Raw genomic sequence first — 115,343 nt, forward strand, 5'->3', positions numbered from 1 at the left:
GCGCAGAAAAATGTGCAACAGATTATAGCATTTCAAGAGAAGATCAGGATAAATTTGCCATTGAATCTTATACGAGAGCTGCAAAAGCATGGTCCGAAGGAAAATTCGCTGAAGAAGTAGTTCCCGTATCCATTCCTCAGAGAAAAGGAGACCCGGTCATTTTCGCTGAAGATGAAGAATATAAAGCCGTAAACTTCGACAGAATCCCGACGCTTCCTACTGTTTTCAAAAAAGAGGAAGGAACGGTAACTGCTGCAAACGCTTCTACTTTAAATGACGGAGCTTCTGCATTAATCCTTGTTTCTAAAGAAAAAATGGAAGAATTGGGACTGAAGCCGTTAGCAAGAATTATTTCTTACGCTGATGCTGCTCAGGCGCCTGAAGATTTCACGACTGTCCCTTCAAAAGCATTGCCGATCGCGCTTAAAAAAGCTGGTTTAGAGCTTACAGATATTGATTTCTTTGAATTTAATGAAGCATTTTCTGTGGTAGGTTTAGCCAACAACAAGATCTTGGGATTAGACGCTTCAAAAGTTAATGTGAATGGTGGAGCAGTTGCTCTTGGCCATCCGCTTGGAAGCTCAGGTTCAAGAATCATTGTTACGCTGATCAATGTTTTAAAGCAAAACAACGGAAAATATGGTGCTGCAGCGATCTGTAATGGTGGCGGTGGCGCATCTGCGATTGTTATTGAAAATATGTGATATCCTGAATTTCAGGGATTTTATAAATAAAAACAGATTCACGATAAAGAATTTGTTAACTAAAACGGGGTTTATTAGCCCCGTTTTTTATATATTAAGAAGCAGCTGTCCCACAATATAAGTTTGCAGTGCCGGAGATTCCGATGGCGCAAATCAAAACCGCTTAAGACCGTCGGGATTTCCGACAAAGAAAATCAGAATAAAATTAGTCCGTCGGAAGTTCCGCCGATGGAAAATGAAAAAAAGTTGTTTTTTCGGAAATTCCGAGAGGGCAAACCTGTTTTTAGGAGCTTTTTTTCCTCATTGAATTGCAATGTCTTTTTTTATAAGGAGCTTTTTGACTTTGCCGAATTGTAATTCTTTATTTTTTTAAGAAGCAATTTCCCGCTTTCCACTTTATCTTTTTGGTTGCGGGCTCCTGAACCATGTTCGTAAACTTTCAGTTTATGCCCCGCCCGCAACCAAAAAGGATGCCGTTGCAATCGGGGCTAGGTATTCGTCCTTGCGAAGAATGGAGTGACGAAGCAATCCCTTGTAACTTTCCAATTCTCAGTTACCACCCGGTTTCTAAACTTCGCTGAGTATAAACTGAGGGTCTACGAATGCAGCTCACGCTTTGCGAACGAAAAATATTCTCAGCCTTAGCGTTAAAATTAATTGCTTCTTACGCTAGCTAAACCGATTAATTAACATGTATTCATCCAAAACAAAAGAATTAACCTTCCCGAAACAATAAAAGAAAATAAAAAACTCCGAATATTCAATGGTTTTTATATTTTTGTGCTACAAATAATATTCAAATGGCTGAAATTGAGAATCAACCTCAAATAATAAAAAATAATCCGAAGATTATGAGAGCCTGGGCGGTGTATGACTGGGCAAATTCTGTATACTCTTTGGTAATTACTTCTGCAATATTTCCAATTTATTATACTATTCTTACCACTGCGTACAACAAGAAAGAATATGTTCCGGCAGCAGGTGAGTTTCAGGAGATCCCTGTAAGGAATATGATAAAAATATTCGGTGAAACCTATGAGCCGGATGCTGTTCTCAGCTTTTCTTATGCGCTGTCGTTTTTCCTGGTAGTGCTGTTATCTCCGTTTTTATCGTCTTTAGCCGATACCATTGGTAATAAAAAATCTTTTTTACAGTTTTTCTGTTACCTGGGAGCAACATCATGTATGGGATTGGCGATGTTTACGGGAATGCATAATTTCTTTCTGGGCGTGCTTTTCAGCATACTGGCGAGTGTCGGATTTTGGGGAAGCCTTGTATTTTACAACTCGTTTTTACCCGATATTGCAACCCCGGAAAAGCAGGACGGATTGTCGGCAAAGGGCTATATTTACGGTTATGTAGGATCTGTGGTTTTACTTATTATCTGTCTGGTTCTAATTCAGGTTGTAGCAAAAGGGCCTCACCAGCAGAATATATTTATAAGAATCAGTTTCCTCTTAACGGGAGCCTGGTGGTTTGGTTTTTCTCAATATACATTCAAGCATTTACCTCAGTTTGGGGATGTTAAAGAAAAGCTTCCTAAAGATCTGGTACTGTTGAATTATAAAAATATATTCAAAGCACACGCTGAGCAGGGCGGTTTTTTTGAGGTTTTAAAAGATAATATCAGCTTTTATAAAGATATTGCGAAAGAAAGCTTCAGAGAACTGTTCAGAGTAGGAAATAAGCTGTTTAAGGATAAAAGCTTAAAATTTTTCCTATCCAGCTTCTTCTTTTACAGCGTCGGAATGCAGACCATATTCCTCATGGCAACACCATTCGGCAGTAATGTGATCTTCCCGAAGCAGGATGAAAAATATAAGCTGATCATTACTATTTTGGTGATACAGATTATTGCGATTTTAGGAGCATTTTTATTCTCAAAAATTTCAAAAAAGATCGGAAACAAAAACGTAATTACCATTGCTGTTATTATCTGGATCATTTGCTGTCTTTCTGCATTCTCATTAAATAAGGAAAATCCTAATCTTCAATACCAGTTTTATGCATTAGCAGGGCTTATAGGCTTGGTAATGGGTGGTTTACAGGCTATGTCAAGATCTACCTATTCCAAATTATTACCAGAAAATTCAATGGAAAATACTACGTTTTTCAGTTTCTATGATGTTCTTGAAAAACTGGCTATCATCTGCGGAATGTTAATTTTCAGTGTGCTAATCCAGAAATTCGGAAATATGCAGTATGCTTTTATTGCGATGTCTGCATTTTTTGCTGTAGGAGCTATTCTTATTCGTTTCCTTAAAGTTCCGATTAAAAAAGATTAGAAAAAAAGAAATATATAAACTTAAGACGCTTATTTGGCGTCTTTTTTTTGTCTTTACATATAAATATTAACTAAATATTTTTAAATTATAGATAAAATTTTCATCATTTTATATCAATATGTTAATTTTTAGCTCTTTCTATTAATACAAAACAGCTTTTTTGATTAAATATCTGTGTGTTTTTTATTGAAGATTGATTTTTTTTGTTTATTTGCAAAAATAATAAAAGAATGATTAAAAAAATTTTACTCCTTGGTATTTTACAGTGCTTTATTTTTGGTTTTTCGCAAACCTTGAGGCCAGTTGCACAAAAAATATCCGAGTATCACGCGAAAAATGAAAGTTTTAAAAAATATGATTTGTTCGCTGTAAACAAGAATTCAAGCAAATTCCCTGAATATAAAAGAGCGGCAACAGATATTTCTGTACTTTCTGTGAATTCAGCTGAGCTGAAGAAACTGGTTAACGACAAACCCGAATATGTTGAAGTATCTTTTCCATATAACGATAAGCAGATCACTGTTGAATTATATAAAAATCAAATATTTACCAGTAGCTTTAGGGTAACTACAAATACAGGCGAGATCGTTCCTTACACGCCTGGAGTTTATTATCAGGGAATTGTGAAAGGAGATAATACCTCTGTAGTGGCATTCAGCTTCTTTGATAATGATATTATAGGAGTCGCTTCCACAACGGAATTAGGGAATGTGATCGTAGGAAAAGTAAAAAACTCTGAAGATTTTGTTAGCTATTCAGAATCTAAATTAACGGGAGCCAATCCTTTTGTTTGCGGAATTGATGAGCTGAAAGAAAATCAGGCTCAAAAAATAGCTTTTGATCCCAGCACCGTAAACAAAAAGACTCTTACAGAAAACTGCGTAAGAATCTATTATGAAGTATGTTATACACCTTATGTAAATAACGGTTCGAATACAACAACGGTTACCAATTGGCTGACGGCAATTCATAATAATATTGCAACACTTTATAACAATGATGATATAAAAGTTGCTTTAAACGAAATTAATATCTGGACTACCCAAGACCCTTATTCGGGAACACCGAATGCAAATTTGGGAAGCTTCAGAGCAAATAGACCTACATTTAACGGTGATTTGGCCCACCTTATTAATGCACCGGCAACAACGAGTGTCGCTTACCTTAATTCGCTTTGTACAAGTCTAAGGTATGCCTATTCAGGTATTTCCCAAACTTATAGTAACGTTCCTGTGTATTCATGGACGATTCAGGCAATGACCCATGAAATGGGGCACAGTTTAGGCTCTCCCCACACGCACGCCTGCGCATGGAACGGAAATGGCACTCCTATCGACGGATGCGGAGCTCAGGCTGGCTACAGCGAAGGCTGTACAGGCCCTATTCCTACATCAGCACAAAAAGGAACGATCATGAGCTATTGTCATTTGATCGGCGGTGTTGGAATTGGTTTTAATAATGGTTTTGGCCCTCAACCTTCTGCTTTAATTAGAAATACAGTAGATTCTAAGGCTTGTCTTGGAACTAATTGTACAACTGCCTGTTCCGCGACCATCACAGGAATGAGCGTCTCGAATGTTACTCAAAACTCAGCGAATGCCGTTATTACTGATGTCATTTCGACATCCTGGAAATATAAATTGGCCAGATTAAATGGTACAATTATTACAACAGGAAATACTTCGGTACAAAATTTAAGCTTTACGAATCTTTTACCGGCAACTTATTATAAACTTTTTGTTGGCTCGAGCTGCTCAGGATCAAACGCTTATCAAAGATCTCAAATATTTCTTACAGATACAGACTGGTGCAGCGATGCGCAATTTGCAGATACAGGTGGAGATGCTGCTAACTATGGTGATAATGAGATGATTGTAAAAACGTTCTATCCTTCATCGGGTTCAGCATTAACGATGACTTTTACTCAGTTTGCTTTAGAACAGGATTACGATTTTATGAACGTTTATAACGGTCCTTCTACCACTTCGCCTTTGTTTGCAAATGGGAATAACTTAACGGGAAATACTCTTCCAGGTTCTTTTACTTCTACAGATCCTTCGGGTGCAATTACAGTAAGATTTTTATCTGATGAAGGGGTAAACGAAAGCGGTTGGAAAGCCAATTTTTCATGTGCAGTTTTAGCTGTTGATGCTGTTAATGTTAAAAATAGTTCAATTAATATTTATCCGAATCCGGCTAGAAATATGATCGTAATTTCATCGAAAGAGAACTTAAAATCATACAAAATTTATGATGAAACGGGAAGATTAGTTTCCGGATCTTCATTAAAAGGAAATAAGCAAGAAGTCAATATTTCATCAATGCAGACAGGAAATTATGTCGTTTCTATTGAAACAGATAAACAAACTGTTAGTAAAAAACTGATAAAACAATAATATTTTAAATGATAATTACTCAAAAGCCTGATAATTTCAGGCTTTTTTGCTATCTTTAGTAAATGTTAAAATAAGTTATAATTCGGCTCAGATTTTGCTTATAATGAGTAGAATAATTTTTAACTTTGCAAAAAGATTTATTGTCTAAAATGACGAACCCTCTATTTTACGCAAAAATAATTTTGTTTGGAGAATACGGAATGATTGAAGATTCCCAAGGTCTTGTGGTTCCTTACAGTTTCTACAAGGGGACTTTGAAGTTTTCGGATTCAGGCTCAGACTCAGAATTTGAGAAGAAATCAAACAAACATTTGCAAAAATATTCTGATTATCTGGCAGAATTAGATCTTTCCGATGATTTTAAATTAGACGTAGAAAGATTCAAAAACGATATTTCACACGGGCTTTTCTTTGATTCAAATATTCCACAGGGATATGGAGTGGGAAGTTCGGGTGCTTTGGTGGCTGCTATTTTCGAAAAGTATTCAATCAAAAAGCACGATCCGGAGAATATTTCAAAAGATATTTTAAAATCCCTTAAAGCTGTTTTTGGTGAGATGGAAAGCTATTTCCACGGTAAAAGTTCAGGAATGGATCCCTTGATCTGTTACATGAATCTGCCGATTCTTATCGAAAATAAAGAGAATTTAGATAAAGTTTCAATTCCCAAAGAAGAACAAGGAAAAGGGGCTATTTTCCTGATTGATTCAGGAATAACGGGCGAAACAGGCCCAATGATACAGATTTTCTTTGAAAAAATGAAGACCGAAGGTTTCCGTAAAACATTAAAAGAAGAATTTATCCGTTACAACAATGCCTGTATTGATTCTTTTCTTAAAAAAGACATGAATCCATTCTTCAGAAACCTCAAAAAACTTTCACACTGGGCTTACGAACATTTTCGCCCGATGATCCCTGAAAGCATTTTTAATATCTGGAAAAAAGGTTTAGACACAAATGCCTATTATCTTAAACTTTGCGGAAGCGGTGGCGGAGGCTATATCCTTGGATTTACCAAAGATTACGAGAAAGCTGAAAAAATGCTTGATGGCTTTCAAAAAGAGGTAATTTACAGATTCTAAAAGAGTTGGGGATGAATTATTCTGAAAAAGAAAATTTCCAACAGAAAAATATTAAATCAAAATCTCTATTTTATAGAGTTTCACAATTTGTGGGCTTTCTTTTGGGAGCTCGCTTTTTTGTTGCCATTTTGCTCACTTTTGCTTTGTATGTTTCTACATTTTTCCTTTTTAATCAGGATGAAACATTCAGAAAATTTGTTTTTGATTTTAAAGTTCATGGGATTATTTTCTGTACGGTTTTAACGATTTTGGCTGGCGGTATCATCAACCAGTTTTATGATTTTGAGAAAGATCATATTGTAAAACCTTTCAGAACAAGGATTCAGAGCTTTATTAAGCAAAAATATTTCCTTTATGTTTATTTATTTTTATGCATCATTTCTTTAACTGTCGCTTGGCTGATTTCACATAATGTATTTTTATTTTTTGTTGTTTATCAGTTTTTTATGTGGTTTTACAGCCATAAATTAAGCCGGATTTTAATCGTAAATAATCTCACTTTTGTAAGCCTGACACTCTATCCTTTCTTCGGAATGATGGTATATTATGAGACTTTTTCAAGAAAAGTCCTTTTGATGGCTATTTTCTTATTTTTAATTTTATTATGTATTGATATTGTGAAAGATACGTTAACGAAAAGCGTTGACAAAGCTTTTGGTTATATCACGATTCCCAATTATTTTAAAAGTAATACAACTAAAAGCATTATCATTTCTTTATTGATTATTACAATGGCTGTTTCGATGAAACTGATTATCAGAACGGGGATTTCCGGGTTTATGGCATACTATTTTACCGGCGGATTATTTGTGATGATTTTTTGTATTTACCTTTTATTAAATTCAACCAGGAAAAGTAAGTTTTTAACTTTGAATATCTTACGGTTTTGGGTTTTCGTGGGAATTATCGCCATGCTTCTTAATGGTATCGAGAATAAATTGTAGAGAAAATCCTTTAAAAAACCTTTGGTTATTCTTACCTTTGCCAAACTCTAAATTTATATAAAAGGAATGCCCATTTTTAACGATACTAAAGTAGCATTTGCTGATAAGTCTGATGCACAGTTAAGAAAAGCGTACTGGATGTTCAAAATGATCGAACAACCCGCTCTTACAAGTCTTGGAACTTCTGTCCTTAATTTCACGATTCATAATAATTTTCCGTTTGTTACAGGAATTGTAAAAAAAACATTATTTGAGCAATTTTGCGGTGGTGAAACACGCGAAGAAAGCATGAATGTTGTAAAGCAACTCTTCAAAAGAGGTGTTGGAAGCATCTTCGATTATTCGATTGAAGGTAAGGAAGATGAGGAAACTTTTGATGCGGTTTGCAAAGAAATTAAGGATATTGTAAGATTTTCAGTGGGAAATCCTGCAATCCCTTTTATTGTTTTTAAACCAACAGCTTTCGGTAGAATTGATCTTTATGAAGCAGTTGGAAAGAATGCAGAGCTGACTTCAAGCCAAAAAGAAGAATGGGAAAGAGTTGTAAAAAGATTTGATGAAGTGTGTAAGCTTTGCCATGAAAATGATAAAAAAGTAATGGTAGATGCCGAAGAAACCTGGATGCAGGATGCTGCAGATCAGCTTTGTGAGGAAATGATGGAGAAATATAATCAGCAAAAACCAATCGTTTGGAATACCATCCAAATGTACAGAACCGGCAGATTGGAATATATGGAGGCACATCTTCAGAGAGCGAGAGGAAAAGGCTATTTCATTGGTTATAAGATCGTTCGTGGTGCTTATATGGAAAAAGAAAGAGCAAGAGCAGCAGAAAAAGGATATCCAGATCCGATCCAGCCCAATAAAGAATCTTCCGATAAAAACTACAATGCAGGAATTGATTTTGTCATGAATCATTTAGATAAAGTTTCGGCTTTCTTTGGTACTCACAATGAAATTTCTTCTGAATTGGTAATGGATAAAATGAAGGCTGAAGCTCTTGAAAATGGCAATCCGCATGTATATTTCGGACAGCTTTACGGAATGAGTGACAATATTACTTTTTATTTGTCAGATAAGGGATATAATGTAGCAAAATACCTTCCGTATGGGCCTGTAAAAGATGTCGTTCCGTATCTTACAAGAAGAGCTCAGGAAAACACTTCTGTTGCCGGACAAACAGGAAGAGAGCTTGGTCTTATTAAGAAAGAATTGGATAGAAGAAAAGGAAAATAAGAATATTTTTAACTTTAAAATATAAGTCTCACATTTTGTGGGACTTTTTTATTGTTTTTGATTAAAATTTACCTAATGCTAAACTCGTACCGTAAAGTTTTGATAAATAATAAGTTAATTCTACTATTTTACATCTATAAATGATAATTATTGATAATATTTATTAAAATTATTTAATCTATTAATTATATAATGTTAAAATAAATTTTTTATTGTGGATTTAATATTATTTTTGTAATTTAGTTGCGTACCATGAAAAAAGCTTAAAATGTGTTTATCATTTTAATTAAAATAGCTTGAAAATTATAAAGCAGTAGCTTTAGTTTTCTTCTTCAAATATTTTTTTACCTGATCATTTTCTTTGGTCAGGTTTTATTATGGCTCAAAACTTTCAAATTTTCCGTTTTCGTAGAACAAAACAATACGTTTAATCTTACTTTGTTGATTTTCAATTACTTGATTGAAAATTTTTTCATTTGATTTTTCTAATCGCTGAGAATCGATTATTTTTTCTTGTGCTGTACTTTGATTGGATGTAAATGATTCTCGGGAGGCTTGTTTTGGGGTTTCAATTTGCATTTCTTCAGCCCCGAAATCATCATCGTCATTCATCATTGTAAATAAATCGGGAAGAGAAGTTGGTTTTATTTTCTCATCGTCAATTTCTTTTTCTTCTTTAATCTTCGGATTTTCGGGGAGCTCAGACTTTAGCATTTCGCCTTCACCATTTACCAACCAGTCCCAAAGAATTTCAGGGAAGTGGGATTTTATTTTTATAATAAATTCTAAAGAAGGCTTATTTCTTCCGGAAGTAATATGCGAGATCGAAGAACGCTGTACGTCAATTTCATCTGCAAATTCTGACGGAGTAAGTTTTGAGTACTCTATAACTTTGGAAATTCTGTCGTTTAAACTCATAATGGTAAGCTTTTATCACTTTACAAATGTAAAAATAAAGTTTACAAATGCAAAATACAAAAGTAAACAATTTCAAACTTATCAATAATACATTTGTAAACAGTATTAATTGACTGATAAACAACTATTTATAATGTTGATAAAATTTAAGTGGTAAATTTATTTAACAAATTTTCCCCAATATGTGTTTTTAAGGTTTTTACTTAAAGTAATAGATTAAGTAAACGAATTATTGAACATTTTAACATTAATACATTCGTTAAATATCGTATTAGAGCCATTCTATATAATTAACAAGTTTAAATTTTAACATATAGAGTAGGAGACAAGCTAAATACTTGATTTTATATATAAATAAGGTGACATTGATAAGAGGGATAAGTAATTTTTCCAGTGTAAACATTGAATATAAGCTCATTTTAACGATTAATAACAAATAATACTATTTACTTATTTAGATAATTTCTGTCTAGTTATGGCTTTTATTTCAGCTTAATTTCGCAAACAATTTTTAATAGGAGTTTCTAAATAATTAACAATTTACATTTGTGTAATTAAGTAATTAACAGATTTTCCAGTAGTTTTCCACGTTTAAGTTAGTTACGCTCATTTGTTGATAAACAGGCTTTTTAGCACTTAAAGTAAGCTTCAAATTATAATTTATATAAATAATATAACTTATTGAATTTAAGAGAATTAAAAATAGATTAATAAATTATTCGCAATCCACAATTTTATCCACAGACAAAATGGCAATTCGTGATGTTTAATTAAGTTACAAATGTTAATTTTATTTTCTCTGAAAAAATGGTTAAATTTGACTCTTGTAAATTATTCCACAATGAATTTTGAAAAGATTTATCTACAGAATCCTGATTTCCCAAACCGCTATATTTCCCCTGAAAAATTATTTTCTTATCTACAATCGAATCACAGCGATTATATTCAGGAGATCGGAACCTCGTATTTAGAAAAACCTATTTATAAATTATCCATCGGAACAGGAACGATTAACGTTCTGGCTTGGTCACAAATGCACGGCAACGAGTCAAACGCAACCCACGCAATGCTTGATCTGTTAGTTACTTTAGATAAAGCACCGGAATTAAAGGAGGAATTGTTCAATAAGATCAAGCTTGATTTTATTTTTATGTTAAATCCAGATGGCTCCGAAAAATGGACAAGATTAAATGCCGTAGAAATCGATTTAAACAGAGATTTCCATAATGAATCGAGTAAAGAGATTAAATTTCTTAAAAAAGCCGTTGCTTCCACAAAATATGATTATGCTCTGAATCTGCACGAACAAAGAACTATTTTCACCACAGACGGTGTTCATCCCGCTACACTTTCTTTTTTGGCGCCTTCTGAAAATTATGAACGAACTCTTACAGAAAATAGAAAAAAATGCATGGCGGTCATTGCAGAAGTTTATAATCATCTAAAAGAATTGATCCCCAATCAGATCGGTAGATATTCTGATGAGTTTTACCCGACATCTACAGGGGATAATTTTATCAAAGCCGGAATGCCTACGATTCTTTTTGAAGGAGGGCATTTTATAGATGATTACACAAGAAAAGGAACGAGAAAATATTATACAATTGCGTTGTATTACGCATTAAAGGCTATAAGTGAATTAAATTCTGATACTGCAGGCTGGGAAACCTATCTTGAAATTCCCGAAAATCAGGAAACACATTATGATATTGTTTACAGAAATGTAAAATTAAATACAGATCATGAGTGTATTTTAGACGTTGCCGTGCAATACAGAGAAATAAAAGAGGAAGGAAAAGACGAAATATCATTCGTGCCATTCGTAATGGAAGTGGGAGATGTAAGGCGAAGAAAAGGCTGGCTGGAAATCGACTGTACAGGAAAAAAGTTCATTTCGGCCACTAAATATCCGAAACTGGATGCTGTAGTAGATTTTAAAATAGAAGACTAAAAAAGCGGAACAATTTGTTCCGCTTTTGTTTTTATTATTTTAACGCAAAGTTTAGTCTACAACCTTAATTCCGTTGGCTACAAATCTGATCTCTTCTTTCGGCGTTGTGATCGCATCGATTTCAGATTGAGGTTTTTTAGCATCTTCTGCGTAGTGTTTTTGTTCGTCAACAGAAGTTACTTTTCTTTCAGCACTTCCGTCCATCACTACGGTTTTGCCTTTCAAAGCGGTAGGAACGAAGAATGCATAATCTTTCATTTTCACAAAAAACTGAGAATTATCTTCAGTCTGGATTGTCAACCAACATCCTTTTTTATCACAAACATCAGTTACTTTTCCTTTGATAGCAACGTTTTCTACTTTTTTATTCTCTTTTTTAAGCTTTTTGCTTAATTTTTCAACAGAAATTGCTTTAGATTCTGTTCCTGCAGCGACAGCGCTTCCGTAGGTATCACCCACCAATGCATTTCCAGTCGGCGGACCGGATTTTTTTGTTTCCTGGGCAAAAGCAAGCGTTGAAACGCTTACAGCTACTGCAAATAGTATTGCTTTGAATTTCATTTTTAATATTTTTTTCAAAATTACTAATAAAATTTGAATCAGAAATTGTTAAAAACTTGATAAAAAAGAGATAATGATTTCTTATGTTTAAAATCATTTTAAATAAATCGGTTCAATAAATTATTTTAAACGCGATGATCGCAAAGATTTTTATATTAATCTTGAAAAAAAATCGATCGCAAGGGCACTTCGTTCAGCAAATGATAGCTATTAAATATATTATTTATTCATTTATTATTTTCTTACATAATACTCATGATTGAAAATTAAATTAAAAAAAATTAAAAAAAAAACGTTTTCCTAAGTTAGAATTTATTGCTATCATTTGCTGAACGAAGTGCCCTTGCGATCAAAAAATAAAAATCATTTATTATAACAAAACCTTGCGATCATTGCGTTTAAAAGATTCAGTAAACTTTTTCTCCTTCAATTGATCTTAATTTCAAACAAAATCAAAAAACCAGCCGCATATTTATTTATATTTGAAGCCTATACTCATTTATGCAAAAAAAACTAAAACTTTGGGACGCCATTATGCTGGTAATGGGTTCTATGATCGGAAGTGGAATCTTCATTGTAAGTGCCGACATGATGCGGAATCTCGGTTCGGGGTACTGGCTCATCGTAGTCTGGGTGATTACGGGAATCATGACGGTTGCGGCAGCGATCAGTTATGGTGAGCTTTCAGCATTGTTTCCAAAAGCGGGCGGACAATACACTTATCTTAAAGAAATTTTCGGTAAAAAGATGGGCTTTCTGTATGGATGGGGGTTGTTTACGGTAATTCAGACGGGTACGATTGCGGCTGTAGCAATGGCTTTCGGGAAATTTACGGCGTATTTGGTTCCTGCTTTGAATGATGCGGCTCCGATTTTTCAGAGTGGAGAATTTAAAATCACCTGGATCCAGATTTTAGCGATTGGTACGATAATTTTATTAACTTATTTTAATACAAGAGGCGTAGAAAGCGGAAAAATTTTACAAAACGTTTTTACGGGTTCCAAAATCATTGCAATAGTAGGCTTAATTGCTGCCGGATTTATTTTCGTTGATTTCTCTCATTTAGCGGAAAATTTTAGCTTGGGATATGATTCTTTCAGCAATCTTAAAAAAGATGCCCTCGGAAATTTCCTCAAAGAAGGCTGGGAACCCATCGGCGGAATGACCTTATTGGGCGGAATTGCTGCAGCGATGGTAGGTTCAGTATTTAGTTCTGTGGCTTGGGAAAGTGTGACTTTCGTTTCGGGTGAAATTGAAAATCCAAAGAAAAATGTCGTAAAAGCAATGATCTACGGAACTACTGCTGTGATGATTTTATATATTGCTGTTAATTATGTGTATTTAAATGCATTAGACAGAGATTCCATCGCTTTTGCAGAAAATGATCGGGTAGCGGTTGCAGCGTCTCACTTTATCTTCGGAAGCGCAGGAACGGTGATTATTGCTATTCTGGTAATGGTTTCGACCTTCGGTTGCAACAACGGATTGATCTTAGCCGGAGCAAGGGTTTTCCAAACCATGGCAAAAGACGGAATGTTCTTCAAGCAGTCCGAAAAAAACAACAAAAATGAAGTTCCTGCCAACGCCCTTTGGATGCAGGGAGTTTGGGCTTCTATCCTATGTTTGAGTGGGCAGTATGGCAATCTTTTGGATATGATTTCTTTCGTGATCGTGCTGTTTTATATGATTACCGTTTTTGGAGTTATTTACTTAAGATTCAAGCAGCCAAATCTGGAAAGACCCTATAAAACCTGGTTATATCCCATTACACCCATCATTTATTTATTAATCGGAACGGGCTTTTGCATCTTACTCTTAATCTACAAACAACAATATACATGGCCGGGATTCCTGTTGGTTTTACTCGGACTTCCGGTATATTATTTTATTAATCGAAATAAGAAAATTAAAGAATAAATTTCAAAGCTGTTTGACCAGATCGGGCAGCTTTTTTAATTATTCATTGTTAATATTTTTTGAAGCTTTTTCCCGCTTTCCGCTATATCTTTTTGCCAATGCTTTATCCCATACAAAAAAGGATGTCGCTGCAATCGGGGCTAGGGTATTCGTCGTTTTTTTCACTATTTCACACCAATTTCAACATACACTTTTTTATCCTTATTAGTGTTCACAATACCATAAAGTTTGTCATTCCGTAGGAATCTAAACAATGATTTACAATATAATCACTACACAATGAGTCTAGATTTCTACGGAATGACAAAGTGCATGACAAACTTTATGGATAAGAGATTGCTTCGTCGCTTCGCTCCTCGCAATGACAAACACACCAAACCGAATAGTTTAAACAAGTAAATTTTAAACAATATTTTTAAATTCTTATAACATTTTATATTTGAAAATGCTTAATTTGGTATTTCGTTTTATGTAAACCAGACTATGACGTAAAAAATAAAGAAGTTGATATCATGGACACACCAAATTACAGAATGCCTTTCGTTCCATCAACATTAATGACCGAGGGAGGAAGTATCGACACCTGCGACATGGGTGAAAGTATTGCCCACAACATTATGCTGCTGATAACTACCAAAAAAGGCGAAAACAGATATGATGAAAATTACGGAAACGACGTTTGGAATCTGGAATTCGATAATGGAGTTACAAGTGCCGTTTGGGAAAATATTTTTGTTAAAAGCCTCAAAAGACAAATCCAGGAGTATGAGCCCCGAATTGTACAGCCGCAGATAGATGCGCACATACAAATCGTAGAACACAGCTACGACACAAAGGAACACACGGAAATCAAAAAGAAAGTAAAAATCGCCATCAATGCAAAAATGGAAGAGTCGGGAGAACGTTTCAGCTTTTCTACAGAATTGTTTTTAAGCCCGATGTCCATTGATTAAATTACTTTAAACTGTAACCAGAACTTATGAATTTAGATCAAAATATATATTCCAAAGAATCAGTAAAAGCGAGAATGCTTCAGAATGCGACCAAAGTTTGGGGATTAAAAAGTCCGCAATCGCTTGATCCCTTTGTAAAATTGCTGATCGATGCATTCAGCACTGAAATTTTTAAAGCCAATAACGAAATACAGACGGTCAATGCCCGGATTTTAGAAAAACTGGCAAAATTATTAACACCGTCCATTTACACACATCCAATTCCGGCTCATTCGGTGGCTTTTACGCAGCCTTACGAATCTTCGGAGGTTTTATTGGAGCACACTGAGTTTTTTTTCAGGAAACAAATGACTTCCACCGTGAAATCAGAATCGGACAAGCAGGTTAATATTCCTTTTACACCCATTGGGAATGTTAGGATTAATAAAATTCAGACTTCCATTATGTTTGTAGGAAATACATGCTACGGAATTGACGACAGGCTGAATAAAATTCCTATCGCCAGATTTCAGGGAAAACCGGAAGATTACAGAAAAATCACCATTGGAATTAATGCTACAAAATATACCAACGAAAATTTTCCGAAATATATAAGCATTTTTTGTTCGAATCCTGCTTTTGAGCATTTGGATTTCACCTATAAATTATTGCCCTACATCACGGTTTCAAGCAATGGAAATCCGTTGTTTGTAAAGGAAGGTTTAACCTATCTAAAAAATAACCAGGCTGACGGCTATGAGCAGATGTTTCGTGAGCAATCCATTCAGAATAAAGTAATTGAAGATGTAAAAAGCATTTACCATCATAAATTTATTGAGGTAAAAGGCCTTTCTAACGAATTAATTTCAGAACCCGGAAAACTTCCCGAAAATCTCGGTTTTCTTTCCGAAAAAGATGAAGTTACAAAATATATAGACGGAAAAAAATATCTGTGGCTGACTTTTGAGTTCCCGCCGCAATTTTCTGCGGAAATTTTAGATAATTTTTCATTTGTATTAAATGCTTTTCCGATTTATAATCGTGGTTGGAAGAAAACAGAATACAGTTTAGATATTATGGGAAATAATATTCCCTTGGTAACAGATGATGGTGAACATTTTTTATATGTTGATGAAGTTCAGGACGGCGATGGAAGACGGTACACAGAAATCCCTTTTACGCCGAATGACGATCTGAAAAAAGGCTTATATACCGTCAGGAAAGGTGGAATGGAACGTTTTACCAACAGAAATGCAGTCGACATGATCGCCAATGTTTTGGAATTAACGAGAGACGAAATAGCCGCTTTTTCCCTTTTGAACAGGGATAATGTAAAAGGTGTTTTAAGTGAAATGTCCGACAAGATGAAATCCATGATTCAGAAAGTGAATAATGCGAAAAGAAGCATTAAACAGGAACTGAACTACGTCATTATGGAACCAGTAGACAAAACAGATCACACATACGCATCATTTTGGGTGACACACTGCACATTAGCCAATCATATGCGTCCGGGAACCGAACTTTCCAATCAATTAAAATCACAGACCCTCGTTCTTTTAACCGAAACCATCGGTGGAGCTGAAGAGCAGAAGGGTACAGACAGCATTCAGGCCTACAAATATGCTTTGACAACAAGAGACAAGATTATTTCCCTGGAAGATGTCAAAAATTATTGCCGAATGGTATTGAAAGATGAATTGAAAGACGTGCGGGTCACACGCGGAACGATGATCAGCAACAAACCAAAGGAAGGTTTTGTGCGAACGGTCGAGGTTGAAATTATTCCTCAAAATTATTCTTTCTATGGAAGAGTCTATTGGGAAAATATGGCAAATATCCTTAGAAATCAGATCATTTTAAAAGCTATTGACGGTATTGAATACGTCGTAAAAATCAGCAATGAAGACATCGATTTTTTTGAAAATTAAAATAAAAATCCTTCGACTCCGCTCAGGATGACCCCGGTAAATTATTCCGTTAAGTAAGCGGTAAGTATTAGAGATGTCGTCGTGAGCGGAGCTGAAGGATTTCAAATAATAAAAAAGCTTCGGGCAAACCTTTGGTTTGCCCGAAGCTCATTAAAACACATCTATAATAACCGATCCATTACAATCACCTCTCTATTCTCGAGCAAAGGTACAACCTGCTCCAAAACAATGCTTTTAAAATGCTCGGAATTTCGGTGCGTGTCAATTGCAGTCGCATCTTTATATCCTTCAAATAAAATTAATGTATTGCTATTTGACCGACTCTGATGGAGTTTATAAAATAAATTTCCTTCCTCCTGACTGCTTTTCTCAGCAGCTTCTTTCATTAATTGAAGAACAGCATCTAGCTTTCCCTCTTTTACCTGCCATTTGGCGTAGACGTAAACAGCTTTTTGATCCATTTTATTAATTTTACGATTAAAAACTATGCTTTTGCTTCCAGAAGAGCAACTATTTTCTCACCAACCCCTTTTGCGGAAGCCGGATTTTGGCCTGTTACAAGGTTTCCGTCTGCAATACTGTTTGCAGACCAAGGTTCAGCAGCGTGAAAAATGGCACCTTGCTCAGTTAAAGCCGCTTGTAAATCAAAAGGGACGTCAGGTCTTGCATAATTATCTTCTTCTTCAGTGGTGAAAGAGGTTATATTTTTGCCGTTAACCAAATAGCTTCCGTCACTCAATTTTACATTTAGAAGCGATACCGGGCCATGACAAACCGCTCCAACTACACGATTGCTTTCATAAAAATCGGCAATAACCTTTTTGAGTTCTGGAGCTTCAGACATATCCGCCATTGGGGCAATACCTCCCGGAACAAAAACTGCATCGTAATCATCAGTATTGATATCAGAAAGCTTTCCTGCATTGTGCATATCCTGCCAACCTTTTCCTGTTAAGAATTTTAAATTATCCGGATCATCGGCTAAGTTTAAAGCATCTAAAAACGGCGATTCACCGGTAAGGCTCGCAAAATCTATTTGATAGCCTGCTTTTTCAAACTCTGCATAAGGATGGGCCACTTCAGGTAAAAAAGTTCCTGTTCTTCTGTGGTTAGGACCGATTGAGTTTGCATTTGACACGATAATTAATACTTTTGGTTTCATGACTTAAATTTTTTTGTTAATTAAATATTTTAATTGATCTTTTGAAATTGTTTTAATTTCTATAGCAAATTTATACAGACTCCATGCCTCAAAAGAAGGAGTGAAGTCACAAAAAAAGTGTGATCGAAATCACACTTTGTTATTAAATTTTATTTAGAGCTTAATCCCGCTTTCCGTTGCAATTCCTCATTACGCGGCTCCGCTTCGCTCCGCCGTTCCATTGCGGGATTTTCTCTTCAATCGGGGCTAGGGTTGCAACAGTATCGTCATTGCGAGGAACGAAGTGACGAAGCAATCTCTTGAAATGTAACATAATGTTTGTTATGTTGGACGAATCAGAATATAGTATAAAAAACAATTTATTTAGCGTTATTCATGTAAAATTTAGTGTTAAAAAAGATTGCTTCGTCGCTTCTGAACTACGTTCGCAGACCTTCTGTCTGTTCGCAATGACAAAAAATTATTTATTGTTATTGGAATACAATCTGCTCAGCGTTTCTCTGCTGACTCCCAGATATTCTGCTACGTATTTTTTAGGAATTTGTGAGATGAGGTCAGGATATAATCGTGAGAATTCTTCGTATCGTTGCTGAGGTGTGCTTGATAATAAAAGGATGATTCTCTGTTGTAAAGCAATGTAGCCGTTGGTCAATTTAATTCTGAAAAAATGATCCATTTTATGAAATTCTGAGGCCAGCTTTTCTCTTCCCTGTAAAGTAAGGCTTACAACTTCACCGTCTTTGAGACATTCTACAAACATTTTGGAGTTCTTTTGCTTAAAAAATCCTACATAATCTGTCATCCACCAATTTTTTTTCGCAAATTGTAAAATATGCTCTTTGCCATCTTCATCGATATAAAAGACTTTAAAAATTCCGTCCAAAGCGAGGAATTCATGCTTCACTTCATCACCTTCATGAATAAGGAATTGATTTTTACGAACTTTTTTCAGGGTAAAAAATGTCTGGATATAATCAAATTCCTCGTCGGTAATTGGGGTTATTTCTTCGATATGCTCTCGCAGTCTGTTCATGGCTGTGGATAATGAAATGTAAATTTAAAAAAAATTAGCTAAGTTAAGATCCTTCGACAGCCTCAGATGACATTTCTAATACTAACCGTTTACTTTAACGGAATACTTTACCGGTGTCATCATGAGCCTGTCGTAGGATCTTATGAATAATAAACTATAAATATTTATTAAGTTTAAAAATTTAATTTAAAACAAAAACTTTTAAGCCAGTCACCGTTAATTATTCTAACACTTTTTAACATAAAAAATTCCATAAAATTCCGTAATTTTGCCCATCGTGATTTTCAGGTAGAATCACATCAAATTATGAGTAAATCAACAGAATATATAGAAGTTTACGGCGCGCGCGAGCATAATCTTAAGAACATCAATGTAAAAATTCCACGCAACGAATTGGTTGTTATTACCGGGCTTTCCGGAAGCGGAAAATCATCATTGGCTTTTGACACGATTTTTGCTGAAGGTCAGCGTCGTTATATTGAAACGTTTTCGGCCTATGCACGTCAGTTTTTGGGCGGCCTGGAACGTCCTGATGTTGACAAAATCGAAGGACTTTCACCCGTAATTGCAATCGAGCAGAAAACAACCAACAAAAACCCGCGTTCAACAGTGGGAACCGTTACGGAACTGTACGATTATCTGCGTCTTTTGTATGCAAGGGTTTCGGATGCTTATTCCCAGACGACAGGAAAAAAATTGGTAAGCTATACCGAAGATCAGATTCTGGATGCGATCAAAGAAAATTATAAAGGCGAAAAAATCATGCTGATGGCACCTGTTGTTCGTTCAAGAAAAGGGCATTATCATGAGCTTTTTGTTCAGATGGCGAAAAAAGGGTACGGACAGGCAAGAATTGATGGTAAATTACAGGATATTGAATACGATTTAAAGCTGGACCGTTACAAAACCCACGATATTGATATCGTAATAGACCGTTGGATCATCGGCGAAAGCGCATCCGAAAGCAGAATGGAAAAATCATTGCGTACAGCAATGGAAATGGGAGAAGGATTGATCGGAATTCAGAAGCTGGGAGGTACGGAAATTGAATATTTTTCTAAAAACCTGATGGATGCCGAAACAGGTCATTCATTAGCTTTACCGGAACCGAATACTTTTTCATTCAACTCTCCGAAGGGAAGCTGCCCGGATTGCAAAGGATTAGGGACAATTAAAAAAATCAACACAGATTATTTTGTAGAAAATCCTAAATTATCCATCAATCAGGGCGGTTTGCTGCCTTTGGAAGATATTAAGTCTAATAAATGGATTTTAGCACAGATTAAAAATATTCTTGAAATTTTCGGTTTGGGTTTAACGACTCCTCTCCAGGATATTCCGGAAGAAGCGTTGGATTATATGTACAACGGCTGTCATAAGGAATTCAATAAAGACCTGAAATATGCAGGAATCACCAAAAAAATAAAGATAAGCTTCGACGGTTTGATTCCTTTTATGGAAGAAATGATTGATGAAAGAGAATCTTACGAAGCAATTTTACTGGAAAGACATTTTACCACCGAAGAAACTTGTCCCGAATGTAAAGGAACGCGTCTTCAGCCTTCAAGCTTAAGCTTTAAAATTGATGGGAAAAATATTGCTGAGGTTAACGGTTTGAGCTTATCAGATTTAAAAGAATGGTTGGCTGATATTAAAGATACATTTTCTGAGAAGCATAAGATCATTGCTTATGAAATTTTAAAAGAAATCGAAACCCGGCTGCAGTTTTTACTGGATGTAGGTTTGGATTATCTGAGTTTGAGCAGAAGTTCAAAAACCCTTTCCGGAGGGGAATCACAAAGGATTCGTCTGGCAACGCAGATCGGTTCTCAATTGGTAAATGTATTATATATCCTGGATGAGCCAAGTATCGGATTGCACCAAAGAGACAACGAAAGACTGATTAAATCATTAAAAAATCTTCGCGATATCGGAAACTCTGTTTTGGTTGTTGAGCACGATAAAGATATGATTTTAGAAGCCGATGAGGTGTTGGATATTGGTCCGAGAGCCGGAAAATTCGGGGGAGAAATTCTTTGGCAGGGAAAACCGAAAGATCTCTTAAATGCAGATACGATAACGGCAGATTATATTACAGGAAAGAGAAAAATTGCTGTTCCTGATGAAAGAAGAGCTGGAAATGGCAAGAGTATAGTATTAAAAGGAGCTACAGGAAACAATCTTAAAAACGTTACCCTGGAAATTCCTCTTGGAAAATTGGTGGTGGTTTCAGGGATTTCAGGAAGCGGAAAATCTTCTCTGATTAACGGAACTTTGTATCCGATTCTTAACAAACACTTTTACAGAGCGGTTCAGGAACCTTTACCTTACAAAAAAATTGAAGGTCTTGAAAACATTGATAAAATTGTAGACGTCGATCAGACACCGATCGGGAGAACGCCTCGTTCAAATCCTGCAACATACACAGGAATGTTTACGGATATCAGAAATCTTTTTGCTGAATTACCGGAAAGTAAAATCCGTGGTTACAAGCCCGGAAGATTTTCTTTCAATGTTAAAGGTGGAAGATGCGAAACCTGCCAGGGTGGCGGTTTGAAAGTGATTGAAATGAATTTCCTGCCGGATGTTTATGTTCATTGTGAAACCTGCAACGGAAAACGTTTCAACAGAGAAACACTTGAGGTTCGTTACAAAGGAAAATCTATTTCCGATGTATTGGATATGACGATTGATGAAGCGGTAGATTTCTTCCAGCCGATCCCTAAGATTTTTGCTAAAGTGAAAACGCTACAGGATGTGGGATTGGGATATATTACGCTGGGGCAACAGTCGACAACGCTTTCTGGCGGGGAAGCTCAACGTATTAAATTAGCAACGGAACTTGCAAAAAGACAAACAGGCAATACTTTATACATTCTTGATGAGCCGACAACCGGACTTCATTTTGAAGATGTGAAAATTCTGATGGAAGCCATTAATAAATTGGTGGAATTAGGAAATTCATTTATTATTATTGAACATAATATGGATGTAATAAAGCTGGCAGATCATATTATCGACGTTGGTCCGGAAGGCGGAAAACACGGCGGACAGATCGTTGCACAAGGTACTCCCGAAGAAATTGTAAAGTCAAAGAAGAGTTTGACCGGAAAGTTTTTGAAAAGGGAACTGGAGTAATTCAATCAATTTTAAAATATAATCTTTGTTATTCCGCAAGAATTCCGATAACAAAAACAAAATATCAGGCTAAACAAGCAAAGTTTAGCCTTTTTTATGCCCAATATTAACTTCCAATGTTAAATTTTCAATTATTTTCAAAATTTATTTGTCTGATAATCAATGATTTAATTTTCAATGTTAACGCAATGTTAACTGTATGTAAAATTAATATGAATTATTTTATATATCTTTGGTAAAGAAATAGTAAATAAGTTTAATATAACATTTAAAACCAAAGAGTTATGAAAAATAAAGTTCAAATATTAGTGGCATCAATTTTCGTTTGCGGATTTATGGCTTTAGTAAATACTGTAAAAGCCCAAACTACAAATAATAACACCATTCAGGAAGTACAGCTGAATAAGAATGATGCTTTCAATGAAGTTAGGAATCTGTTAATCGCTAATTTTGATTTTACAAATTCTGACTACAAGCAGGGAATTGTAAACTCAGAAGTACAGTTTGATATTGCAGAAAACGGGAAAATCGTAAACGTACATTCCAAAGGAGACTGCAAAAATGTAAGCAAAGAAATTGAAAATGTTTTAAGCCATCTTCAATACAAAATCGACAGCAAGAAATTAAATGAAAATATGATCGCATCAACGTATGTGATGCCGGTAAGAGTAGATATCAACAACAGATAATATTCATACAATCTTTTATAATAGAGCCATGCAGATTTTTGCGTGGCTTTTTTTTTTTTAAGTGTAAATAATGAAAGTTTTAAACAAAAAATTGTAATAAAGTAAAAATAATTTCGTTTTACATTTAACCAGCAAAATTAAAACGATATGAAAAATTTAAAGAAATTAACCAAAACAGAATTAAAATCAGTGTACGGAGGGCAGCCAAAGCAATATTGTGTATACTGTGAGAGATTGAACAAAACGGTTTGCAGTACTGTTCCGATTGCTCAATGTCCTTAAAAAAATAAAGCTGCCTGAAATTAATCAGGCAGCTTTTTTATTGAATAAATTTAATTTATTTTTTAGCTTCAGAAATAAAATTCTGTAAGCTAGTTTTCACATCAGGAATTTGACTCATTTTTTTAGAAAAAACGACGTTGTCAATTTTCCAGCCGCTTTCCTGAAAGTTGATAAATCGTATAATATCTGTCCATTTTGCATTCGGATAATGGGTGTTTTTGAGCTCTACTATTACTGTTGCCGATGATTCTAAAGGTTTTGAATCATTTAAAACAACGATTGATACTATTTTATAATCAGTAAATCCTTCATACAAGCTTGTAAAGATAGATCCTTCCAATAATAGCGGTTTGTCGCCAGGATGATCGCTTTTTTTAACTTTTTTGATATCAGTTTTTGATAAATCGATCGCTTTTTGAAAGGTTTTTTCCAGATCAGACGAGAATAAATTCTTTGGAATAGGTTGATTATAGATTGCATCACTTGATTTTCCGTAAATTCTGTAAAATTCTTCTAACTTCTCGGTGATTTTTTTGTCTGCATCAAAATTTTTCGGATGGTTCTCACTTTTTTTACAGCCTGTAAAAAGCAAAAAGATGCTTAAGCAAAAGAGTAATTGCTTCATAATTGTGTTTTTAATTTATTTTTTTCAGGGACAAATCGTCAAAAGTTGTGCCAGTTAATCGGATTTCTGCTGTTTATTAAGGAATTCGTATTTCTTTTTTATATTCAGGAAAAATCTTTCATAGGTTACAAAAGACAGCCACGAAATAAAAATTGTTAATCCTAAAACAGAAGCGTATAATAAAAGGTTATAAAGATAAAAAGCATCATATTTCGGCATATATTTTACTACTAAAATAATGATGGTCCAATGATAAAGATAAATTCCGTAAGAAATTTTCCCTAAAAATCTTGTTACCGCATTATCAATATTTATTTTTGGATGCCGAACGATATTGTAGATTGAAAAAGCAAATAAAACCGCATACAATTCATCATTCAAATGTTCTGTTTTAAACTTAAAAAACCACAGCACAAACGGAAGTAAGGTGAAAATGATTGTTAAAAAATTATACGTAAGTAAAATCTTGCTGATACCATCTTTGTTTTTAAAAAAGATAAAACCCAGCAAAGCGCCGATTCCTAAGCAGTTAAATTTTGTCCCGTAAAAGAATCTGCTGATAATCGTATAAAATTCTTCACTTTTAAAGAAAACAAGATTAATAAATTTTAGTCCAAAAGGTAAAAGAGTTAAAATTATAATTAATCCTGCAATGTAAAATAATGCTTTTTTCTTTTTTGATATGAAAATAAACAACAGTGGCCAGACAATATAAAACTGTTCCTCAACACCGATTGACCATATTTGCGGGCTGACATCCCAGGTTTCTCTGATCGCAAAAGCCACATTAGGGAAAATTAAGACAGACAATAAAATCCTGCCGAAAGAATAATCAGGATTAAAGATGAAATAAGAAAGAAAAAGCACAAGATAGTACAGCGGCCAGATCCTTAAAATCCTTCTCCAATAAAAGTTTTTGAGATTAATTCTACCATTTTTTTCCTTTTCAATCAATAATAAATAAGTAATAAGAAAGCCGCTGATAACGAAGAAAAGAATCACGGAAAGATGGCCGTCAGGATAAATTAAAGAAGGATTATCAATATAATTACGAATATTATTCTCTTTTTTAATGATTTCTACATGATCTACAAGCACAATGACAGCCGCCAATGCTCTTAATGTGTCCAATCCCTTTAAATGTTTTATCATGCCTAACCTTGGAGGCAAATTTAATATTTATATTTAAAAAGTAAGGGAATTCATTTAAACTTGAATTTATTATTAAAGGAAATCATAAAAATGTATACATTTGATTTATAAATAAACTCTGTGGATTCTATTCTTAACGTGGTTGTTCGCTCACTTTGCGTATATCTTTTTATGGTGATTGCAATTCGGGTATTTGGTAAAAACCAGCTTTCTCAGCTTAATGCCGGAGATGTGGTTTTATTGCTGTTGATTTCCAATGCGGTTCAGAATGCGATGGTAGGTCCGGATACTTCTTTGCAGGGAGGTCTCATTGCGGCTTTGGTGCTTTTTGCGGCTAATTTTATTTTAAAAAGATTAATGTTTTCCAATCCGTCTTTTGAATCTTTTATGGAAGATGATCCTGTGATTCTGGTGAGAGACGGTGTAGCGATTCAGCAGGCTTTAAATAAGGTTAAAATCACGAAAGAAGAACTGGAAGAAGCCATCAGGGAACATGGGATCGACGGTATTAAAAACGTAAAACTATCCATTCTTGAAGTTGACGGTAATATCAGCGTGGTTTCGGAAGACGAAGAAAGCAAGCAAACGCATTATTCAAGAATTAAAAGAAAAAACAAAAGAAAATATCATTAATTAAATGAATTACGAATTAAGAGAAATGCTTCCCGGCGACGAAAAGCGGATACTGGAGATTTTCCAGCAGGGTATCGATAGCGGAATAGCCACATTTGAAACCCAGGTTCCCACAGCTGAAGTCTGGAATATGGAATTTTTCAACGACTGCCGATGGGTTCTTGAAAATGAAAATAATGAAGTTGTAGGCTGGTGCGGATTAAAGCTCATAAGTAAAAGAGACTGCTATAAAGGAGTTGCTGAAGTAAGCATTTATTTGGACAATAAATATCAAGGCTTAGGTTTAGGCTCGATTTTACTTAAAAAGATGGTTTTGGATAGCGAAAACCACGGATTCTGGACTTTACAGGCAAGTATTTTCTCTGAAAATGAAGCTTCAATTAAATTTCATCATAAAAATGGATTCAGAACGGTAGGTATAAGAAAAAAAATAGCCAAATTAAACGGAGTTTGGAAAGATGTTATCTTGTTAGAAAAAAGAAGCGAAATAATTTCTTAAAAATCAGAAAAAGTTATAAAGTTTCTTAAAAATATCATAGGAACTTAATAATAACAATTTATTGGCATTAGTATTGTTGATTTTCCTATTGTAATTTGAAAATATGTATTTATGAAAGTTTTAAAGAAAATAATGGGGCTTTTCTTGATTGTTTTTTCCTTTGCATTATATCAGGCTTCCCCCATGCAGAGAGGGCGCGGGCATGGTTACGGCCACGGCCCGAAACATTCGAAACATTACTATCACGGCCCGCGCAGATCATATTACAGACCTGTCGTTTATCACCGGCCACCAAGACATTATTATAAAAAGCATTATTACAGACCTGTAAGACATAGATATTATTCTCACAGACCTCACCGCGTGTATCATAGCAGACCGGTAGTTGTAGTAAGATTATAAAACAAAGCACTGAGAAATCGGTGCTTTTATTTTTTTTAATTAATTATTCAAATTAAATATTTAAAATTCAATATTTCTGGCATTCAGATTGATAAATTAAATGTAAATCTTAAAAGTTTAGAAATATGAAAACCTTAACTAAATTTCTCGGAGCACTGGCTTTAATTGTTACGCTGGCTTCATGCCTGCATCATCCGCCTGCTCCTCCAAGACCGCCACATCCTCACGGACGATAAGAAATAATTATTGATAAAAAAATCCCCGAAAAATTTCAGGGATTTTTGTTTTATTTTAAAGTTTAATTTTTAAGCATAAATAACACAAATATTTCACGAATGAATACAACATTAGTATCAATAGGAGCGGGCTTTAGCCCGTTTTAAGAAAAAATGTGGTAAAAATAGGCTTTAGTCAAAACCTAAACTCAACCTCAATCTCAGCCTTAACCTTTTAAAGCCTCGTTTTCTTTGGATTCAAAGAAGTATTAAAGATCATCACTTCCTGACCGAATTTTTTATCAATTATTTCCGCAATATTTTCCATTTCACTTTTAATAAAATCACTTCGAAGGTCATCATTATCAAAAATCAAAAGCAGGTTATAATTTTTTCCGTCTTCGATATAATCGCTGTCTACTTCAGAAAGGATATATTTGTTGACATCCATCAGGTTTTCAGTCATTAAAACCAAAGTCTCGTCCATATAATTTTCCCATTCATCAAGATTATTTTTCGTACAGTGGAAAGTTATACTTAATACGCTCATATTTTATGATTTTTTAAGATTTTGTGGATAAATTCTACCACAAAAATCGGCAAATTTTTCGTAAATTAGCACGTTAATAAAAAATCAAAATAGATAATTTTCAGACTCACAGCTAAAGGTCTGACTATCATTATAATAAAATTTGTTTATGCAAAAAGAAGGAGAAAGACTGATTCCTATCAACATTGTTGATGAAATGAAGTCGTCTTATATCGATTATTCGATGTCAGTTATCGTTTCTAGGGCGTTACCTGATGTAAGAGATGGCTTGAAACCCGTTCATAGAAGAGTGCTGTATGGTATGTATGGATTAGGGGTTTTTTCTAATAGAAAATATTTAAAATCTGCGAGAATTGTTGGAGATGTTTTGGGTAAATATCACCCTCACGGAGATTCTTCTGTATATGACGCAATGGTGAGAATGGCACAGCCGTGGAGCTTGCGTTATCCACAGGTTGACGGCCAGGGTAACTTTGGTTCTATGGACGGTGACCCGCCGGCGGCAATGCGTTACACCGAGGCAAGATTGAAAAAGATCTCGGATGATATTCTTTCAGACTTAGATAAAGAAACTGTTGATTTCCAGAATAACTTTGATGATAGTTTAACTGAGCCTACAGTAATGCCTACAAAAATCCCGAATCTTCTGGTAAACGGAACATCCGGTATTGCAGTAGGGATGGCAACGAACATGGCGCCTCACAACTTATCGGAAGCTGTAAATGCTATCAGCGCTTATATTGACAATAGAGATATTACGATTGATGAGCTGATGCAGCATATTATCGCTCCGGATTTCCCTACAGGAGGGATTATTTACGGGTATGACGGGGTAAGAGATGCTTTCCATACAGGTAGAGGTAGAATTGTCCTGAGAGCTAAGGTTAATTTTGAGGAAATTGGTAACAGAAATGCCATCATTGTAACGGAAATTCCTTTCCAGATCAATAAGGCAGAGATGATTGCCAGAACAGCCGAGCTGGTAAAAGACGAAAAAATCCCCGGAATTTACGAAATCAGAGATGAGTCGGACAGAAATGGTCTTCGTATCGTTTACGAATTGAAAAACGACGCCATTCCTAATGTTGTCTTAAACTTATTATATAAATATACGTCGCTTCAGACCTCTTTTAGTGTTAATAATATTGCTTTGGTACACGGTAGGCCGGAACAGTTAAACTTAAAAGACATTATCCATCACTTCGTTGAGCACAGACATGAGGTTATTGTAAGAAGAACTCAGTTCGAGCTTAAAAAAGCCAGAGAAAGAGCACACATCTTAGAAGGTTTCATGAAAGTGATCGGATCGCAGGATTCATTAGATAAAGCGATTTCTATTATCCGTCACAGTGCAAATCCGCAGGCTGCAAAAGAAGGCTTGATTCAGGAATTTGAGCTTTCTGAAATTCAGGCTCAGGCAATTCTAGACCTTCGTTTGGCTCGTTTGACGGGAATGGAGCTTGATAAGATCCGCGATGAGTATGAAGCAATCATGAAGGAAATCCAGAACTTGGAAGATATTTTGGCTAATGAACCAAGAAGATTCCAGATTATTAAGGATGAATTAGCTGAGGTTAAAGAAAAATACGGTGACGAAAGAAGAACTGAAATCGATTATTCAGGAGGTGAAATGTCTATTGAAGATATTATCCCGAACGAAGCGGTAGTTCTTACGATTTCTCACGCAGGTTATGTGAAGAGAACGTTGCTTTCAGAATACAAAATCCAAAGTAGAGGCGGTGTAGGAAATAAAGCGGCAACGACAAGAGATTCCGATTTCTTAGAGTATATCGTTTCTGCGACCAATCACCAATATATGTTGTTCTTTACTGAAAAAGGTAAATGTTATTGGTTGAGAGTATTCGAAATTCCTGAAGGTTCTAAAACTGCCAAAGGTAGAGCAGTTCAGAACTTAATTAATATCGAGCCGGACGATAAGATCAAAGCATATATCAGAACCAACGACCTGAAAGATGTAGACTATATCAATCAAATGAGCGTGGTAATGATCACTAAAAACGGTACGATCAAGAAAACATCTCTTGAAGCCTATTCAAGACCAAGAGTAAATGGTATCAACGCTATTGAAATCAGAGAAAATGATCAGCTGTTAAGTGCTTATTTAACGAACGGAACTTCACAGATCATGATCGCTACCAAAAATGGAAAATGTATCCGTTTCCCTGAGGAAAAAGTAAGAGAAGTGGGTAGAGGATCTATCGGAGTTCGTGGTATCACGATGGAGGATAATGATGAGGTAATTGGTATGATTGTTGTGAACGATGTAGAGAACGAAACAGTGCTTGTAGTATCTGAAAAAGGATATGGTAAGAGAACTGCAGTAGAAGATTACAGAATTACCAACAGAGGTGGAAAAGGAGTTATTACCTTAAATATTACTGAAAAAACAGGAAATCTTATTGCTATTCAGAACGTAACAGACGAAGACGGGTTAATGATTATCAACAAATCCGGCGTTGCCATCAGAATGAATATGGATGAAATGAGAGTAATGGGTAGAAATACGCAAGGGGTAAGAATGATTAACCTTAAGAAAAATGACGAAATTGCAGCCATCGCAAAAGTAGAAATGGATAAAGATGTAGAAGAAGATTCTGAAGAAATTGAAGAAGGAGCAGAAACTGTAGCTGATAACCAGGAAAACAATGCAGAACCTCAGGTTGAAAATGAAGAATCAACAGAGGAAAACGAGAATTCTGATTCGGAAGAATAAAATTGTACAATTAATATAAAATAGTGATTATGAGAAAGCTAATTTTGGGTATGGCTATCGTTGCATCCGCTTTTGTTTTCGGACAAAAAGATGACGTGAATGCCAAATTACAAACCGCTAACAAAGCAGCTACTGATGCATATAATGCTAAAAACTACGCTGTTGCGGCTCCTAAGTTTATGGAAGTTTATGACTTGCTGAAAGCAAACGGTAAAGAAGACAAAGTATATATGTATTATGCTGGTCTTAACTATGCTTTGGCAAACAACATAGATGAAGCTACAAAAATTTATACGGAATTAGTCAATTCTGGATACACAGGTATTCAGACAAACTACACTGCGAAAGATAAAAAAACAGGTCAGGTTTCGGCTTATGACAAAGCGACTTGGGATTTGTTAAAAAAATCTGGAGGAGATTATACTGATTTCAAAACAGAGCAGACTCCAAGTGTAGAGTCGGATTTATATGAAACTTTAGCGACTTTGCTTTTAAATGCTAAAAAGAATGATGAGGCATTAGCTGTTATTGAAAAAGGACTGGCTAAATTTCCTAATAATGCTAAGTTAAAAGAATATCAGGGATCAGCGCTTTACGCATCAGGAAATACTGATAAATTCATGGTAAATCTGAAAGAGCAGTTGGCAAAAAATCCTAATGACGGTACCAATTGGTACAACTTAGGCGTTTTACAGTCTAAAAATCCTGCTACAACAAACGATGCGATCGCTTCATTCCAAAAAGCAATTGAGCTTGCGGCCAATGATCAAAAGCTGTTGAATAATGCTTATCAAAATTTAGTATATGCGAATATTGGTGATGATGAAAAGGCTGTCAATGAGATCAATGCATTAAGAAAAACAAAGCCGGATGATGCTACTAAGCTTATTGATGAAAGAAAAGAAAGATTCAATAAAGCTTTACCTTACGCTGAAAAATGGTATCAGGTAAATCCTACCAATATAGATGCAGTTTCTACATTGAAAGATATTTACATGATGACTAAAAATCAGGCTAAAGCAGCTGAAATGAAAGCTAAAGAAGCAGAACTCCAGGCTAAACAACCTAAATAATTTCAAGCAATTGAATTAAATATAAACCGGAACATTTTGTTTCGGTTTTTTTATTTTTATAATAACAATTTCATTTTTAAGGAGCAATTTAATTACATCGAAAAGCTGTTTTATTTTTATTTGAAGCTTTTTCCCGCTCTCCGCACTCGCTATTTTCTAGTTTCGGCGGCGGCAAAGCCGCCGCCGAAACTAGAAAATGAGCTCAAACAAATGCTTCGATCGGGGCTAGGTATTCGTCTTTAATTCAAATTTTCACAACCAATTCAATATTCTGTTTGCAAAGCCTTATAAAGGTTCGCGATTCAACACTCTGTTTTATCATCCGATAAAATTAGAACACTTTTGTTTCGTTTTTGGTTTCAATAGGAACGGGCTTTAGCCCGTTTTAAATATGTAATATCCAATTCGGCTTTAGCCGAAACTTATTAAAAAGAATATTTTAAATTTGTAGTACTAGGACTTTATCATTCTGAATGAAACATAAGTATATTCAAGTTATATTTCTGGAGATTCTTTCTTCATCAGAATAACAAATATTGTAAAATTTCTCTCTTTGCTGAGTATAAACCGAAGGTTTACGAAAGTAGTTCAGCCTTTGCGAACAAAAACCCTCAATAATTTAAAGAAAAGCTTAGCATTATTAATATCTAAGCTATTAAATAATGAAAAACTTTGTGTTCTTTTTAAGTAGAACGCCTTTGTGTAACTTAAAATCAGTTAGTAGTCGAAAAACCTTTGCGAACTTTGCGTTTAAATTAAATTCAGCATTAAAATGGACAGCCAAAAAAATCAGCTTTCCCGGAATATTATCATTAAAAATCAATGTTAAAATTCTCTGTAATTCCGTATCTTTGAGAAAAATTTTTACAAAAATGATCGAGTGGAAAACCGCCAAAGAATACGAAGATATTACGTATAAAAAATGTAACGGTGTAGCGAGAATTGCTTTCAACAGACCGGAAGTTCGTAACGCTTTCAGACCAAAAACGACTTCAGAATTATACGACGCATTTTATGACGCTTACGAAGACTCTTCGATAGGTGTTGTGTTGCTTTCGGGAGAAGGGCCAAGCCCTAAGGATGGAGGCTGGGCTTTCTGCAGCGGAGGAGATCAAAAAGTAAGAGGACATCAGGGTTACGTGGGCGAAGATGGAAGACATCGTTTGAATATTCTGGAAGTTCAGCGTTTGATCCGTTTTATGCCAAAAGCAGTGATCGCGGTTGTTCCGGGATGGGCTGTTGGTGGAGGTCACTCGCTTCATGTGGTTTGTGATTTGACGTTGGCAAGTAAAGAACATGCGATTTTTAAGCAGACAGATGCCGATGTTACAAGCTTCGACGGTGGTTACGGTTCGGCTTATCTGGCTAAAATGGTCGGACAGAAAAAAGCTCGTGAAATTTTCTTTTTAGGTAGAAATTATTCCGCTCAGGAGGCTTTTGAAATGGGAATGGTAAATGCCGTAATTCCTCATGACGAATTAGAAGATACTGCTTACGAATGGGCTCAGGAAATTTTAGCTAAATCTCCCACTTCCATCAGAATGTTGAAATTCGCGATGAATTTAACAGACGACGGAATGGTTGGCCAGCAGATTTTCGCAGGTGAAGCCACCCGTTTAGCTTACATGACCGAAGAAGCAAAAGAGGGAAGAAATGCATTCTTAGAAAAGAGAAAACCTGACTTCGGAGAAAATCAATGGATATCTTAAAAATATAAATGATAATTGAATGAATGATCGTTGATGTATCATTTATCAATTATCGCTTATCAATTATAACTATGAAGGATTGGATAAAAGCCGCAAGGCTTAGAACACTGCCGCTTTCTTTAAGCGGAATTATAATGGGAGCTTTCATCGCAAAATGGAGACTCTACGGAGAAGGTGGATTTTGGGACTGGAAAATCTTTGCACTGGCGCTTTTGGTAACCCTTTTGTATCAGATTTTGTCAAATTATGCCAATGATTACGGCGATGGAATAAAAGGAACGGACGCAAAAAGAATCAACGAAGCAGAATCAAGAGCTGTAGCATCCGGAAGAATTACTCCAAAACAAATGAAAAATGCTGTGATCCTTTTCTCAGTTTTATCTTTTGTAGCAACGATCGCGCTTTTATATATCGCTTTCATTCCAAAATATATGAATGAATTTTACATTTTTATAGGTTTGGGAGTGGCAAGTATTTTAGCCGCAATCGGTTATACGGTTGGTAAAAAACCTTACGGATATATGGGATTGGGCGATCTTTTCGTGTTTATATTTTTTGGTCTGGTTTCAGTTTGCGGAAGCTATTTTCTGTTCACAAAATCATTCAGCTGGGATATGTTATTACCGGGAACAGCAATCGGAATGATGAGCATGGCAGTTCTTAACCTTAACAATATGAGGGATATAGAAAGTGACAGATTATCAGGAAAGAATAGTTTTGCATTGAGAATAGGTTTCAAAAATGCGATGATTTACGAAATGGTTCTGCTACAGCTTCCATTGATTTTAATTCTTATATTTTTAGGAATAAACGGCTTTATTCAAACTAAAAATTATTATGTTTTCATCGTGATGATTTTATTATTTCCATTGGCAAAACTGAGAAGAAAAATAATGTCTGTAAAAGAGCCGAAAGAGCTGGATCCATTCTTGAAACAAGTCGGGATCATGACTTTTGTAATGGCAGTACTTACCGCAATCGGACTTAATTTTTTTTAATCAAATAAATTACCACCATGAGTTCAAATATCTATGTCGAAGCTCAAATGCTTATCAGAAAACCGATTGAAGATATTTTTCAGGCATTCATCAATCCTGAAATCACGACTAATTTCTGGTTTACAAAATCCTCCGGAATATTGGAAGAAGGTAAAATCGTGACTTGGGAATGGGAAATGTATGGTGTAAAAACTAATGTTAAAGTTCTCCAAGTTATTCCGAATCAATTAATTAAAACAGAGTGGGGCGAACCTTCAACAAATGTAGACTACGAATTCAAAGAGCTGGAAAAAGGAACTTTAGTGATCATTAAAAGTTACGGATTTTCTCAAACCAGAGAAGATTTGTTAAAGATAATAAATGACAATACGGGAGGTTTCACGACAGTTTTAGACGGCTGCAAAGCATATTTAGAACACGGAATTAATTTGAGATTAATTGAGGATAAATTTCCTTCAAAGTAACACAAGATGCACAAATATTAGTGCTATTTGTATTTAAAATAAAAAATGCTTCGACCCGCTCAGTATGACACTGTTAAAGCTTCATTTTTAAAACAGTTAGTATTAGCGTTGTCATGCTGAGCGGAGTCAAAACATCTCTATTCACAGATTTTTTTGAATTTCAATTGTGTTATTAGTGAAAAATATTTGTGTCATTAGTGTTTAAAAATAATTCAAAAATAAATTAGAAATGAAAATACAATTCTTAGGACAAAACTGTTTTTTGTTCACCTACAAAGACAAAACGATCTTGAGCGATCCTTTCTACAACTACAAAAAAGCAGAATCAGGGTTTGACATTACAGCTCAGAAAATTGATTATATCTTATTGACTCACGCACATGGCGATCATATTGCGGATGTAGAAGAAGTATTGCAGTATCACCCGGAAGCTACCATTATTGCGGTTCCAGAGATTTGTGGTCACTTTAAAATGGCTAAAAATACGGATGATGTAAATCTTGGAGGATCAGCAAAAATCGATGATCTTAAGATCTCTATGGTTCCGGCTCACCACACGAGTTCATTTCCGGACGGAAGTTATGGTGGTGTGCCTGTAGGATATATTTTCAGGCTTCCCGAAGGTAAAAACCTTTATCTGGCAGGCGATACAGGCGTAATGGCCGATATGGAATTATTCCCAAGACTTTTCGGAAACATCGATTTATCAATTCTTCCGATTGGGAGTCACTACACAATGTGTCCGAGAAAAGCGGCTTTTGCAGCAGCAGAATTATTGAAAACTCCAAAAGTTATCGGATGTCATTTTGATACTTTTCCTGCGATTGAAATCAATCATGAAAGTGCATTGAAGCATTTTTCAGATAAAAATGTAGAGCTTGTTTTACCAAAACTAGGCGAGACGTTTGAATTTTAATTAAAAGATAAAAGGTAATTTGAAAATGAAATTGGAAATGTTGAAACGTTTAGAAACAAAAAAAGATAATTCTAAAATTACCTTGCTTCAGTTTAGAACAAAAAAAATGGCAAGCTACCTAAATCACACCGCTACGACCGATTACCTTTGCTGCGTTCCCACCCTGGAGGGTTCTCAGGAGCTGGTTGTTTAGGACTTGCCGGTGCAAAGATAGGAATAAATTATAAACTTAAAAATATTATTAAAGAAAATTAACTGAAAAAATGCTTTGATAGCGCTAAATTGCTGAAATGTAGCACAATAATTTTTCAAAATTTTCTAAAAACTGAGATATGACGAAAAGCCCTTCCACATTAGGAATTATACTGTTTGGTGCTACGATGATTGTTTTTTTCGTGGTCTATTACTTCTTTTCAGGAGTTAATTATTTTGATATTTCGTTGAAAGCCAATGCTTTCGTGTTGCCGCTTATGTATGCTGGTGCGGCATTTTGGTCGGTAAAATCTTACTGGAACAACAATCGGGAAGTAAGTTTTAAACAAGCCTTTAATAGAGCATTCGTACCCATGTTTGTGGGCGGAATTCTTTCTATTTTCAGCATTTTTGCTTATTTAAATTTTGTAGATACGGATGCAAAAAAGCTTTTAAACTACCAATATGTTCAGAGACAAAAATCTGAACTGGATCACGAATACACTTCTGCCAGAAAGATTTTAAAGCATCAGAAAGACATTGATGAATTAGATAAAAAATACAAAGAAAGGCTTCAAAGCTTTACACCGCAAGCCGTTAAAGGGAAAGATATGCTGACAGCAAGTCATTTTTCCGGATATTTTGCAGCAATTCTTATATTTTACGTAGTTTTGTCAGTATTTTTCGGAGCGTTTTTCAGAACAAAAACGATATATCAGGAAGAAACAAATCAAGAATAATTTTTATTAAAATTAAATGAATTTATCTATAGTTATTCCGTTGCTTAACGAGGAAGCCTCTCTGGAAGAGCTTTTTTCAAGGATTGATAACGTTTGTACGTCAAACAATTTATCCTACGAAATCTGGTTTGTAGACGACGGAAGTACAGATTTATCCTGGAGCATTATTGAGAATTTAAAGGTTCAGCATCCTCAGATTCACGGGATAAAATTTTCCAAAAATTATGGGAAATCTCAGGCGCTTCATGCTGCTTTTGAAAGAACAAACGGAGACGTAATTATCACCATGGATGCTGATTTACAGGATTTTCCGGAAGAAATTCCTGAGCTTTACAATATGGTGGTTCATGATAACTACGACATTGTTTCGGGTTGGAAAAAGAAACGTTTTGATAATGTAATGACGAAAAATGTGCCGTCAAAATTATTCAATGCAGCAGCGAGAAAAGTTTCTGGAGTCGAACTTCACGATTTTAATTGTGGATTAAAAGCATATAAAAAACAGGTCGTAAAAACAATCGATGTGTACGGAGATATGCACCGTTATATTCCGGTATTGGCTGCCAATGCGGGTTTCAGAAGAATCACCGAAAAAGAAGTTCAGCACCAAGCAAGACCGTACGGAACATCAAAATTCGGAACAGAAAGATTCATTCGTGGCTTTCTGGATTTGGTAACACTTTGGTTTGTAAGCCGTTTCGGGGGAAGACCAATGCATTTTTTTGGAGCGGTCGGAACTTTAATGTTTATCGTCGGTTTCCTTTCTGCACTTTGGCTGGGAATTTCAAAATTAATTGATGTCGCACGGGGAATTTACGGTCATTTAATTACCAATAATCCGTGGTTTTTCATTGCCTTGACAATGATGATTATGGGAACTTTGCTTTTTATAGCAGGATTTTTAGGTGAAATGATTATCAGAACGAATAGAGAACATAAAAATTACAATATTGACGAAGTAATTTAATCATGTATGCAGAAAAAGAGTTGTTTAAACTGCGGCCACCAGATCTCCGATGAGTTTTGCCCTCATTGCGGACAAAAATCTGATACTGCAAGAATAACTCCGCGTTCTTTGATTAAAAATGATATTTTGGGCTTGATTTGGCATGTTGAGGCCAGGTTTTTCCGTACATTAAAGCATATTCTATTTGAGCCCGGAAGAATGGCAATGGATTATATTTCAGGCAAAAGAATTATCTATTATAATTTATTTTCTTTACTGCTTATCTTATTCGGATTCAATGTTTTAGCGTTGCATTTTTATCTGGATTTAAATCCTTCGGAAATTCCTCAGGAAAGTTCAGGTATTATTGAATTTTTCTCTACATATTCTAAAACGATTTTATTTGCATTGATTCCTGTTCTTGCCTTAAATTCGTGGTTGCTTTTTAAACGCATGAAGCTGAATATTGCAGAGCATGTTATCATCGCATCTGTCAGTCTATCAGGGATTTTAGCGTTGTTATTAGTAGACGATGTCATCAGCATCATTGGAATTTACGATCCGTTATCGAAAATCATCAATATAATAGATAAAATCCTGGTGTATGGCTTGCTTTTATTTCCTGGTTTTACTTATTTTAATGCTTTTAAAAATTCCTATTCAAAGCTGGGTTTATTATGGAGGCTGTCAATATTTTACGTCTTATTATTCATTGAACTTTTTGCTATAATTATACTTTTATATAAAATATTTTAAACTAAATAATGAAAAATATATTCTATGCGGTTGCTGTTTTTGCTTTGGTTTCTTGCGGAAAAATTTCTCCAAAAGGAAATATCGAAACGAAGGAAGTTCCGGTTGAAACCTTTAAAAGTATCTTTTTAAAAGGTAAATTTAGAGTTTTTTATGCGAGAGGAACTAAAAACTTTGTCGATATAGAAACGTATCCGAACATTTATGATAATCTTCACATTGAGGTAAAAGATGACGGATTATTCATCACAGAAAACAGGGAAACAAAAGGAGTTGACTTTTACAATATCACCATTTATTCAAAATATAATCCTGAAAAAATTTCACTTTCGGATTCTGTGGAAATGAATATTTCGAGTGAAATAAAGACCGATAATTTTAAGCTTAATTTAAAAAATAACGCTACTTTTATGGGTTCGATCAATACAAGAAGAGCAGAAGTTGAGATGTTGAACAGAAGCAGAGCTAATTTTTTAGGTCAGACTAAAGATGCTGTCATAAAAATCTCTGATACAGCAAGTTTGATTGCTCCCTACTGGAAAATCACAAATCTGAATATTGATTCTAAAAATGGAAATTATGCGGAAGTAAACGTAAAAGATTCATTGAAAGGGCACGTTCAGAATACTGCTAAATTTTTGTATTATAATGATCCGATCCGTGCTTTTAAAATTGATAAAACAACAAGAGTAGAAAATAAAAAGCTGGATTAAACGCTTGAAACAGGAATTTTGAGGAAGAATATTTTTACTATAATTAAGATTTTGTTCGTCTAAATAACAAACGGATTAAATAAATTAAAACTGAAAACATTACAATTATAAAAATTACCAAATACAAATATGACAACATTAGAAAAAGCAAAACTTTGGTTAAGTGACACATTCGATAAAGAAACGAAAGAAGCTGTTCAACTTTTGATTGACAGCAATTCTCCTGATTTGGAAGACTCTTTTTACAGAGAATTGGAGTTCGGGACAGGAGGGATGCGTGGCATTATGGGTGTTGGAACCAATCGTTTAAATAAATACACGTTAGGTCAAGCTACACAGGGACTTGCGAACTATATGTTAAAGCAGTTTCAAGGTGAGGAAATCAGTGTTGCGATTGCTTATGACGTGAGACATAATTCAAAAGAATTCGGAAAATTGGTAGCTGATGTTTTAACGGCAAACGGAATTAAAGTTCTTCTTTTTAAAGATCACAGACCGACTCCGGAATTGTCTTTCACCGTTCGTGACAAAAAATGCAACGGCGGAATTGTATTGACGGCCTCTCACAATCCGCCCGAATACAACGGCTATAAAGTATATTGGAATGACGGAGCGCAAATTGTTCCGCCACACGATGAAGCGATTATCAACGAAGTATATTCTGTTAAATTTGAAGAAATTAAATTCAATGGCAATGATGATTTAATTGAATGGATCGGAGAAGAGCAGGATGATGTTTATATCGATGCATGTATCGAAAACTCTACCTATCAGAACGTTGGAAAAGAAAATTTAAATATTGTTTTCACATCAATTCACGGAACAACTTACACAACCGTGCCGAAAGCTTTAGAAAAAGCGGGATTCAAGAAAATCGATTTGGTGAAGGAACAAATGATTCCGAGCGGAAATTTCACCACCGTAGAATCTCCAAATCCAGAAGAACCCGCAGCTTTGGAAATGGCAATGGATCTTGCAAAAATCACTAATGCAGACATCGTTATCGGAACAGATCCGGATGGCGACAGATTAGGGATTGCGGTAAGAAATCTTGACGGAGAAATGCAGCTGTTAAATGGTAATCAGACCAATACGATCCTAACTTACTACATTTTAAATGAATGGAGAAAGCTTGATAAAATCACGGGCTCAGAATTTATCGGTTCTACAATCGTAACTTCAGATATTTTCTTTGATATTGCTCAAAAATTCGGAGTTCAGTGTAAAGCCGGGCTTACAGGATTCAAATGGATCGGGAAAATGATCCGTGAAGCAGAAGGAAAACAGAAATTCGTTTGTGGTGGCGAAGAAAGTTTCGGGTTTATGACCGGAGATTTCGTTCGTGATAAAGATTCTTGCGGAAGTATTGTTCTGGCTTGTGAAATTGCGGCTTGGTGTAAGGCAAACGGAAGAACGATGTATCAATATCTGATCGAAATTTATCAGGAAACCGGAATGTATTACGAAGGTTTGGTAAATTTAGTAAGAAAAGGAAAAGACGGAGCGGAAGAAATTGAAAATATGATGAAAAATTTCCGTGAAAATCCTCCAAAACAACTGGCCGGCTCGTTGGTTGAAGAAGTAAAAGACTTTAAAGAGCAGACAAATTTTGTTGTTTCTAAAAATGAAAAATTAGTAATGAATGACATTCCAAAGTCGAATGTTTTAATTTATTATACTCAGGACGGAACAAAAGTTTGCGTAAGACCTTCAGGGACAGAGCCAAAAATTAAATTTTATATCTCAGTAAAAGATTCGATTACTTCTGAAGATGATTTCATAGATAAATTAAAATCTTTGGATGAGAAGATTAGTCAAGTTAAAAACGATTTACAACTAACATAAAAAATAGGGCTTAGAATTTAGGAAAAAGGAATTATGTAAATTTTTGCATGCAGAAATTAAGCCCTAAAATCTAATTCCTAAGCCCTCAATAAATAATAACATTATAATAAAAATAAAGTGAAAGTTTCAAAATTAGCGGCGAACCTGATCGGTTCTGAAATTGTAAAAATTGGTAACGAAGTAAATGATTTAAAAGCAAAAGGAGCAGAAATTGCCAATCTTACTATTGGTGATCTGAATTCTAATATTTATCCTATTCCTGCAAAGTTAAAGGAAGAAATTCAGAAAGCTTATCAGAATAATCTGACAAATTATCCGCCTGCTAACGGACTTTTATCTTTAAGAAATGAAGTTTCTAAAGACTTGAAAACCAGATGGAATCTTGAGTATAATGCGAATGATATTCTGATCACAGCGGGTTCAAGGCCGTTAATTTACGCAGTTTATAAAACCATTGTAGACGAAGGTGATAAAGTGGTTTATCCGACACCATCATGGAACAATAATCATTATGCTTATCTTACTTCGGCAGAAGCGGTTGAAGTAAAAACAACTCAGGAAAATAATTTTCTTCCGACGGCTGATGATTTGAAACCACATTTGGAAGGAGCTGTTTTGGTGGCGCTTTGTTCACCATTAAACCCGACAGGTACTATGTTTACGGAAGATCAGCTTTCAGAAATCTGTGAATTGATTTTAGCTGAAAATAAAAAAAGAGGGGAAGATGAAAAGCCGTTGTATTTGATGTACGACCAGATTTATTCTAATCTTACTTTTGGTGCAAAACATGTTGATCCGGTTTCTCTTTTCCCTGAGATGAGAGAGTATACGATTTACATTGATGGTATTTCAAAATGTCTTGCAGCGACGGGTGTTCGTGTAGGTTGGGGATTCGGTCCGGCTCACATTATTGATAAAATGAAAGCTCTTTTGACACATGTTGGAGCCTGGGCGCCAAAACCGGAACAGGAAGCTACGGCAAAATTTTTCCAAAACTCGGAGGATGTGAATACTTTCATAGAGGATTTTAAAGGAAAGCTTGAAGCAAGTTTAAAAGTTCTTCACAACGGAATTCAGGATTTAAAAGGAAAAGGATTAGCTGTTGAAAGCATCGAGCCAATGGGAGCGCTTTACCTGACAATAAAGTTAGATTATATCGGAAAAACAAAGCCGGACGGCACCGTTATAGGAAATTCATCTGATTTGGTATTCTATCTGATCAATGAAGCGGGAGTGGCTTTGGTACCGTTTTCAGCTTTTGGAGAAGAAAAATCTGAGCCTTGGTTCAGAGCTTCTGTAGGTGGTTTGGCTACTGAAGAAATTTCTGCAATGATGCCGAAATTAGAAACCGCTTTGAATGCTTTAAAATAATTTAAATAATAGTAGATGCTTCGACTTCGCTCAGCATGACAATCTAATACTAACTATTTTATTAACAGTTTATTGTTAGCGATGTCACGCTGAGCGGAGTCGAAGCGTTTTTAATTAAATTTTTAAATGAAACTTCCCGGAAAGTCTTTTCTTGAAACCAAATTATTGAGCTATTCAACATTAGGGATTATTGTTTTGGTAATTTTAAGTGTTTGGCTTTCAGGAACTGGTTCTCATCGTTCTTTATTTCAAAATTCAATTGTATCAACTTCAATTTTAGCTGTTGCATTTTTTCTTTTCATTAGTTTGGGATTATATTTTGGCTTAAAACTGAAGGATAATGTTGGACCTATTTTAAATAAGGATAATCTAAAAAAAGCGTCCGATAAAAGTCCGATGATCAATGGTTTTGATTTTGAACCACCTGCAGTGGGTGATGGAATAGGAGGAATTATTTTTTCGATTATTCTTTGGTTTGTGATTTCAATTCTTATTACTTTTCTTTTATATTTTTTAGGAATTTCTTTTGGGCTGCAGTTTTATTTTTTGCGGCGATGTTATATTGGATTTTTTTCCGAGCTTTACGTTTGGTATTTAAAAATTCCAAGCATTGTAAAGGAAATTTATTAAAAAGTTTAGCTTCTGGTTTTTTTTATTCAACTCTCTATGTCTCTTGGATCTATGGAATTATCTTTTTAGTTAATTTTTTAAATTAAATCAAAGCAACAAGCTCATAATTAACAACTTATAACTATTAAAATGAAAATAATCGCTGTCATTCCTGCACGTTACGAAGCAAGCCGTTTTCCGGGAAAATTAATGAAGATTTTAGGTGAAAAAACGGTTATAACTACAACCTACAAAAATGTGGTGGAAACAGGTTTGTTTGATGAAGTTTTTGTAGCGACAGATTCGGATATTATTTTTAATGAAATCGAAAATAATGGCGGAAAAGCTGTTATGACCGGTCAACATGAAACAGGCAGTGACCGGATTGCAGAAGCTGTGCAAAATATTGATTGTGATATCGTTATCAATGTACAGGGCGATGAGCCATTCTTAAAATTAGAACCTTTACAACAGTTAATTGAGGTTTTCAAAGAAGATGAAAATCAGGAAATTTCTTTAGCCTCATTAAAAATAAAGCTCACAGAAAAAGAAGAAATTGAAAACCCGAATAACGTAAAAGTTATCACGGATAATAACGGTTTTGCGTTGTATTTCAGCCGTTCTGTGATTCCTTTTCACAGGGAAATTTCCTATGATATAAGTTATTTTAAACATATCGGAGTATATGCTTTCAGAAAACACGCTCTCCTTCAATTCTCAAAACTGGAAATGAAACCTTTGGAAATTTCAGAAAAGATCGAATGCATTCGTTATCTCGAATATGGTATGAAAATCAAGATGATAGAAACCAATTTCATTGGCGTTGGCATCGATACACCTGAAGATTTGGAAAAAGCCAGAAAAATAATATCAGAATAATTAGCAAATTGACAGATTGATACATTGGTAAATTATTTAAAGCCTTATATTTGAATTTATAAATTGAATTAATGAAGAAATTAGTTTTAGTATTCGCCCTGATATTTTCACAATTATCTTTTGCGCAGACCGCAAAGGAAATTATTGATAAAAACATCGAATTATCGGGAGGATTAACAAATTGGAAGCTGCTGAATTCAATCTTGCTGCAAGGAAAAGTAATTTTGGGTGTAAAAGATGAATATCCTATAAAAATATATCAGCAACGCCCGAATCTGACGAAAACAGTGATCACCATTAATGGAAAGGAAACCGCCATAGAAGGCTATAATGGGACAAAAGGCTATGCAATGAATTATGCAACCAACAAATTGCAGGAGTACGCAGAATACGTTCCGGAAAGCTTTGATAACGACTTCATAGACTGGGAAAATAAAGGCTTTGAATCTAAATATTTAGGTAAAGAAAAAGTAGGTGATATTTATTGTCATAAAGTTGAATTAACGAAAAATGTCAACAAGAATATGTATTACTTCGATACAAAATCTTACATGCTCGTAAAAGAAGTGAAAAAAGATGAAACTTTAATCTATTCTGATTACAAGAAAGTAGGAAATCTTACCATGCCTTTCAGAATCGAATCTTCAAGTGTTAAAAAAGATGGAGATTATGTCATGCTTTTAAATAAAGTAGAAATAAATAAGGTATTTCCTGCTAATATTTTTAAATTTTAAAAAACCTCAATAAAATAACCGCGGCAAAAGCTGCAAAAAATATGTACTAATGAAAAAGTTTTTTTTACTGCTGCTTTCTTTTGTAGCCTTCTTTAACAGTTGTGCTCAGAAGAAAACCGAGTCGTCTAAAGCAAAAACCAAAGAACTTATGGGAAAAACAATATACGATTTCAAAGTTCAAGCTTTGGAAGAAGGAAAAGAAATCAATTTTGCGGATTTTAAAGGGAAAAAAATTCTTATCGTAAATACAGCTTCCGAATGTGGGTTTACTCCACAATATGCTGATTTAGAGAAGGTTTATGAGCAATATAAAGATAAATTGGTGATCGTAGGTTTTCCTGCAAACAATTTTGGAGGGCAAGAGCCGGGAACAAATACTGAAATCGGTGCTTTCTGCCAAAAAAATTACGGGGTAACTTTTCCTTTAGCAGCAAAAGTTTCTGTAAAAGGTAGCGATACAGCTCCGATCTTTAAGTATTTAACTGAAAAAGAGCTTAACGGAGTAAAAAATACAACCATCCTTTGGAATTTTACAAAATTCTTAATCGATGAAAACGGAAAGCTGATTGATACTTTTGTAAGCACTACAAAGCCTACAGACAATGCAATTACAAAGTATTTAAAATAAAGATATTAAAACCTTTCGACTCCGCTCAGCGTGACACGTGCAAACAATGCAAAATAGTATTAGAAATGTCACGCTGAGCGGAGTCGAAACGTTTTTATCATTAAAGTAAATAAGTTTAATATTGTAGAAATTCACAATTCACTTTATTCACTTTTCAAATTAAATTATTCATTACTTTTCTCCGCAAAACAAAAAATATTTCCCAATTTTATAGTAGAATAGCCATTGCTTTTTATTTTGGATGAATTAATCATTGCCTTAGCTAAAACATCGGTCGGCAAAGGTTTTTGACTTTCCAGCAGGCCTAATTTATTGGCAAATTTTATAATCCTGCTTCCCAAAACTTCTCCCGTTCTGTCGGAATCTTTTCTTTCGAGCATTCCCGGATTAAAGATGGTAATTTTGTTAAAATGTAGCTGTTTTACAGCTTCTTCCAGCTCGCCTTTCATTTTAGAATAGAAAATTTTAGAGTTCGGATTCGCTCCGTAGGCAGAGACTAAAATATAATCATCGACGTTATTTTCTTTTGCGGCTTTGGCAAATTCATATTGATAATCAAAATCAACTTTCCTTTGGGCTTCTTTGCTTCCTGCGGCTTTTAATGTTGTTCCAAGGCATGAAAAAGCAACATCACCTCTTACAGAATCTTTCCATTCCTCAGGTTTTTCAAAGTCTACAACATGAGTTTTTAACTTTTCATTTTCTATATTCAAAGGTTTTCGTACAAAAACATTCACTTCATTAAAATCTTTATCGTCAAGTAATTGATTGACTAAATCTTTTCCTGTGGCACCCGTTGCGCCTATAACCAAAGCTTTCATAGTGATTTTGTGATTTTGGTTTAAATAATTCAATAATTTGTCTTTTAAATTTACAAAATTTTAATAATATTGGTGATTTAAATTTCAAACTAATTAATTCTCATGGACACAAATGAAATTCTCGATTATTGTTTAGCCAAAAAAGGAGTTACGGAAACTTTTCCCTTTGATAATGAAACTCTTGTGATGAAAGTAGACACAAAGATGTTTCTTTTGATGCCCTTGGAAAAACAGCCGCTTCAGATCAATGTAAAAACAGATCCCGAGTGGAGTGCTGAGCTCCGGGAAAGATATCCGCAAATCACGGGTGCCTATCATATGAATAAAACGCATTGGAATTCGGTAATCACAGAGGGTTTGAAAAAAGAACTTATAGTAAAACTTATTGATCATTCTTATGATCTCGTATTTAAATCTTTAACCAAGAAGGCTCAGAATACAATTAATAATTTATAAAACTTAAAATTAAACATGAGGAAAGTACTTATTTCCGCAATCTATTTTTTATCAATCGGCGCATTGGCACAAACTAAGGAAGAAACTAAAACCTGGGACCTTTTGTTGAATAATAAAAGAACGGAAGCCCGAAGTTTTTATGATAAAAATGTAAAGGACAAAAAATTAAGCAGTTTTGAATCTCTGTTTCTTGATGCTTTGATCGATGAAGAAATGGGAGAAATGGTTTTTGACGAAACTTTTGTTAAAAATTTTGCTGCCTTTAAGCAGGATGAAGCGTATTTATATCCGATTTTCCGAAGAAGATTTGTAATGAATGATAACGAAAGAAGCGGTCTGGACGATAATTCTTACAAAAAAATAGATTTTCTGGCCCAGAATGAAACATACGGCGAGACCACTACCATTCTGGAGTATAAATCTACTCTGGACAGGATCAGAAATAACTATAAAGCCGCAGATGAAAGTTTAGCAAAAATCAAAAGAATTGATAAATGGCAATATGCAGGAGTTTTTGAAAATCTTAACGGAAGTGGACTTTACAACGAATACGACCCCGAAATATATGCTAAAAACGATAAGCTTTTCAATGCCAACAGTTTTGGAAATGTAGGCTGGTACAACAGAAAATTTGCATCAGGCGACGGATTTGAATTTTTCATGAACGAAATAGAGTACGGAAGAGGGATTATGTATGCCCAAAGTTTCGTGGAAAATCCTTCGGAAAGAAAAATTTTACTGGAAGTTGATACCAATACAGAATTCAGATTATTTTTAAATGATACCGAAATACTTTCCAGCACCAATGAAGGTTACACAAATAAAGGTGCTCATTTGGTGGAAGTAAACCTGCCGAAAGGGATGAACAGGCTTTTGCTAAAATTTGACATTGAAGACGCTAAAAGTGCCTTTATGGTGGTGCCTTTTGATTTGAATTTTCAGAAAATTTCAGACCTGAAATATTTTGATACGTTTCAGGAATATCAGAAAAGCCAGATTACCCAATTGCAGCCGAAAGAAGTACCTTTAAAATTCGAAAAAAAGTTAAAAGAAAAACTTACACAAAGTCCTAATAGTTTTTTCTATAAATATCTGTTGGCTTCAGGCTATCTCAATAATTCTCAGAACGATCAGGCAAAGGAAATTATTGATGATCTGGTGAAATCTTATCCGAAATCTTCGATGGCTCAATGTCTTTTGGTAACGTATTATTCGAATATTAATGATACTGAAAAAACCAATGAGATTTTTAAAAATATCGAATTAAATGATCCCGAATATTATATTGTTCCGATGATTAAGATGACAGACAGCGAGAAGTTTGAGAGCATGCCCATTCAGGATCTTGAAAAATACAGGAATATTTTATATAAAACAAAAGCAAAGTCTTTCGGTGAATTTTTTGATGTGATGATCACCATGAGAAACAGGGATGTGAATAAAGCAAAAATGCATATCGCCAATCTTAAAAAGAACTTTGCCAACAATGAAAAATTCTTTGTGATTTTTACAACGTTGGAAGATTTGGATATAAAAGACCAAAGCTCTACCATAAAAAAGTTTGAAGAAGTATATGAAAAGAAAAACAGCCCTGATGTAATGGCTACGCTATATTCATATTATGAGAAAGCAAACAGGGTAGAAGATCAGAAGAAAATTCTGAGAAGATATATAGAGCTTTATCCTTCGATAAACTCTTTCAGAACCCAATATATTAATCTTCTGAATGACAATGTTCAAAATCCTGAGTACGGAAAAGAGCTTGAAATTGCTTTGGAAAATTTCCCGTATTCTTATTCTTTGCTGGCTGCAAAAGCGGAATATTTAGCAAAACTTAATAAAAAAACAGAGGCTGTAAAATTTGCAAAGCTTTCTCTTTCTCATAATACGGAAAATGAAGAAATACATAAGCTGGTAAGAGATATTGATCAGAAAGAAGATGAAATCGCTCAGGTTTCGGTTAAAGATCTTTATAAGCTTGTCAGTGACCGCAGAAATAAAGCTGTAAAAGGCAAAAAAGGCGTTACAACGCTTTTGGATGAATATATTGTGAATGTTTATGATGAAGGCGGCTTTAAGAAAAGAAGCACCTATGCTTATGAGATTACTTCTGAAAAGGGGATTGAAGAAATGAAGGAGTATGGCATTAATTATTACGATGATGTAATAAAATCAGAGATTGTAAAGCCAAACGGAAGCATTATTCCCGGAGAAAAATCGGATGACCAGATCGTATTTACCAATCTTGCTGTGGGCGACGTTATTTTAATCCAAAAAGAAAGTCTGGAAAGAAACAGCGGAAGATTTTATAAAGATTTTAATGTAAGCTCGTATTTTAATTCTGAATATCCGGTGGTAGAATCGATTTTTACGGTTATTACACCGGAAAATATGACGTATCAGGCGAAAAGCAATAATAAAGAAGTTATTCCCACAAAGAAAAAAATAGGAAATAAATTATACCAAACATGGAAACTGGATAATCTTGAAGAAATAGACCTGGATGAATATTACGGGCCAAGTTATTATGATACAACGATTTCCGTGACAGCAAACTCTATTAAAACATGGCAGGAAATTTCGAACTGGTATGCAGATTTAACAAGGAAAAGTCTGGTTTCCGACAGAGTTGTAGAAAAAGCTTTCAAAGAGATTTTTCCGAACGGAATTTCCGGAATGAACGAAACAGAAAAAGCAGAAAAAATTTATAATTATATTGAAAAAAATGTCACTTACAGTTCCGTAGACTTTCGCCAGAGTGGATATATCCCGCAGAAACCCTCTAAAACACTTATTACAAAACTGGGAGACTGTAAAGATCTTTCGACCCTATTTGTAATTTTAGGAAATCAGGCTGGATTGAAATCAAATCTTGTGTTGGTTCAGACCAATAATAATTCTGCGCAACGCTTGATCTTACCTAATTTAAGTTTCAACCATTGTATCGTGAAAGTAAATCTTGACGGGAAAGAAAATTATCTTGAAATGACAGATAAATATTTGCCGTTTAATTCTGTAGTTAAAGGAAATTATAAAGCAAAAGGACTGGTTATTAATACGGATAAAAATGCAAAAGATTCAACAGATTTGATTGAGATTCCGATTGCTAACAATACAAAAACGTCTTTTAAAACGATAAGTGAAGTAAATATTAATGGTGATGATCAAAATTTCCTCACAAAACAGTATGTAATGGGAGAAACAAAAAGTTATTACAATGATTTCTTCCAGGATTCTCAAACGGATGACTACCGCAAGAAAAATCTGGAGGAAGAATATGGTGCCGTTTTAGATAAAGTAATCAGTGTAAAAAATGTGAAATTGCTTGACGGAAAAGACCTTACTTCAAAACCGCTTTCCTATGAAGTTCATTTTAATATTAATGATAAGCCTCAGTCTGTCGGAAGTTTAAAAATTATGAAAATTCCTTTTGTTACAAAGCCTTTTACTAAAGAAGTTGTCGCAACAGAAAACAGGAAAACAGATATTCAATATACCAAATACGAAAAGCAGAATGATTATTTCGAAGAAATATATTTGAATATTCCGGAAAACATGAAATTTATAGAAATCCCTGAGAATAAAACATTGGCGTATAATAATTTTAAGTATTCCATCAATTATGAGCTGCAGAAAAATAATAAGCTGAAGATTACAAGAATTGCAAATACACCTTGGGATAATATTAAGAAAGAACAATATCCTGAATTTAAAAAATTCGTAGAAGATGCAATTAATACAGAAAATCAGATCTTAGGATATAAATAATAAAGAAAAATGCTTACAAAATTTGTAAGCATTTTTTATTTTTAAAAAGTAAACTCTTCGGTTAATCTTTTATCTTCGTCAAGCCTTTCAATTAATTTTTCCAGTCCCTCAAATTTGATTTCGTCATGAAGAAAATCTCTGAATTTTACTGTAATTTTTTCGTCGTAAATATCTCCTTCAAAATCAAGGATATAAACTTCTACGGTTAATTTTTCTCCGTTTACAGTTGGGTTGGTACCAACACTCAACATTCCTTTATATTGTTGATCTTTAACAAAAACTTCCACAATATAAGCTCCTTTTTTAGGTAAAAGCTTGATAGATTCCGTTTCAATATTAGCCGTTGGATAGCCGATTGTTCTGCCGATTTTCTTGCCGTGGGCCACCGTTCCCGAAACAGAGTAGAAGTAGCCTAACATTTCATTGGCTTCTTTGATATTTCCTGCTAAAAGGGCATTGCGAACCTTGGTAGAGCTGATATTATTTTCATGAATATTGATTGCTTCCATTTGTTCAACCTCAAAATCAAGTTCTTTTGATAATTTTTGAAGCAATTCAAAATTTCCGCTTTTATTTTTTCCGAAAGAATGGTCGTAGCCTATAATTAAATATTTTACGTTTAATTTTTCAATTAAAATCTGACGAACAAATTCTTCACCCGTTAAGTTTCTGAATTCTTCATCAAATTCTTTTAGGAATAAATGATCAATGCCGTATTTTCCCAGTAAATATTTTTTTTCCTCCAACGTATTCAGAAGTTTCAGATCTTCATCAGGATTAAAAACAAATCTCGGATGTGGCCAAAAAGTAAGGACAGCCGTCTCCAAATTGTTCTCTGAACCCACCTTTGTCAATTCGTCGATAATACTTTTATGCCCGAGATGCACCCCATCAAACATACCCAAAGACAATGCTAGAGGCTTTTGAGAAGAATAATCTGTAAAATTCTTGAAAACTTTCAAAACGGAAAAAATTTGACTGCAAATATAGGAAATAATGTACTAAATTAATGTAACAATATAACAATGTAGCAATTTAACAACGTATAATGCAAACTAAATTCTGCTACCAGTAATTTGATTGGTAAACTGCTACATTGGTATATTGCTACATTGACCCAAAAGTATGATAAAAATCTGTTTTTTACCAATTGCAGGTTAATGAAGAATCATTATATTTGCACCAAGAAAAAATTTAGCAATGGCAAACCAAATTAAAGGAAAAATTTCTCAAATTATTGGTCCTGTAATCGATGTAGTTTTTAATAATGTGGAAGCAATTCCAAGTATTTATGACGCGTTGGAAATTACAAAAGGAAACGGTGAAAAAGTAGTCTTAGAAGTAGAACAACATATTGGTGAAGATACAGTAAGATGTATCGCAATGGATGCTACAGACGGTCTTCAAAGAGGGCAGGAGGTAATCGGATACGGAAATCCTATTATGATGCCAATCGGTGAAGCTGTAAACGGAAGACTATTCAACGTTGTTGGTGATGCTATCGACGGGCTTCAAAATATTTCTAAGGAAGGTGGTCTTCCCATTCACAGACCAGCTCCAAAATTTGATCAGCTTTCAACTTCTGCAGAAGTTTTATTTACAGGTATTAAAGTAATCGATTTAGTTGAGCCTTACGCAAAAGGAGGTAAAATTGGTTTGTTCGGTGGTGCCGGTGTAGGTAAAACAGTATTGATCCAGGAGTTGATTAACAATATTGCAAAAGGACACGGGGGTCTTTCTGTTTTTGCCGGTGTAGGTGAAAGAACGAGAGAAGGAAATGACCTTTTGAGAGAGATGCTTGAGTCAGGTATTATTAAATACGGTGATGATTTCATGCACTCTATGGAAAACGGAGGTTGGGATCTTTCTAAAGTAGATTTAGAAGCTATGAAAGATTCAAAAGCGGCATTCGTTTTCGGACAAATGAACGAGCCACCTGGAGCAAGAGCGAGAGTAGCACTTTCCGGTCTTACTTTAGCTGAGTACTACAGAGACGGTGGAGAAAGCGGACAAGGTAGAGACGTACTTTTCTTCGTAGATAATATCTTCCGTTTTACACAGGCTGGTTCTGAGGTATCTGCACTTCTTGGTCGTATGCCATCTGCGGTAGGTTACCAACCGACATTGGCATCTGAAATGGGTGCGATGCAGGAAAGAATTACTTCAACTAAAAATGGTTCAATTACTTCAGTACAAGCGGTTTATGTACCTGCGGATGACTTAACTGACCCGGCTCCTGCAACTACATTTGCTCACTTGGATGCAACTACGGTACTAGACAGAAAAATCGCTTCATTAGGTATTTATCCGGCAGTAGATCCATTGGCTTCAACGTCAAGAATCTTAGCTCCTGAAATTATCGGTGACGAACACTATGACTGTGCTCAAAGAGTAAAAGAAATTCTTCAAAGATACAAAGCGCTTCAGGATATTATCGCAATCTTAGGGATGGAAGAACTTTCTGAAGAAGATAAGTCAGTTGTTTACCGTGCGAGAAAAGTTCAGAGATTCTTATCTCAGCCTTTCCACGTTGCTGAACAGTTTACAGGTATTCCGGGATCATTGGTAGATATCAAAGATACGATCAAAGGATTCAACATGATTATGGATGGTGAATTAGATCACTTACCGGAAGCTGCTTTCAACTTGAAAGGAACTATCGAAGAAGCTATCGCAGCAGGACAAAAAATGTTAGCTGATAACGCTTAATTAGAAAAATAGAATAAAGAAAAAAGAGTAAAGACACTCTCTCTTTTTTCTCTTCTCTTTACTCTTTAATCTAAAAAGAAATGAATATAAAAATTTTAACACCAGAATACGTAGTTTTTGAAGGAGAAGTAGACTCAGTATTGTTGCCTGGAAAAAATGGTGAATTTCACATCATGAAAAACCACGCAGGAATCGTTTCTTCTTTAATCGGCGGTAAAGTGAAATTATATGCTAAATCTGTTGATGAAGCTTTTGCTAAAAACTTTACTAAAGAAAATGAAAAAGACTCTGTTTTTTCTTATCCGATCAAAAGCGGTGTTGTAGAATTTAATCATAATAAAGGAATCATCCTTTGCGAATAATTAAATGAAAAGCTAAATATATTTTCAAGAAAGTGTAACTTTGGTTACACTTTTTTTATGTCATGTAAAAATCCTGATTCTATGAAGAAAAATATGATCATGTTGTTTACAGTTTTGGGTATTTTTCTCAATGCTCAGATTATTAAAGTTAAAAGAGGTATTGTAAACATGGATGGTGTACACGTTGCAAAAATTTCAAACAAATCAAATCAATATACTTTTTTAGACTTAAAAGAAACTCCGATTTATACAATAGAATTTGTTGATAAAAGTATAGTTGATTCTGTAAGAGATAGTTATATTAAATTAAACAGGGTTTATAACAGAGATAAAACGCTAGAATTAGATTATATTTCACCGTCAGCTTTTTCGGGTGACGAAAAATCGGCGGTTTACACTTCTATAAAAAGTTTAAAAATTATTGATAATAAAGGAATTAACATTAAAAACCTCGACGAGCTTTTTTCAAAACCTCCTAAAAGAAATCTAGACAGTAAAACTAAAGAAGCATATACGATCAGAAATAAAATTGATAAGCTTAAAATTGAAGTCAATACAGTTGGAGAAATTCTGAGCAATGGAAAACCTGTCGGATATTTCACTAATTTGCCTGTGAGTTTTGGTTCTGAAGATACAATTACCGATAAAACTTTTGTTGATATTGAGATTTATGATGCCAACAGCAAGTATATTGGAAGATATATCACTACAACCAAACAGATCAAATCTGCTGCTGGTAAGACTTTTACGCTTTACAGAGAAATGTCGGGAAGAGCTTCGATTTTAAAATTTCCAACTTATAAAGCTATTGCAGAACGAATGGCAATTATGGATCCGAATTTTATTAAAGTTCAGGAAAAAGTAATTGTAGGAGAGGTTGTAAAAGATGGCGTTCAAAAGTAACTTATCAATAGAAGCGGGCTTTAGCCCGTTTACATAAAAACAAATTCAATTGGCTTTAGCCAAAACTTATAAAAACTCCTGAAAATTATTTTAGGAGTTTTTCAGTTCTTATAATTCTCAAAAGTTACAAGCTCAAAATCACCCCATTTTCCTTTAGCTGCTGCATCGGTTTTGAAAACCAAAATAATTCAAAGTCTTCAAAATTTTCTTCAAATTGATCTTTAAGTTGTTGAAGTGTAGACTTTTTCGGATTTTCTATAGAATTTTCTACTAAAGTTTTCATCAGCCATTCTGCTTTTTCTTGCTCCAGATCAACGCTCAAAACATTGGTTTTTAAATGGAATGTAAGTTGCGTATACGTATAGGAATATTTCTTTTTTGTTTTTACGCGATTCTCAGCGATTACGTTTTTTTCTGAAAAAACAATTTTTGAATTCCCTTTAAAACTGAAATTTTCTTCTTCCAACAGACAATCATGAATATAATCGGGATGAACCAATGTTTTAGGAATTTTAAAATCAAACCATTCCTGTAAAGGAATTTCAAAATTAATTCCGTGCATATAATTAAAAAGAGATTTTTTTAAACCAAAACTGAATTTACTGTGATCGATTCCGGTTTTGTCTGTAAAATCAATATCGTTATTGGCAAATAAAATTTCCTGCTTGATGGGAGTCACTCCAAATTCTTCAGGATTTAACCCGACTGGCGAATGAGCGGTCATGGCAAACTGATGCCAAAAAGCACTTTGCAAAATTCCCATTTCAAATAATTGTCGAACCATTTCCAGAGAATCAACAGTTTCCTGAATCGTCTGAGTCGGATAACCATACATCAGATAGGCATGAATCATAATTCCGGCTTCCGTAAAATTTCTTGTCACTTTTGCAACTTGTTCCACAGAAATTCCTTTATCGATTAATTGTAGCAATCGGTCACTTGCAACTTCCAATCCACCCGAAACGGCAACACAACCTGAAAGTTTTAACAAGAAACATAAATCTCGTGTAAAACTTTTTTCAAAACGAATATTCGTCCACCATGTAACCACAAGATTTCTTCGTAAAATTTCCAACGCAACTTCTCGCATCAAAGCAGGTGGTGCAGCTTCATCCACAAAATGAAAGCCTGTTTCACCCGTTGTTGCGATTAATTCTTCCATTCTGTCAACCAGAATTTTTGCAGAAATGGGTTCGTAAATTTTAATATAATCTAAAGAAATATCACAAAAAGTACACTTTCCCCAATAGCAACCGTGTGCCATCGTTAATTTATTCCATCTTCCGTCGCTCCATAAACTGTGCATCGGATTGGCAATTTCAATGACTGAAATATATTTATCTAACTGTAAATCAGTATAATCGGGAGTTCCGATGTCAGCCTGTTTGTAATCGTGTCTTGTAGAATTATTTTTATAAACAACTTTTTCATTTTCAAGTAAAAAAGTTCTTTTGAATTGAGATTCTTCGTTTTGTTGAGAATGACAAATGTTTTCATGAAGTAATTCAATCGGAAGTTCACCATCATCTAACGTAATAAAATCAAAAAATTCAAAAACTCTCTGATCTTTAATTTCCCTCAATTCAGTATTCGGAAAACCACCGCCCATCGCCGTTTTGATGTGAGGATAATTTTCTTTAATAAACTTTGCTGAGCGAAAAGCAGAGTATAAATTTCCCGGAAATGGGATAGAAAAGCAAATTAATTTTGGTTGAATCAATTCTATCTTTTCATGAAGAATTTTTAAGGTAAAATCATCAATAAAAGTCTGATTATCTAATAGTTTTAAATGCAATTCATCGAAAGAATTGGCACTTTTTCCCAATCTTTCTGCATATCTGCTAAAACCGAAATCTGAATCAATATTTTCAACAATATAATCCGATAAATCTTCTAAATATAAGGTTGCCAGATGTTTAGCTTTATCCTGAAGCCCCATATTTCCGAAAGCAAATTCCATGTCATCCAGTTGATTAAATCGAGAGGCTTCGGGAAGAAAATTCATTGAGCAGATTTGCCTTGCCAACGTCGGATTTTTACCTTGTAGAAAAGAAATAACCTGATCGATCGTTTTTAAATACTCATTTCTTAACGTAAAAATTCTTTGGGAATTTTCTGAAATGGTTTCAATATCAACTGGCTTGCTGAAAATTCTCTGAATTCCGTCTTTTGAAAATAATTCAAAAATAACTTCAATCCCCAAATCGATCTGATAGCTTGAAATATTTTTTGTGTTCAAAAAACCTTTGATATAAGCCGTCGCGGGATAAGGAGTGTTAAGTTGAGTAAAAGGCGGAGTAATAAGAAGCAGATCTTTCAACAGTAAAATTTTTGCAAAGTTATTTTAAATATTTAGTTTATGAAAACAATTATAAGCCTTAGTTACCATATCATTTTTTGTTCTTACTGTCTGAAATAATATTAAGTATTACACCTAAAAGTATTAAAATTATTCCTATAAAAAGAGTATAGGTAAATTTCTCCTGAAAAAACATAACACTTATCATTACTGCAACGACAGGTTCTAAAGCCCCTAAAATTGCAGTTGGCGTTGAGCCAATGTATTTGATGGCATAAACCAGGGCCACACATGAAATAACAGTAGTAAGGAATGCGAAAATAATTAAGTTAAAAAAAGTTTCTACATTTAGAATTTCGAAAGAATCTTTTCCGATTAAAGCTTTAAACATAAAAAATCCTGCAGTAAAAACCATGGAATAAAAGGAAAGCTTAAACCCAGAAATTTTCATGTTTGATTTGTTGACAACAACAATATATAATGCATAAAAAATAGCACTTAGCATCACAATTCCCAGACCTGGAAAGTTGATCTGAAAACCTGTTCCTTTTAAACAAAGTATAAAAACGCCGGTAAAAGCTAAAATTAAAGAGGCAATAGATAATTTGGTTAATTTTTCTTGATAAACAAAAAACATAATTAATGCAACGATAACCGGATAGATAAATAATACGGTAGAAGCAATTCCTGGAGTAAGGAAATCATATCCTAAAAATAAAAAGTCAGAAGAAAGGGCATAACATATTCCAAGAAAAGCCAAGAGCAACGCTTCTTTTTTACTAATGAAAAAGCTTTCTTTGGAATACAATAAATAGGCTCCAACCATTATGGCTGAAAAAAAGAATCTGTAAAATAAGCTAACGTCTAACGGAAAATCAGCCCGCTTAATAGGTATAATAAATATTGGTATTAAGCCATATGAAATTGCAGATAAAATGCATAATATGTAACCCTTAAATTTCATGATAAGTTTTAATATATACCTGTGCAAGTTAATAAAAATTAAAAGATCACTAAAAATTAGTGACCTTTAATTATATTATGGTATCGAAATTACATTTGTTTGTATTCGATATTCATTTGTTTTTCCATTTCTGCGTATACGCCAGAAGTTAATTTTTCTTTGATGCCTTCAAAAGCCGCTAAAGTTTCGTTAATTTCTGCATCTGTGTGAGAAGCTGTTGGAATTAATCGTAACAAGATCATTCCTTTTGGAATTACCGGATATACTACAACTGACGTGAAAACACCATAGTTTTCTCTTAGATCTTTTGCCAAAAGAGTAGCCTCAATGGTAGTTCCTTCAATAAAAACAGGGGTTACACAAGTATTTGTATTTCCAAGGTTGAAACCTCTTTCTTTTAATCCGTTTTGAAGCTTATATACATTTTCCCACAATTTGTCTTTAATTTCAGGACGAGTCCTCAACAGCTCCAGTCTTTTCAAACCTCCGATTACCATTGGCATTGTTAAAGATTTAGCAAAAATCTGAGAACGAAGATTGTATTTTAAGAATCTGATGATCGCTTCATCTCCTGAAAGAAATGCTCCGAAACCTGCCATTGATTTAGCAAAAGTTGAAAAATATACATCGATCTGATCCTGGCAACCTTGCTCTTCACCAGCTCCAGCTCCGGTTTTACCCAAAGTTCCGAAACCATGCGCATCGTCTACCAACAATCTGAAATTAAATTTAGATTTTAAATCACAAATTTCTTTCAGTTTTCCCTGCATTCCTCTCATTCCGAAAACACCTTCCGTGATCACGAGGATTCCGCCTCCGTTTTCCTCAGCTACTTTAGTTGCTCTTGCTAAGTTTTTTTCTAGGCTGGCAATATCGTTATGTTTGAACGTAAAACTTTTACCCATATGAAGACGAACTCCGTCTACGATACAAGCGTGAGAATCAGCATCATATACAATTACATCGTGTCTTGTCACCAATGCATCAATCGCTGAAACCATTCCTTGATAACCGAAATTTAAAAGATAAGCGGCTTCTTTCTGAGTAAATTCAGCCAATTCTTTTTCCAATTGCTGATGTTGCTGAGTTTCACCGGACATGGCTCTTGCGCCCATCGGATAAAACATTCCGTATTCTGCAGCAGCTTTTGCATCAGCTTCTAAAACTTCCGGATGGTTGCAAAGACCCAAATAGTCATTGGCACTCCAGAAAATCACATCTTTACCCTGAAATTTCATTCTCGGGCCAATCGGGCCTTCCAGTTTTGGGAAAACAAAATATCCTTCGGCATAATCAGCAAATTGTCCTAATGGACCGGGATTTTGTTTAATACGATCAAAAATATCTAACATTTTATTAATATTTAAGTAAAAAAGCCTTTCCTGATCTACAAAAAAGGCTTGATTTGTATATAAGTTTGTTTATTTCTTATTTAATGAATTCTGTTTTAAAAACTTCATCATAATTGTGAACGCAATTATTAACGAAACCCTGCTCAGCCATCCACTGGTCACTATATACCTTAGTGATATATCTTGAGCCGTGATCCGGATAAATCAAAACAACGATATCATCCTTTGAAAACTCGTGAGATTGTGCATATTGTATCAATGCCTGTGTAACAGCTCCGGTTGTATAGCCTCCCATGATCGCTTCTTTTAAAGCAATTTCACGGGTTCTGTAGGCAGACATTTCATCGTTTACTCTTACAAATTCGTCTACTTTATCAAAAAGAAGGGCTGACGGAATTAAATTTTTTCCCATTCCTTCGATCTGATATGGATGAACATCTTCCTTATGAATTTCTCCTGTCTCGTGGTAGCTCTTTAAAATAGAACCATCGGCATCAACACCAATAATCTTGATGTTAGGATTTTTCTCCTTTAAAAATTTTGCCGACCCTGATAATGTTCCACCTGTTCCAGTACAGGCCAAAAGGTGAGTGATCTTACCCTGTGTCTGTTCCCAAATTTCAGGACCCGTGGTCTGGTAATGCGCATCAATATTCAGCTCATTAAAATACTGATTGATATAAACCGAATTTGGAGTTTCTGAAGCAATTCTTTTTGCTACTTCATAATATGATCTGGGATCTTCTGCAGGTACATTCGCAGGACATATATAAACAGTGGCACCTAATGCTTTTAAATAAGCAATTTTTTCAGGCTTCGTTTTGTCACTTACCGCAAGAATGCATTTGTAACCTTTGATGATACAAACCATTGCAATTGAAAATCCTGTGTTTCCGGAGGTAGTTTCTACAACTACCGAATCTTCCTTTAATAAACCTTTTTTCTCAGCGTTTTCTATAATATGAAGTGCGATTCTATCTTTAGTGGAATGTCCCGGATTATATGATTCTAACTTGGCATAAACAGTTGCAGGAATATCTTTCGTTACAGTATTTAGCTTCACCATAGGAGTATTTCCTATTAGGCCAAGGATATTATCGTAAACATTACTCATTATTTGTTATTTTTCAATAAAAATCTGACCGCAAAAATACAAAAAAATAAATAATTACTAAACTTTTGTTTGATTTCTAAGCGTCAAATAGGTAAAAAATTTATTTTTATATGCAATCTATGGCATGAAATTTTCCAAAAACTGCGCCAAATCTTTAAATTTTGTTAAAAACAATATAAAATGATCGAAAAACCTTATTTTCGCGTAATTGATTTAATACTATGAAAAATTGGACTTTTAAGCAATGGAATACCGTCCTGGGATGGGTGATTTTCGTCATTGCATTTTTCACGTACTTATCAACAATAGAGCCCAATTTTAGTTTTTGGGACTGTGGTGAGTATATTTCTTCAGCGGTAAAATTAGAAGTAACGCACGCTCCGGGAGCTGCATTATTCCAGATTGTAGGGGCGGTAGCTGCTATTTTTGCTTTAGGAAAGGGTGAAAATTATTCTATTGTGATCAATGCCATGTCTGCATTGTTCAGCGCATTTACGATTCTATTTTTGTTTTGGACGATCACTCATTTTGTGAGAAGGCTTTTAAACAAAGATTTTGAAGACGTTACCCAACATCAGGAAATTTCAATTTTATTTGCCGGAGTGGTGGGAGCTTTGTGCTTCACTTTTTCGGATACCTTTTGGTTTTCGGCGGTAGAAGGCGAGGTTTACTCGATGGCGTCTATGTTTATTGCGCTTTTAGTCTGGTTAATTACCAAATGGGAAAACGAATATACAGCAACAGACAGCGAAAGATGGATCATTTTGATTTTCTTCATTTTAGGGCTTTCTGTGGGCGTTCACATGATGTGTATGTTGGCGATTCCTGCGGTTTGTTTAGTATATTATGCCAGAAATTATAAGTTTACATGGAAAAATTTCATTTGGGCTAATTTGTTGACTCTTGGAGTTTTAATTATTGTTTTTAAAATTATTTTCCCTTTGATTATGACCATGTTCGGAAGGCTGGAAATTTTCTTTGTCAACGGTTTGGGACTTCCTTTCCACTCAGGAACTATCGTGGCGTTCATTTTAATGGTAGCAATTTGTTATTTCATTATTAAATATGCCAGAAGAGCAAAAAAGAATATTTATCAGACAGCTGCTTTGTCGGTTGTTTATATGATCATCGGTTTCTCTTGTTGGATGGTAATTCCGATCAGAGCGAATGCAAACCCGCCAATGAACTTAAATGATCCAGACAACGCCATCGGAATGCTGGATTATTATAACAGGGTACAATACGGTGACTGGCCCACAATCTACGGTCAAAACTATACTGCTTTCCTTGATGCCAACGGAATTGAGAAAAATGATGACGGAAGCTACAAAACTGAGAAAACAGGAGATATTTACGAAAAAGACGAAAAAACAGGAACCTACAGAAAAACGGGTGACAGGTTCAATTATATTTTCAGCAAATCTCAGGTTGGTGTAATGCCGAGAATGTTCAGTGAAGATAAAGACGTGATGGCGAACTACATTTCGATGTACGGAGCCCCGGATTTTAAATTTAATGACAGTAACGAAGATATCGCAGACAATCCTCAGGCAAAACAGATTTATGATGAGTTGAGAGGAAAATACGAAGATAAATCAATTACAGCAGCAGATTATTTAAAAGTAAAACCTTATAATTTAATCAATGTTCAGAAGCCTTCGTTTGCTCAGAATATGGATTATTTCATCACTTTTCAAAACGGATATTACTTTGTAAGATACCTGATGTGGAACTTCGTGGGAAGACAGAATGACCTTGAAGGAAACATGGAAAGCACAAAAGGAAACTGGATTTCCGGGATTTCTTTTATTGACGATGGTTTATGGGGAAATCAGGAAAAAATGCCTGCAAAATTTAAAAATGAAAGTACCGTTAAATTCTTCTTTTTACCTTTGATTTTAGGATTAATCGGATTCTTTTTCCAATTAAATAAAGATTTTGGAAGATTTTACGCTTTGTTGTCTTTATTCGTTTTAACAAGTGTCGGAATTGTTTTCTACACAGGAGTGAAACCTTTTGAGCCTAGAGAAAGAGATTACGCAATGGTAGGTTCCTTCTACGCATTTGCAATCTGGATCGGTCTCGGAGCCGGTGCAATTCTTTGGTTCATTCAGGCAAAAGTAAAATCAAATGTGGCAAATATTGCTGCAGGAGTAGTATTGTTGGGAGTTCCTTTCATGATGGGCTTTCAAAACTATAATGTACACGACAGAAGCAACAGATATACAGCTTATGATTACGCCTATTCAGTGTTAAAATCGTTGCCGAAAGAAGATATTTTATTCGTTTACGGTGATAATGATACGTATCCGGTTTGGGCCATTCAGGAGACTGAAAGATTTAGGGATGATGTAAAAGTGGTGAATTTTACCCTTTTATCAACGCCCTGGAATATCGATCAGGTGAAAAGAAAAACGTACAACGCTAACCCGATCCCAAGTCAATTGACGCATGAAGATTACAGAGACGGTGTTAATGACCAGATCTATTTAATGAAAAAAGAAGACTGGGAAGGTATTTTTGCTTCTATGAAAGAGCAGGGCGCACCGGAAACTGAAATGCAGGTGTTTAAAAAATATCTGGTTCAGGATTCAATGACGTTGAAAGATGCCATGAATTTCATCAAAATGAAATCTCCTCAAAAAGATGAGATTTTAAAAATGATCTTCGGGGAAGAAAGATATGAGAAATACAATTTCTTACCGGTAAACAAATTTATTTTACCTGTTAATAAAGACAACGCGTTAAGAGCGGGAATCATCAATCAGGCAGATCTTCCGAATACGGTAAACCAGATTATGATCAATTATAAATCAAATACATTATATAAAAACAATTTAATGATGTTTGATATTTTGGCTAATTTTGACTGGAAACGTCCGATCAACTTCTCTTCTGGAGGCGTTTATGACAGTGAAAATATTTTTTATCTTGATGAATATCTTCAGTTTGACGGATTTAGTTATAGATTAATACCTGTTCATTCCCCACAAACTCCGGATGGTGAAATGGGAAGAGTAGATGCCAATTCTTTATATAATGTAGTGAGAAACTTCAGATGGGGTAATTTTAAAGACTTACATTCTCATTTCGACGAAACGGCTACTTCAAACATTATCAGCTACAGAAGTTCTGCAAGCAGAGCTGCAGCGGCATTATCATTAGCAGGGCAAAAAGGAAAAGCCGTAGAATTACTGGATTTGGCGGCAAAAGAAATTCCTGCTGAGAAATTTAATGATCCACGTTCTTTAAGTTCAATGGTTTACGGATATATCGTTGCCGGACAAGAGCAAAAAGGCCTTAAGCTGGCAGAAGTTCTTAAAAAAGGGATTTTTGAAGAATATGATTATTATTTAAGCTTAAGTCACGCAGATCAAAGCTATCTGAGAAGACAGATGAGAACAAAACCGATGGAATATTCGCTGGTAGTTTCCGCAGTTACAGATGCTTATGAAAAGATCGGACAGAAAGATAAAGCCTATGCTTACCTTGTACAGTCGATCGAGCCGATTGATAAAAAGTTTAATGCTTTTGTGAAAGATCTTCAGCAGATGGGAAAAGAAAAAGCCATGAAAGAGTCTGAAAACGTACAGAAAATCACGCCATTCTACCAATATTTATTTGATATTATGGAGCCTTTTGATTCCACGTATTCTAAGGAAAAAGAAAATCAGATCACTACGGCGATTATCAAAGCAACACAATAAAAATTATAATTGAAAACGGAACTTCGGTTCCGTTTTTTTATTATTGGGAATCCTAAATTTTAAGATTATATTTGTGCCAACATAAAAAGGCATGATGGCTGAAACGAAAAATTTTAAAATCCCAATGTATGCTGTAGCTTTTACAGTAATTTTCAAACTTCTTTTTTTGTTAACTCATTATATTCAGGAAGATGCGTTCATCACCTGGAGAGTAGCCCAAAACCTTATGGACTACGGAGTTATCGGCTTCAACGGAAACACAAAGATCTCTGCATCTACGACACATTTGTACGTTTTTGTTTCATATTTATTTAATTTAATTTTTGGAAAAGAAAATTTTATTGAACCTCTCTTAATTTTTAATTCTATACTTTTTACGATTGGAAGTTTGCTGCTTGCTCATTTGGTTTTAAAAAATCCTTGGCACAAAGCGATCTTTATATTTTTAATAGGAATTTTACCTCCCGCAATAAAAATTTCTATCTTAGGAATGGAATACGGAATTCTTTTCTTTTTGGAAATGGTTCTGTTATATTATGGTTTTAAGAAAGAGAAAAAATGGGTTTTAATCGTTTTGCCGGTTTTAATTCTATTTACAAGAATTGATACCTTAATATTCTTAGGAATTGTCTTTTTGGTTGATATTATTTGGACTAAAAAAATACGCTGGAGCTACATTTTAGGTGGAATTTTGGGGATTTCCGTTTCTGTGGCTTTCAACTGGTTTTACTTTGGAGAATTCGTTAATAATACGATTATAGCGAAAAAGCTTCTTTACGATCATCATTTTACATTCGCTCAGAATATTCAGTATTTTGTGCTGAATTACGGAAACTTCTGGGGAATGCTGAAATTACCTGGAGATTTTAATCCGTTCACGATTATTATCCTGATTTTTGAATTGCTTTGCTTTATTTATTTAATCAGACAAAAAGAAAAAAGAAATTATTTTCTTTGGATGATTTTCATTTTCGGATGGGTAAAACAATTGATCTTTTTATCCCAAAAAAGCTTGTTCGACTGGTATTACTGGGTTCCGCAGATTTTACTTTTTGTACCTGTTTTGATCTTTGTTTTAGAGCAAAAAGTGAAAAGAAATCTATGGTTGGGATCATTAATAGTATTTTATATAGTTCCGATGTTGGCTTTCCAGACCATTCATTCCATTGCAACAGGAAACGGAGAATGGAATTACAGAAGAACGATCGGTTTATTTTTAAACACATACGAAAAAGATAAAAATCAATGGATTTTACTTGAACCGGCGGGCTATGTTCCTTATTTTTCTGGCTTAAAATCGATTGATGAAGTTGGATTGGTCGACAAGCAAATTCAGACTGAAATTATAAAAGACAGAAAAAATTACTGGATTAACACGGTTAAAAACAGAAAACCGAAATATCTGCTTTCTTACAACAATTTATTTGAAGGAAAAGACGCAGAATATTATAAAACTCATTACAAATTGTTAAAAGAATTCCGTGTGAAGGACCACTTAAAAAGCGACAATAAAATCTTAGAGAAAATCTATATTTTAAAGCCTTCCGGAACGGATTATAATTTGTATGAAAAGATTAGAAATTAGAAATTAGAAATTAGAAATTAGAAATTAGAAATTAGAAATTAGAAATTAGAAATTAATTTTGCTAAACCTAAACCTAAACCTAAACCTAAACCTAAACCTAAACCCTAACTATGAAGTATTGTGCATTTCTCCGCGGCGTCAACGTCAAAGGAACAAACATGAAAATGGCGGATGTTTGCCGGGTTTTCAAAGATTCGGGGATGGATAATGTGGCCTCGATCCTGGCTTCCGGAAATATTGTTTTTTCGTCTGAAAAAAAGGCCGATGAATTGAAACAAATTCTTGAAAAAGCAATGTCTGATTATTTTTCTTACGAAGCTTTTTTATTCGTGAAATCTCAGGAAGAAACAGAAAATTTCTGGAACGGAAATCCGTTTGAAAAAAATGATGAACTTCATATTTACACCTTCGTAGGAAATGATGGCGTAGAAAAAGTTTTAATGAAAGAATTCGAAAATGCATTGAAAACAGAAAACGAAAAAGGCGAAATCGTTAATAATATTTTCTATTGGCAGGTTTCAAAAGGAAATACACTAGATTCTACCTTTGGAAAAATTTTAGGCAAAAAAAGCCTGAAAGACCAGTTTACAAGCAGAAATATTAATACTTTTGAAAAGATTCTGAAAAAGATGAATTAATAAAACGGCATCAAATAAAATAGATGCTTCGACAAGCTCAGCATGACATCTCTAATACTAACCGTTCTATTTTTACGTTTAAAGACAAACGTTGGCTTTAAGGGGTTCATAGTTGATTAAAGACTTCAAATAATTTCCGATTCTGAAACTTTATAAGTATTTTTACTGAACTTTTTAATTAAAATATAATGATTCAATATTTAGATAATATTCATCACAAAGATTCAAAAAACTTTTTCCTTATTGCAGGACCTTGTATTATTGAAGGGGAAGATATGGCATTAAGAATTGCTGAAAAGGTAATCGAACTTACCGATAAATATAACATTCCATATATATTCAAAGGAAGCTTTAAAAAAGCAAACAGAAGCCGGGTAGACTCGTTTACGACGATTGGTGAAGAAAAATCTTTGGAAATCCTTAAAAAAGTCGGTGAAACTTTTAATATTCCGACAACAACAGATATTCACGAGAATGAGCACGCTGCTTTGGCTGCGCAATATGTTGATGTTCTGCAGATTCCTGCGTTTTTAGTGCGTCAGACAGACCTTTTGGTTGCTGCTGCAAAAACAGGAAAATGTGTTTCATTAAAAAAAGGGCAGTTTCTTTCTCCGGAGTCGATGAAATTTGCCGTTCAGAAAATTACAGACTCTGATAATCAAAAAGTTGCCATTATTGAAAGAGGAAATTCTTTCGGATATACGGATTTAATTGTTGATTACAGAGGAATTCCTACGATGAGACAATATGCGCCTGTAATTTTGGATGTTACGCATTCTTTGCAACAGCCAAATCAAAGTTCGGGAGTTACAGGAGGCAGACCGGATTTAATCGAAACAGTTGCTAAAGCTGGAATCGCGGTGGGAGCAGACGGTATTTTCATCGAAACCCATCCTACACCGGAAACCGCTTTGTCTGACGGTGCCAATATGCTAAGACTAGATTTATTAGAAGATTTACTGCAAAAATTAACAAGAATTAGAGAATCCATTTTGTAATTGTTAAAAAAACATTAAATTTAGAAATTCTTAAACCATTTCTTTTGAAAAAAATAGTCTTACCACTAAGCCTTATGGTTCCCATGTTAGTATTTTCTCAATCAAAAAAGAGAGATACGGCAACAAAAGTAACCGATATTGAGGAAGTCGTTTTCCAGAAAAAAGTCACAGGACGAACAAACGACATTACTGCTGTAAAAATTTCAGCAAAAGATGCTCAGAATGTAGCCAGTATTTCCGGAGGTATTGAAGGAATTATTAAAACCTTACCTTACGTAAACTCAAATACAGAGCTTTCTTCACAATATATGGTTCGTGGTGGAAACTATGACGAAAACCTTATCTATATTAATGATATCGAGATTTACAGGCCTTTCCTGATCAGAAATTCTCAGCAGGAGGGAATGAGTATCATTAACCCGGATATGGTTTCTACCGTTAACTTTTCTGCAGGAGGATTTGAAGCAAGATACGGAGATAAAATGTCTTCGGCATTGAATATTTATTACCGTGAGCCTGAAAAATTTGAACTTTCAGGAGAAGCAAGCTTAATCGGAGGAAGATTAACGACAGGTTTAGCTTCAAAAAATAAAAAATTAACGGCTTTATTTTCAGGAAGATACAGGAATACTAATCTTGTTCTTAATACATTAAAAGAAGATACGGATTTTAACCCGACCTATTGGGATTTTCAAACGTATCTTAATTACCATATCAGTCCGAAATTCTCACTTTCATTCATAGGATATTATTCTAAAAACGACTATGAAATGGTTCCCAAGGAAAGAAGTGTGACTTTTGGAAGCCTTCAGCAGCCGATTACCGTAAATATCGGATACGGTGGCCGTGAAGAAGATATGTATAAAAACATGATGGGAACGTTTTCAATGAACTATAAGCCATCGGATAAATGGCGATTTACACTTGACAGCTTTTCTTATCAGAACAGAGAAAAAGAATATTATTCGATTGCGTCGAGCTACGAGCTTCAGACATTTGATCCTGTAAGCGGAGATCCTATTACTTCTTATGATGTTGGCGGACAGATCGAGCATGCCAGAAATGATTTATTCGTAAGGACCTACGGAACTCAGTTTAAAACACGTTTTTCTCCAAATGTAAATACAGATATTGAAGTAGGATTTAAATTTGAAAAAGAGAATTTAAAAGACCTTACCAACGAATGGAAATTGGTGGATTCTGCGGGCTACAGCCTTCCAAGACCGATTGACGATCCCAGATTTGGTGATCCCGGCGATCTTGATCTTCTATATAGAATTTCAGGAAATAACCACATTGAGCCAACGAGACTTTCTGCATATGCACAATATTCTCAGAAGTTTTTCTGGGGCGCAAGTAAGGTTTTTGTAAATGTGGGCGCAAGGGTTGCTAATTGGAGCTTCAACAAGGAAACAATTTTCTCACCAAGATTCCAGTTTGCAATAAAACCGGATTGGGATTCTGATATGTTGTTTAAAGTTTCCGGAGGGGTTTATTACCAATCGCCTTTTTATAAGGAAATCAAAGACTTAGACGGTAATTTTAATTCAAATATAAAATCTCAGCGTTCTTTGCAGTTAATTTTAGCGAACGATTACGAATTTTTTATGTATGACAGGCCGTTTAAGTTAACAACGGAAGCTTATTACAAGAAAATGGATAATTTAATTCCGTATTATATGGATAATGTAAGAATCCGTTATTCCGGACAAAATAATGCTTCAGGATACGCATACGGAATTGATGCAAGATTATTCGGGGAATTTGTTCCGGGGGTAGATTCTTGGCTATCAGCAAGTTATGCAAGAGTTTTTGAAAATATTGATGGAAGAGGAAATATTCCGAGACCAACTGATCAAAGGTTCAGATTCGCGATGTTCTATCAGGATTATATGCCTAAATTTCCTTCTATGAGGGTGAATTTAACATTGACCTATGCGATGGGATTGCCAAACGGAGCGCCTGTTTTCACAGATCCTTATCAGTATCAAAAGACGTTGCCTTCATACAAAAGAGTTGATTTAGGTCTTTCAAAAGTATTTATCGACAGAAAAGACAACAAAAAAACGTATGGTTTCTGGGGTAATTTTGATGAATTGATTTTGGGTGTACAGGTTTTCAATGCATTTAATATCAATAATACCGTTGCCAATCAATGGATTACAGATTATAATTCAAACTTAATGTATCCGGTTCCGGTTCGTTTGACGGGGCGTTTCTTTAATGTGAAATTAGAGTTTAAAATTAAATAATTAGGCGTTAGGGCTTAGGATTAGTTTAAAATCGACTATAAATAATAAAGCTCCTGATTTTTTCAGGAGTTTTTTATTTTCCAAATTTTATAACAACAATACAAAATTCTATAACATCATTATCAAAGATATTCCTAACTTTGCTCTTATGAAAAAGATTCTTGCCATACTGTTCTCTGTTTTCTACTTCGGATTTTCTTCCGGAGCGGTTTTCAGCGTTCATTCTTGTATGCAGGAAATGACTTCTATCAGTCAGAAAACCGATGATATTTGCAGTAAATGTGGTGTTAAAACAAAAAAAGATTGCTGTAAAACGGAGATTAAGATTGTCAAAGTCGATGATTCTCAAAAATCTGACTTTCTTACCATTGATATTTTAAAACAGATTTCAGAAATTGAAATCCATGAGTTTTTCTTTATTGACAAATCTTTTTCAGCCACAAAATTTACTCAAATTCAGATCAATGGTCCGCCAGAAAATCGGTGGGTTCCCTTATTTATAAATCATTGTAATTTTAGAATTTAGAATTTGTCAGTCGTTTGATATTATGATCGTTACGAACGACACGACCTGTCGCGCTATACGATATTTTTTAAAAATTCTTTATTAATTCTAAAATTTAAAACAATGAAAAAATATATTTTCACAGTAGTATTCTCTTTATTTACAATCATTTCATTTTCAGCGCAATCTAAAAAAGATGCCCAGGTTTCTAAACTTTACCAAAATTATATTGCGATAAAATCAGCGTTGGCTTCTGATGATGCCGATAAAACTTCAAAAGCGGCTACAGAATTCATTAAAACAGCTTCTGCAATTGACTACAAGGTCGTTTCAGAAGGAAATTTAAATACACTTAAAAAAGACGCAACGGTAATTTCAGATTCACGAACAATTACAGCTCAAAGAGAAACCTTCTTTAACCTTTCTGATAATATGATTGCTCTGGCGAAAGAGTTCAAATTATCTGATAATCCAGTCTATGTTCAATATTGTCCGATGGCTGACGGAAGCTGGTTAAGTGACGAAAAGAAAATCATAAATCCTTATTACGGAAGCTCAATGCTTTCTTGTGGAAATGTGAAGGCAGAGATTAATTAATTTTCATATTTAATTTAAAAACAACAAGTTGTGTAGCTTGAGTTAAAATTAGATTTAATTATTTTTTAAAATTCAGCTATATAACTTTTAAATTTAAAAGTTCGAAATATTATGAAAAAAGTAATACTATTTCTGATGCTTCTATTTTCTGTTTTCAGTTTTTCACAAATCACAAAAACATTTTTCACCTGTCCGATGGATCGGGAAATCATTTCTTCAAAATCTGGAGATTGTCCAAAATGCGGAATGACACTGGTGAAAAAAACGGTTATCATAAAACCAAAAGCTATTGCAAAACCGCAAATAAAAGTTTCGCCAAAAACAGAAATAAAACCAGAAATTAAGAATAAGGCTAACATTGGGATTGAGAAGAAAATTGATATTAAAAGAGTAAAAAAGAATAAAGAAACTGATAAAATAAATTATTCTAAAACTCAAACTTTATCTCAGCCTAAACCCGAATCTCAATCTCAAAAATATACTTGTCTGATGCATCCGGAAGTCATTTCAGACAAATCCGGAAAATGCCCGAAATGCGGAATGGATTTAGTTGAAATTGAGAATAATTCCAAGCCTCAATCTGAACCTGAATCTCAAACTTTTACTCTAAAAAGAAATTCAGAAAATGGAAAAATAAGCTTTGAAGGAAAGACTGTTCGCTATGATTTATATGTAAAAGACACGATTGTAAATTTTACAGGAAAAAGCCGCAGAGCGATTGCTGTAAACGGAAAATTGCAGGCGCCGACTTTATATTTTACAGAAGGGGATACCGCAGAAATCTATCTTCATAATATGCTCAAAGAAAACACAGGCTTTCACTGGCATGGTGTGATCTTACCGAATGAGCACGACGGAGTTCCTTACCTGACAACAAAGCCCGTACAACCCGGAGAAACACATCTGTATAAATTTAAAGTTTCTCAAAACGGAACCTATTGGTATCATTCTCATGAAGGTTTGCAGGAACAAATCGGGATGAACGGGATTTTAATTTTTAATAAAAGAAAAGGCGAGCCAAAAGTGAATTATTCCAAAGAAATCCCTGTTTTGCTGGGAGATTGGAGCGATGAAGATCCGATGCAGATTGCGAGAAGGCTTCATATGGCCAATACGGATTGGTATGCGATCAGGAAAAATGCGGTTCAAAGTTATTGGGAAGCTATAAAATCAGGGAATTTGGGAACAAAAGCTCTGAACGAGTGGAAAAGAATGGAAGCAATGGACGTGAGTGATGTATATTATGATAAATTTCTCATCAACGGCTTGCCAAGCTCGGATTATTCTAATTTGAAAGCGGGAGATAAAGTTCGTTTGAGAGTTGCCAACGGCGGTTCTTCCACTTATTTCTGGCTGAATTTCGGAGGCGGTAAAATAAAAGTCATTGCCAATGATGGAAATGACGTCGTTCCGATAGAAGTTGATCGGCTGATCGTCGGGGTTTCCGAAACGTATGATATTGAAGTGACGATTCCAGAAAATAAAAGCTTTGAATTCCGTGCTACTTCGGAAGACAGAATCGGTCATGCTTCACTTTGGCTGGGCTCAGGAGAAAAAATTGAAGCGCCGGATTTACCAAGGTTAAAGTTGTTTGAAGGCATGAAAATGATGAACGGAATGATGGAAATGAGCGGAAATATGAAGCCGATGAACATGACGATGGGAAACCAGATGATGGATATGAATGAAGTGATGTACCCCGAACTTCCTGAAAGTCAACGAAAAATGACAGCCAGGCATATTAATGAAATGATGGGAATTAAATCTAAAGAAGAAGATCATTCTAATCATTCAGGAATGGAAATGAATGCGAAAAAATCAATTAAAAGACTGTCTTACAATATGTTGAAATCTCCTGAAAAAACAATCCTACCGTCTGAAAATGTACGGGAATTAAATTTCAGGCTTGAAGGAAATATGAACCATTATTTGTGGACGTTAGACAATAAAACTGTTACGGAAACAGATAAAATTTTAGTCAAAAAAGGGGAGATTTTAAGGATTACAATGTATAATAATTCGATGATGCGGCATCCGATGCACCTTCATGGCCATGATTTTAGGTTGATTAATTCAAAAGGGGAATATTCACCCTTGAAAAATGTGGTCGATATTATGCCGATGGAAACCAATACGATCGAATTCGCAGCCAATCAGGACGGAGACTGGTTTTTTCACTGTCATATTCTGTATCACATGATGGCGGGAATGGGAAGGATTTTTAGCTATGAAAATTCAAAGCCGAATCCGCATCTTCCGAACAGAAAGCTGGCCTGGAAAGACTTTTTGAAAGATAACAGAATGGTAAGCTCAATGGCAATGCTGGATATTGCAAGCAATAAAATGCATGCAGAAACGATGACAATGTTTGGTCCGAGATGGGCAAATATGAACGAGTTTCATTCAAATTGGGATTTTAATCATCTTGAAGGAAATTTTAAGGTCGGAAGATTTTTAGGAAAATTCCAATGGGCGCTGCCTTACGCAGGTTTCAGAGTTCAAAAAAATCATGAAATCATGGAAAGGCAAATGGCTAAAGAAATGGAAATGGATTTTCACGGAAAAAAAACCTGGTTCGGACAACAAAAAGCTTCAAAAAACAAAGCCGTTTTTATCGTTGGGGCTCAATATCTGTTGCCAATGCTGATTACAGCGGATGCCAGTGTTGATCAGAACGGAAAAGTTTTATTGGAATTAAGCCGTGAAGATATTCCCATTTCCAGAAGATTGAGAGGCAATTTCAGTATTAATTCTGATGGAGAATTTAATTCAGGATTACGGTATATTTTACAAAAATGGCTATCAGTTTCCGGAAATTATGACAACGAAATGGGCTGGGGGGCCGGAATTACATTAACCTATTAATGAAAAAGGAACTCTACTTGAGTTCCTTTTTTTTATTTTAACTTAATAATTGTCACACTGGAAGGGGTTGTTGTATCAAAATTTACCGTTCCGTTATAAGCGCTTCCGTCACGCCATCTTTTAGAATGTAAGGTTAAAATTTGTCCGGCATTAGCATAAACGTATGAATTTGAGCTAAATGCAAATCTGCCGTTGATATTTATTTTACCCGGATCGTATTGCGGTGGAAGAGTTGCAATGCTTGATGAAGCTAAATTTCCATCAAGATTAAAATAGATATAATCATAAACTTCTGATGCCTGAGCTGCGGGGCTTTGTTTCAATGCAAGATTTACTGAAACAAGATACAAACCGGCTTGTTTTATTTTCAATTGATAATCATTGATTTTTTGAAAAATATTGGTGTCATCATTAAAGCTCAGGGTATTAAAAATATCAATATTGGTGGGAGCTGCAATTGTTGCAGAATTAAAATTCGTGGTGCTTGATGCTGAATTTGAAAATTTTACCGCCTTAGCTTTTGGCTCGCCAAGACTTGAAGGATAGATCCATTCACCATTATTCCATTGATAAACTCCTGGAAAAACGGCAGTAGCGTCTGTGCCGTTGCTTATGGTATTGAAAACCAATGTTCCGTTAGGAATATTTCCTGACAAAGGCGCTTTATTATTGGTCGCAATTAAGGCTAAGCGGGGAATTAATGCACCTTTATTTGTACTTGTGATATCCAAAACAGCTGAAGTTGAAGGTGAAGATGTACCGATACCAACTTGTGAATATAAATTTATAACTGGGAAAATTAATAGTAAAATTTTATATATTTTTTTCATAATTGTAGATTTTATTTATCTGATTCTTAATAAAGCAATACTTGAATCTCCACTTTGATGAAATTTTACCTCAGCATCACCGTAACCGCTGGAATAAGTTCCTGCAGTTTTTTTAATTTTTATGCTGATAATATCGTTTGTATTTAATGGTAAATATTCTGTAAATGCGTAGGAAAATAAACCTCTGTCACTGTTCACAGAAGCAGTTTCTTCAGGAGAAAATACCTGTTCTGTACCTACAGGATTGCCGTTAATAAAAAGTCTTGCGCTTAACGATACCATAGAATTATCCCCGCCGCTTAATCTGTCAAAAGATAAGATTGAAGAAATAGAATATAATCCTTGTTTTTTAATTGTAAGTGTTTGATTTGTAGTATTTACGGAATAAATGCTGCTGCTTTCGTTATATACTAAATTACCAAATAGCTTTACATTTTGGAGTGTCGTTGTGTTATAATTAGTTGTAATTTCTGAGTTTGTATATTTCATGGCGGCGGTTTCGAGATTGGTGCTCATATTGGTCCATTGCTGATCTTCTGCGCTCCACCAATAGATTCCCGGACTGATAAGATTGGGAAAGCTTCCTGTAGTTGACGTATTAAAAACAATTGTTCCCGTAGGAATAGTTGGTAAAAGCGGAGTAGTCGCGGTTCTTGAAACCAATGCAACTCTTGGAAAAAGCAAACCTTTATTACTGGATTCCAGCTGTAGCATTACGCCATCTGAATTTACAGCAGTTCCGATTCCGATTTGGCCGGAGTAAAAGGTGAACAGTCCTGAAAACAGGATTAATGAATATAGGTATTTTTTCATTTTATCTGATTTTTTCGATAGAAATAGTTGACGAATTTGCGTTTCTGAAATACACCTCCGTATTGGGATCTATTTCATAAGCTCTGGCTCTCAATGTATACCCGGCCACGTTTACAGGAACATAGACAATATATGCACGGCTATTCGGTTGCGAGGTAACTTCTCTTCCAGGAACATAAATATTTTCAGAAACAATATTTTCCTGGTTATTTATCAGAATTTCTATTCCAAAATTATCTTTGCTTCCGTTAGAAAAAAGATCAAGATTCAACATTACTTTATAATAGCCTGTTTCATTGATTTTCAGTGTTGTATTATCAACTTTCTGATAAAGTCCCGGATTGTTGTTAAATCTCACATTCGCAAACAAATCGGTAAAAACACCACTTCCGGAATTAATATTGGTCGTCGTATTTTGATTTGAAAACAGTGCCGTTTCTGCCGCATTTTTTTGCTGAACTTTTATCCAACCTGGAACAGCATTGTCCCAATAATAAAACCCCGGACTGACAGCAGTAGCACCATTTCCCGCCGTATTGGTATTGTAAACCATAAGTCCGGTTGTCGGCATTCCTGTAATAGGCGTGAACAGGGAAGTAGATGTGAGGGCAATATTTGGAAGAAGCATGCCTTTATTTGCACTTTCTACTTGCATAATAATTCCGTTTTGAATAGTTGATGTACCTATCCCTATCTGTGCCTTAATATTTGAATAAAAACAAATAAAAAGGACAGAGATAAAATAAAATTTTCTCATAATTTTTTATATCAGGTAATTGTGAATTTTTTTCAAATGTAATCTTTTTTTGATAGTAAACAAATGGTTTTTATAGTGATATTTAATGTGTTTACTATCAGTGATTTGTGTAATTTTAAATTAACATTTTAATTCACACTAAAATGATTCTGTTATAAAAAAATAAGCTTTAAGATTTAAAGCTTAATAATGAAATTAATTAATATTTTATTTTTCTTAAAACTGTCTTTTTTAATTGAACTAAATCATTGCTTTAATTTTTTTATTTCATTTAACAGTTGGTTTTGCTTATTGATGAAATTATTTAGACTGTCTGTTTTCAAAGGATGTGCATTTTGATATTTTTCAATTTCAGGAAGCGTTTTTCTGATTTTGAAAACAGTATAAAGATCATTCATTTTATCTTTATTTTTATTAATCTGAGCAATTAAAATTTTAATATTTTTAATTTTCAAATCATATTTTTCGGCATTGATTGTAATTTCTTTTTCAATTTGCTTTTGTAAAATTGAATCATTGATTGAAGCAGCATGATAATTGGCACTTAAGTAATAAGAAGTAGATTTTCCGAGAATTTTATTATAATTTAAAACAACTTTCTCCGAATTTTCATTTGTTTTTTCTATTTTATCATCTAAATCCTGTAAATTTTTATTGTTTTTAATTAATTCATAATAAATTTCATTAATAAAATCTCCGCCATCTGAATATCTTGCATCTTTAAGCGAACCGGAAACCGAAGATTCTGCATTGTCAACGGCATTATCTACAATGGGGTTATTCTGAGACTTATTTTCTCCGCACGAAATTAATAAAAAGGCTAGTGCAGACACTAAAAACATTTTTTTCATAGTTAATTTATTTTTTTATTCCTATCATAAAGTTGTCCTTTTGTAAGGACATCAACATAATATGGAAGTTTTGTACATAGATATTTCGGAATGACAAACATATGGATATTTTTTTTCCAATTTTCCAAGCCATATTTAAAATTTGCAACTAATGCTTTAGTTTTTGCAACATATCCCGTTCATACGCATTCTACCTTTGTCATGTAAAATTAAACACTTAAACACATGAGCAATTTATCGAACAAAGTAGTCCTTGTAACAGGCGCTTCAAAAGGAATCGGAGCTGAAGTAGCTAAAAAAATAGCGGAAGCCGGAGCTAAAGTGATTGTCAATTTTGCCGGAAGCAAGGCAGATGCAGACAACGTGGTAGAAGAAATCAAAAAGAAAGGCGGTGATGCCATTGTAGTTCAGGCAGATGTAAGCAAGCCTGAAGATGTGAAATCTCTTTTTGACCAGTCAATTGCCCATTACGGAAGAATTGATGTCCTGATCAATAATGCCGGAATTATGATCACCAAAACCATTCAGGAAACAACTGATGAAGATTTTGACCGTCATTTTAGCATTAATGTAAAAGGAGTTTTCAACACGCTTAGAGAAGCAGCTACAAAATTAGCTGACAATGGAAGTATCATTAATTTTTCAACTTCTGTCAACAGATTAATGCTTCCCGGTTATGGAACTTATGTTGCCACAAAATCAGCAGTAGAGCAGCTTACAAGAGTTTTCTCCAAAGAAATCGGTCATAGAGGAATTAATGTCAATTCAGTTTCTCCCGGTCCGACTGCGACAGCATTATTCTTAAACGGAAAATCACAGGAAACCATCGACAGATTAGCATCATTAAACCCTTTCGGAAGAATCGGAGAAACAGATGATATTGCAAATGTCGTAGTTTTCCTGGCAGGCGATGAAGCAAAATGGATCAACGCACAAAACATCGGCGTAAACGGTGGAATGGCGTAAAAATGTGAATTGTGAATTTTTTCAAGTGAATTGTGAATTTTTTATAACTGTAAAAGAAATTTAATCTAAAGATCAATATTAATTATAAGCAGTGTATTGAAACATCATTTATAATAATTGACATTTGACTTATTCACAATTAACCATCATTATTAACCAATTATAAAAAATCATGAATACAAATTTGCATGGCAAAACAGCCCTCATTACGGGCTCAGCCAGAGGTTTAGGAAAAGCTATCGCAGAACGTTATGCAGCCTTGGGCGCGAACATTGTGATCAATTATTCGAAAGATAAAGCTTCAGCGGATGAAGTGGTTTCCAATATCAAAGCCATGAATGTTGGCGTAATCGCAGTTCAGGCAGACGTGAGCAAAGTGACAGACATTGAAAAGCTGTTTAATGAAGCTAAAAATGCATTCGGAAAAATAGACATTATCGTGGCCAATGCAGGAATTGAAATGGTAGAAACTCCCGTGACAGAATTTACGGAAGAACAGTTTGACCGTTTGTTTAGCATTAATACAAAAGGAGCGTATTTCACGATGCAACATGCTGCAAAAAATGTGGAAGACAACGGAAGAATCATTTATATTGCTTCAAGTACTACATCTTTTCCGGTTCCGGGGATGGCGGTTTACGGAGGAAGCAAAACTACCCCGAGATATATGGTAGACGTACTTTCCAAGGAGATTGGGCATCGCGGCGTTACGGTAAATTCGATAATCCCTTTTGCGGTTGATCATTCCGGGATCTTTGCAGAAGAAAACAGCTATCCTGAGTTGAGAAAATCTCTTCTCGACAGCTGTCCGATGGGAAGACTGGCAGAAGTGGAAGATGTTGCCAATGTTGCAGAATTTTTCGCAAGCGATCTTTCGTCTTTCGTAAATGGCCAGCATTTATTGATAAACGGAGGCGCAAACCAATAATTCTTCCAGGTACAATAAAGTAAAAGTATTTGTTGGAAAATTGCAAAGTCGCAAAGACTTTAAATAATTAATAAAATTTTAAATAAAAATGGAAACTTTTAAAAATAAAAAAGTAGTAATCTTAGGAGCAAGCTCAGGATTAGGATTAGCAACCGCAAAAGCTGCTGCAGAAGAAGGTGCAAATCTTGTCATTGTTTCAAGCAATCAGGAGCGAATTGATGATGCTCTGAAGAATTTACCCAAGGGAACTGAAGGCTATGCAATTGATTTAAGCAAAGAAGAAAATATTCGCCTTTTATTTGAAAACATAGGAAAATTTGATCATTTGGTTTACACTGCCGGAGAAAATTTAAATCTTTCCAGTCTTTCAGAAACAGATCTTCAGAAAGCAAGAGATTTTTTCACCCTTCGTTACTGGGGAGCCATCGCAGCCATAAAATATGCAGCTCCAAATATGAATGAAGGCGGATCTATTAATCTTACAAGCGGTATTGCCAATCAAAGACCGGGAGCGGGCTGGGCACTAGCATCAAGCATTTGTGGTGCTATGGATGGTTTATGCAGAGCAATGGCGGTAGAGCTGGCTCCGATCAGGGTAAATGCTGTGGCTCCGGGCGTCATCAGAACCAATTTATGGAACGGAATGTCGGAAGAAAAAAAGAATGATTTCTACAAAAATGTTGGTGATTCTTTACTGGTAAAAAGGGTGGGAGAAGCCGAAGAAATCGCGCAGTCATTTATTTTCTTGATGAAGCAAGCCTTTGTTACCGGACAAATCATTACGATAGATGGCGGAACGGTTTTAGTTTAAATTTATCAAGCTTAATTTATCATTAAAAGTCTGTAATTCATTATAATTACGGACTTTTTTATTTGATGGGCCTTCGCCGTTGAATGAAAAGCAAGAAAATTATAATTATCTTTGAGGCACGAACAATTATTTTTATACAATAAAAAAAAATTCGCTAAATAGATTAAATTACAGAAAAATGAAAATAGAAATCTGGTCAGATGTAATGTGCCCGTTTTGCTATATCGGAAAACATAATTTTGAAAAAGCGCTTGAAAAACTACCTTTCAAAGATGAAGTAAAGGTGGAATGGAAAAGCTTCCAGCTGGACCCGACTTTAAATGCTTCCGAAGCGATCAGCACCATTGAATATTTTAAAGAAAAGAAAGGAGTTTCCGAAGAACAGGCAAAACAGATGATGCAACAGGTTTTGCAGATGGGTAAAAATTCAGGAATAGATTTTAATTTTGAAAAAGCTTTAATAACAAATACTTTTCCGGCTCATAAATTACTTCACTTAGCCAAAAAATACGATAAATGTTCTCAAATGGAAGAAGCCTTATTTCAATCTCATTTTCTGAATGGAGAAAATGTTGCGGATACAGAAACTTTGATTTCTATGGCTGAATCTTTAGGTATAGATAAAGAAGAAACAAGACAGGCATTAACGTCCAATAAATATGATTATGAAGTGAGTCAGGATATTCAAGAAGCTAAAAATCATGGCGTTACCGGTGTTCCTTTTTTTATTTTGAATGAAAAGTATGCTGTTTCTGGAGCGCAACCTGTCGAGCTTTTTAAGAATGCGTTAACCCAAACGTATCAGGAAACTGTTTCTCCGCACAAAAATCTTTCAAATGGAGAAAATTCTTGTGATACAGACGGATATAGTATTTAATTCTTTAAATTCATGATAAAAATAAACGACGAAATAAAGTACCCGATTGACGAAACTCTTTTTGTTTTCGCATTAGATTCTGAGGCAGGAGATGCTTTTGACCACACCAATAAGCTGATTACAGGCATCGGAAAAGTAAATGCAGCAATGGGGCTTGCCAAAGAAATCCATTTTAAAAGACCTAAATTAATTGTGAATTTAGGTTCGGCAGGAAGTAAAAATTTTTCTAAAGGAGAAGTTATTTGCTGTACAAAATTCATTCAGCGCGATATGGATGTAAGAGGTCTTGGTTTTAAAAAATATGAAACTCCGTTGTCAGGAATTCCGCCTTTACTGGAATATGGATATTTGATGAATGGCCTGAGAGAAGGCGTTTGCGGAAGCGGTGACAGTTTTGAGACAAACCATTCTGAAGACGAATACAACATCGTAGATATGGAAGCCTATCCGTTGGCCTTGATTGCCATGAAGGAAAAAATCCCTTTTTTATGTTTAAAATATATTTCTGATAATGCGGGAAGTGACGCTGCCGATGATTGGGCTGTGCAGGTGCATTTGGCTGCTGAAAAATTTAAAGAAATATTGTTTTCCTAATTAAAATTATTAAGATGTCAATTATAATTAATAAAGCTTCTCTGGAAGATCTCGAAACATTGCAATCTCTTGGTAAACAGACTTTCTACGAAACGTTTGCAAAAGACAATTCAGAAGAGGCCATGCAAAAATATCTTGAAGAAAGCTTTACAACAGAAAAAATAAAATCAGAATTAAATAATCCTGATTCACAGTTTTTTATCGCCTGGGAAGAAGATCATCCGATTGGGTATTTAAAAATAAATTCAGGAAAAGCGCAAACTGAATTACAGGATGAAACTTCTCTCGAAATTGAAAGAATTTACGTAAAAAGCAGTCATCATGGTAAAAAAGTAGGACAGCTTCTTTATGAAAAAGCATTGGAAATCACCGGACAATTAGGCAAATCCTCTATCTGGCTTGGCGTTTGGGAAGAAAACTTAAAAGCTATAAATTTTTACAAAAAAAACGGATTTATAGAATTTGATAAACATATTTTCGTTTTAGGAGAGGAAAAGCAAACTGACCTTATGATGAAAAAATTGTTAGATTAAAATCAATTTCAGAAAATATATAAAGTTTGTCTTGCAATAACCTTCCGTCTGTGGCGTATTTTTTGAACAACTGAAATAAATAATTTCCTATGATATCCATATTTCTATTAAAACTTGACTGGAAAGAACTATTGATGGGCCATGAAGACTGGTCATTTATTCTGGAAATCATTTTGCGAACTGCAATTATGTTTTTAACCATCATTATAGGATTGAGAGTTTTAGGAAAAAGAGGAGTCAAACAGCTATCCATCTTCGAATTGGTTGTAATTATCGGGCTGGGATCGGCAGCAGGTGATCCGATGTTTAATAAAGATGTAGGAATAATTTCTTCTATTATTGTATTTATTGTTATTATTTTACTCTACAGCATTGTCACATTTTATATTGGTAGAAATAAAAAATTTGAAAATCTGGTAGAAGGAAAATCCGTATGCTTAATTGAAAACGGTGTATTTTCAATTAAGAATTTTAAAAAGGAAAATCTTGGAAGTGATGAATTTTTTTCAGAATTAAGGTTAAAAGGAATTTCACAGCTAGGTCAAGTCGAGATGGCAATTGAAGAAATTTCCGGTGACATCAGCGTCTTCTATCTTGAAGATAAAGAAGTAAAGTATGGGCTTCCGACAATGCCCGGCTCATTAGATCATCCGATTAAATATATTAACCAGGAAGGTTATTATTCATGTACTTTTTGCGGAAATACGGAACTTAAGAATTCAGGAAATGCAGGAAAATGCAAAAATTGTGAAAAAGAAAATTGGGTTCCTTCAAGCAATAAAAAAAGGGTCAGCTAATTTTTAAGCATAAAAAAAGCTATAACCAATTGGCTATAGCTCCCAGTTATTATATGATATTATTTAATTTTATCATAAATAAATTTCGTTATCAAAGCTCCGAAAACATAATAACCAATAGTCATTGCTTTAATTTGGTTGTTTTCGGCAACAGGTTTATCGTCGAGTCCGAGAGTTTTTGGAAGTGCAACCGTTGCAATACCCATCAACAGTCCGGAAGTTACATCATGTGTTGTAGCGGTAGACGCATAATACAAACCGTTTCCGATAATATCTCCTGCCAGAGTGGCGGCATAAATATGGTCTTTATCAGAAAGATCAATATTCGTCTTATCTGTAATTTTAGTTAATGCTTCTTCTCCAACTTCATTGATATGCGGGACATTTTCAAAGTTTTTTCTGACGATCTCATGTAAAATATTTAAGGCTAGTGCACCTCCGAGACCTGCTAAAATTTTTTTATACATAATATTTAGATTTGATTAAATTTATTTTTCAGTCGATTTTAATGCCCATGCGATCAAAGGAGCCTGCATAAAAAGCCTTGCAAATCTTGCTTTATCATTATTAAGACCAAAACTGTCTTTTCTGTTTTTGTACTGTGAAATATTCCCGGGGAGTACTGCTGCAAAAAAAGTTGCCACGATTTTTCCCATTGTTGCTCTATGTTTTTCAGGGGCTGCAATTGTTGCCGTTCCGAGAAGAATTTCTGCAATCCCGGAATAAACTACAGTATCATCTTTCGGTAAAGGAACCCAATCCGGAACCTGCGCCTGAAACTCTTTCCTTGCAAAGGTAAGATGCCCGATTCCTGCGGTTATGAGAAATGCTCCGAGGGCTATTCTTCCAATATTTTTTGCTTCCATAATAGTATATATTTTGTATGGTGTGATGAATATTTTAAACTTTCTTTGATTTTAAAGAGGATAATAAAAAGCCGGCCACAGCTAATCCTGCAATTCCAAACGCGGCAACTTTTATTACTTTGGGAGGATTTGGAAGTAAGGTTTTTCCATCAATCCCCATATTTCCTTTTGAAGGCTGTAATACATTTCCTGAAGAATTTTCTTCATTATGAGCTTTTTTCATAATAAATCTCATTGCGGAAGATGAAACAAAACGGATAAATCCGGGGAAAATTCCGTAAGCATTTTTAAATACAATCGAAAACCAATCCGGATATGTTGAATCTACAGGATTTTTTGCTACTTCAACAATAGAATTGGCCAAACCCCGGGGGTCAAAAGCGGGTGGAGGAGTGCTCAGTTTTATCCCTGAATAATTAGCGGCATGCTCGATTCCAGCAGATTTCTGAAAACCGGGATACAATGCACAAACATAAATATTTGGAAATTCTGAAACCTCACCCTGAAGGCTCTCTACTAATCCCCGTATCCCAAATTTAGAAGCGGTGTAAGCGGTTCCGTAAGGAGCAGGCATCCATCCGCCAATGGAAATATTGTTGATTAAAACTCCTTTTCCCTGCTTTTTAAATAGAGGCAGAACAGTGTGTGCAGCATACATATAGCCCAACAGATTCGTTTTTATAATCTGATCTACAACCTCAACCGGTGTTTCATCAAACTTTCCAAATGACAAAACTCCCGCGTTGTTTACCCAATAATCAATGCGTTTATTGAATTTTATTGCTTCTTCTGCGAGATGATTAACTTCTTCAGCGATAGAAGTATCAGTGGGAACGACCAGCGTTTCAGCGCCCAGTTTCCTGCAAATATCTGCAGTTTGCTGTAAAGAATCCTCACCACGGGCGGCAAGGACCAAAAAAGCACCTTCTCTCGCAAAAGCTTCTGCGGTTGCTTTACCAACACCACTGGAAGCTCCAGTGATGACAACCGTTTTTCCAAAAAGTGGAGAAATATTTCTAATATGCTTCATACTATGAATCTCCAAAATTCAGACCATAAATTATTGTAAAAACAATTTTTATGTTTAAATTATTATTTTAAAAATCAATAACAATTAATAATTTTCTATGATATCTCTAAATCTCAATGTGAAACATAATTAAAAAAAATCTCCGGAAAAATTCCGGAGACTATACACATCTTTTAATAAATTTTAGAATTTAAAGACACAGCCGCAAACGCTCATTTTGCCTTCAACGACGGTCGTCCATTGCCCGTTCCAAGTACCTCCGTAAGAGGCGCAGATAGCCGGACAAACTTCTTTGGCATCCTCAATGCTCCATAGCGGACCAGCAAGTACATCCATTGTATATTCTGAATCTCCGGTGGGTTGTGTATTCAACTCAACTTCGATTACACTCATTTCACCTTCTACAATGGTGCTCCATTGTCCGGTGAATTTTCCTAAATGTGCCGCTGCAATACGGCCTCCTAATTTTTGCGCTTCGTCATTGCTCCAAAGTGGTCCCGCAATGATGTTAATTTTGAATGTTGACATGGTGTAAAGTTTTTGTTTGTTTAACATTTCAAAGGTGTCACTAAAAAGGGAAATATTTTAGAGTATAAAGTACTAAATTGATTATTAAGTATTTATACTTAATTTGTGGTATTCTGGTTAAGCTGTAAGAAAACAAGGAATTACGGTAGTAAATAAAAAAGACCTCTTCGAGAAGAGGTCCTAAAAAAACACAAATGATGAAAAAAAATTATTTCGATTCGCAAATATATGAAAAAATAAAATTATGCATTACATAATTGGAATAAAATCATAAACTTTCTATTCATAATCGTAATAGATAAAACTAATCAATGGATTGCACTGTATTAATTATACATTAAAAACGTATTATTTTTAAAAGCAATTAAAAATGATTGTATTAATTAGAATGATGTCATTCAACAATATGTTATGTAATTATCATTAAAATTTAAAAGGAAGCTTTATTTATTCACAAAATATAGAATTAAATATCTTTTTAAAGTTACATTTTTGTATTAATTAGGAAATTAAATTCTATTTTTATGCATTAAAAAAAATCATTTATGAAAAAAATTTTATTATCAATTTCTGTCTCGCTAGGGATATACAATTTTGCGCAGGAAAAAGCTGATATTCCGGTAGTTGACACTACAAAAGCGTGGAGCATTCAGGGCCAGAATACATTAATGCTTAATCAGGCAGCCTTTTCAAACTGGGTCGGTGGTGGCGCAAATAATGTCGGTTGGCTTGCCGGAGTTAATTATAACATGACCTATGAAAAAGGAAAAGATCTTTGGGAAAATATCATTATTCTGGGTTACGGACAAAATAATACAAAAGGAATAGGAACCAGAAAAACTCAGGATGTGATCAATCTTTCGACCAATTACGGGAGAGAATTTGCAAAAAACTGGTATCTTTCTGGTGGCGCAAGTCTGCAGACACAGTTTGCAGGAGGCTTTGAAGACGGAAATAATCCTGATGCCAAAAAACTCTCCAATTTTATGGCACCCGGTTATCTAAATATCGGTGCCGGCGTCACCTATCGCCCAAATGATAATTTTACGATGACATTACGCCCTGCCAACGCAAGATGGACCTTTGTTTTGGATGAAGATCTGCAATATGCAGGAACGTATGGTTTAAAAAATGACGGCGATTCTTCATTATTTCAGTTTGGATTTTTAGGAACGGCAATCTATAAATTAAAGATTATGGAGAATATTAATCTTATTAATACCGGTTCAGTTTTCTCTAATTATATCGATCATCCTGAAAGGCTTGTTCTTTCGTACAGCGGGGTTTTAAATATGAAAATCAATAAATTTATCTCAACAAATATTACTGTAGACCTGCTTTATGATCACAATCAGATCAGGAGAACTCAATTGAAACAAACATTGGGTGTTGGTCTTGCATATAATTTTGAAAGCGGAAAAAAACGCTCTGATAATAAAAGCAATCAATCATGGCTGAAATAACACATCTTTAATATAATTAATAAAACAATACAGACTGACCTCATGGTTAGTCTTTTTTAATGATAGAAATAGATAAAAATTAACAGACCAAATAAGTAAGCGGTATAATATTTATTACATTGTATTATATTTTTAAGCTAATTATTATGGAAAAAAGAAAAATAAAGAACACTGATCTGTCAATTGCACCTATTAATTTCGGAGGAAATGTTTTTGGTTGGACTTTAGACGAAAAGAAATCTTTTAACATTCTGGATAAATTTATTGATGGAGGTTTTAATTTCATCGACACTGCAGATACGTATTCGTGGTGGGTAAACGGAAAAGGCGGACAATCCGAGGAAATTATTGGAAAATGGATGAAAGCCCGCGCCAACAGACATGGCTTGGTAGTGGCAACCAAAGTAGGTTCTGAAACCAAAGAACATGGTTATGATATCAGCAAAAAACATATTCTGAAGTCTGTTGATGAATCGCTTCAAAGACTTAAAACTGATTATATCGACATTTATTATACCCATTTTGATGATCATAAAACGCCTGTGGAAGAGACTTTGTCGGCTTATGATGAAATTATCAAAGCAGGAAAAATCCGTTACATCGCCGCATCCAATCTTTCTCCGGAACGCTTGCAGGAATCTTTCGATATAGCAGAAAAAAATAACCTTCCAAAATATGTTGCCTTACAGCCGCATTACAATTTGTTGGAAAGAGAAAAATTTGAACAGGATTATGCTCCTTTGGTTGAAAAATATAACTTAAGTACATTTCCATATTGGTCTTTAGCTGCCGGGTTTTTAACCGGAAAATACCGCAGTGAAGAAGATTTAAGTAAAAGCCAAAGAGGAGAAGGGGTAAGAAAATATTTAAATCCAAAAGGCTTTGAGGTTTTAAAAGCATTGGACGAAATAAGCGCAAAACACAAGACCACTCAAGGCGCTGTTGCATTGGCGTGGTTGCTGGCAAATCCTTTAATTACCGCTCCAATCGTAAGTGCAACGAGTGAATCACAGCTCCAGACATTATTTGCAGCACCAACATTGAACATCAGCAGTGAAGATATCGAACTTTTAAACAAAGCGAGCCAATAATACACATAAAAAGTAAAATAAAAGCCGTTCAATACATAAAAATTTGAACGGCTTTTTTATTTAAGCTAAAAGTAAATTATTCTTTACTTGTATTTCTTTTCGGTAAAAGTATCAGTCGGATAGAAGGATTATTGGTGATAAACAATCTGAACCATTCAACGGCCAGACGAACCTTGTTCCCAAAACTTACCAACGGAATAATATGAATGAAAAGCCACGTTAACCATGCAAAGAATCCTTTAAAAGAAAACTTCGGCAAATCTACAACAGCATTAAATTTAGAAATAATCGCCATGCTTCCTTTATCATTATATTTAAAAGGAATCAGAACTTTTTCATCTTCAATGCGTTTTAAATTTTTTCCTAAATTATCCGCATGCTGTATGGCAACCTGAGCCAATTGCGGATGGCCTTTAGGAAATTTATCATCAGTTAATTGCAGTGAAATATCACCCAACGCAAAAATATTTTCCGTGCCCTGGACTCTATTGTAAGCATCTACCAATAATCTTCGGCCTTTTCCTACACTTTCTTCGGGAATTCCGGGAACTTCACGGCCAATAACTCCGGAAGTCCAGATCAGCGTTTCTGTTTCTATGGATTTTCCGTCTGATAGCATCACTTTTCCGTCTGCATAATCTTTTACAGATACATTTAATAGGATTTTTACGCCTAATTCTTTAAGTTTTTTATGAGCTGTTTCCTGGGCAAGCTTACTCATCGGAGAAAGCAGGGTAGGAAGCGCATCAATCAGGTATAAACTTGAAAGGCCTAATTTTATCTCGGGATATTCTTTTTCAGCGATAAATTTTCCCATTTCGGCAAGCATTCCTGCCAGCTCAACACCGGTTGGCCCGCCTCCTGCGATCACTACATTCTGTAATTTCTGGGCAGATTTTATATCTTTATTTCGGGCAGCCTCTTCCAGATTCAACAGCATATAATTGCGTAAATAAAGGGCTTCTTCGATATTTTTCATCGGGAGCGCACATCGCTGCACATTTTCCATGCCAAAGAAGTTGGATTCCGTTCCTAATGCAATAACAAGGTAATCATAATGCAGCGTTCCGGTATCCGTTTCAATCGTTTTGCTTTCAGGATGCACCTTGGTAAGGCTACCCATATGAAAATGAACGTTTTTATATCCTGAAAGTAATTTTCTGAAGGGGTAACTGATATTTGAAGCCTCAATAAAAGAGGTTGCCACCTGATAAATAAGCGGTGGAAAGAAGTGATAATTATTTTTATCAACTAAAGTTATACGAAATCTGCTGTCATTTTTTAAGGATTTAATAAGATTAATTCCCGCAAATCCTCCGCCTACGATAATAATGTGCTTTTTCATATTAATTGATATTGAAGTGGTAGAAAATTTAATTCAATAATAGGACCAAATAATTCTATTGATATTTTAAATTTTAAGTTTTAAGTTTAAAAGATTAATAAATTATTAATCAGCTATACATATTAATTAAATTCAAAATGGGTCTGCACGATGTTTGCATCTCAGTAAATAACCAAATTTTAAATATTTATATTATGAAAAGTAATATTTTAACAGAAAAACATAGATTGGGATTGGGTGGAGTAGCCATCGGAACAGCATTTGAGGCCCTTACAGACGGAGAATCTTATGAAGTTTTACAAAAAGCCTGGGATTTAGGAATCAGATATTATGACACCTCACCCTGGTATGGGTTGACAAAAAGTGAAAGAAGATTCGGAAACTTTCTGCATGGTCAAAAACGAGATGAATTTGTATTTTCAACAAAAGTGGGAAGATTATTTGTTGAAGTTCCGGAAAATGAAGTTCCGCCCACAATGTGGAAAGCCCCGCTAAATTATGACTTTGAACACAATTACACCGCAGACGCCATCAAAAGATCCATCGAAGAAAGCCTTGAAAGAAGCCGCCTCGATTACATTGACATTGTTTATATTCATGATCTGTCTGAGGATCAGGTAGGTGACAGATATCCTTATTTTCTGGAACAGGCCAAAAAGGGGGCATTTAAAGTTCTTTCCGAGTTGAGAGATCAGGGGGTAATTAAAGCCTGGGGAATGGGTGTTAATAAAATCGAGCCCATTTTAGACTGTCTCGAAGCTGCCGACCCGGATATTTGTCTTTCTGCCACTCAATATTCAATTTTAGAACATGAAGATGCTGTTGACAGGCTGCTTCCTGCCGTAAAGAAAGCCGGTGTAAAGCTGGTTTCCGGAGCAGGATATAATTCGGGATTTGTGACCGGAAGGCCCCGCTATAATTATAAGAATGTTATCCCGAAAGGCATGACAGAAAAACGTGACCGAATTGCTGAAATCGCAAAAAAATATTCGATTGATATTGTAGATGCGGCGTTACATTTCGTTTTGGCAGCCGATGAATTTGCCGCTATTATTCCGGGATCGAGTAAGCCCGAGCAGGTTCAGGATAATGTAGAAGCCTTACACAAAGGAATTCCGACTGATTTTTGGAACGAATTAAAATCTGAAGGTTTGATTTACGAAAAAGCTCAGACTCCGAAATAAGAATAGATTATATTTAAAAAAATAGAAGCCGCTCAAATTATTGAACGGCTTTTTATTTATTGTAAATCTAATTTAAAGAATCTCAGCTTAATATTTTTAAGACCGTATAGATAAAGGATTATCCGTTTCACCAGCAGGAATATTTTGTCTGTTTATAAGAAGCACATTATACTGATCTGTAAGGGCATTAAGTTGATTGATTAATGTAGCATAAGGTGAAGGCGGTGTTTCTACCAACAGATGCAATGCATCTATTCTGTCACGAAGGGCATAGTAAGCCATGTTGGTTTCTTCTCTTTTGCTTTTGATGGTTTCAGGATTGGCATCACCGTATTCCTGTGTTCTTGAAAGATATTTTGTATTAAACTGTGCATTAGCATCTCTAAGCTCGTCAATCCATGGAGATAGGTTGAAGGTTGTTATTGCATTCAAAAGCTCAGGTTTATTTTCCCAGTCACGAAGAATGTTATTGAGTGTTGCGGTTTCAGCCTGATAATTAAGGCGGGCAATCCCGGTTCCATATAATGTTATGCTGTTTAGTAGCAATTGGGCATTTTGCTTTTTATCGCTTTCATAATGATAAGTAAATGACATCAGGAAATAGTAAATCCCGTTAATGGCATTATCTCTTCTTTCGTCCAGTATCAGAAGCTCCTGTGTCTTTTCACTGGCGAGAGCTTTTTTGTAAAGCACTTCCAGCTCATCGGTTTTTGCTGTGAAAGCGGATAATTTGTTATCAATCCCTAGTGAGGCAGGATTGTTCAGATTGATGATTCCTGAAAAGTCTTTGAGATATTGCAGATATTCTGCGTTGCGTAGTTTGGGAAGGTCTATTGCATTCATACATATAATGTTTTATAAAATAATAATACTAAATTATGAATAAAATTAAAACGATTTTAAAATTTAAAAGAGATTTTTTGTGTTTTATTTACCCGAAAACGTATTACAAGAGTGCAAGAGGTTTTCACACTTCCCCGAAATCTTCTTACTAGGGTGTGGCAACCTTTCGGATGTTCCCGAAAACCTGTTGCCAGAGTGCAGGAAGCTTTCGGGAACGTACAAATACTATTTGTTATTTTTTTTCTATTAAACTTTTTAAAAAGGCGATTTCTTCGTCTTTTTGTTTTAGTCTTTCTTCGTATTGTTCGATTAATTTGTCTGAAAGAATATAATTTATCGTCTGATTTTGAATAACACCACTTGAATTACTAGACTCATTATTGTTATTATTTACCTGAACAAAGCTTTCTTCTGTTTTTAAAAGTTCATCAACCGTTACTTCCAATGTATCACAAATACTTTCGATGTGATTGATCCACGAATTGGTTTCACCATTTTCCAATCGCTGATACGCTGAGCGTGAAATTTTAAGTCTTTCTGCCAGATCTTCCTGAGAAAAGCCTTTAGCTTCTCTGAAATTTCTTATTCTTTTACCAATAGTTTTGTTCATTGAAAGTATGTTTTTAAGAATTAACAAATATAATTTTTTTTTAGTGATTGTCAACCTTTCCTAAATGGTGAAAATTTTCAACAAAATGAAGATGAAAAATGAAATATAATCGCCATAAATAATCGTTTGTATTTTATTATTAATGTGCATCGAAAATCGGGCAGGAATACCCTGAAATAGGGCATTGGCATTGGACTATATTTCACATATTTGCAGAGTAATCATAGAAGAAAATAATTATATTTACGATTCTAAAAAACTACACATTTATGAACAAAAAATTTATTCTCAGGCTACTCCTGTTAGTAGCAATCAGTATTTCGTTACATTCCTGTAGGAATGAACTTCTTAACGAGCAGCACACTGCTGTAAATCCTAATGCTTCAAAATTCAGAATGGTAAAGCTGAAAAATATTCCCAATGTCGAAAACTTTATCTACCAAGAATCGGGAAGAAAAGACATGAAAGTTCCATTACGTTCTGCCTCTATTTCAGGAAAACAGGATCTTACAATTGGAGATATTGAAACCTCTGCGATTGTAGAAGCTAATTATGGCACTGATGTCTATTATGTTTTCAAAGTAGAAAACATGAACACCACCGATGCTGTTTACAATCTTGAAGTAAAGAAAACCAACGGACAAGTCGTAAAAGCAGAAATCATTGAATATAATCCCAAAGATGGAACTTATCTAGATTTTCAACATTTTACAGGGAGCGTGACTTCCTATTCTCTGGATGGGAGTGTGAATTCTATGGTAGGATTTAATGATGGTGTAGGTGATTGTCCTCCCATCCCGGGTACTCCCGGTGGAAATGGTGATTCCGGCGGGACTATAGATCCCGGTGATGTTCCCCCGCCTAACGGAGGATGGTATAATGGCGGAAACGGACCTAAAGATGAAGTACCGTGGGGTGATAATCCAAAAGATTGCACAGATCTTATTTTAGATAGTCATGGGAATACTATAGGATGGTACGACCACTGCCTGAATGAAACTCACCTCAACCCAATTGCCCACAAGACATCTTCAACAGACGAAACCGATAACCTTTCGGCAGATTGTAATGGCGATGGTTCTGGCGTGATTATTACAAATCCTACGACGCCGTGTGAGAAAACAAAAGTATTAATACAAAAGCAGGAAGTGAAAGATAAAGTTAATGCTTTATACAATCAATCAATGGCTACCGGTGAGAAAGCTTTTATGGTAAAAACAAGTGACGGACTGCCTGATCCTCTAATAGATGGTGAGGAACATAGTGTACAATTGGGAAATACAGATGGATATTCAGGATATTACCATAATCACACAAAAAAAGGAATTAATATTTTTTCCTGCCACGATATTTACAAACTGTTTGAGTTTATTAAAAAACTCCCACCTGATCAGTCTTCTGATGTAGCTTTTGGAGGAATGGTAGATACGGAAACATCTTGCCCCGGATGTACAAGTACCGGTGGAATTGAATATTTTAATTTCCTGGTTCGGTTTAATGGTTCGCGTGATGCTGCTGCGGAAATAAAAGATCGAAACTATCCTGAAGATGATTTAGACGACCTTGAAGACAAATATCAAGATTTTGAGCAATCTATCAGAGATCTGCCAGGCTATTCTTCACAAAACGGAAATTTTTTCAGCTTTAAAGGTTTGGAGGAAGTCTTTTTTAATGCTCTTGATAAAATGAATATTGATAAAAATAAAATAATTTTACAAAGGATAGATAAAAGTGGAAAAGTCTATAGTGTAACCCTTGATGCGAATGGAAAACCTAAAGAAACACCTTGTCCACAATAATAAAACAAAAACAATTATGAAAAATATTATCACCTTATTTGCTTTGGCTATATGCTTAATAAACTGCAAGGCACAACAAATTTATCCATTAAATACTTATTATGAAAATGCACCCAACTATGCATATATGAAAGATTTGGATAATTATCTTTCTCCTTATGTAGGAACTTATAAAGCTACTTATCAAGAAAATGAAATTACTTTGTTTATCACTAAAGAAGATATGTATCTTAAAGATTATGGACCCGGAGATAGAAAATTCTATAGAGATGTACTTCATGTAAAGTATATCGTAAAAAAAATAACAACGGGAGCCATCCTTCAGGAAAATCTTAATCCGGCTAATCCTAGAAGAAATAAAATTATAAGCATTGGCACTAATACGTTAGATAATAATAGTATTGCACTTACTTATTCAGGTACGAATTGTCGCGTAGGTTCAGGAAGAATAACGCTAAAGAAAATCAACAATACACAAATTAGTTGGTCTTATTATCCCAACGATATGCTACTCAGTGATGGAGACTGCCCTGGTAATCCTGATATAAAAATATATCTTCCTGATACAGAGAATCTTGTTTTTACTAAACAATAAAAATAAAGCCTCGAAAGGGGCTTTGTTAGATAAATCATTATGAAAAATATTATCACCTTATTTGCTTTGGCAATATGCTTAATAAACTGCAAGGCACAACAAATTTATCCATTAAATACATTTTATAAAAACGCTCCAAATTATTCTTATATGAAAGATTTGGATAATCTACTTCCTCCTTATATAGGTATATATAAAGCTAATTATGATGGAAATGAAATTACATTATATATTACTAAAGAAGATAAGGTACTCAATGATCGTATAACTAGACAATTTTATAGAGATGCTCTTCGGGTGAAATATATTGTAAAAAAAATATCAACAGGGATAATACTTCAGGACACTCAAAATATTATAAATACAAAAAATAGGATTTTAAGCATTGGTACGAATATTCTAGATAATAATAGTATTGCTTTGATATATTCGGGTACTAACTGTGGTATTGGTTATGGAAGAATAACATTAAAGAAAATAAGCAATACACAAATTAATTGGTCATACTATCCTGATAGTAGACTTCTTAGTGATGGAGATTGCCCAGGTAATCCTGATATAAAAATATATCTTCCTGATACAGAGAATCTTGTTTTTACTAAGCAATAAGAGTTGACTCCGAAATAATTAAATTAAAAAAATCAATAGATTGTTTACAGCGATAGTCTATTTCCTTAAAAAAATCCTTTCCTAAAAAATTCAGGAAAGGATTCACAGCGCTAAATATTAAAAAATCACATCACACAATAAACAGGGATGCTATTGCCGTTGCGTCACTTCCACTTAAAACCTCATCATAGGCAGCAGATCCTGCGGCAGCTCCGAAAGCCGTCGCGGTATTAAATCCTGCCTGGATGGTTACATCTTCCCCTGCATACACGGGATTGGTTGCAGCAGGCATATTTCCTCCGTTTGCGAGCTCGATCCAGCCTTTATTGGCTCTCATTCTTCGAACCTGGGAAGCGTGTCTTGCTTCTACGGAATGTATTTGTAAGGCAGCCTGTAAAACAGCCTGATTAGACATTACGTTTCCTGCCTGCCCTTTGTAGGCTCTTACTCCGGTGTCTTCAAAAGCCTGAGAAAGTATCAGAAATTGATTATAATCAGTAAAAGGGGTGAAATTTCCACCTGCTGTAAAATCAAACGTAGGCTTTGCACCAGGAGTTACGCCCAGAGATGTTAGTGTGCTTTTCAAAAAGGCAACGTGCGCAGTTTCGTGTTTTGAAATCTGCATAAATACGGTTTTATCAGCATTAGGAATTAAACCTGCTGTATTAAGCCCCATTCTGTAGTATTCATCTTCCAGGTATTCTAATGTCAAAGCGAGTTGTAAGGCATCCGTTAAGGCACTTTTATAGGTATTTCCGGGACCTGTAGGGGGAAGAGTTTCAGCTTTTGCGGAAGTCGACATCAGCGATCCCAAACCAAGAGGAACCGCAGCGACAGCCGCTTTTGTACCAAAGTCTTTTATATTCGTCAGGGTTTCTAATCTTGAAGCTTCTGTAGTGAAGAATTTATCGTTAGAAAGTCTATCTAATAATTTTAAAATGTTCATAATAATAGATTTTTTGAAGTGAATAATTTAACTGATGCCTCTTTCTTTCCATGTGAAAGGCGTTTTGAAGAATCCTCCTGCTGTCGTAACAACATCTTTTGGTTCTTTGGCAAGATCCAGTCCGTTGGCATCGATCACATCATCACCGGAAAAATCTGCTGATCCGGGGTTGATCAGATTTCTTATCGCCGAAGCATGTCTGGCTTCTACAGAAACTATTTTCCCTGCAATCACAAGATAAGCCGGATTGGTGATATACTTTCCTGCACCGTTGTAAGCGGAAACTCCTGTGTCCTCCAAAGCTTTTGCAGTGGCAAGCACAGAATTTCTGTCATTAAAATTCACATTCGGGTACTGGAATTCAAGAGTGGGTAAAATATTAGTAGTCGCACCGCTGATTGCTGCTTTAAAAAAATCTCTGTGAATCACTTCATGATGGTAAAGATCTGTAAAAACTTCTTTTTCCACACTTGAAATTCCGCTATAAAAATTATTGACAACTTTTGTATAGAAATCGGCTTCAAGCTGTTCGAGTGCATACGCATAGTTTAATACACCAACATCACCCGTTCCAAGATCAAAAACCTTGTTATCCATAAACTGGAAATCATCGTTATCATCGCAACCAACGAGTGTAAGTCCCGCCATTGCAAGACCGATACCACTCAGTTTCAAAAAATTTCTTCTGCCTGTATCTAAGGTTGCACCCTGATTAGAAACATTGATCGTTTTTTTCATAATATTATTTTTTAATTTAGTTTATATATAGAAATGTGTTTTTTATTAATTAAATCCATTAAAAAAAGGATAAAAAACAGCATAAAATTTATGCTGTTTAAAAAAATTAATAACCATTTAGGGCATTAGCACCGTATCTATGACATGGATCACTCCATTTGACTGATTGACATCTGCGATGGTAACTTTGGCGCTGTTTCCTTTAGCATCTTTTACATAAAGGTCTTTGCCTTTTGTCCAGAAAGTAAGATCTTCCCCCTGTACTGTTTTCATGCTGCTCATTCCGTTTCCGGCTTTTACGGCTGCCCAGATTTCTTTGGCGCTGTATTTTCCGGAAAGAACGTGATACGTTAGAATTTTTGTAAGCATTTCTTTATTTTCAGGCTTTACAAGAGTTTCAACAGTTCCTTTCGGTAATTTTGCAAAAGCTGCGTCTGTAGGAGCCAATACTGTAAAAGGACCTGCGCCCTGTAAAGTTTCTACCAATCCTGCTGCTTTTACAGCGGCTACTAAAGTCTTATGATCTTTAGAATTGACTGCGTTCTCAATAATGTTTTTTGAAGGATACATTGCTGCTCCGCCAACCATTACCGTTTTTTCTTTCATCTTTTGTGCAGCTACGTTTCCACTGAAAGCAAATGATAAGGCTACCATTCCTACGACTGCGATTTTTGATCTTGTGTTCATTGTATTGATTTTTAATTATTTATTATCTGAAATTTTTTGTTCTAAAATCATCTACGAGGCTGGTTTTGTTTTAGATGTAAAAATTTTCAACATAAATTATAACCAATTGAAAAACAGATCATTAATTTTGAATTTTAACACAATTAAGCTGAATTATTATTAATAATTCATTACAATTCATATAAAATCATTTATGTTTCAAAAGAATTTTTAAATATTGTTCATTATAAATTTTATTTTATTACATTTGGGATGAAAAATATTAATTATTAAAGCAAACTATTCGGAAGAGCAACTCATCGTTTTACTCCAAGGAAAAAACGAAGCCGGTTTTCATCATCTGTATGATAACTATTCCGGTGCGTTGTATGGGGTCATCCTCCGAATCGTACAGTCCAAAGAATATACTGAAGAAATTATTCAGGATGTTTTTGTAAAAATCTGGAATTCTATCCATCAGTATGACTCCACAAAAGGAAGATTTTACACCTGGATGATCAATATCGCAAGAAATACAGCCATAGATTATTTAAAATCAAAAGGTTTTCAAAACGAATTGAAAAACCAACCGCTTCCTGATTTCGTATATAACTCTGCAGAACTTTCAACGACCAATAATACTTCTGATTTTATCGGTTTTAACAATGTACTTGAAACTCTGGAGGTTGATAAACAGGAACTTATCAACTTGGCATATTATCAGGGATATACCCAGAACGAAATATCCGAAAAACTGAAGATACCGCTGGGAACGGTAAAAACGAAAATGCGGAACGCGCTGATAAAATTAAAGGATTTGCTAAAAGATTATCAATAAAATAAATTGAACACTAAAGAATACATATCATCCGGAATTATAGAATCTTATATTCTAGGCCATGCTTCTCCCGAGGAAGCAGGAATTTTGGAGTGTGTGATGAAGAATAATGCAGAAGTAAAAGCTGCTTTCGAAGAAGCACAAAAAACGCTGGAAGATCTTGCTACGGCTCAGGCTGTAACACCTCCAAGTGATTTAAAATCAAAAATCTGGTCTAAAATTCAGCAGGAACAAATCATTGAAGAAGTAAAACCTGCTTTTTCTCCGGATATTCCGCCTGCAAAGCCGCAGGAAGAAATCAGAATCCAGGGAAACAGCAACTGGAAAGCTTTTGCTATTGCCGCATCTGTTTTATTCCTGGTAAGCATTGCCGGAAACCTCTTTTGGATGAATGATCAGTCTAAAGCAAAAGAAAGGCTTACAAAGCTTGAAACCGAAAAACAATCTCAGCATATTGCCTATCAGAAATTAGAGCAAAAATGGAAAATGATGTCCAACCCGGATATGAAAATGGTCATACTAAAAGGAGTTGAGAAACATCCCGATACCAAAGCGATGGTTTTCTGGGATAAGAATTCAAAAGAAGTGTATTTAAATGCCGAAGATCTCCCAAAAGCTCCGGAAGGCATGCAATATCAGCTTTGGGCTATTGCTGATGGAAAACCTGTAAGCGCAGGAATGTACACTGAAGAAAAAGACAGCAGGATTGCCCTTTCAAATATTCCGAAGGCGCAGGCTTTTGCTATCACTCTTGAAAAAAAGGGCGGAAGTGTGGCTCCTACCATGGAAAATATGTTTGTAATGGGAACAATTTAATTAAATACAATTTTACGATATAAAAAAACCTCTCAAATTTGAGAGGTTTTAATTTTGAACTAATTATACTTTAATCTAAAGGTTTTCTGCCCGTAATAATATTGTAAAGAATTACAATAATGGCAATTACCAATAAAACATGAACTAAATAACCGGTGCTCATTCCTGGTACAACACCTAACATTCCTAGGAGCCAAACGACAATACAAATGACTGCTACTAACCATAAGATACTTCTCATAACTGTAATATTTTAAGTGATTTATTAGATAATAGCATATATCATGCCTTAATTTTAAAAACACCTTTAAAATAAGTACCACAAAGAAGAGCTATATGTATATTTTAAACATTTAAAATATTGATATTCAGTTAATAAAATTAAATTATTCCAAAGCGAATTAATGCTTTTTCGATGCCATCATTATCAACATCTTCTGTAATATAATCGGCAATTTCTTTTAAACTATCATTTGCATTTCCCATCGCAATACCGATTTTCGTGAATTTCAGCATTGTAATATCATTTCCTCCGTCCCCGAAAGCCATGGTCTCAGAGGCATCAATTCCAAAATGTTTACAAAAAATTTCTATCCCTATTTTTTTACTTATTCCGCCGGGATTTACATCTGCAAAAAGGGGAGTCCATCGGGATGCCGTAGAATTGGGCATTACAGTTCGCATAAATTCTTCCTCAACATCCGGTCCAAGAAAGATATTCGCCTGAAGAACATTATGAATATCAATATTTTCTTTATCGAGAATCGGTGGAACAGGTAAATTAACATGCGAATACATTCCTACAACTTCTGGCGTTGCATCATTAATTTCAACCTTATCTTCATACATCAGCGAAAAGCTTAAAGGTGAGCTTTCAGCATAGTTAATTAAATTCTGAATATCAGATTCATTGATTATTTGTTTAGAAAGAATCTCACCATCTGTCGTAGCACAATATCCGCCGTTAAATGTAATGAAACCGTCAAATTCTATATGTGAAATATGTGCCAGCGTATTAATGGAACGTCCCGTTGCCACAATTACTTTAATTCCTTTTTGGCGTAATTTTTTTATTGCATCTTGAGTGGATTGCGGAACATTATTCGTTTTAAAGCTGATAAGTGTACCATCAATGTCAAAAAATACAGCTTTTATAGAAGGATTTTCAATATAAGTCATGATTGAAATGTGAAAATATTTATATTTATAAAGCAAAAATACAATAATAAATAGTTTGATTAATGGTTTAACCTCTTATAAAATTGTTAAATTTGATTAAGAAATAGAGTATGAAACCTGTAAAAAATATTCATCAGGAATTTGAAGCTCCACAAGAATTGCGTGATATCATAAAATGTTTTTGGTACAATGATACTGATTTTGGAGAAGCCGATACGAGCTTTGAAGTAATTCCTGATGGATATGCGGAAATTATTTTTCATTTCGGAAGTGGCTGCAGCATTTTTCATAACGGGGTTTTACAGCCACTGCCTTCGCCTTTTTTGGTGGGATTGCTCAATCATCCGGTACATTTTCATACAAAAAAACGGTTACAAATTATTGCTGTAAGGTGTTTTCCGTGGACGGTTTTTGATTTGCTCGGCTTAGATTCCAATAAAAACGGAGTACATATTTTTGAGCATCCCATTGCAAAACTCCAATCTAGCTTGCAGGATTTAATTAATAATGGAAAGATAGAAGAAGCCATACATAATGTCAAAGAATATTTTTTGAATGCTCAGATTTCCACCAAAACAATGCTTTATAAAGCCGGAATTGCGATGAGAAAAGCCAACGGAACGATTACCGTTCATCAGGTTGCAGATGCTGCCCACGCGACAGTCCGTACCCTGGAAAGGAAATTTAAGCAATCTTCCGGTCATACGGTGAAAGATGTATCCAGCCTGATGCGCTTTGAAAAAGTAAGGAATCAGTTGTGGATCAATCCTGATACTAATCTCGCAGGTTTGGCGGTTGAGCTGGGATATACGGATCAGGCACATTTAAGCAGAGAATTTAAACGTTACACAGGCACAACGCCCGCCGCATTTGCCCGAAAAGCCAAGAAAGAACAGATTATCGACACTGATTTTGTCGCATTTATACAATCCTAAGGGTATATTATTTCAGAATTTTGTGATCAGATAAATCATAAAATGAATAATAATTTACTGAAAAACAAAAAAGTAGCCATTATTGGAGCCGGGCCTGTTGGTTTAACCATGGCAAAATTATTACAGCAAAATGGGATAGAAGTAACGGTCTACGAAAGAGATGCAGATCCCCACGCAAGAATTTGGGGCGGTACGCTCGACCTTCACAAAGGTTCCGGGCAGGAAGCTTTGAAAAAAGCAGGTTTACTGGAAAATTATTACAAAACCGCTTTACCGATGGGAATAAATATTGCTGATGAAAAAGGTAAAATTTTATCCTCAACAGAAGTTAACGCTGAAAATCAATATGATAATCCTGAGATCAATAGAATTGATTTAAGAAATTTATTGTTAAGTAGCTTAAAAAATAATACGGTTATCTGGGATAGAAAATTAGTTGAAATTAAGGAAAATAATGGAATTTGGAATTTAGAATTTGAAAAAAAGCCCTCGGAAACTGCTGATTTTGTGATTATTGCCAACGGAGGAATGTCAAAAGTAAGAAATTACGTCAATGATACTGAAATTAAATATACCGGAACTTTTATCATCCAGGGAGATGTTCCGAAACCGGAGATTAATTGTCCTGAATTTTACCAGTTATGCAATGGAAAGAGACTCATGGCGGCTTATAAAGGAAATTTATTAGTAGCTAATCCTTTTAACAACGATACTTTATCTTATGGAATTATTTTTAAAAGGCCCGAAAATTGGAACCGGGAAAATCAGTTAAACTTTAAAAATCCAGAAGAAATTACAACATTTCTTTTAGAAAGATTTTCTGATTGGGGAAAAATTTACCATGAATTATTACAATCAACAACATTTTTTGTCGGATTACCAACAAGAAAGCTTCCGTTAAGCAAACCTTGGAAAATTAACCGGCCTTTGCCGATAACCCTGATTGGAGACGCTGCACATTTAATGCCTCCATTTGCTGGACAGGGCGTGAATACAGGATTAGTTGATGCTTTAGTTTTATCAGAAAATTTAACCGAAGGAAAATTTGAATCTATAGAATCTGCCATCGATGATTATGAGCAAAAAATGTTTGCTTATGCATCGGAAGCACAATGCGCATCAAGTGAAAATGAAACTGAAATGCACGATCCGGATTTTTCTTTCCGGAAATTTATCGGTTAAATCAAACTAGAGCTCTTTAACCAGTCTAAAAGTCAGATTGATACGTGGCTGCATCGGCTTTGTAGATTTTGCAATCCGGTGTTCCCAATGTATTTGTAAGTCACCTTTCATAATCAATAATGAACCATGCTGAAGCGGCAGGCTATATTTCAGGTCATGCTGATCGACTTTTCGAAAATCAAAATTCCTAACCTGCCCAAGACTTACAGAAGCAATGACAGGCCGCGAACCAAGCTCGCTTTCCTTATCACGATGCCATGCCACAGAATCATTTCCGTCACGGTATAAATTTAACAGAACAGAATTAAAACGATTCCCTGTAGCATCTTCTATGCGTTGTTTCAACGAAAAAAGTTCGGGCGACCATGAATTTACATTAAATTGATTCCCTCCCAGCTGGTAAGATCGGCTGCTATCACCATACCAGGCCGTAAGCCGCGGCGTTATAACGGTTTTATCATACATTTTTTGAGAAGTCTGCTTCCATGGAGTTGCCTTAATTAAAATATTTTTTAACTCGGTTGCTTCTTTTTCAGATAAAAACCGGTCCGTATATTCTAATAGTTCATGCGGAAACTCATAATATTCGTTGGCTTCAAATAAACTTAACTGGCTCATAGCGAATCAGATTAACTATTTTTTATCATCCTCTTCTTTCCTGAAGCTTACGACTTCATATTCATCATCCGAACAGTATTTCTGACAGCTTTTATCGTTAAAAGAATCGGGATCTTTGATAAAATCTTCTATATATTTTGCACTTTCTTCAGTATTGGAAGGCGTTATGATAATATGAAAATTTTGCAGAACATTTTCATCAGCTTTTTTTACAGCTTCATCTTTATGTTGTTTGGCGTCGTTATATTTCATGCTATTTTATTTTTCAAAGATAATTCTTCCGTTAAAAGGCTCGCTCCAGGTGATAAAAATACTGTCGTTAAATCTTTTTATTTCAGCCTGAATAACTTCATATTCTCCATTTTCTTTTTCTTTTTCAATCACTAAATTTGATCCTTCACCAATTTCCTGAATTTTAAACTCTATCTGATACTGCTCGTTTTCTTTTACAAATTCTTCTTTTTTAAAATTTATTGCTGACATAATGAAATTGTTTTAGTTTTACTGTTAATGAATAAATTATGCCATTGCTTACATATTGATTTATTTTAGTCTAAAAATTATTTAATTTTAAATATTTAATTAATAACAATTGAGATTTAATTATAAATACAATTCTCAATCTTTCGTATGGAATAATTCTTGCCCAAATTCAAGAAAACCGTAATTACATGAAAATCGCAACCTATAATGTCAACGGAATCAATGGCCGTTTGCCTGTTTTACTGAAATGGCTGCAGGAATCAAAACCTGATATTGTCTGCCTTCAGGAATTAAAAGCGCCGCAGGAACGTTTTCCCATAAAAGAGATCAACGAAGCCGGATATCAGGCTATCTGGAACGGACAAAAAAGCTGGAACGGAGTAGCTATTCTCGCCAAAGACCTTGAAATTGTAGAAGTTCAAAGATCATTGCCCGGTGATTCTGAAGATGTGCAGAGCCGTTATATTGAGGCTATTATTGATAAAATGGTGATCTGCTGCCTGTATCTTCCCAATGGAAATCCTTATCCGGGACCAAAATTTGATTATAAATTAAATTGGATCAAACGTTTTAAAAAACGAACCAATGAGCTTATTAAAATGGAGCTTCCTGCAATTCTTATCGGGGATTTTAATATAATTCCCACACCGTTGGACGTTCACAAACCCGAACGTTGGGAAAATGATGCATTGTACAGAACCGAAGTGAGGAAAGCTTATCAGGATTTGCTGAAAAAAGGGTGGCTTGATTCTATCAGGACGCTTTATCCTGATGAAAAAATATATACTTTTTGGGATTATTTGTATAAAGCCTATGATCGCGATGCAGGAATCCGGCTGGATCATATTTTATTAAGTCCGTACTTAATTTCCAGCTTAAAATCGGGTGGGGTAGACAAGTACGTCCGGGGTTGGGAAAAAAGCAGTGACCATGCACCAACGTGGATTGAACTGGATAAATAAGTCTAAAAAAGACTGCCAAAAACTGACAGTCCTTTTTTTATTTTTTCTCTTTCAAATCTTTATTGATTTTACTTTCGGCATTTTTCGCTTTCTGCTCCTGGGCTTCTTTCTCTTTACGCTGCTGCCGTCTCGATTTTTTCTCGGCTCGTCTTTCTTCACGAATCACTTTGTTTGATTTTTTATTGTATAAAGCATCAATAATGCCTTGTCCGGTTTTACTGAAGATCTTTATTTTCGGTTTTTCGTGAGTGCCCGTTACCACAATCGGGAAACCGATCCAGCCGCCGGGCGGAAGGCCAACTCTTACCTGAAGATCCAATAAGCCATTAAAGCTTGTCGTTCCGCTGATAGAAGGCCTTAGCACAGAAACTTTAAACGTGAATTTATCAACATGAATAAGATTATTCTTGATATGTGTTTCAATATTTACGCCTTTCATATCCGGATTATCAAAAGCGTTGGCTCCAATATTATCGCCGACCGCCGAAAGCATTTTGAGATTTTTAACTTCCACATCACGGAGATTTACAATTCCTCCACCTTCTAATGACGGATAAATCGGGCTCATGTTTTTATCAAAATCACCTTTTAATTTATAATCTAAAGACACGATTCCTTTAACATTTTTTGCAGCAGTTGCCATTTCCCGAACCATATCAATTTCTTTATAAGCGCGCTGTACATCAAAGTCCTGAACCTTAAGCCCAACATCAAAATTAGCGGTTAAAGGAGATTCATCCTGATACCGTGCATCAATATTCATGCGGCTTCCAATGATGTCAAAAGAGGTGTTTTTAAGGTAAACTTCACCTTTATTTACAGAGGCCAGGCCTTTAAGATGATTTAAATTCAACCCTTTAAACTCTACTTTTTTTGCATTGGCATCTAAAGAGACATCCAGATTTTTAGGGATAATTACGACGCCGCTGCTTTTCGGGTTTTCTACTTTTGCATATTCTACTTCTATAGATTTATCAGTATTATCGCCATTTTTCAGCGCCATAAATTCATCAATTAAAATATAATTTGAATTCAAAACAAACTTTCCGTGAAGGGTGCCTTTTCTTTCAATAAAATAATTAATGGTGTTTAAAAGATAGCCATTTAGGGCAAAATCAGATTTTCCATACGTTGCAAAAAACTTCCTGAACCACATTTTTTCATTTTCAAACTGAAAATTTCCTTCTTTTATATAAAATGATTTCGGCAAATATTCTGTGGTGGCTTTTATGTTTTTCAGAATTAATGTTCCTTTATTGTCAAGCTTGCTGTACTGGCCGGTTGTTGCATAGCTTTGGCGGCCGTCAAGAGAAAGATCTGCCATGATCAATCCACTTATATCCAGGCCTTTTTTAGCAAAAACCTTGTAAATTCTTCCAACATTCAATACCCCTTTTGCTCTTACTTTATATAATAAATCTTCAAAATCCTTTAAATCTGCATTCACAAAAACAGGATTTCCTTCAAAATCAAACTGAAAGGGGCTCAACTTTACACCGAGGCTTCTGAAGGTACCGTCAGTATTGATAACATTGGCTATTAAATTAATATTCTGAATAGGATTGGGGTAGTATTTTGTCTTAACAAAACCATTTTTAAGGTTAATATAACCATTCGTTTTCGGGAACAATTTTTTATCCATGCTGAAAACGCCGTTGGCTTTAATGTTGGTATCCATCAAACCTCGAATCTCAATATCTTTTAAACCTAAAGCCTGTTGTAAGGTCTGTAGGTTAATTGCCCCCCGAATGTCTGCATTCACCTGCATTTCAGTTAATCCTTTCGTACTTACATAAGCACGGAAATTATTGTTCTTACCAAGATCAAAGCTTAATTTTTTTAAGTCAATAGCGAGTTTTTCTGTATTTAATTCAGGCAGATCAATGTTCAAATCCATATTAAGATTATTCATCGGAACCGGCGCTTTTCCATTAGAAACGAAACCGTTTTTTACTAAAAGACGAACTTTCACCCGTGGTTTAAGGTTTTTTGGCTCGCTGAACCTTCCTTTTACATTAAAATAAAGATCACTGTTTCCTTCAATTTTGGTATCTTTTGCCCAGTCCAGGTATTGCGGCGGCAACACTGAAATCATTTCACGGATGGTTGTTTTTTCAGAAGCTGCTTTAATATCAAGATTATATCCGTCTTTCAGAATGCTTACAAAACCGGTAAATTTTAAAGGTAAATCATTGATTCTTAACTCGTTTTTTCTTAATACAAAAGTCAACGCATTGGTATTGATTCTGGTAATTAAATCGGCATGCAGAGTTTTTTGTTTTGCATAATAAATCCTGTTGAGGCTGAAATCTACCTTATCAATGTCGAGATTGGTTTCAAGGTCAAAAATATCTTCACTTAAACCGCCTTTCCCTGTATAATTCAGTCCTTTTGCATCAACTAAAACTCTGGCCGCATGATCATTATATTTTATATGACAGTTTTTAAATTTAATCAGATCAAGTTTAACAGATGCGCCTGTTTCTGTTGTATCCTTAGGTTTTTCAGAAGGTTTTGAGACGTAAACATTGTAATTTGCTTCCCCTTTGCTGTTTACAAAAATATTGGCGTAAGCATCCGTTACGTATATTTCATCGATTTTTATTTCATTATTAAAAATCAGATTTTTAAGATTAATTCCTACAGCAACTTCTTTTGCAGTCAGTAAAGTATCGTTCTGAAAAGGCTTTGAACCTTGCAATATCATGTCATCTACCGAAACGGTAAGCGATGGAAAATGTCTGAAAAAAGTAAGATGAGTTTTTTTATAATCAAGTTTTCCTGCAAGATGCTTGTTGGCGAACAGTTTTACCTGCTGGGAAATCGTTCCGGGAAATAAAATAGGAATAATAAACATCAGAAATAGAATTGATGCCACCGAAATTCCTGTCCATTTGAGGATTTTCAAAATTATTTTTTTAAATCTTTCCATAAAATGATAATTTTGATTTTAGCAATATATAGTAGTTTATGCGATAATTATTAGCAAACTAAAATCAAGCCAATGGCGGATTCCGATAGAATAATTCCCCAATAATTAAATCAGAAATGAAGAATTTTAGAAGTGAATTTTTTTATCAATCTCTAGCAAATCAGTAGAAAATTTTACCATTCTCAATTTTTACTAATTTTTCGTTTTCCATCTTTTTTACCGTCCTTATTACTGTTTCAACTCTCAAACCGGTGAGATTCGCTATCTGCTGACGAGTAAGAGGAACCTGAAACGAATATGGGTGGCTGCTGGAATTATAATCCTTCAGATAATTCATCACAGTTTTAATTTTTGATAAAGGATCTTGTGATGAAACATTAAAAAGCATAATATATTTATAGAACAATCTATCAGATAAACATTTGAATAGATCTAGTGAAACCTGAGGATTTTGGCTTAATAAGCTTAAAAAATCAGTTTTCGGAAGCTTTAAAATTGTGCAATCTGTTTTTGAAACTGCGTTCATAGGATAAGGTTTATCATTAAAAAGCAATGATTCACCAAAACTTTGACCGCTGGAAAGAATGTTTTGTGTAAATTCTTTTCCGTCTTCATGGTAATTGTTTAATTCTATGATACCGTCAACAATCTGGAAATAGAATTTAGGCAAACTTCCTTCATTAAAAATAATTTGGCTCGCTTCATATTTTTCATAGTCTGCACCATATGCTAGTAATAAATTTTCACTAATTATCATATAAGTTATTATTATAGTTAGAAAATAAATACTTAATAAAAATTTGGCAAAATTTTACATACAGAAATTGTACCAGAGTCTATTTTTTACATACCACATAATTATAAAAACTTAATTTTATTAATTTCGCAATTTAAAAAAAACGCCAAAAATTAATTTTTTCAACATAACCTCAGTATGATTCGGCTCATAAATTGTTGATCGGTATTTGAACTAAATTAGATTATTTCACAAAAAGCAAAAACTTTATTGATAAAATATGAACAGTATGAATGGAGTAATTATTCAGTTTTTCCATTGGTACCATCCGGGCCGGGTTTGGAATGAATTTATAGAAAAAGCAGAATTCCTGAAAACGTTGGGATTTACGGCAGTCTGGTTTCCACCGGCCAACAAATGCGATTCGGGAAATGAAGGTAGGGGGTATGATATTTATGATTTGTATGATCTCGGGGAATTTGATCAAAAAGGCACAATATCAACTAGATATGGCACAAAAAATGAGTATTTGAATGCTATTAAAAAAGCTCATGATGTGGGGTTATCAGTGTATGCAGATATTGTTCTCAATCACAGAATGGGTGGTGATGAAGCGGAGAAAATTACGGTTCATGAAGTTAATCCTGAAAACCGTAACCAAATCATTTCACAGCCAATACAAGCTTCAGCGCTTACAAAATTCACTTTCCCGGGAAGACAGGGAAAATATTCTGATTTTATTTGGGATTATCAATGTTTCAGCGGAATTGACAGTCTCAAAAAAGACGGAAAAGAGATAAAAGGAATTTTTAAAATCCATAATGAATGTGGCACAGAATGGACGGATTCCGTAAGCCATCAGTTTGGAAATTACGACTATTTAATGGGTGCCGATGTTGAATATCGAAATCCGAGAGTCGTTCAGGAAACAAAAAAATGGATCAAATGGTATTTTGAAACGACCGGAGTAGACGGCATCCGGCTGGATGCTTTAAAGCATATTTCGTCAGATTTTCTTAAAGATTGGATTACTTATATAAAAACAGAGCTCAATCCCAATTGCTATGTTTTAGGCGAATTTTGGAAAGATGAAGTCGAAAAAATAAATTATTTCTCTGATAAAATGGATGATCTGATTTCTTGTTTTGATGCACCGCTTCATTACAACTTTTTCAGGGCCTCAAACGGAGGAAAGGATTATGATTTAAGCCAGATTTTGCAAGGCAGCTTTCTTGAAAAAAAGCCTGTTTTTTCTGTTTCTTTTGTTGAAAATCATGATACGCAGCAATTACAGGCTTTGGAATCTTCTGTACAGGATTGGTTTAAACCTCTGGCTTATGCAATTATTTTACTGTCGGAAAATGCTTATCCGTGTGTTTTTTATCCTGATCTTTTTGGTGCAGAATATACGGATGTAAAAGATGATAAAGAAGTAAAAATTGTAATCCCGAAAATTGAAATTTTACCTAAATTACTGAAAGCCAGACAGCAATTTGCACACGGCGAACAAATAAATTATTTTGATCATCCTAATTGCATTGCCTGGATAAGAAAAGGAAATGAGAATCATCCGGGTTGTGTGGTTATTATCTCAAACAGCGAAGAAGGATATAAAGAAATCGATCTTGGGAAAGAAAATGCCAACTCTGTATATACCGATTTTCTTGAGCAGCGGAATGATAAAATCCAGACAGATGAAAATGGAAAAGCTACTTTTCGTGTCAATCCGGCTTTGGTCAGTGTATGGGTCAAAACACAATAAAGCCACCTTATAAAGTGGCTTTATTTCAAATAAAAGAATTCATTATTTCTTTTTATACTCTTCAATATTTTTAAACTGATCGTAAGAAACTTTAAGGCTGTTCAGCTGTTCGCTAACAATTTCTGAGCTTTTTTCACAAAGATCGCCGCTTTCAAGGGCTTTCTGGTAGGCATCAATTGCAGCTTTTTCTCCAAAAATGACATTTTCAAGGGTCGATTCTTCCAGATTTCCTAAAGTAAAAGAATTTTTAATATCAATCCAGGTTCTGTGCAAAGCTCCGGCAACAGAAGGCGAATCCTGAGGTTTTCCACCTTTTTCGGTAATAAGATTAATCAGTTCATTTTTCATAATTTTTGACTGAGAAATCATGCGGTCGTATTCATCTTTGATGTCCGGATACATTTCCCAGACTTTTCCTTCAACTTTTTCAAATCCTTCAATTCTATCATTGGTGATTTGCAGTAAGTCATTTAAAACAGATACTGTTTGTTCGGTTTTCATAATAAATTTTTTGTGATTGTTTCAATTTATACAAGAATTATGCCTCAGGAATTCTAGTATCAATTTAAAAACATATTAAAAGTTAACAAATATTAAAAAGCATGTATTTGTGACTATGATCATAAAATTTGGTTTTGTTAACTGCTAATTTTGAAATACCAATTTACAAATTCAACCTTTTCATATTGAATCACACAATAGTTTTTTGATCAAATAGTAGAAAAAAATCAAAAAAAGTTAATTATAATCCAATACTAGTCAAGGATTGTAATTAATAAATCACACTAAATATTAATATATAAAAAATGCAGTTATGAATACTAGAAATTCAAACAACCGAAGCTCAAGACGCAGTTCTTCAAACAATGAATCAAGATCAACTCTTGAAGAAGTTTACCAATTAGGTTATGACCACGGTTATAACGATGCATCTCAGGATGAAAATTATGATGATGATTTCTCAGATTTTGAGGATTATTATGATGAAAATTACGACGATGATGATTATGATGAAGACTATGACGACGATGAAGATTATGATGATGAAGATTATGACGACGACGACAATGAAGATAATAGAGGAGGACGAAGAAGAGGCTCTGGCGGAAATCAGCAGCGAGACAGCCAGGGAAGATTCACATCCGGAAGCGGAAGAAGCTCTCGTGGCGGAGGTTCCGGTAATTCTGGAAGAAGATCAAATTTATCAAATTCAGGACGTTCTTCATCATCAGGAAGAGGAAGAAATTCTTCTTCAGGAGGCAGCTCACGAAGCAATTCCGGAAGATCGGGTAATTCAAGATCAAACTCAAATTCAAATTCAGGATCAGGCACTTCAAGAAGAGGTTTTGCATCAATGAGTAAAGCCGAACGTACAAGAATTGCCCGTATGGGAGGTCAGGCTTCGCATGGCGGAGGAAGATCCTCAGGCTCAGGCAGATCAGGATTTGGAGGCAGACGTTCTTCATAATTTATAATAAGTCACCTCTTTCAAGGAGAAAGGGGTGATTTTTTAACAAAACACCACATTAATATGGCAACCAAAACAGAAAATAATACAGCAACAGATAAAAAGCTTGCGGTCGGAAATGCGACTGTAAATGAAAATGAAATGAAAAACTCTTCACTTCATAAGTTTTTTGTCGATTCATTGAAAGACATTTATTTTGCAGAAAACGCAATCATCGATGCTTTGGAAAAAATGCAGGAAGCAGCAACTACAGAAGAGCTTAAAGATGCCTTTGAGGATCACCAGCTGCAAACCAAAAAGCATGTAAGCCGTCTGGAAAAAGTCTTTAAATTAATTGATGAAAAACCGGAAAAAAAAGAATGTGAAGCCATTAAAGGGCTTATCAAAGAAGCGGAAGAGATCATAAAATCTACTCAGGAAGGCTCAATGACAAGAGATGCGGCCTTAATTATCGCAGCTCAAAAAGTTGAACATTATGAAATTGCAACGTATGGAGGTCTTGCCCAGCTGGCCATTACCATGGGACATGATAAAGCTGCAGATCTTCTGGAAAGAACTTTACAGGAAGAAGAAGACACTGATTTCAATCTTACAGAAATTGCGGAAACATCAATTAATTTTGATGCTGAGCAGGAAAGTTGAGCCCTATTAATACAATAACCATATTGTGAGTCATGTAGCGAAATCTATGTGGCTTTTTACTTACTATTAATGAAAAAAGAGAGCAATATTGCTCTCTTTTAGTTATATTTTTTAGAAACAGCTAGATATACAGGCTATTTAATTTGAATAAGCCGATCTGTTTTGAAAAATATTCATTCCTGCAATCTTATTGTTGAGTGTATTGTAGATGATTTCAACTGAAAAACAAGACACTTCATACAGTGCGTATTTTAAATTATTTACTATTCTTTCGTCCATAATGCGTCCCTGATTGACAACGACATTATATTGAGTTTGCTGATCCGGTAAATTTTGAAAATCGTAATAAGAAATGTTCATAGCTGTTAATTTTAATTGTTTATATATTTTACTATACAATTTCTTTACCAATAATTTGTAAATGATGTTTTTGTGGTATTTTTTAATATTAATTTTATAATTTGATTAAGGTAAAATAGAATAACAATATAAATTACAGAAGAAAAATTTCCATTTCGCGTGGAATTTACGTTTGTAAGAATTATAGCTGATATTTTTTAATTGAATTTTCTTTGATGTCATTTTGGTAATGATGAGCCAAATGAAGGTGAATGATTCATTCTGCGTTTCCAGAAATATATTCAATTTAACATAATATAAATTATAGGATTTTTTTATTCTGAACATAGGAGAGTCTTCTATCTTAATTAATGACTTTTTTGACTATAAAATAATTTTAATTAAATCATACATCATTTTAAATCGCTGAGAATCCGTTATAAAATTTAAAACGGATATAATTCCAATAGATTAAAATTAAGAGGTATCGTTTTTAACAAATATTCAGAATAAAAATTTCTTTAATAAAAATTTGTGTAGTTAAATAACTTCATTTAAATTTGTAGTCAAATAACTTCATAATGAATTTAAGACGAGATGTTTTTCAGGCTATTGCAGATCCTACAAGAAGATCAATCCTCATGCTGGTCGCAACACAGTCAATGACTGCCGGTGCCATAGCTTCGAATTTTGATACAGCAAGACCTACCGTTTCAAAACATTTACAGATCCTTACAGAATGTGAATTATTAAAACCTGAGCAGAACGGCAGAGAAATTATTTATCATTTAAATCCTATTAAAATGAAAGAAATTGCCGATTTTATCGAGCCATTCCGTGAAATGTGGGATGACAGATTCAATAAACTTGAAAGCATCATGAAGGCCTACCAAAACAAAAAATAGACAATATGGAACGTAAAACAAAGATCAACGCAGAAGACGGAAAACAGGAAATTCAGATTATCCGTGAGTTTGATTTGCCTGTCGAGTTGCTTTTCAAAGCTTACATTGAACCTGAAATTGTTGAGCAATGGATGGGAACAAAAGTAATAAAACTTGAAAGCAAACCACATGGCAGCTATCAGTTTGAAACCTCAAATTCACAAGGAGTTGTCGTCTTCAAATCCAACGGAACCATTCATGAATTCATTGAAAATGAAAAAATGACAAGAACCTTCGAAATGGAAAATACACCTTTTCCCGTTCAGCTTGAGTTCTTGGAATTTGAAAAACTGACCGATCAAACCAGTAAACTTACCATGCATGTGATCTATAAATCAGTCGATATCAGAGATCAGATTTTGAAATTACCTTTTGCACAGGGCATCAATTTGGCTCACAACAGATTACAGGAAACCGTTCAAAAATTAGTAGCTAGAAATTAGCTATTAAAATTCACACTTCACACTTGACAATTGACCACATTAGCAATAATTTATTATCTATGAACTATGAATCCTAAAGTTGATTTTTTCTTTAACCAGGCCAAACAATGGCAAAAAGAATTTGAAAAATTAAGAACAATCCTTTTAGACACCGGACTTGAAGAAGATTTAAAATGGGGTTGCCCGTGTTACACCTATCATGGCAGAAATATCGTTTTGATCCACGGATTTAAAGAATACTGCGCGCTCCTACTCTTTAAAGGCGCTTTACTGCAAGACACGGATAAAATTTTAATTCAACAGACTGAAAATGTGCAGGCTGCGAGGCAGATTCGTTTTACAAAACTTCAGGAAATCGTTGATTTAGAAAAAATTATCAAAAATTACGTTTATGAAGCTGTTGAAGTGGAAAAATCAGGGGTTAAAGTTGAAATGAAAAAGACCAAAGAATTTGAAATGCCTGAGGAGTTTCAATTAAAATTAGATGAAAATTCAGTATTAAAAGAAGCGTTTGAAACGTTAACTCCCGGAAGGCAAAGGGCTTACCTACTTTATTTTTCATCAGCAAAACAGAGCAAAACCCGCGAATCAAGAATCGAAAAATATATTCCGGAAATTCTACAAGGCAAAGGCATAAATGATTAATAATCAAAAAATAAATATGGAAACACAAACTAAATTACAGAAAAGGAACAAAATCATCTATTGGATTTTCACCGTTTGGATGTCCCTCGGAATGGTTTCTACAGCTATCGTCCAGCTTTTAAAACACAAAGAAGAAGTTGAAAATTTCACAACATTAGGATATCCGACTTATTTAATGACCATCATCGGTGTCTGGAAAATCCTGGGAATTATTGTTGTACTTCTTCCAAAACTCCCGTTAATAAAGGAATGGGCGTATGCAGGATTTTTCTTTGTGATGTCCGGAGCGGTAATTTCACACCTTATTGTTGGTGATCCGGTTGGTAAAATTCTTCCTGCGGTTTTATTGCTTGTACTGGTAATTATCTCGTGGTATTTCAGGCCGGCAGACCGGAAAATTTCTTATATTTAAAATTACACAAATCATCTACAATGAAAAACAATAAAAAATTATCATTCGAACAGACTGCTTCATTATTAAAGATTTTGCAGTTACGTTTTGAGAAAAATATGAATCGCCATGAAGGTCTCAACTGGGAAAAAATTCAAGCAAAATTGGAAAAAAGTCCAGAAAAACTTTGGTCTTTGAATGAAATGGAAGAAACCGAGGGCGAACCTGATGTTATCAATTATGATAAGAAAACCTACGAATATATTTTCGTCGACTGCTCACCCGAAAGTCCCAAACGAAGAAGTCTTTGCTACGATTATCAGGCCTGGGAAGCCAGAAAAACCAATAAACCTGAAAATAATGTGATCGACAAAGCCTCTGAAATGGGTGTTGAGCTTTTAACTGAAGAACAATACCGACAACTTCAGGAACTTGGTAAATTTGATTTAAAAACTTCAAGTTGGATAAAAACACCCCCTGAAATCCGCGAACTTGGTGGAGCAATTTTCTGTGACAGACGCTATAATACGGTTTTCACATATCACAACGGAGCCGATTCTTATTATGCTGCCAGAGGTTTTAGGGGTTTGTTGAAAGTGTAAAAAATTGTGGAAATTCATATAATTATAATAAAAAATACTATTTTCAATTTTTTAACCAAGGAGATTTTACACTCCAAAATATTATGTTAACTCCTAAATAATTTTCTGCATATGCTACAAATTCTTTCTTCGTAAATGGTTTTTTCGTTTTCGGATTCTTGTAAGTTAGCGTTGGTTCCTGAACAGCCATTGCCACTAAAGAAAGCTTTCCTTTATATTGATTAAAAAATGGATATGAGTTTTTCATCTGCCCTTTTTTATTCGGAACAATGTCCGGTCCGCCTAAACCTATCTTATTTTTATCCGCAAAATCGAATAATCTCGACATATATTTATGATCATTTTCCCACTCACACGGAAAAAAATTAACGTATTGAAGTACATAAGATTGTTTGAAAGCTTCTCTTGCAAATTTTAAATTATCCAATTCCGCCTGAAAATATTTGTCGCAGCTAAATCCCGTTTTATCTTTTTTAATGTTAATATCAATCGCAGTTTCCGGAAGGTTTATTCCCTGAATTTTACCGTCAAATTTCTTAGCCAGCTCTCCTATTAATTTTTGAAATCTTTGTTGAACAGCGGGATTCCATTGCTGCGTTGCCCATCCGTTTCCGACCGGTTTATTTTCTCCCGGATTATCAAACTGAGGGACTAATCCGCCGGTATATTCTTTATCATTTAAAATATAATCGGGAACATGTCTGGCTTCAGGTTCAAAAAATCTATCCTGAAGCTGAATGAATAATTTTCTATCTAATTTCGTTAAATATTCAAGATCTTTTTCTATTCCTGAAAAATCATAAACATCTTTCGCTTTTTCTAAAGATTTCCAGTTATAAACAATCTGCACGCCACCGATGTCTTTTCGCATAATCATCTTTTCGATATTTTGCAGATCTCCTGATGATGTATAAATATAATTTTGTGGTTTCTGAGCATTAATGTTGCAATTAAGCAAGAACAAATTAAAAATGCAGATCAAAAATATTTTTTTCATTTTGTATTTCATATATTAATATAAACACTTATCATGCCTAAAATATTTTTATCTCTTACAGCAAAATATTTGGAAAGAAATTTTTTAAGCGATTCTCAGCAATTAGAAAAATATTCAATAATTAAATTATTAATTCAAATTTTTAAATCAATAATTATTTTTATGTTGAAAAATTATTTTTTATTAACATGTATGATTAATTATAAATAGTATTGCTATTTTAGTGCACGAAATTTGATTAACTATAATAAAAAGGTATGAAAAAATTAATCTTGTTAAGTTCATTATCCGTTTTCTTAATGAACTGTAATAAAAAAGCAGAAGCGCCTGTCGCGGAAGCAAAAACTGATTCTACAGCAATCACGGAACCTGTTGTTGATACATTAGGTCCAAAATCGTTCTGCTACATGGGCGTAACCGGGAAAGACACTGTTTTTGTGAGTATTGATGATAATCTTGGGACAATTACCGGAAAAATGGCTACTAAAAACAGTGAAAAAGACAGCAATGACGGCACTTTATCAGGAATGAAATCAGGAGATACCTTGAGATTGACCTACGAATTTAGTTCAGAAGGGAAGAAAAGCACCAACGATATTTACTTCCTGCAGAAAAATAATTCATTAATCGAAGGAATCGGAGAAAGAGATGCACAGACCGGAACAAAATATGCCAACGAAAATAAAATCAAATACGAAGGCGGAAGAACTCTGAAAGCGGCAGACTGTAAAGTCGTTGCAGAAGCTTTGAAATAAAATTCAACCATCTAAAATAAAAATGCAACCCAATCCGGTTGCATTTTTTTATTATCTAAAGCCTAATTCCTAATCCCTTCTACATTTCCCTCTTTACAATTTCAATAAAATCATTCACGGCCTCGTCATTGGTATTCCAGGAAGTGATGAGACGAATGGCTGAAAAAT

The 115,343-nt window shown here is 34.7% G+C and carries 111 protein-coding genes and 1 other RNA gene (2 of these 112 running past the window's edge); 72 read left to right on the plus strand and 40 right to left on the minus strand.

Going from position 1 to position 115,343, the window contains the following annotated elements; genetic code table 11:
- The 6 genes from BLT04_RS16730 to BLT04_RS16755 all read left to right on the plus strand — a co-directional run.
- Window positions 1-704, plus strand: the 3' portion of a protein-coding gene (locus BLT04_RS16730; RefSeq protein WP_089756938.1) for an acetyl-CoA C-acyltransferase. The gene continues 475 nt to the left of window position 1, outside the view; 704 of the gene's 1,179 nt are visible here — the last part of the coding sequence; its start codon lies beyond the left edge, outside the window; it ends in the stop codon at window positions 702-704.
- A gap of 800 nt (window positions 705-1,504) precedes the next feature.
- Window positions 1,505-2,989: an MFS transporter gene (locus BLT04_RS16735; RefSeq protein ID WP_089756939.1), complete on the plus strand. Its 1,485-nt coding sequence runs from the start codon at window positions 1,505-1,507 to the stop codon at window positions 2,987-2,989.
- A 230-nt stretch (window positions 2,990-3,219) separates the two neighbouring features.
- Window positions 3,220-5,385, plus strand: coding sequence for a M12 family metallo-peptidase (locus BLT04_RS16740; RefSeq protein ID WP_089756940.1), 2,166 nt, complete (start codon window positions 3,220-3,222; stop codon window positions 5,383-5,385).
- A 149-nt stretch (window positions 5,386-5,534) separates the two neighbouring features.
- Window positions 5,535-6,467, plus strand: coding sequence for a mevalonate kinase family protein (locus BLT04_RS16745; RefSeq protein WP_089756941.1), 933 nt, complete (start codon window positions 5,535-5,537; stop codon window positions 6,465-6,467).
- Window positions 6,468-6,478: 11 nt separating this feature from the next.
- Window positions 6,479-7,411, plus strand: a complete 933-nt coding sequence (locus BLT04_RS16750; protein ID WP_089756942.1) for a UbiA family prenyltransferase — start codon at window positions 6,479-6,481, stop codon at window positions 7,409-7,411.
- A 66-nt stretch (window positions 7,412-7,477) separates the two neighbouring features.
- On the plus strand, window positions 7,478-8,647 hold the full coding sequence (locus BLT04_RS16755; protein WP_089756943.1) for a proline dehydrogenase family protein: 1,170 nt from the start codon (window positions 7,478-7,480) through the stop codon (window positions 8,645-8,647).
- 375 nt (window positions 8,648-9,022) lie between these two features.
- Here BLT04_RS16755 and BLT04_RS16760 read toward each other — a convergent pair whose 3' ends face one another.
- Window positions 9,023-9,565, minus strand: coding sequence for a helix-turn-helix transcriptional regulator (locus tag BLT04_RS16760; protein WP_089756944.1), 543 nt, complete (start codon window positions 9,563-9,565; stop codon window positions 9,023-9,025).
- 841 nt (window positions 9,566-10,406) lie between these two features.
- Between BLT04_RS16760 and BLT04_RS16765 the strand changes: the two genes are divergently transcribed.
- Window positions 10,407-11,516 (plus strand): M14 family zinc carboxypeptidase, encoded by a 1,110-nt coding sequence (locus BLT04_RS16765; RefSeq protein WP_089757315.1) that lies wholly within the window; start codon window positions 10,407-10,409, stop codon window positions 11,514-11,516.
- A gap of 51 nt (window positions 11,517-11,567) precedes the next feature.
- Here the strand turns inward: BLT04_RS16765 and BLT04_RS16770 are convergent, their stop codons facing one another.
- Entirely contained in the window at window positions 11,568-12,077 is a 510-nt protein-coding gene (locus BLT04_RS16770; RefSeq protein ID WP_089756945.1) for a DUF4920 domain-containing protein, read from the minus strand.
- Between the two features lie 501 nt (window positions 12,078-12,578).
- Between BLT04_RS16770 and BLT04_RS16775 the strand changes: the two genes are divergently transcribed.
- The 3 genes from BLT04_RS16775 to BLT04_RS16785 all read left to right on the plus strand — a co-directional run bounded on the left by BLT04_RS16775 (window position 12,579) and on the right by BLT04_RS16785 (window position 16,857).
- Window positions 12,579-13,994, plus strand: coding sequence for an APC family permease (locus BLT04_RS16775; RefSeq protein WP_089756946.1), 1,416 nt, complete (start codon window positions 12,579-12,581; stop codon window positions 13,992-13,994).
- Window positions 13,995-14,506: 512 nt separating this feature from the next.
- Entirely contained in the window at window positions 14,507-14,947 is a 441-nt protein-coding gene (locus BLT04_RS16780; RefSeq protein WP_089756947.1) for a GPW/gp25 family protein, read from the plus strand.
- Window positions 14,948-14,973: 26 nt separating this feature from the next.
- Window positions 14,974-16,857 carry a type VI secretion system baseplate subunit TssF gene (locus tag BLT04_RS16785; protein ID WP_089756948.1) on the plus strand — a complete coding sequence of 628 codons (1,884 nt, stop codon included), beginning with the start codon at window positions 14,974-14,976 and terminating at the stop codon, window positions 16,855-16,857.
- A 161-nt stretch (window positions 16,858-17,018) separates the two neighbouring features.
- Here the strand turns inward: BLT04_RS16785 and BLT04_RS16790 are convergent, their stop codons facing one another.
- From BLT04_RS16790 to BLT04_RS16800, 3 genes are all read right to left on the minus strand, one after another.
- Entirely contained in the window at window positions 17,019-17,318 is a 300-nt protein-coding gene (locus BLT04_RS16790) for a putative quinol monooxygenase (RefSeq protein WP_089756949.1), read from the minus strand.
- A gap of 23 nt (window positions 17,319-17,341) precedes the next feature.
- Window positions 17,342-18,019 carry a type 1 glutamine amidotransferase domain-containing protein gene (locus BLT04_RS16795; protein WP_089756950.1) on the minus strand — a complete coding sequence of 226 codons (678 nt, stop codon included), beginning with the start codon at window positions 18,017-18,019 and terminating at the stop codon, window positions 17,342-17,344.
- 460 nt (window positions 18,020-18,479) lie between these two features.
- The gene (locus BLT04_RS16800; protein WP_089756951.1) at window positions 18,480-19,052 is read right to left on the minus strand and encodes a Crp/Fnr family transcriptional regulator; all 573 of its coding nucleotides are present in this window, start codon (window positions 19,050-19,052) and stop codon (window positions 18,480-18,482) included.
- Between the two features lie 306 nt (window positions 19,053-19,358).
- Between BLT04_RS16800 and uvrA the strand changes: the two genes are divergently transcribed.
- The 3 genes from uvrA (at window position 19,359) to BLT04_RS16815 (ending at window position 23,161) form a co-directional block, all read left to right on the plus strand.
- Window positions 19,359-22,190 (plus strand): excinuclease ABC subunit UvrA, encoded by a 2,832-nt coding sequence (gene uvrA, locus BLT04_RS16805; protein ID WP_089756952.1) that lies wholly within the window; start codon window positions 19,359-19,361, stop codon window positions 22,188-22,190.
- A 284-nt stretch (window positions 22,191-22,474) separates the two neighbouring features.
- A complete protein-coding gene (locus tag BLT04_RS16810) occupies window positions 22,475-22,879 on the plus strand; it encodes a hypothetical protein (protein WP_089756953.1) in 405 nt (134 codons plus the stop codon).
- Window positions 22,880-23,026: 147 nt separating this feature from the next.
- A complete protein-coding gene (locus tag BLT04_RS16815; protein ID WP_089756954.1) occupies window positions 23,027-23,161 on the plus strand; it encodes a bacteriocin-like protein in 135 nt (44 codons plus the stop codon).
- Window positions 23,162-23,216: 55 nt separating this feature from the next.
- Here the strand turns inward: BLT04_RS16815 and BLT04_RS16820 are convergent, their stop codons facing one another.
- Both BLT04_RS16820 and BLT04_RS16825 read right to left on the minus strand, forming a co-directional pair.
- Window positions 23,217-23,786, minus strand: coding sequence for a hypothetical protein (locus BLT04_RS16820; RefSeq protein WP_089756955.1), 570 nt, complete (start codon window positions 23,784-23,786; stop codon window positions 23,217-23,219).
- 54 nt (window positions 23,787-23,840) lie between these two features.
- Entirely contained in the window at window positions 23,841-24,917 is a 1,077-nt protein-coding gene (locus BLT04_RS16825) for an acyltransferase family protein (protein WP_170828500.1), read from the minus strand.
- Between the two features lie 141 nt (window positions 24,918-25,058).
- Between BLT04_RS16825 and BLT04_RS16830 the strand changes: the two genes are divergently transcribed.
- The 3 genes from BLT04_RS16830 (at window position 25,059) to BLT04_RS18810 (ending at window position 26,472) form a co-directional block, all read left to right on the plus strand.
- Window positions 25,059-25,571: a DUF421 domain-containing protein gene (locus BLT04_RS16830; RefSeq protein ID WP_089756957.1), complete on the plus strand. Its 513-nt coding sequence runs from the start codon at window positions 25,059-25,061 to the stop codon at window positions 25,569-25,571.
- A 4-nt stretch (window positions 25,572-25,575) separates the two neighbouring features.
- Window positions 25,576-26,070 carry a GNAT family N-acetyltransferase gene (locus BLT04_RS16835; protein ID WP_089756958.1) on the plus strand — a complete coding sequence of 165 codons (495 nt, stop codon included), beginning with the start codon at window positions 25,576-25,578 and terminating at the stop codon, window positions 26,068-26,070.
- Window positions 26,071-26,181: 111 nt separating this feature from the next.
- Entirely contained in the window at window positions 26,182-26,472 is a 291-nt protein-coding gene (locus BLT04_RS18810) for a hypothetical protein (protein ID WP_139166274.1), read from the plus strand.
- A gap of 450 nt (window positions 26,473-26,922) precedes the next feature.
- Here the strand turns inward: BLT04_RS18810 and BLT04_RS16840 are convergent, their stop codons facing one another.
- Window positions 26,923-27,237, minus strand: a complete 315-nt coding sequence (locus BLT04_RS16840) for a DUF4286 family protein (protein ID WP_089756959.1) — start codon at window positions 27,235-27,237, stop codon at window positions 26,923-26,925.
- 148 nt (window positions 27,238-27,385) lie between these two features.
- Between BLT04_RS16840 and gyrA the strand changes: the two genes are divergently transcribed.
- The 6 genes from gyrA (at window position 27,386) to BLT04_RS16870 (ending at window position 35,131) form a co-directional block, all read left to right on the plus strand.
- Entirely contained in the window at window positions 27,386-29,971 is a 2,586-nt protein-coding gene (gene gyrA, locus BLT04_RS16845; RefSeq protein ID WP_089756960.1) for a DNA gyrase subunit A, read from the plus strand.
- A gap of 29 nt (window positions 29,972-30,000) precedes the next feature.
- Window positions 30,001-31,044, plus strand: coding sequence for a tetratricopeptide repeat protein (locus tag BLT04_RS16850; protein WP_089756961.1), 1,044 nt, complete (start codon window positions 30,001-30,003; stop codon window positions 31,042-31,044).
- 872 nt (window positions 31,045-31,916) lie between these two features.
- Window positions 31,917-32,753 carry a 1,4-dihydroxy-2-naphthoyl-CoA synthase gene (locus tag BLT04_RS16855; RefSeq protein WP_089757316.1) on the plus strand — a complete coding sequence of 279 codons (837 nt, stop codon included), beginning with the start codon at window positions 31,917-31,919 and terminating at the stop codon, window positions 32,751-32,753.
- Window positions 32,754-32,824: 71 nt separating this feature from the next.
- A complete protein-coding gene (gene menA, locus BLT04_RS16860; RefSeq protein ID WP_089756962.1) occupies window positions 32,825-33,751 on the plus strand; it encodes a 1,4-dihydroxy-2-naphthoate octaprenyltransferase in 927 nt (308 codons plus the stop codon).
- 17 nt (window positions 33,752-33,768) lie between these two features.
- On the plus strand, window positions 33,769-34,215 hold the full coding sequence (locus tag BLT04_RS16865) for an SRPBCC family protein (RefSeq protein WP_089756963.1): 447 nt from the start codon (window positions 33,769-33,771) through the stop codon (window positions 34,213-34,215).
- 229 nt (window positions 34,216-34,444) lie between these two features.
- Complete coding sequence (locus tag BLT04_RS16870; RefSeq protein ID WP_089756964.1) at window positions 34,445-35,131, plus strand: metal-dependent hydrolase; 687 nt, start codon at window positions 34,445-34,447, stop codon at window positions 35,129-35,131.
- A 104-nt stretch (window positions 35,132-35,235) separates the two neighbouring features.
- Here the strand turns inward: BLT04_RS16870 and ffs are convergent.
- Window positions 35,236-35,333, minus strand: an RNA gene (gene ffs, locus BLT04_RS16875) — signal recognition particle sRNA small type.
- Window positions 35,334-35,463: 130 nt separating this feature from the next.
- Here ffs and BLT04_RS16880 point away from each other — a divergent pair.
- The 10 genes from BLT04_RS16880 (at window position 35,464) to BLT04_RS16925 (ending at window position 44,541) form a co-directional block, all read left to right on the plus strand.
- Window positions 35,464-36,063 (plus strand): DUF4199 domain-containing protein, encoded by a 600-nt coding sequence (locus BLT04_RS16880; protein ID WP_089756965.1) that lies wholly within the window; start codon window positions 35,464-35,466, stop codon window positions 36,061-36,063.
- 16 nt (window positions 36,064-36,079) lie between these two features.
- Entirely contained in the window at window positions 36,080-37,030 is a 951-nt protein-coding gene (locus tag BLT04_RS16885) for a glycosyltransferase family 2 protein (RefSeq protein ID WP_089756966.1), read from the plus strand.
- Between the two features lie 6 nt (window positions 37,031-37,036).
- Window positions 37,037-37,765 (plus strand): DUF3667 domain-containing protein, encoded by a 729-nt coding sequence (locus BLT04_RS16890; protein ID WP_089756967.1) that lies wholly within the window; start codon window positions 37,037-37,039, stop codon window positions 37,763-37,765.
- Between the two features lie 8 nt (window positions 37,766-37,773).
- Window positions 37,774-38,475 carry a GIN domain-containing protein gene (locus BLT04_RS16895; protein WP_089756968.1) on the plus strand — a complete coding sequence of 234 codons (702 nt, stop codon included), beginning with the start codon at window positions 37,774-37,776 and terminating at the stop codon, window positions 38,473-38,475.
- A 129-nt stretch (window positions 38,476-38,604) separates the two neighbouring features.
- Entirely contained in the window at window positions 38,605-40,320 is a 1,716-nt protein-coding gene (locus BLT04_RS16900) for a phospho-sugar mutase (RefSeq protein WP_089756969.1), read from the plus strand.
- Between the two features lie 117 nt (window positions 40,321-40,437).
- Complete coding sequence (locus BLT04_RS16905) at window positions 40,438-41,691, plus strand: pyridoxal phosphate-dependent aminotransferase (protein WP_089756970.1); 1,254 nt, start codon at window positions 40,438-40,440, stop codon at window positions 41,689-41,691.
- A 126-nt stretch (window positions 41,692-41,817) separates the two neighbouring features.
- On the plus strand, window positions 41,818-42,321 hold the full coding sequence (locus BLT04_RS16910; protein ID WP_089756971.1) for a hypothetical protein: 504 nt from the start codon (window positions 41,818-41,820) through the stop codon (window positions 42,319-42,321).
- A gap of 129 nt (window positions 42,322-42,450) precedes the next feature.
- Entirely contained in the window at window positions 42,451-43,179 is a 729-nt protein-coding gene (gene kdsB, locus BLT04_RS16915; protein ID WP_170828501.1) for a 3-deoxy-manno-octulosonate cytidylyltransferase, read from the plus strand.
- Between the two features lie 71 nt (window positions 43,180-43,250).
- Entirely contained in the window at window positions 43,251-43,913 is a 663-nt protein-coding gene (locus tag BLT04_RS16920) for a histidine kinase (protein ID WP_089756973.1), read from the plus strand.
- A 49-nt stretch (window positions 43,914-43,962) separates the two neighbouring features.
- On the plus strand, window positions 43,963-44,541 hold the full coding sequence (locus BLT04_RS16925) for a glutathione peroxidase (protein ID WP_089756974.1): 579 nt from the start codon (window positions 43,963-43,965) through the stop codon (window positions 44,539-44,541).
- Window positions 44,542-44,705: 164 nt separating this feature from the next.
- On the opposite strand, the gene BLT04_RS16930 is transcribed toward BLT04_RS16925, so the two are convergent.
- A complete protein-coding gene (locus tag BLT04_RS16930; protein WP_089757317.1) occupies window positions 44,706-45,362 on the minus strand; it encodes an NAD(P)H-binding protein in 657 nt (218 codons plus the stop codon).
- Between the two features lie 102 nt (window positions 45,363-45,464).
- On the opposite strand from BLT04_RS16930, the gene BLT04_RS16935 reads away from it, so the two are divergent.
- Window positions 45,465-45,818, plus strand: a complete 354-nt coding sequence (locus tag BLT04_RS16935; RefSeq protein WP_089756975.1) for an MmcQ/YjbR family DNA-binding protein — start codon at window positions 45,465-45,467, stop codon at window positions 45,816-45,818.
- 15 nt (window positions 45,819-45,833) lie between these two features.
- A complete protein-coding gene (locus BLT04_RS16940; protein WP_089756976.1) occupies window positions 45,834-49,586 on the plus strand; it encodes a transglutaminase domain-containing protein in 3,753 nt (1,250 codons plus the stop codon).
- Window positions 49,587-49,627: 41 nt separating this feature from the next.
- On the opposite strand, the gene BLT04_RS16945 is transcribed toward BLT04_RS16940, so the two are convergent.
- Window positions 49,628-50,548 (minus strand): bifunctional riboflavin kinase/FAD synthetase, encoded by a 921-nt coding sequence (locus BLT04_RS16945; RefSeq protein WP_089756977.1) that lies wholly within the window; start codon window positions 50,546-50,548, stop codon window positions 49,628-49,630.
- Window positions 50,549-50,786: 238 nt separating this feature from the next.
- On the opposite strand from BLT04_RS16945, the gene atpD reads away from it, so the two are divergent.
- From atpD to BLT04_RS16960, 3 genes are all read left to right on the plus strand, one after another.
- The gene (atpD, locus tag BLT04_RS16950; protein WP_089756978.1) at window positions 50,787-52,295 is read left to right on the plus strand and encodes a F0F1 ATP synthase subunit beta; all 1,509 of its coding nucleotides are present in this window, start codon (window positions 50,787-50,789) and stop codon (window positions 52,293-52,295) included.
- Window positions 52,296-52,375: 80 nt separating this feature from the next.
- On the plus strand, window positions 52,376-52,657 hold the full coding sequence (locus BLT04_RS16955) for a FoF1 ATP synthase subunit delta/epsilon (RefSeq protein WP_089756979.1): 282 nt from the start codon (window positions 52,376-52,378) through the stop codon (window positions 52,655-52,657).
- 81 nt (window positions 52,658-52,738) lie between these two features.
- The gene (locus BLT04_RS16960; protein ID WP_089757318.1) at window positions 52,739-53,560 is read left to right on the plus strand and encodes a hypothetical protein; all 822 of its coding nucleotides are present in this window, start codon (window positions 52,739-52,741) and stop codon (window positions 53,558-53,560) included.
- Window positions 53,561-53,684: 124 nt separating this feature from the next.
- On the opposite strand, the gene BLT04_RS16965 is transcribed toward BLT04_RS16960, so the two are convergent.
- The 4 genes from BLT04_RS16965 to BLT04_RS16980 all read right to left on the minus strand — a co-directional run bounded on the left by BLT04_RS16965 (window position 53,685) and on the right by BLT04_RS16980 (window position 59,289).
- Complete coding sequence (locus BLT04_RS16965) at window positions 53,685-55,880, minus strand: B12-binding domain-containing radical SAM protein (RefSeq protein WP_089756980.1); 2,196 nt, start codon at window positions 55,878-55,880, stop codon at window positions 53,685-53,687.
- A 70-nt stretch (window positions 55,881-55,950) separates the two neighbouring features.
- Window positions 55,951-56,823: a DMT family transporter gene (locus tag BLT04_RS16970; protein WP_089756981.1), complete on the minus strand. Its 873-nt coding sequence runs from the start codon at window positions 56,821-56,823 to the stop codon at window positions 55,951-55,953.
- A gap of 89 nt (window positions 56,824-56,912) precedes the next feature.
- Window positions 56,913-58,175 carry an aminotransferase class I/II-fold pyridoxal phosphate-dependent enzyme gene (locus BLT04_RS16975; protein WP_089756982.1) on the minus strand — a complete coding sequence of 421 codons (1,263 nt, stop codon included), beginning with the start codon at window positions 58,173-58,175 and terminating at the stop codon, window positions 56,913-56,915.
- A 76-nt stretch (window positions 58,176-58,251) separates the two neighbouring features.
- A complete protein-coding gene (locus BLT04_RS16980; protein ID WP_089756983.1) occupies window positions 58,252-59,289 on the minus strand; it encodes a PLP-dependent cysteine synthase family protein in 1,038 nt (345 codons plus the stop codon).
- A gap of 221 nt (window positions 59,290-59,510) precedes the next feature.
- Here BLT04_RS16980 and BLT04_RS16985 point away from each other — a divergent pair, with 221 nt between their 5' ends.
- From BLT04_RS16985 to BLT04_RS17020, 8 genes are all read left to right on the plus strand, one after another.
- Window positions 59,511-62,996, plus strand: coding sequence for a glycosyltransferase family 117 protein (locus BLT04_RS16985; protein WP_089756984.1), 3,486 nt, complete (start codon window positions 59,511-59,513; stop codon window positions 62,994-62,996).
- Between the two features lie 94 nt (window positions 62,997-63,090).
- Complete coding sequence (locus BLT04_RS16990) at window positions 63,091-64,581, plus strand: hypothetical protein (RefSeq protein WP_089756985.1); 1,491 nt, start codon at window positions 63,091-63,093, stop codon at window positions 64,579-64,581.
- A gap of 110 nt (window positions 64,582-64,691) precedes the next feature.
- Window positions 64,692-65,219, plus strand: a complete 528-nt coding sequence (locus tag BLT04_RS16995) for a DUF1697 domain-containing protein (RefSeq protein WP_089756986.1) — start codon at window positions 64,692-64,694, stop codon at window positions 65,217-65,219.
- 188 nt (window positions 65,220-65,407) lie between these two features.
- Window positions 65,408-66,217, plus strand: a complete 810-nt coding sequence (kdsA, locus tag BLT04_RS17000) for a 3-deoxy-8-phosphooctulonate synthase (RefSeq protein WP_089756987.1) — start codon at window positions 65,408-65,410, stop codon at window positions 66,215-66,217.
- Between the two features lie 44 nt (window positions 66,218-66,261).
- Window positions 66,262-68,469 carry a TonB-dependent receptor plug domain-containing protein gene (locus tag BLT04_RS17005; RefSeq protein ID WP_089756988.1) on the plus strand — a complete coding sequence of 736 codons (2,208 nt, stop codon included), beginning with the start codon at window positions 66,262-66,264 and terminating at the stop codon, window positions 68,467-68,469.
- 148 nt (window positions 68,470-68,617) lie between these two features.
- On the plus strand, window positions 68,618-68,995 hold the full coding sequence (locus BLT04_RS17010) for an HYC_CC_PP family protein (RefSeq protein WP_089756989.1): 378 nt from the start codon (window positions 68,618-68,620) through the stop codon (window positions 68,993-68,995).
- Between the two features lie 102 nt (window positions 68,996-69,097).
- Window positions 69,098-69,571, plus strand: coding sequence for a DUF3347 domain-containing protein (locus BLT04_RS17015; RefSeq protein WP_089756990.1), 474 nt, complete (start codon window positions 69,098-69,100; stop codon window positions 69,569-69,571).
- Between the two features lie 111 nt (window positions 69,572-69,682).
- A complete protein-coding gene (locus BLT04_RS17020; protein WP_170828502.1) occupies window positions 69,683-72,436 on the plus strand; it encodes a multicopper oxidase domain-containing protein in 2,754 nt (917 codons plus the stop codon).
- Window positions 72,437-72,468: 32 nt separating this feature from the next.
- Here the strand turns inward: BLT04_RS17020 and BLT04_RS17025 are convergent, their stop codons facing one another.
- From BLT04_RS17025 to BLT04_RS17040, 4 genes are all read right to left on the minus strand, one after another.
- Window positions 72,469-73,266 carry a hypothetical protein gene (locus BLT04_RS17025; protein ID WP_089756991.1) on the minus strand — a complete coding sequence of 266 codons (798 nt, stop codon included), beginning with the start codon at window positions 73,264-73,266 and terminating at the stop codon, window positions 72,469-72,471.
- 15 nt (window positions 73,267-73,281) lie between these two features.
- Window positions 73,282-74,079, minus strand: a complete 798-nt coding sequence (locus tag BLT04_RS17030) for a hypothetical protein (RefSeq protein WP_089756992.1) — start codon at window positions 74,077-74,079, stop codon at window positions 73,282-73,284.
- 1 nt (window position 74,080) lies between these two features.
- Window positions 74,081-74,734 (minus strand): hypothetical protein, encoded by a 654-nt coding sequence (locus BLT04_RS17035; RefSeq protein WP_139166275.1) that lies wholly within the window; start codon window positions 74,732-74,734, stop codon window positions 74,081-74,083.
- 347 nt (window positions 74,735-75,081) lie between these two features.
- Window positions 75,082-75,687: a hypothetical protein gene (locus BLT04_RS17040; RefSeq protein ID WP_089756994.1), complete on the minus strand. Its 606-nt coding sequence runs from the start codon at window positions 75,685-75,687 to the stop codon at window positions 75,082-75,084.
- 225 nt (window positions 75,688-75,912) lie between these two features.
- On the opposite strand from BLT04_RS17040, the gene BLT04_RS17045 reads away from it, so the two are divergent.
- From BLT04_RS17045 to BLT04_RS17075, 7 genes are all read left to right on the plus strand, one after another.
- Entirely contained in the window at window positions 75,913-76,653 is a 741-nt protein-coding gene (locus BLT04_RS17045) for an SDR family oxidoreductase (protein ID WP_089756995.1), read from the plus strand.
- Between the two features lie 172 nt (window positions 76,654-76,825).
- Window positions 76,826-77,581, plus strand: a complete 756-nt coding sequence (locus BLT04_RS17050) for an SDR family oxidoreductase (RefSeq protein WP_089756996.1) — start codon at window positions 76,826-76,828, stop codon at window positions 77,579-77,581.
- Between the two features lie 88 nt (window positions 77,582-77,669).
- Window positions 77,670-78,392: an SDR family oxidoreductase gene (locus BLT04_RS17055; RefSeq protein ID WP_089756997.1), complete on the plus strand. Its 723-nt coding sequence runs from the start codon at window positions 77,670-77,672 to the stop codon at window positions 78,390-78,392.
- 178 nt (window positions 78,393-78,570) lie between these two features.
- On the plus strand, window positions 78,571-79,269 hold the full coding sequence (locus tag BLT04_RS17060; RefSeq protein ID WP_089756998.1) for a DsbA family oxidoreductase: 699 nt from the start codon (window positions 78,571-78,573) through the stop codon (window positions 79,267-79,269).
- A gap of 12 nt (window positions 79,270-79,281) precedes the next feature.
- The gene (locus BLT04_RS17065) at window positions 79,282-79,863 is read left to right on the plus strand and encodes a 5'-methylthioadenosine/S-adenosylhomocysteine nucleosidase family protein (RefSeq protein ID WP_089756999.1); all 582 of its coding nucleotides are present in this window, start codon (window positions 79,282-79,284) and stop codon (window positions 79,861-79,863) included.
- 14 nt (window positions 79,864-79,877) lie between these two features.
- On the plus strand, window positions 79,878-80,396 hold the full coding sequence (locus BLT04_RS17070; RefSeq protein WP_089757000.1) for a GNAT family N-acetyltransferase: 519 nt from the start codon (window positions 79,878-79,880) through the stop codon (window positions 80,394-80,396).
- Window positions 80,397-80,485: 89 nt separating this feature from the next.
- Window positions 80,486-81,193, plus strand: coding sequence for a DUF421 domain-containing protein (locus tag BLT04_RS17075; RefSeq protein ID WP_089757001.1), 708 nt, complete (start codon window positions 80,486-80,488; stop codon window positions 81,191-81,193).
- Between the two features lie 59 nt (window positions 81,194-81,252).
- Here the strand turns inward: BLT04_RS17075 and BLT04_RS17080 are convergent, their stop codons facing one another.
- The 4 genes from BLT04_RS17080 to BLT04_RS17095 form a co-directional block, all read right to left on the minus strand.
- Window positions 81,253-81,660: a hypothetical protein gene (locus BLT04_RS17080; RefSeq protein WP_089757002.1), complete on the minus strand. Its 408-nt coding sequence runs from the start codon at window positions 81,658-81,660 to the stop codon at window positions 81,253-81,255.
- 21 nt (window positions 81,661-81,681) lie between these two features.
- The gene (locus BLT04_RS17085) at window positions 81,682-82,059 is read right to left on the minus strand and encodes a DoxX family protein (protein WP_089757003.1); all 378 of its coding nucleotides are present in this window, start codon (window positions 82,057-82,059) and stop codon (window positions 81,682-81,684) included.
- 34 nt (window positions 82,060-82,093) lie between these two features.
- Window positions 82,094-83,089 carry an SDR family oxidoreductase gene (locus BLT04_RS17090; RefSeq protein WP_089757004.1) on the minus strand — a complete coding sequence of 332 codons (996 nt, stop codon included), beginning with the start codon at window positions 83,087-83,089 and terminating at the stop codon, window positions 82,094-82,096.
- A gap of 183 nt (window positions 83,090-83,272) precedes the next feature.
- Window positions 83,273-83,617, minus strand: coding sequence for a mannan-binding lectin (locus tag BLT04_RS17095; protein ID WP_089757005.1), 345 nt, complete (start codon window positions 83,615-83,617; stop codon window positions 83,273-83,275).
- A gap of 545 nt (window positions 83,618-84,162) precedes the next feature.
- On the opposite strand from BLT04_RS17095, the gene BLT04_RS17100 reads away from it, so the two are divergent.
- Together BLT04_RS17100 and BLT04_RS17105 are read left to right on the plus strand one after the other, a co-directional pair.
- The gene (locus tag BLT04_RS17100; protein ID WP_089757006.1) at window positions 84,163-85,080 is read left to right on the plus strand and encodes a DUF3078 domain-containing protein; all 918 of its coding nucleotides are present in this window, start codon (window positions 84,163-84,165) and stop codon (window positions 85,078-85,080) included.
- Between the two features lie 146 nt (window positions 85,081-85,226).
- Complete coding sequence (locus tag BLT04_RS17105) at window positions 85,227-86,171, plus strand: aldo/keto reductase (protein WP_089757007.1); 945 nt, start codon at window positions 85,227-85,229, stop codon at window positions 86,169-86,171.
- Window positions 86,172-86,247: 76 nt separating this feature from the next.
- Here the strand turns inward: BLT04_RS17105 and BLT04_RS17110 are convergent, their stop codons facing one another.
- Complete coding sequence (locus BLT04_RS17110; RefSeq protein ID WP_089757008.1) at window positions 86,248-87,516, minus strand: NAD(P)/FAD-dependent oxidoreductase; 1,269 nt, start codon at window positions 87,514-87,516, stop codon at window positions 86,248-86,250.
- Between the two features lie 194 nt (window positions 87,517-87,710).
- On the opposite strand from BLT04_RS17110, the gene BLT04_RS17115 reads away from it, so the two are divergent.
- Window positions 87,711-88,700: an aldo/keto reductase gene (locus BLT04_RS17115; protein WP_170828503.1), complete on the plus strand. Its 990-nt coding sequence runs from the start codon at window positions 87,711-87,713 to the stop codon at window positions 88,698-88,700.
- Between the two features lie 96 nt (window positions 88,701-88,796).
- On the opposite strand, the gene BLT04_RS17120 is transcribed toward BLT04_RS17115, so the two are convergent.
- Window positions 88,797-89,543, minus strand: a complete 747-nt coding sequence (locus BLT04_RS17120) for a DUF6261 family protein (protein WP_089757009.1) — start codon at window positions 89,541-89,543, stop codon at window positions 88,797-88,799.
- Between the two features lie 232 nt (window positions 89,544-89,775).
- On the minus strand, window positions 89,776-90,153 hold the full coding sequence (locus BLT04_RS17125; protein WP_089757010.1) for a helix-turn-helix domain-containing protein: 378 nt from the start codon (window positions 90,151-90,153) through the stop codon (window positions 89,776-89,778).
- A 269-nt stretch (window positions 90,154-90,422) separates the two neighbouring features.
- Between BLT04_RS17125 and BLT04_RS17130 the strand changes: the two genes are divergently transcribed.
- From BLT04_RS17130 to BLT04_RS17140, 3 genes are read left to right on the plus strand one after another with little or no spacing between them, the layout of a single operon-like run.
- On the plus strand, window positions 90,423-91,952 hold the full coding sequence (locus BLT04_RS17130; protein ID WP_089757011.1) for a hypothetical protein: 1,530 nt from the start codon (window positions 90,423-90,425) through the stop codon (window positions 91,950-91,952).
- A gap of 16 nt (window positions 91,953-91,968) precedes the next feature.
- The gene (locus tag BLT04_RS17135; RefSeq protein ID WP_139166276.1) at window positions 91,969-92,547 is read left to right on the plus strand and encodes a DUF6705 family protein; all 579 of its coding nucleotides are present in this window, start codon (window positions 91,969-91,971) and stop codon (window positions 92,545-92,547) included.
- Window positions 92,548-92,586: 39 nt separating this feature from the next.
- Window positions 92,587-93,156 carry a hypothetical protein gene (locus BLT04_RS17140; protein WP_089757013.1) on the plus strand — a complete coding sequence of 190 codons (570 nt, stop codon included), beginning with the start codon at window positions 92,587-92,589 and terminating at the stop codon, window positions 93,154-93,156.
- A gap of 130 nt (window positions 93,157-93,286) precedes the next feature.
- Here BLT04_RS17140 and BLT04_RS17145 read toward each other — a convergent pair whose 3' ends face one another.
- The 3 genes from BLT04_RS17145 to BLT04_RS17155 form a co-directional block, all read right to left on the minus strand.
- Window positions 93,287-94,102, minus strand: coding sequence for a ferritin-like domain-containing protein (locus tag BLT04_RS17145; protein ID WP_089757014.1), 816 nt, complete (start codon window positions 94,100-94,102; stop codon window positions 93,287-93,289).
- A 27-nt stretch (window positions 94,103-94,129) separates the two neighbouring features.
- Window positions 94,130-94,840: a ferritin-like domain-containing protein gene (locus BLT04_RS17150; protein WP_089757015.1), complete on the minus strand. Its 711-nt coding sequence runs from the start codon at window positions 94,838-94,840 to the stop codon at window positions 94,130-94,132.
- 117 nt (window positions 94,841-94,957) lie between these two features.
- Window positions 94,958-95,527, minus strand: coding sequence for a fasciclin domain-containing protein (locus BLT04_RS17155; RefSeq protein ID WP_089757016.1), 570 nt, complete (start codon window positions 95,525-95,527; stop codon window positions 94,958-94,960).
- Between the two features lie 340 nt (window positions 95,528-95,867).
- Between BLT04_RS17155 and BLT04_RS17160 the strand changes: the two genes are divergently transcribed.
- Window positions 95,868-96,344 carry an RNA polymerase sigma factor gene (locus tag BLT04_RS17160; protein ID WP_089757017.1) on the plus strand — a complete coding sequence of 159 codons (477 nt, stop codon included), beginning with the start codon at window positions 95,868-95,870 and terminating at the stop codon, window positions 96,342-96,344.
- Window positions 96,345-96,350: 6 nt separating this feature from the next.
- Window positions 96,351-97,160 carry an anti-sigma factor gene (locus tag BLT04_RS17165; protein ID WP_089757018.1) on the plus strand — a complete coding sequence of 270 codons (810 nt, stop codon included), beginning with the start codon at window positions 96,351-96,353 and terminating at the stop codon, window positions 97,158-97,160.
- A 70-nt stretch (window positions 97,161-97,230) separates the two neighbouring features.
- Here the strand turns inward: BLT04_RS17165 and BLT04_RS18815 are convergent, their stop codons facing one another.
- Together BLT04_RS18815 and BLT04_RS17170 are read right to left on the minus strand one after the other, a co-directional pair.
- Window positions 97,231-97,401: a lmo0937 family membrane protein gene (locus BLT04_RS18815; RefSeq protein WP_139166277.1), complete on the minus strand. Its 171-nt coding sequence runs from the start codon at window positions 97,399-97,401 to the stop codon at window positions 97,231-97,233.
- A 140-nt stretch (window positions 97,402-97,541) separates the two neighbouring features.
- Window positions 97,542-98,339, minus strand: a complete 798-nt coding sequence (locus tag BLT04_RS17170; protein ID WP_089757019.1) for a Cof-type HAD-IIB family hydrolase — start codon at window positions 98,337-98,339, stop codon at window positions 97,542-97,544.
- Window positions 98,340-98,449: 110 nt separating this feature from the next.
- Between BLT04_RS17170 and BLT04_RS17175 the strand changes: the two genes are divergently transcribed.
- Window positions 98,450-99,274 carry a helix-turn-helix domain-containing protein gene (locus tag BLT04_RS17175; protein ID WP_089757020.1) on the plus strand — a complete coding sequence of 275 codons (825 nt, stop codon included), beginning with the start codon at window positions 98,450-98,452 and terminating at the stop codon, window positions 99,272-99,274.
- 42 nt (window positions 99,275-99,316) lie between these two features.
- Window positions 99,317-100,456, plus strand: a complete 1,140-nt coding sequence (locus tag BLT04_RS17180; RefSeq protein ID WP_089757021.1) for an FAD-dependent oxidoreductase — start codon at window positions 99,317-99,319, stop codon at window positions 100,454-100,456.
- Between the two features lie 6 nt (window positions 100,457-100,462).
- Here BLT04_RS17180 and BLT04_RS17185 read toward each other — a convergent pair whose 3' ends face one another.
- The 3 genes from BLT04_RS17185 to BLT04_RS17195 are packed head-to-tail and all read right to left on the minus strand — an operon-like array spanning window position 100,463 to window position 101,557.
- Window positions 100,463-101,074 (minus strand): alpha-ketoglutarate-dependent dioxygenase AlkB family protein, encoded by a 612-nt coding sequence (locus tag BLT04_RS17185; RefSeq protein ID WP_089757022.1) that lies wholly within the window; start codon window positions 101,072-101,074, stop codon window positions 100,463-100,465.
- A 15-nt stretch (window positions 101,075-101,089) separates the two neighbouring features.
- Window positions 101,090-101,326, minus strand: coding sequence for a hypothetical protein (locus BLT04_RS17190; protein ID WP_089757023.1), 237 nt, complete (start codon window positions 101,324-101,326; stop codon window positions 101,090-101,092).
- A 6-nt stretch (window positions 101,327-101,332) separates the two neighbouring features.
- Window positions 101,333-101,557, minus strand: coding sequence for a glutathione synthase (locus BLT04_RS17195; RefSeq protein ID WP_089757024.1), 225 nt, complete (start codon window positions 101,555-101,557; stop codon window positions 101,333-101,335).
- A 188-nt stretch (window positions 101,558-101,745) separates the two neighbouring features.
- Here BLT04_RS17195 and xth point away from each other — a divergent pair, with 188 nt between their 5' ends.
- Window positions 101,746-102,519 carry an exodeoxyribonuclease III gene (gene xth / locus BLT04_RS17200; protein WP_089757025.1) on the plus strand — a complete coding sequence of 258 codons (774 nt, stop codon included), beginning with the start codon at window positions 101,746-101,748 and terminating at the stop codon, window positions 102,517-102,519.
- 37 nt (window positions 102,520-102,556) lie between these two features.
- On the opposite strand, the gene BLT04_RS17205 is transcribed toward xth, so the two are convergent.
- Entirely contained in the window at window positions 102,557-105,451 is a 2,895-nt protein-coding gene (locus BLT04_RS17205) for an AsmA-like C-terminal region-containing protein (RefSeq protein WP_089757026.1), read from the minus strand.
- Between the two features lie 160 nt (window positions 105,452-105,611).
- A complete protein-coding gene (locus BLT04_RS17210) occupies window positions 105,612-106,208 on the minus strand; it encodes a Crp/Fnr family transcriptional regulator (RefSeq protein WP_089757027.1) in 597 nt (198 codons plus the stop codon).
- Window positions 106,209-106,476: 268 nt separating this feature from the next.
- Between BLT04_RS17210 and BLT04_RS17215 the strand changes: the two genes are divergently transcribed.
- Entirely contained in the window at window positions 106,477-107,949 is a 1,473-nt protein-coding gene (locus BLT04_RS17215; protein WP_089757028.1) for an alpha-amylase, read from the plus strand.
- A gap of 42 nt (window positions 107,950-107,991) precedes the next feature.
- On the opposite strand, the gene BLT04_RS17220 is transcribed toward BLT04_RS17215, so the two are convergent.
- Window positions 107,992-108,450: a ferritin-like domain-containing protein gene (locus tag BLT04_RS17220; protein WP_089757029.1), complete on the minus strand. Its 459-nt coding sequence runs from the start codon at window positions 108,448-108,450 to the stop codon at window positions 107,992-107,994.
- A 313-nt stretch (window positions 108,451-108,763) separates the two neighbouring features.
- On the opposite strand from BLT04_RS17220, the gene BLT04_RS17225 reads away from it, so the two are divergent.
- Window positions 108,764-109,417: a KGG domain-containing protein gene (locus BLT04_RS17225; RefSeq protein ID WP_089757030.1), complete on the plus strand. Its 654-nt coding sequence runs from the start codon at window positions 108,764-108,766 to the stop codon at window positions 109,415-109,417.
- A 63-nt stretch (window positions 109,418-109,480) separates the two neighbouring features.
- Complete coding sequence (locus BLT04_RS17230; RefSeq protein WP_089757031.1) at window positions 109,481-110,059, plus strand: YciE/YciF ferroxidase family protein; 579 nt, start codon at window positions 109,481-109,483, stop codon at window positions 110,057-110,059.
- Between the two features lie 138 nt (window positions 110,060-110,197).
- On the opposite strand, the gene BLT04_RS17235 is transcribed toward BLT04_RS17230, so the two are convergent.
- Window positions 110,198-110,419: a hypothetical protein gene (locus BLT04_RS17235; RefSeq protein ID WP_089757032.1), complete on the minus strand. Its 222-nt coding sequence runs from the start codon at window positions 110,417-110,419 to the stop codon at window positions 110,198-110,200.
- A gap of 560 nt (window positions 110,420-110,979) precedes the next feature.
- Between BLT04_RS17235 and BLT04_RS17240 the strand changes: the two genes are divergently transcribed.
- From BLT04_RS17240 to BLT04_RS17260, 5 genes are all read left to right on the plus strand, one after another.
- Window positions 110,980-111,303 (plus strand): ArsR/SmtB family transcription factor, encoded by a 324-nt coding sequence (locus tag BLT04_RS17240; RefSeq protein ID WP_089757033.1) that lies wholly within the window; start codon window positions 110,980-110,982, stop codon window positions 111,301-111,303.
- A 5-nt stretch (window positions 111,304-111,308) separates the two neighbouring features.
- Window positions 111,309-111,785 carry an SRPBCC family protein gene (locus BLT04_RS17245; RefSeq protein ID WP_089757034.1) on the plus strand — a complete coding sequence of 159 codons (477 nt, stop codon included), beginning with the start codon at window positions 111,309-111,311 and terminating at the stop codon, window positions 111,783-111,785.
- A 66-nt stretch (window positions 111,786-111,851) separates the two neighbouring features.
- Complete coding sequence (locus tag BLT04_RS17250; protein WP_089757035.1) at window positions 111,852-112,430, plus strand: YdeI/OmpD-associated family protein; 579 nt, start codon at window positions 111,852-111,854, stop codon at window positions 112,428-112,430.
- 16 nt (window positions 112,431-112,446) lie between these two features.
- Window positions 112,447-112,842, plus strand: coding sequence for a DoxX family protein (locus BLT04_RS17255; protein WP_089757321.1), 396 nt, complete (start codon window positions 112,447-112,449; stop codon window positions 112,840-112,842).
- Window positions 112,843-112,862: 20 nt separating this feature from the next.
- Window positions 112,863-113,423, plus strand: a complete 561-nt coding sequence (locus tag BLT04_RS17260) for a DUF4256 domain-containing protein (protein WP_089757036.1) — start codon at window positions 112,863-112,865, stop codon at window positions 113,421-113,423.
- A 43-nt stretch (window positions 113,424-113,466) separates the two neighbouring features.
- Here BLT04_RS17260 and BLT04_RS17265 read toward each other — a convergent pair whose 3' ends face one another.
- Entirely contained in the window at window positions 113,467-114,420 is a 954-nt protein-coding gene (locus BLT04_RS17265) for a hypothetical protein (protein WP_089757322.1), read from the minus strand.
- 257 nt (window positions 114,421-114,677) lie between these two features.
- Between BLT04_RS17265 and BLT04_RS17270 the strand changes: the two genes are divergently transcribed.
- Window positions 114,678-115,175, plus strand: coding sequence for a hypothetical protein (locus tag BLT04_RS17270; RefSeq protein ID WP_089757037.1), 498 nt, complete (start codon window positions 114,678-114,680; stop codon window positions 115,173-115,175).
- A 79-nt stretch (window positions 115,176-115,254) separates the two neighbouring features.
- On the opposite strand, the gene BLT04_RS17275 is transcribed toward BLT04_RS17270, so the two are convergent.
- On the minus strand, window positions 115,255-115,343 hold the end of the coding sequence (locus tag BLT04_RS17275; protein ID WP_089757038.1) for a threonine aldolase family protein. 943 nt of this gene lie beyond the right edge of the window; 89 of the gene's 1,032 nt are visible here — the last part of the coding sequence; its start codon lies beyond the right edge, outside the window; the stop codon is at window positions 115,255-115,257.

Origin of the sequence: Chryseobacterium soldanellicola, from assembly GCF_900100115.1 — a bacterium.
GTDB classification, from domain to species: Bacteria; Bacteroidota; Bacteroidia; order Flavobacteriales; family Weeksellaceae; genus Chryseobacterium; species Chryseobacterium soldanellicola.

Excerpts from the sequence above, each read along its gene's own strand:
- BLT04_RS17245 (WP_089757034.1), top strand. The coding sequence starts at position 111,309 with ATGGAACGTAAAACAAAGATCAACGCAGAAGACGGAAAACAGGAAATT.
- BLT04_RS17130 (WP_089757011.1), top strand. The coding sequence starts at position 90,423 with ATGAACAAAAAATTTATTCTCAGGCTACTCCTGTTAGTAGCAATCAGT.
- BLT04_RS17030 (WP_089756992.1), bottom strand. The coding sequence starts at position 74,079 with ATGAAAAAATACCTATATTCATTAATCCTGTTTTCAGGACTGTTCACC.
- BLT04_RS17255 (WP_089757321.1), top strand. The coding sequence starts at position 112,447 with ATGGAAACACAAACTAAATTACAGAAAAGGAACAAAATCATCTATTGG.
- BLT04_RS17070 (WP_089757000.1), top strand. The coding sequence starts at position 79,878 with ATGTCAATTATAATTAATAAAGCTTCTCTGGAAGATCTCGAAACATTG.
- BLT04_RS17120 (WP_089757009.1), bottom strand. The coding sequence starts at position 89,543 with ATGAATGCAATAGACCTTCCCAAACTACGCAACGCAGAATATCTGCAA.
- BLT04_RS17100 (WP_089757006.1), top strand. The coding sequence starts at position 84,163 with ATGAAAAAAATTTTATTATCAATTTCTGTCTCGCTAGGGATATACAAT.
- BLT04_RS17180 (WP_089757021.1), top strand. The coding sequence starts at position 99,317 with ATGAATAATAATTTACTGAAAAACAAAAAAGTAGCCATTATTGGAGCC.
- BLT04_RS17125 (WP_089757010.1), bottom strand. The coding sequence starts at position 90,153 with ATGAACAAAACTATTGGTAAAAGAATAAGAAATTTCAGAGAAGCTAAA.
- BLT04_RS16870 (WP_089756964.1), top strand. The coding sequence starts at position 34,445 with ATGAAAATACAATTCTTAGGACAAAACTGTTTTTTGTTCACCTACAAA.
- BLT04_RS17145 (WP_089757014.1), bottom strand. The coding sequence starts at position 94,102 with ATGAACATTTTAAAATTATTAGATAGACTTTCTAACGATAAATTCTTC.
- BLT04_RS17055 (WP_089756997.1), top strand. The coding sequence starts at position 77,670 with ATGGAAACTTTTAAAAATAAAAAAGTAGTAATCTTAGGAGCAAGCTCA.
- BLT04_RS17020 (WP_170828502.1), top strand. The coding sequence starts at position 69,683 with ATGAAAAAAGTAATACTATTTCTGATGCTTCTATTTTCTGTTTTCAGT.
- BLT04_RS16770 (WP_089756945.1), bottom strand. The coding sequence starts at position 12,077 with ATGAAATTCAAAGCAATACTATTTGCAGTAGCTGTAAGCGTTTCAACG.
- BLT04_RS16810 (WP_089756953.1), top strand. The coding sequence starts at position 22,475 with ATGAAAAATAAAGTTCAAATATTAGTGGCATCAATTTTCGTTTGCGGA.
- xth (WP_089757025.1), top strand. The coding sequence starts at position 101,746 with ATGAAAATCGCAACCTATAATGTCAACGGAATCAATGGCCGTTTGCCT.
- BLT04_RS17265 (WP_089757322.1), bottom strand. The coding sequence starts at position 114,420 with ATGAAAAAAATATTTTTGATCTGCATTTTTAATTTGTTCTTGCTTAAT.
- BLT04_RS17195 (WP_089757024.1), bottom strand. The coding sequence starts at position 101,557 with ATGTCAGCAATAAATTTTAAAAAAGAAGAATTTGTAAAAGAAAACGAG.
- BLT04_RS16855 (WP_089757316.1), top strand. The coding sequence starts at position 31,917 with ATGATCGAGTGGAAAACCGCCAAAGAATACGAAGATATTACGTATAAA.
- BLT04_RS17140 (WP_089757013.1), top strand. The coding sequence starts at position 92,587 with ATGAAAAATATTATCACCTTATTTGCTTTGGCAATATGCTTAATAAAC.
- BLT04_RS17175 (WP_089757020.1), top strand. The coding sequence starts at position 98,450 with ATGAAACCTGTAAAAAATATTCATCAGGAATTTGAAGCTCCACAAGAA.
- BLT04_RS17185 (WP_089757022.1), bottom strand. The coding sequence starts at position 101,074 with ATGAGCCAGTTAAGTTTATTTGAAGCCAACGAATATTATGAGTTTCCG.
- BLT04_RS17110 (WP_089757008.1), bottom strand. The coding sequence starts at position 87,516 with ATGAAAAAGCACATTATTATCGTAGGCGGAGGATTTGCGGGAATTAAT.
- BLT04_RS18815 (WP_139166277.1), bottom strand. The coding sequence starts at position 97,401 with ATGAGAAGTATCTTATGGTTAGTAGCAGTCATTTGTATTGTCGTTTGG.
- BLT04_RS16960 (WP_089757318.1), top strand. The coding sequence starts at position 52,739 with ATGAAGAAAAATATGATCATGTTGTTTACAGTTTTGGGTATTTTTCTC.
- BLT04_RS16990 (WP_089756985.1), top strand. The coding sequence starts at position 63,091 with ATGGCTGAAACGAAAAATTTTAAAATCCCAATGTATGCTGTAGCTTTT.
- BLT04_RS17240 (WP_089757033.1), top strand. The coding sequence starts at position 110,980 with ATGAATTTAAGACGAGATGTTTTTCAGGCTATTGCAGATCCTACAAGA.
- BLT04_RS16885 (WP_089756966.1), top strand. The coding sequence starts at position 36,080 with ATGAATTTATCTATAGTTATTCCGTTGCTTAACGAGGAAGCCTCTCTG.
- BLT04_RS16790 (WP_089756949.1), bottom strand. The coding sequence starts at position 17,318 with ATGGATCAAAAAGCTGTTTACGTCTACGCCAAATGGCAGGTAAAAGAG.
- BLT04_RS18810 (WP_139166274.1), top strand. The coding sequence starts at position 26,182 with ATGAAAGTTTTAAAGAAAATAATGGGGCTTTTCTTGATTGTTTTTTCC.
- BLT04_RS16880 (WP_089756965.1), top strand. The coding sequence starts at position 35,464 with ATGACGAAAAGCCCTTCCACATTAGGAATTATACTGTTTGGTGCTACG.
- BLT04_RS16740 (WP_089756940.1), top strand. The coding sequence starts at position 3,220 with ATGATTAAAAAAATTTTACTCCTTGGTATTTTACAGTGCTTTATTTTT.
- BLT04_RS17230 (WP_089757031.1), top strand. The coding sequence starts at position 109,481 with ATGGCAACCAAAACAGAAAATAATACAGCAACAGATAAAAAGCTTGCG.
- atpD (WP_089756978.1), top strand. The coding sequence starts at position 50,787 with ATGGCAAACCAAATTAAAGGAAAAATTTCTCAAATTATTGGTCCTGTA.
- BLT04_RS16820 (WP_089756955.1), bottom strand. The coding sequence starts at position 23,786 with ATGAAGCAATTACTCTTTTGCTTAAGCATCTTTTTGCTTTTTACAGGC.
- BLT04_RS16895 (WP_089756968.1), top strand. The coding sequence starts at position 37,774 with ATGAAAAATATATTCTATGCGGTTGCTGTTTTTGCTTTGGTTTCTTGC.
- BLT04_RS16800 (WP_089756951.1), bottom strand. The coding sequence starts at position 19,052 with ATGAACAGACTGCGAGAGCATATCGAAGAAATAACCCCAATTACCGAC.
- BLT04_RS17015 (WP_089756990.1), top strand. The coding sequence starts at position 69,098 with ATGAAAAAATATATTTTCACAGTAGTATTCTCTTTATTTACAATCATT.
- kdsA (WP_089756987.1), top strand. The coding sequence starts at position 65,408 with ATGATTCAATATTTAGATAATATTCATCACAAAGATTCAAAAAACTTT.
- kdsB (WP_170828501.1), top strand. The coding sequence starts at position 42,451 with ATGAAAATAATCGCTGTCATTCCTGCACGTTACGAAGCAAGCCGTTTT.
- BLT04_RS16980 (WP_089756983.1), bottom strand. The coding sequence starts at position 59,289 with ATGAGTAATGTTTACGATAATATCCTTGGCCTAATAGGAAATACTCCT.
- BLT04_RS17115 (WP_170828503.1), top strand. The coding sequence starts at position 87,711 with ATGAAAAGTAATATTTTAACAGAAAAACATAGATTGGGATTGGGTGGA.
- BLT04_RS17225 (WP_089757030.1), top strand. The coding sequence starts at position 108,764 with ATGAATACTAGAAATTCAAACAACCGAAGCTCAAGACGCAGTTCTTCA.
- BLT04_RS17025 (WP_089756991.1), bottom strand. The coding sequence starts at position 73,266 with ATGAAAAAAATATATAAAATTTTACTATTAATTTTCCCAGTTATAAAT.
- BLT04_RS16935 (WP_089756975.1), top strand. The coding sequence starts at position 45,465 with ATGGACACAAATGAAATTCTCGATTATTGTTTAGCCAAAAAAGGAGTT.
- BLT04_RS17060 (WP_089756998.1), top strand. The coding sequence starts at position 78,571 with ATGAAAATAGAAATCTGGTCAGATGTAATGTGCCCGTTTTGCTATATC.
- menA (WP_089756962.1), top strand. The coding sequence starts at position 32,825 with ATGAAGGATTGGATAAAAGCCGCAAGGCTTAGAACACTGCCGCTTTCT.
- BLT04_RS17190 (WP_089757023.1), bottom strand. The coding sequence starts at position 101,326 with ATGAAATATAACGACGCCAAACAACATAAAGATGAAGCTGTAAAAAAA.
- BLT04_RS17050 (WP_089756996.1), top strand. The coding sequence starts at position 76,826 with ATGAATACAAATTTGCATGGCAAAACAGCCCTCATTACGGGCTCAGCC.
- BLT04_RS16940 (WP_089756976.1), top strand. The coding sequence starts at position 45,834 with ATGAGGAAAGTACTTATTTCCGCAATCTATTTTTTATCAATCGGCGCA.
- BLT04_RS17045 (WP_089756995.1), top strand. The coding sequence starts at position 75,913 with ATGAGCAATTTATCGAACAAAGTAGTCCTTGTAACAGGCGCTTCAAAA.
- BLT04_RS17105 (WP_089757007.1), top strand. The coding sequence starts at position 85,227 with ATGGAAAAAAGAAAAATAAAGAACACTGATCTGTCAATTGCACCTATT.
- BLT04_RS16780 (WP_089756947.1), top strand. The coding sequence starts at position 14,507 with ATGGACACACCAAATTACAGAATGCCTTTCGTTCCATCAACATTAATG.
- BLT04_RS16900 (WP_089756969.1), top strand. The coding sequence starts at position 38,605 with ATGACAACATTAGAAAAAGCAAAACTTTGGTTAAGTGACACATTCGAT.
- BLT04_RS16970 (WP_089756981.1), bottom strand. The coding sequence starts at position 56,823 with ATGAAATTTAAGGGTTACATATTATGCATTTTATCTGCAATTTCATAT.
- BLT04_RS16840 (WP_089756959.1), bottom strand. The coding sequence starts at position 27,237 with ATGAGCGTATTAAGTATAACTTTCCACTGTACGAAAAATAATCTTGAT.
- BLT04_RS16765 (WP_089757315.1), top strand. The coding sequence starts at position 10,407 with ATGAATTTTGAAAAGATTTATCTACAGAATCCTGATTTCCCAAACCGC.
- BLT04_RS16760 (WP_089756944.1), bottom strand. The coding sequence starts at position 9,565 with ATGAGTTTAAACGACAGAATTTCCAAAGTTATAGAGTACTCAAAACTT.
- BLT04_RS16890 (WP_089756967.1), top strand. The coding sequence starts at position 37,037 with ATGCAGAAAAAGAGTTGTTTAAACTGCGGCCACCAGATCTCCGATGAG.
- BLT04_RS16995 (WP_089756986.1), top strand. The coding sequence starts at position 64,692 with ATGAAGTATTGTGCATTTCTCCGCGGCGTCAACGTCAAAGGAACAAAC.
- BLT04_RS16975 (WP_089756982.1), bottom strand. The coding sequence starts at position 58,175 with ATGTTAGATATTTTTGATCGTATTAAACAAAATCCCGGTCCATTAGGA.
- BLT04_RS16735 (WP_089756939.1), top strand. The coding sequence starts at position 1,505 with ATGGCTGAAATTGAGAATCAACCTCAAATAATAAAAAATAATCCGAAG.
- BLT04_RS17250 (WP_089757035.1), top strand. The coding sequence starts at position 111,852 with ATGAATCCTAAAGTTGATTTTTTCTTTAACCAGGCCAAACAATGGCAA.
- BLT04_RS17210 (WP_089757027.1), bottom strand. The coding sequence starts at position 106,208 with ATGATAATTAGTGAAAATTTATTACTAGCATATGGTGCAGACTATGAA.
- gyrA (WP_089756960.1), top strand. The coding sequence starts at position 27,386 with ATGCAAAAAGAAGGAGAAAGACTGATTCCTATCAACATTGTTGATGAA.
- BLT04_RS17150 (WP_089757015.1), bottom strand. The coding sequence starts at position 94,840 with ATGAAAAAAACGATCAATGTTTCTAATCAGGGTGCAACCTTAGATACA.
- BLT04_RS17085 (WP_089757003.1), bottom strand. The coding sequence starts at position 82,059 with ATGGAAGCAAAAAATATTGGAAGAATAGCCCTCGGAGCATTTCTCATA.
- BLT04_RS16835 (WP_089756958.1), top strand. The coding sequence starts at position 25,576 with ATGAATTACGAATTAAGAGAAATGCTTCCCGGCGACGAAAAGCGGATA.
- BLT04_RS17040 (WP_089756994.1), bottom strand. The coding sequence starts at position 75,687 with ATGAAAAAAATGTTTTTAGTGTCTGCACTAGCCTTTTTATTAATTTCG.
- BLT04_RS17075 (WP_089757001.1), top strand. The coding sequence starts at position 80,486 with ATGATATCCATATTTCTATTAAAACTTGACTGGAAAGAACTATTGATG.
- BLT04_RS16785 (WP_089756948.1), top strand. The coding sequence starts at position 14,974 with ATGAATTTAGATCAAAATATATATTCCAAAGAATCAGTAAAAGCGAGA.
- BLT04_RS16745 (WP_089756941.1), top strand. The coding sequence starts at position 5,535 with ATGACGAACCCTCTATTTTACGCAAAAATAATTTTGTTTGGAGAATAC.
- BLT04_RS16930 (WP_089757317.1), bottom strand. The coding sequence starts at position 45,362 with ATGAAAGCTTTGGTTATAGGCGCAACGGGTGCCACAGGAAAAGATTTA.
- BLT04_RS17270 (WP_089757037.1), top strand. The coding sequence starts at position 114,678 with ATGAAAAAATTAATCTTGTTAAGTTCATTATCCGTTTTCTTAATGAAC.
- BLT04_RS16955 (WP_089756979.1), top strand. The coding sequence starts at position 52,376 with ATGAATATAAAAATTTTAACACCAGAATACGTAGTTTTTGAAGGAGAA.
- BLT04_RS16795 (WP_089756950.1), bottom strand. The coding sequence starts at position 18,019 with ATGAAACCAAAAGTATTAATTATCGTGTCAAATGCAAACTCAATCGGT.
- BLT04_RS16920 (WP_089756973.1), top strand. The coding sequence starts at position 43,251 with ATGAAGAAATTAGTTTTAGTATTCGCCCTGATATTTTCACAATTATCT.
- BLT04_RS16925 (WP_089756974.1), top strand. The coding sequence starts at position 43,963 with ATGAAAAAGTTTTTTTTACTGCTGCTTTCTTTTGTAGCCTTCTTTAAC.
- BLT04_RS16750 (WP_089756942.1), top strand. The coding sequence starts at position 6,479 with ATGAATTATTCTGAAAAAGAAAATTTCCAACAGAAAAATATTAAATCA.
- BLT04_RS17260 (WP_089757036.1), top strand. The coding sequence starts at position 112,863 with ATGAAAAACAATAAAAAATTATCATTCGAACAGACTGCTTCATTATTA.
- BLT04_RS16755 (WP_089756943.1), top strand. The coding sequence starts at position 7,478 with ATGCCCATTTTTAACGATACTAAAGTAGCATTTGCTGATAAGTCTGAT.
- BLT04_RS16985 (WP_089756984.1), top strand. The coding sequence starts at position 59,511 with ATGAAAAATTGGACTTTTAAGCAATGGAATACCGTCCTGGGATGGGTG.
- BLT04_RS17010 (WP_089756989.1), top strand. The coding sequence starts at position 68,618 with ATGAAAAAGATTCTTGCCATACTGTTCTCTGTTTTCTACTTCGGATTT.
- BLT04_RS17220 (WP_089757029.1), bottom strand. The coding sequence starts at position 108,450 with ATGAAAACCGAACAAACAGTATCTGTTTTAAATGACTTACTGCAAATC.
- BLT04_RS17170 (WP_089757019.1), bottom strand. The coding sequence starts at position 98,339 with ATGACTTATATTGAAAATCCTTCTATAAAAGCTGTATTTTTTGACATT.
- BLT04_RS16815 (WP_089756954.1), top strand. The coding sequence starts at position 23,027 with ATGAAAAATTTAAAGAAATTAACCAAAACAGAATTAAAATCAGTGTAC.
- BLT04_RS17035 (WP_139166275.1), bottom strand. The coding sequence starts at position 74,734 with ATGCAAGTAGAAAGTGCAAATAAAGGCATGCTTCTTCCAAATATTGCC.
- BLT04_RS17090 (WP_089757004.1), bottom strand. The coding sequence starts at position 83,089 with ATGAAGCATATTAGAAATATTTCTCCACTTTTTGGAAAAACGGTTGTC.
- BLT04_RS16910 (WP_089756971.1), top strand. The coding sequence starts at position 41,818 with ATGAAACTTCCCGGAAAGTCTTTTCTTGAAACCAAATTATTGAGCTAT.
- BLT04_RS16865 (WP_089756963.1), top strand. The coding sequence starts at position 33,769 with ATGAGTTCAAATATCTATGTCGAAGCTCAAATGCTTATCAGAAAACCG.
- BLT04_RS17215 (WP_089757028.1), top strand. The coding sequence starts at position 106,477 with ATGAATGGAGTAATTATTCAGTTTTTCCATTGGTACCATCCGGGCCGG.
- BLT04_RS17155 (WP_089757016.1), bottom strand. The coding sequence starts at position 95,527 with ATGAACACAAGATCAAAAATCGCAGTCGTAGGAATGGTAGCCTTATCA.
- BLT04_RS16775 (WP_089756946.1), top strand. The coding sequence starts at position 12,579 with ATGCAAAAAAAACTAAAACTTTGGGACGCCATTATGCTGGTAATGGGT.
- BLT04_RS17095 (WP_089757005.1), bottom strand. The coding sequence starts at position 83,617 with ATGTCAACATTCAAAATTAACATCATTGCGGGACCACTTTGGAGCAAT.
- BLT04_RS17135 (WP_139166276.1), top strand. The coding sequence starts at position 91,969 with ATGAAAAATATTATCACCTTATTTGCTTTGGCTATATGCTTAATAAAC.
- BLT04_RS17065 (WP_089756999.1), top strand. The coding sequence starts at position 79,282 with ATGATAAAAATAAACGACGAAATAAAGTACCCGATTGACGAAACTCTT.
- BLT04_RS16850 (WP_089756961.1), top strand. The coding sequence starts at position 30,001 with ATGAGAAAGCTAATTTTGGGTATGGCTATCGTTGCATCCGCTTTTGTT.
- BLT04_RS17080 (WP_089757002.1), bottom strand. The coding sequence starts at position 81,660 with ATGTATAAAAAAATTTTAGCAGGTCTCGGAGGTGCACTAGCCTTAAAT.
- uvrA (WP_089756952.1), top strand. The coding sequence starts at position 19,359 with ATGAGTAAATCAACAGAATATATAGAAGTTTACGGCGCGCGCGAGCAT.
- BLT04_RS17205 (WP_089757026.1), bottom strand. The coding sequence starts at position 105,451 with ATGGAAAGATTTAAAAAAATAATTTTGAAAATCCTCAAATGGACAGGA.
- BLT04_RS17235 (WP_089757032.1), bottom strand. The coding sequence starts at position 110,419 with ATGAACATTTCTTATTACGATTTTCAAAATTTACCGGATCAGCAAACT.